The 112,018-nt window shown below is 67.1% G+C and carries 110 protein-coding genes and 1 pseudogene (2 of these 111 cut by a window edge); 50 read left to right on the plus strand and 61 right to left on the minus strand.

The annotated features are described in order from the left end of the window. Positions 1-784, minus strand: partial view of a LysR substrate-binding domain-containing protein gene (locus tag QZM67_RS10695; RefSeq protein ID WP_301802588.1) — the 5' portion only. It extends 122 nt beyond the left edge of the window; the window shows 784 of its 906 coding nt (coding positions 1-784); it begins with the start codon at positions 782-784; its stop codon lies off the left edge, out of view. Positions 785-965: 181 nt separating this feature from the next. Here QZM67_RS10695 and QZM67_RS10700 point away from each other — a divergent pair, with 181 nt between their 5' ends. Beyond that, complete coding sequence (locus QZM67_RS10700) at positions 966-1,577, plus strand: hypothetical protein (RefSeq protein ID WP_301802590.1); 612 nt, start codon at positions 966-968, stop codon at positions 1,575-1,577. Positions 1,578-1,754: 177 nt separating this feature from the next. Here QZM67_RS10700 and QZM67_RS10705 read toward each other — a convergent pair whose 3' ends face one another. Genes QZM67_RS10705 through QZM67_RS10715 form a run of 3 tightly spaced genes read right to left on the minus strand, consistent with a single transcriptional unit; the run spans position 1,755 to position 4,356 of the window. After that, a complete protein-coding gene (locus tag QZM67_RS10705) occupies positions 1,755-1,934 on the minus strand; it encodes a hypothetical protein (RefSeq protein WP_043181109.1) in 180 nt (59 codons plus the stop codon). Next, complete coding sequence (cydB, locus tag QZM67_RS10710) at positions 1,906-2,913, minus strand: cytochrome d ubiquinol oxidase subunit II (protein WP_175025021.1); 1,008 nt, start codon at positions 2,911-2,913, stop codon at positions 1,906-1,908. Before cydB ends, QZM67_RS10705 begins: the two co-directional genes overlap by 29 nt. A gap of 30 nt (positions 2,914-2,943) precedes the next feature. Then, a complete protein-coding gene (locus tag QZM67_RS10715; RefSeq protein ID WP_043181105.1) occupies positions 2,944-4,356 on the minus strand; it encodes a cytochrome ubiquinol oxidase subunit I in 1,413 nt (470 codons plus the stop codon). A 502-nt stretch (positions 4,357-4,858) separates the two neighbouring features. Between QZM67_RS10715 and QZM67_RS10720 the strand changes: the two genes are divergently transcribed. The 3 genes from QZM67_RS10720 to ltaE all read left to right on the plus strand — a co-directional run bounded on the left by QZM67_RS10720 (position 4,859) and on the right by ltaE (position 6,929). After that, positions 4,859-5,185, plus strand: a complete 327-nt coding sequence (locus tag QZM67_RS10720; RefSeq protein WP_301802592.1) for a hypothetical protein — start codon at positions 4,859-4,861, stop codon at positions 5,183-5,185. A gap of 13 nt (positions 5,186-5,198) precedes the next feature. Continuing rightward, positions 5,199-5,750, plus strand: coding sequence for a YMGG-like glycine zipper-containing protein (locus QZM67_RS10725; RefSeq protein ID WP_301802593.1), 552 nt, complete (start codon positions 5,199-5,201; stop codon positions 5,748-5,750). 165 nt (positions 5,751-5,915) lie between these two features. Further along, entirely contained in the window at positions 5,916-6,929 is a 1,014-nt protein-coding gene (ltaE, locus tag QZM67_RS10730; RefSeq protein WP_301802596.1) for a low-specificity L-threonine aldolase, read from the plus strand. A gap of 113 nt (positions 6,930-7,042) precedes the next feature. Here ltaE and QZM67_RS10735 read toward each other — a convergent pair whose 3' ends face one another. Further along, complete coding sequence (locus QZM67_RS10735) at positions 7,043-7,255, minus strand: DUF1059 domain-containing protein (RefSeq protein WP_011353793.1); 213 nt, start codon at positions 7,253-7,255, stop codon at positions 7,043-7,045. A 336-nt stretch (positions 7,256-7,591) separates the two neighbouring features. Beyond that, entirely contained in the window at positions 7,592-8,497 is a 906-nt protein-coding gene (locus QZM67_RS10740; RefSeq protein ID WP_043181098.1) for an HTH-type transcriptional regulator ArgP, read from the minus strand. A gap of 293 nt (positions 8,498-8,790) precedes the next feature. Between QZM67_RS10740 and QZM67_RS10745 the strand changes: the two genes are divergently transcribed. The 3 genes from QZM67_RS10745 (at position 8,791) to QZM67_RS10755 (ending at position 11,441) form a co-directional block, all read left to right on the plus strand. Next, positions 8,791-9,444, plus strand: coding sequence for a peroxiredoxin (locus tag QZM67_RS10745; RefSeq protein WP_301802599.1), 654 nt, complete (start codon positions 8,791-8,793; stop codon positions 9,442-9,444). Positions 9,445-9,583: 139 nt separating this feature from the next. After that, the gene (locus QZM67_RS10750; protein WP_043181096.1) at positions 9,584-10,654 is read left to right on the plus strand and encodes a rhodanese-like domain-containing protein; all 1,071 of its coding nucleotides are present in this window, start codon (positions 9,584-9,586) and stop codon (positions 10,652-10,654) included. Between the two features lie 127 nt (positions 10,655-10,781). Then, positions 10,782-11,441 carry a glutathione S-transferase family protein gene (locus QZM67_RS10755; RefSeq protein WP_301802602.1) on the plus strand — a complete coding sequence of 220 codons (660 nt, stop codon included), beginning with the start codon at positions 10,782-10,784 and terminating at the stop codon, positions 11,439-11,441. Positions 11,442-11,544: 103 nt separating this feature from the next. On the opposite strand, the gene QZM67_RS10760 is transcribed toward QZM67_RS10755, so the two are convergent. The 3 genes from QZM67_RS10760 to QZM67_RS10770 form a co-directional block, all read right to left on the minus strand. Further along, positions 11,545-12,237, minus strand: coding sequence for a phosphatase PAP2 family protein (locus tag QZM67_RS10760; protein WP_301802605.1), 693 nt, complete (start codon positions 12,235-12,237; stop codon positions 11,545-11,547). Between the two features lie 102 nt (positions 12,238-12,339). Further along, complete coding sequence (locus QZM67_RS10765) at positions 12,340-12,588, minus strand: hypothetical protein (protein ID WP_301802608.1); 249 nt, start codon at positions 12,586-12,588, stop codon at positions 12,340-12,342. A gap of 78 nt (positions 12,589-12,666) precedes the next feature. Further along, complete coding sequence (locus QZM67_RS10770) at positions 12,667-13,899, minus strand: MFS transporter (RefSeq protein ID WP_301802611.1); 1,233 nt, start codon at positions 13,897-13,899, stop codon at positions 12,667-12,669. Between the two features lie 101 nt (positions 13,900-14,000). On the opposite strand from QZM67_RS10770, the gene QZM67_RS10775 reads away from it, so the two are divergent. Continuing rightward, complete coding sequence (locus QZM67_RS10775; RefSeq protein ID WP_301802614.1) at positions 14,001-14,984, plus strand: LysR family transcriptional regulator; 984 nt, start codon at positions 14,001-14,003, stop codon at positions 14,982-14,984. Between the two features lie 46 nt (positions 14,985-15,030). Here the strand turns inward: QZM67_RS10775 and QZM67_RS10780 are convergent, their stop codons facing one another. The 4 genes from QZM67_RS10780 to QZM67_RS10795 form a co-directional block, all read right to left on the minus strand. Next, complete coding sequence (locus QZM67_RS10780; RefSeq protein WP_301802616.1) at positions 15,031-15,669, minus strand: 2-hydroxychromene-2-carboxylate isomerase; 639 nt, start codon at positions 15,667-15,669, stop codon at positions 15,031-15,033. Positions 15,670-15,776: 107 nt separating this feature from the next. Further along, on the minus strand, positions 15,777-16,253 hold the full coding sequence (locus tag QZM67_RS10785; protein ID WP_175025008.1) for an SRPBCC family protein: 477 nt from the start codon (positions 16,251-16,253) through the stop codon (positions 15,777-15,779). Between the two features lie 119 nt (positions 16,254-16,372). Beyond that, a complete protein-coding gene (locus tag QZM67_RS10790; RefSeq protein WP_301802620.1) occupies positions 16,373-16,858 on the minus strand; it encodes an SRPBCC family protein in 486 nt (161 codons plus the stop codon). Further along, positions 16,830-17,195, minus strand: a complete 366-nt coding sequence (locus QZM67_RS10795) for a helix-turn-helix transcriptional regulator (RefSeq protein WP_301802622.1) — start codon at positions 17,193-17,195, stop codon at positions 16,830-16,832. Before QZM67_RS10795 ends, QZM67_RS10790 begins: the two co-directional genes overlap by 29 nt. A gap of 204 nt (positions 17,196-17,399) precedes the next feature. Here QZM67_RS10795 and QZM67_RS10800 point away from each other — a divergent pair, with 204 nt between their 5' ends. Both QZM67_RS10800 and QZM67_RS10805 read left to right on the plus strand, forming a co-directional pair. After that, a complete protein-coding gene (locus tag QZM67_RS10800) occupies positions 17,400-17,930 on the plus strand; it encodes a GNAT family N-acetyltransferase (protein ID WP_089451667.1) in 531 nt (176 codons plus the stop codon). A gap of 11 nt (positions 17,931-17,941) precedes the next feature. Further along, the gene (locus QZM67_RS10805; RefSeq protein WP_301802625.1) at positions 17,942-18,727 is read left to right on the plus strand and encodes a YhfC family intramembrane metalloprotease; all 786 of its coding nucleotides are present in this window, start codon (positions 17,942-17,944) and stop codon (positions 18,725-18,727) included. 15 nt (positions 18,728-18,742) lie between these two features. Here QZM67_RS10805 and QZM67_RS10810 read toward each other — a convergent pair whose 3' ends face one another. Beyond that, on the minus strand, positions 18,743-19,660 hold the full coding sequence (locus QZM67_RS10810; protein ID WP_301802628.1) for a DMT family transporter: 918 nt from the start codon (positions 19,658-19,660) through the stop codon (positions 18,743-18,745). A 284-nt stretch (positions 19,661-19,944) separates the two neighbouring features. Between QZM67_RS10810 and QZM67_RS10815 the strand changes: the two genes are divergently transcribed. Next, on the plus strand, positions 19,945-20,523 hold the full coding sequence (locus tag QZM67_RS10815) for a hypothetical protein (RefSeq protein WP_301802631.1): 579 nt from the start codon (positions 19,945-19,947) through the stop codon (positions 20,521-20,523). Between the two features lie 93 nt (positions 20,524-20,616). Here the strand turns inward: QZM67_RS10815 and QZM67_RS10820 are convergent, their stop codons facing one another. After that, positions 20,617-21,201: a TetR/AcrR family transcriptional regulator gene (locus tag QZM67_RS10820; RefSeq protein WP_175025001.1), complete on the minus strand. Its 585-nt coding sequence runs from the start codon at positions 21,199-21,201 to the stop codon at positions 20,617-20,619. Between the two features lie 345 nt (positions 21,202-21,546). Here QZM67_RS10820 and QZM67_RS10825 point away from each other — a divergent pair, with 345 nt between their 5' ends. Continuing rightward, the gene (locus QZM67_RS10825) at positions 21,547-22,251 is read left to right on the plus strand and encodes an SDR family oxidoreductase (RefSeq protein WP_175025000.1); all 705 of its coding nucleotides are present in this window, start codon (positions 21,547-21,549) and stop codon (positions 22,249-22,251) included. A 64-nt stretch (positions 22,252-22,315) separates the two neighbouring features. Here QZM67_RS10825 and fabV read toward each other — a convergent pair whose 3' ends face one another. Continuing rightward, a complete protein-coding gene (fabV, locus tag QZM67_RS10830; RefSeq protein WP_301802637.1) occupies positions 22,316-23,518 on the minus strand; it encodes an enoyl-ACP reductase FabV in 1,203 nt (400 codons plus the stop codon). A gap of 160 nt (positions 23,519-23,678) precedes the next feature. Here fabV and QZM67_RS10835 point away from each other — a divergent pair, with 160 nt between their 5' ends. From QZM67_RS10835 to QZM67_RS10860, 6 genes are all read left to right on the plus strand, one after another. Next, entirely contained in the window at positions 23,679-24,212 is a 534-nt protein-coding gene (locus tag QZM67_RS10835; RefSeq protein WP_011353812.1) for a GbsR/MarR family transcriptional regulator, read from the plus strand. A gap of 142 nt (positions 24,213-24,354) precedes the next feature. Next, positions 24,355-25,608 carry an SDR family oxidoreductase gene (locus tag QZM67_RS10840; RefSeq protein WP_301802877.1) on the plus strand — a complete coding sequence of 418 codons (1,254 nt, stop codon included), beginning with the start codon at positions 24,355-24,357 and terminating at the stop codon, positions 25,606-25,608. Next, a complete protein-coding gene (locus QZM67_RS10845; RefSeq protein WP_175024998.1) occupies positions 25,605-26,075 on the plus strand; it encodes a DUF2269 domain-containing protein in 471 nt (156 codons plus the stop codon). Before QZM67_RS10840 ends, QZM67_RS10845 begins: the two co-directional genes overlap by 4 nt. Before the next feature lie 97 nt (positions 26,076-26,172). After that, positions 26,173-27,039 carry a thiol-disulfide oxidoreductase DCC family protein gene (locus QZM67_RS10850; protein ID WP_301802642.1) on the plus strand — a complete coding sequence of 289 codons (867 nt, stop codon included), beginning with the start codon at positions 26,173-26,175 and terminating at the stop codon, positions 27,037-27,039. Further along, positions 27,036-28,535, plus strand: a complete 1,500-nt coding sequence (locus QZM67_RS10855; RefSeq protein ID WP_301802645.1) for a TIGR01777 family oxidoreductase — start codon at positions 27,036-27,038, stop codon at positions 28,533-28,535. The genes QZM67_RS10850 and QZM67_RS10855 overlap by 4 nt, the downstream gene beginning before the upstream one ends. A 72-nt stretch (positions 28,536-28,607) precedes the next feature. Next, positions 28,608-29,231: a glutathione S-transferase family protein gene (locus tag QZM67_RS10860; protein ID WP_301802647.1), complete on the plus strand. Its 624-nt coding sequence runs from the start codon at positions 28,608-28,610 to the stop codon at positions 29,229-29,231. A gap of 88 nt (positions 29,232-29,319) precedes the next feature. On the opposite strand, the gene QZM67_RS10865 is transcribed toward QZM67_RS10860, so the two are convergent. Both QZM67_RS10865 and QZM67_RS10870 read right to left on the minus strand, forming a co-directional pair. Continuing rightward, entirely contained in the window at positions 29,320-30,720 is a 1,401-nt protein-coding gene (locus QZM67_RS10865; protein ID WP_175024994.1) for a serine hydrolase, read from the minus strand. A gap of 192 nt (positions 30,721-30,912) precedes the next feature. After that, complete coding sequence (locus QZM67_RS10870; protein WP_301802651.1) at positions 30,913-32,091, minus strand: hypothetical protein; 1,179 nt, start codon at positions 32,089-32,091, stop codon at positions 30,913-30,915. Between the two features lie 301 nt (positions 32,092-32,392). Between QZM67_RS10870 and QZM67_RS10875 the strand changes: the two genes are divergently transcribed. The 6 genes from QZM67_RS10875 to QZM67_RS10900 all read left to right on the plus strand — a co-directional run bounded on the left by QZM67_RS10875 (position 32,393) and on the right by QZM67_RS10900 (position 37,437). Then, entirely contained in the window at positions 32,393-32,812 is a 420-nt protein-coding gene (locus tag QZM67_RS10875) for an HIT family protein (RefSeq protein WP_175024993.1), read from the plus strand. Between the two features lie 254 nt (positions 32,813-33,066). Continuing rightward, entirely contained in the window at positions 33,067-33,231 is a 165-nt protein-coding gene (locus tag QZM67_RS10880; RefSeq protein WP_175024992.1) for a hypothetical protein, read from the plus strand. 155 nt (positions 33,232-33,386) lie between these two features. Continuing rightward, positions 33,387-34,046: an isoprenylcysteine carboxylmethyltransferase family protein gene (locus QZM67_RS10885; RefSeq protein WP_301802655.1), complete on the plus strand. Its 660-nt coding sequence runs from the start codon at positions 33,387-33,389 to the stop codon at positions 34,044-34,046. Positions 34,047-34,424: 378 nt separating this feature from the next. Then, positions 34,425-34,862, plus strand: coding sequence for a hypothetical protein (locus QZM67_RS10890; protein ID WP_174942025.1), 438 nt, complete (start codon positions 34,425-34,427; stop codon positions 34,860-34,862). Between the two features lie 869 nt (positions 34,863-35,731). Beyond that, positions 35,732-36,568, plus strand: a complete 837-nt coding sequence (locus QZM67_RS10895) for a bifunctional allantoicase/(S)-ureidoglycine aminohydrolase (RefSeq protein ID WP_011353825.1) — start codon at positions 35,732-35,734, stop codon at positions 36,566-36,568. Positions 36,569-36,882: 314 nt separating this feature from the next. Beyond that, positions 36,883-37,437: a hypothetical protein gene (locus tag QZM67_RS10900; RefSeq protein WP_301802659.1), complete on the plus strand. Its 555-nt coding sequence runs from the start codon at positions 36,883-36,885 to the stop codon at positions 37,435-37,437. Positions 37,438-37,517: 80 nt separating this feature from the next. Here QZM67_RS10900 and QZM67_RS10905 read toward each other — a convergent pair whose 3' ends face one another. From QZM67_RS10905 to QZM67_RS10915, 3 genes are all read right to left on the minus strand, one after another. Beyond that, a complete protein-coding gene (locus QZM67_RS10905; RefSeq protein WP_301802660.1) occupies positions 37,518-38,456 on the minus strand; it encodes a helix-turn-helix domain-containing protein in 939 nt (312 codons plus the stop codon). 524 nt (positions 38,457-38,980) lie between these two features. Further along, positions 38,981-39,883: a hypothetical protein gene (locus QZM67_RS10910; protein ID WP_301802663.1), complete on the minus strand. Its 903-nt coding sequence runs from the start codon at positions 39,881-39,883 to the stop codon at positions 38,981-38,983. 603 nt (positions 39,884-40,486) lie between these two features. Further along, a complete protein-coding gene (locus QZM67_RS10915; protein WP_301802665.1) occupies positions 40,487-41,281 on the minus strand; it encodes an aminoglycoside phosphotransferase family protein in 795 nt (264 codons plus the stop codon). 238 nt (positions 41,282-41,519) lie between these two features. Here QZM67_RS10915 and QZM67_RS10920 point away from each other — a divergent pair, with 238 nt between their 5' ends. Further along, positions 41,520-43,643 carry a penicillin-binding protein 1A gene (locus tag QZM67_RS10920; RefSeq protein ID WP_301802667.1) on the plus strand — a complete coding sequence of 708 codons (2,124 nt, stop codon included), beginning with the start codon at positions 41,520-41,522 and terminating at the stop codon, positions 43,641-43,643. An 8-nt stretch (positions 43,644-43,651) separates the two neighbouring features. Next, entirely contained in the window at positions 43,652-44,263 is a 612-nt protein-coding gene (locus tag QZM67_RS10925) for a trimeric intracellular cation channel family protein (RefSeq protein WP_043181041.1), read from the plus strand. An 89-nt stretch (positions 44,264-44,352) separates the two neighbouring features. On the opposite strand, the gene QZM67_RS10930 is transcribed toward QZM67_RS10925, so the two are convergent. From QZM67_RS10930 to QZM67_RS10975, 10 genes are all read right to left on the minus strand, one after another. Next, the gene (locus tag QZM67_RS10930) at positions 44,353-44,739 is read right to left on the minus strand and encodes a VOC family protein (protein WP_301802670.1); all 387 of its coding nucleotides are present in this window, start codon (positions 44,737-44,739) and stop codon (positions 44,353-44,355) included. A gap of 111 nt (positions 44,740-44,850) precedes the next feature. Beyond that, on the minus strand, positions 44,851-45,672 hold the full coding sequence (locus QZM67_RS10935) for a heme ABC transporter ATP-binding protein (RefSeq protein ID WP_301802672.1): 822 nt from the start codon (positions 45,670-45,672) through the stop codon (positions 44,851-44,853). Between the two features lie 19 nt (positions 45,673-45,691). Next, positions 45,692-46,780 (minus strand): iron ABC transporter permease, encoded by a 1,089-nt coding sequence (locus tag QZM67_RS10940; RefSeq protein ID WP_301802674.1) that lies wholly within the window; start codon positions 46,778-46,780, stop codon positions 45,692-45,694. Positions 46,781-46,795: 15 nt separating this feature from the next. Further along, positions 46,796-47,713, minus strand: coding sequence for a hemin ABC transporter substrate-binding protein (locus tag QZM67_RS10945; protein ID WP_301802676.1), 918 nt, complete (start codon positions 47,711-47,713; stop codon positions 46,796-46,798). Continuing rightward, positions 47,710-48,801: a hemin-degrading factor gene (locus QZM67_RS10950; protein ID WP_301802677.1), complete on the minus strand. Its 1,092-nt coding sequence runs from the start codon at positions 48,799-48,801 to the stop codon at positions 47,710-47,712. The genes QZM67_RS10945 and QZM67_RS10950 overlap by 4 nt, the downstream gene beginning before the upstream one ends. A 49-nt stretch (positions 48,802-48,850) precedes the next feature. Then, positions 48,851-51,118: a TonB-dependent hemoglobin/transferrin/lactoferrin family receptor gene (locus QZM67_RS10955; RefSeq protein ID WP_301802679.1), complete on the minus strand. Its 2,268-nt coding sequence runs from the start codon at positions 51,116-51,118 to the stop codon at positions 48,851-48,853. A 238-nt stretch (positions 51,119-51,356) separates the two neighbouring features. Continuing rightward, complete coding sequence (locus QZM67_RS10960) at positions 51,357-51,584, minus strand: hypothetical protein (RefSeq protein WP_043181024.1); 228 nt, start codon at positions 51,582-51,584, stop codon at positions 51,357-51,359. Positions 51,585-51,798: 214 nt separating this feature from the next. After that, positions 51,799-52,182 (minus strand): DUF6232 family protein, encoded by a 384-nt coding sequence (locus QZM67_RS10965; RefSeq protein ID WP_175022946.1) that lies wholly within the window; start codon positions 52,180-52,182, stop codon positions 51,799-51,801. A gap of 124 nt (positions 52,183-52,306) precedes the next feature. Further along, entirely contained in the window at positions 52,307-52,567 is a 261-nt protein-coding gene (locus QZM67_RS10970; RefSeq protein ID WP_011353838.1) for a DUF2866 domain-containing protein, read from the minus strand. Positions 52,568-52,774: 207 nt separating this feature from the next. Next, positions 52,775-53,932 (minus strand): porin, encoded by a 1,158-nt coding sequence (locus QZM67_RS10975; RefSeq protein ID WP_043181019.1) that lies wholly within the window; start codon positions 53,930-53,932, stop codon positions 52,775-52,777. A 308-nt stretch (positions 53,933-54,240) separates the two neighbouring features. Between QZM67_RS10975 and QZM67_RS10980 the strand changes: the two genes are divergently transcribed. Beyond that, a complete protein-coding gene (locus QZM67_RS10980) occupies positions 54,241-55,047 on the plus strand; it encodes a MetQ/NlpA family ABC transporter substrate-binding protein (protein ID WP_175022944.1) in 807 nt (268 codons plus the stop codon). 137 nt (positions 55,048-55,184) lie between these two features. On the opposite strand, the gene QZM67_RS10985 is transcribed toward QZM67_RS10980, so the two are convergent. The 4 genes from QZM67_RS10985 to QZM67_RS11000 form a co-directional block, all read right to left on the minus strand. After that, positions 55,185-56,300, minus strand: a complete 1,116-nt coding sequence (locus tag QZM67_RS10985; protein WP_301802682.1) for a succinylglutamate desuccinylase/aspartoacylase family protein — start codon at positions 56,298-56,300, stop codon at positions 55,185-55,187. 223 nt (positions 56,301-56,523) lie between these two features. Beyond that, positions 56,524-57,306 carry an ABC transporter substrate-binding protein gene (locus QZM67_RS10990; protein WP_043181012.1) on the minus strand — a complete coding sequence of 261 codons (783 nt, stop codon included), beginning with the start codon at positions 57,304-57,306 and terminating at the stop codon, positions 56,524-56,526. A 226-nt stretch (positions 57,307-57,532) separates the two neighbouring features. Further along, positions 57,533-58,453: a LysR substrate-binding domain-containing protein gene (locus tag QZM67_RS10995; protein ID WP_301802684.1), complete on the minus strand. Its 921-nt coding sequence runs from the start codon at positions 58,451-58,453 to the stop codon at positions 57,533-57,535. A 148-nt stretch (positions 58,454-58,601) separates the two neighbouring features. Next, complete coding sequence (locus tag QZM67_RS11000) at positions 58,602-59,549, minus strand: GlxA family transcriptional regulator (RefSeq protein ID WP_301802687.1); 948 nt, start codon at positions 59,547-59,549, stop codon at positions 58,602-58,604. Between the two features lie 106 nt (positions 59,550-59,655). Here QZM67_RS11000 and QZM67_RS11005 point away from each other — a divergent pair, with 106 nt between their 5' ends. Both QZM67_RS11005 and QZM67_RS11010 read left to right on the plus strand, forming a co-directional pair. Continuing rightward, the gene (locus QZM67_RS11005) at positions 59,656-59,964 is read left to right on the plus strand and encodes a DUF3817 domain-containing protein (RefSeq protein WP_175022941.1); all 309 of its coding nucleotides are present in this window, start codon (positions 59,656-59,658) and stop codon (positions 59,962-59,964) included. Then, positions 59,961-60,362, plus strand: a complete 402-nt coding sequence (locus tag QZM67_RS11010) for a CopD family protein (RefSeq protein WP_175022940.1) — start codon at positions 59,961-59,963, stop codon at positions 60,360-60,362. Before QZM67_RS11005 ends, QZM67_RS11010 begins: the two co-directional genes overlap by 4 nt. A gap of 46 nt (positions 60,363-60,408) precedes the next feature. Here QZM67_RS11010 and QZM67_RS11015 read toward each other — a convergent pair whose 3' ends face one another. The 10 genes and pseudogenes from QZM67_RS11015 to QZM67_RS11060 form a co-directional block, all read right to left on the minus strand. Continuing rightward, on the minus strand, positions 60,409-61,002 hold the full coding sequence (locus tag QZM67_RS11015) for a hypothetical protein (RefSeq protein WP_301802691.1): 594 nt from the start codon (positions 61,000-61,002) through the stop codon (positions 60,409-60,411). 213 nt (positions 61,003-61,215) lie between these two features. Then, positions 61,216-62,604, minus strand: coding sequence for an NCS2 family permease (locus QZM67_RS11020; protein WP_175022936.1), 1,389 nt, complete (start codon positions 62,602-62,604; stop codon positions 61,216-61,218). 541 nt (positions 62,605-63,145) lie between these two features. Next, positions 63,146-63,487, minus strand: a pseudogene (locus QZM67_RS11025) (TetR/AcrR family transcriptional regulator); the annotation flags it as partial. A gap of 80 nt (positions 63,488-63,567) precedes the next feature. After that, positions 63,568-64,086, minus strand: coding sequence for a DUF3455 domain-containing protein (locus QZM67_RS11030; protein WP_301802694.1), 519 nt, complete (start codon positions 64,084-64,086; stop codon positions 63,568-63,570). A gap of 138 nt (positions 64,087-64,224) precedes the next feature. After that, positions 64,225-65,187, minus strand: coding sequence for a cyclase family protein (locus QZM67_RS11035; protein ID WP_175022930.1), 963 nt, complete (start codon positions 65,185-65,187; stop codon positions 64,225-64,227). 20 nt (positions 65,188-65,207) lie between these two features. Further along, positions 65,208-66,323, minus strand: a complete 1,116-nt coding sequence (locus QZM67_RS11040) for an alkene reductase (RefSeq protein ID WP_301802699.1) — start codon at positions 66,321-66,323, stop codon at positions 65,208-65,210. 63 nt (positions 66,324-66,386) lie between these two features. After that, positions 66,387-67,193 carry a 2,5-didehydrogluconate reductase DkgB gene (dkgB, locus tag QZM67_RS11045; protein WP_175022926.1) on the minus strand — a complete coding sequence of 269 codons (807 nt, stop codon included), beginning with the start codon at positions 67,191-67,193 and terminating at the stop codon, positions 66,387-66,389. A gap of 151 nt (positions 67,194-67,344) precedes the next feature. Further along, the gene (locus QZM67_RS11050; protein WP_301802702.1) at positions 67,345-68,295 is read right to left on the minus strand and encodes an LLM class oxidoreductase; all 951 of its coding nucleotides are present in this window, start codon (positions 68,293-68,295) and stop codon (positions 67,345-67,347) included. A gap of 12 nt (positions 68,296-68,307) precedes the next feature. Further along, the gene (locus QZM67_RS11055; protein ID WP_175022922.1) at positions 68,308-68,631 is read right to left on the minus strand and encodes an adenylate cyclase; all 324 of its coding nucleotides are present in this window, start codon (positions 68,629-68,631) and stop codon (positions 68,308-68,310) included. Positions 68,632-68,660: 29 nt separating this feature from the next. Then, positions 68,661-69,863, minus strand: a complete 1,203-nt coding sequence (locus tag QZM67_RS11060; protein WP_175022920.1) for an MFS transporter — start codon at positions 69,861-69,863, stop codon at positions 68,661-68,663. Between the two features lie 109 nt (positions 69,864-69,972). On the opposite strand from QZM67_RS11060, the gene QZM67_RS11065 reads away from it, so the two are divergent. After that, positions 69,973-70,917, plus strand: coding sequence for a LysR family transcriptional regulator (locus tag QZM67_RS11065; protein ID WP_301802704.1), 945 nt, complete (start codon positions 69,973-69,975; stop codon positions 70,915-70,917). Between the two features lie 86 nt (positions 70,918-71,003). Here the strand turns inward: QZM67_RS11065 and zwf are convergent, their stop codons facing one another. Further along, positions 71,004-72,479: a glucose-6-phosphate dehydrogenase gene (zwf, locus tag QZM67_RS11070; RefSeq protein ID WP_175022916.1), complete on the minus strand. Its 1,476-nt coding sequence runs from the start codon at positions 72,477-72,479 to the stop codon at positions 71,004-71,006. 202 nt (positions 72,480-72,681) lie between these two features. Here zwf and QZM67_RS11075 point away from each other — a divergent pair, with 202 nt between their 5' ends. Next, positions 72,682-73,260 (plus strand): TetR/AcrR family transcriptional regulator, encoded by a 579-nt coding sequence (locus tag QZM67_RS11075; protein ID WP_301802707.1) that lies wholly within the window; start codon positions 72,682-72,684, stop codon positions 73,258-73,260. Between the two features lie 174 nt (positions 73,261-73,434). Continuing rightward, positions 73,435-74,310, plus strand: coding sequence for an SDR family NAD(P)-dependent oxidoreductase (locus tag QZM67_RS11080; RefSeq protein ID WP_301802709.1), 876 nt, complete (start codon positions 73,435-73,437; stop codon positions 74,308-74,310). A 117-nt stretch (positions 74,311-74,427) separates the two neighbouring features. On the opposite strand, the gene QZM67_RS11085 is transcribed toward QZM67_RS11080, so the two are convergent. The 4 genes from QZM67_RS11085 to QZM67_RS11100 form a co-directional block, all read right to left on the minus strand. Beyond that, the gene (locus QZM67_RS11085; protein WP_301802712.1) at positions 74,428-74,715 is read right to left on the minus strand and encodes an NAD(P)H-dependent oxidoreductase; all 288 of its coding nucleotides are present in this window, start codon (positions 74,713-74,715) and stop codon (positions 74,428-74,430) included. A 21-nt stretch (positions 74,716-74,736) separates the two neighbouring features. Next, on the minus strand, positions 74,737-75,315 hold the full coding sequence (locus QZM67_RS11090) for a peroxidase-related enzyme (protein WP_301802713.1): 579 nt from the start codon (positions 75,313-75,315) through the stop codon (positions 74,737-74,739). A gap of 85 nt (positions 75,316-75,400) precedes the next feature. Beyond that, positions 75,401-76,384, minus strand: a complete 984-nt coding sequence (locus QZM67_RS11095) for an MDR family oxidoreductase (protein WP_301802715.1) — start codon at positions 76,382-76,384, stop codon at positions 75,401-75,403. Positions 76,385-76,437: 53 nt separating this feature from the next. Beyond that, positions 76,438-77,076 (minus strand): TetR/AcrR family transcriptional regulator, encoded by a 639-nt coding sequence (locus QZM67_RS11100; RefSeq protein ID WP_301802717.1) that lies wholly within the window; start codon positions 77,074-77,076, stop codon positions 76,438-76,440. 222 nt (positions 77,077-77,298) lie between these two features. Between QZM67_RS11100 and QZM67_RS11105 the strand changes: the two genes are divergently transcribed. After that, positions 77,299-78,486 (plus strand): M20 aminoacylase family protein, encoded by a 1,188-nt coding sequence (locus tag QZM67_RS11105; protein ID WP_175022905.1) that lies wholly within the window; start codon positions 77,299-77,301, stop codon positions 78,484-78,486. Between the two features lie 56 nt (positions 78,487-78,542). After that, on the plus strand, positions 78,543-79,874 hold the full coding sequence (locus QZM67_RS11110) for an MFS transporter (protein WP_301802718.1): 1,332 nt from the start codon (positions 78,543-78,545) through the stop codon (positions 79,872-79,874). Between the two features lie 36 nt (positions 79,875-79,910). Here the strand turns inward: QZM67_RS11110 and QZM67_RS11115 are convergent, their stop codons facing one another. After that, positions 79,911-80,831, minus strand: coding sequence for a LysR family transcriptional regulator (locus QZM67_RS11115; protein WP_301802719.1), 921 nt, complete (start codon positions 80,829-80,831; stop codon positions 79,911-79,913). 136 nt (positions 80,832-80,967) lie between these two features. Here QZM67_RS11115 and QZM67_RS11120 point away from each other — a divergent pair, with 136 nt between their 5' ends. Beyond that, positions 80,968-81,741 (plus strand): transporter substrate-binding domain-containing protein, encoded by a 774-nt coding sequence (locus QZM67_RS11120; protein ID WP_301802720.1) that lies wholly within the window; start codon positions 80,968-80,970, stop codon positions 81,739-81,741. Positions 81,742-81,803: 62 nt separating this feature from the next. Then, complete coding sequence (locus QZM67_RS11125; RefSeq protein ID WP_301802722.1) at positions 81,804-82,919, plus strand: succinylglutamate desuccinylase/aspartoacylase family protein; 1,116 nt, start codon at positions 81,804-81,806, stop codon at positions 82,917-82,919. Between the two features lie 176 nt (positions 82,920-83,095). On the opposite strand, the gene QZM67_RS11130 is transcribed toward QZM67_RS11125, so the two are convergent. Continuing rightward, positions 83,096-84,043: a LysR family transcriptional regulator gene (locus QZM67_RS11130; RefSeq protein WP_301802723.1), complete on the minus strand. Its 948-nt coding sequence runs from the start codon at positions 84,041-84,043 to the stop codon at positions 83,096-83,098. 142 nt (positions 84,044-84,185) lie between these two features. Here QZM67_RS11130 and QZM67_RS11135 point away from each other — a divergent pair, with 142 nt between their 5' ends. The 4 genes from QZM67_RS11135 (at position 84,186) to QZM67_RS11150 (ending at position 89,358) form a co-directional block, all read left to right on the plus strand. After that, on the plus strand, positions 84,186-85,166 hold the full coding sequence (locus QZM67_RS11135; RefSeq protein ID WP_301802726.1) for an amidohydrolase family protein: 981 nt from the start codon (positions 84,186-84,188) through the stop codon (positions 85,164-85,166). A 220-nt stretch (positions 85,167-85,386) separates the two neighbouring features. Beyond that, on the plus strand, positions 85,387-86,745 hold the full coding sequence (locus QZM67_RS11140; protein ID WP_301802728.1) for an aromatic acid/H+ symport family MFS transporter: 1,359 nt from the start codon (positions 85,387-85,389) through the stop codon (positions 86,743-86,745). A 40-nt stretch (positions 86,746-86,785) separates the two neighbouring features. Next, a complete protein-coding gene (locus QZM67_RS11145; RefSeq protein ID WP_301802732.1) occupies positions 86,786-87,907 on the plus strand; it encodes a porin in 1,122 nt (373 codons plus the stop codon). Between the two features lie 347 nt (positions 87,908-88,254). Beyond that, the gene (locus QZM67_RS11150; RefSeq protein WP_301802737.1) at positions 88,255-89,358 is read left to right on the plus strand and encodes a YhcG family protein; all 1,104 of its coding nucleotides are present in this window, start codon (positions 88,255-88,257) and stop codon (positions 89,356-89,358) included. 180 nt (positions 89,359-89,538) lie between these two features. On the opposite strand, the gene QZM67_RS11155 is transcribed toward QZM67_RS11150, so the two are convergent. Further along, positions 89,539-90,327 carry an IclR family transcriptional regulator gene (locus QZM67_RS11155; RefSeq protein ID WP_043180969.1) on the minus strand — a complete coding sequence of 263 codons (789 nt, stop codon included), beginning with the start codon at positions 90,325-90,327 and terminating at the stop codon, positions 89,539-89,541. 261 nt (positions 90,328-90,588) lie between these two features. On the opposite strand from QZM67_RS11155, the gene pcaF reads away from it, so the two are divergent. After that, complete coding sequence (pcaF, locus tag QZM67_RS11160; RefSeq protein ID WP_301802740.1) at positions 90,589-91,791, plus strand: 3-oxoadipyl-CoA thiolase; 1,203 nt, start codon at positions 90,589-90,591, stop codon at positions 91,789-91,791. 89 nt (positions 91,792-91,880) lie between these two features. Here the strand turns inward: pcaF and QZM67_RS11165 are convergent, their stop codons facing one another. The 3 genes from QZM67_RS11165 to QZM67_RS11175 form a co-directional block, all read right to left on the minus strand. Further along, positions 91,881-92,408: a DUF523 domain-containing protein gene (locus tag QZM67_RS11165; protein WP_301802744.1), complete on the minus strand. Its 528-nt coding sequence runs from the start codon at positions 92,406-92,408 to the stop codon at positions 91,881-91,883. Positions 92,409-92,504: 96 nt separating this feature from the next. After that, positions 92,505-93,065 carry a GNAT family N-acetyltransferase gene (locus QZM67_RS11170; protein ID WP_301802746.1) on the minus strand — a complete coding sequence of 187 codons (561 nt, stop codon included), beginning with the start codon at positions 93,063-93,065 and terminating at the stop codon, positions 92,505-92,507. After that, the gene (locus QZM67_RS11175; protein WP_301802747.1) at positions 93,062-93,919 is read right to left on the minus strand and encodes a class I SAM-dependent methyltransferase; all 858 of its coding nucleotides are present in this window, start codon (positions 93,917-93,919) and stop codon (positions 93,062-93,064) included. The genes QZM67_RS11170 and QZM67_RS11175 overlap by 4 nt, the downstream gene beginning before the upstream one ends. 324 nt (positions 93,920-94,243) lie before the next feature. On the opposite strand from QZM67_RS11175, the gene QZM67_RS11180 reads away from it, so the two are divergent. Continuing rightward, entirely contained in the window at positions 94,244-95,788 is a 1,545-nt protein-coding gene (locus tag QZM67_RS11180) for a PAS domain-containing methyl-accepting chemotaxis protein (RefSeq protein ID WP_175022892.1), read from the plus strand. A gap of 413 nt (positions 95,789-96,201) precedes the next feature. Then, complete coding sequence (locus QZM67_RS11185) at positions 96,202-97,746, plus strand: PAS domain-containing methyl-accepting chemotaxis protein (RefSeq protein WP_301802751.1); 1,545 nt, start codon at positions 96,202-96,204, stop codon at positions 97,744-97,746. A 1,092-nt stretch (positions 97,747-98,838) separates the two neighbouring features. Here the strand turns inward: QZM67_RS11185 and gabD are convergent. Beyond that, complete coding sequence (gene gabD, locus QZM67_RS11190; protein ID WP_175022886.1) at positions 98,839-100,308, minus strand: NADP-dependent succinate-semialdehyde dehydrogenase; 1,470 nt, start codon at positions 100,306-100,308, stop codon at positions 98,839-98,841. Positions 100,309-100,397: 89 nt separating this feature from the next. Next, complete coding sequence (locus QZM67_RS11195; RefSeq protein WP_043180957.1) at positions 100,398-101,687, minus strand: 4-aminobutyrate--2-oxoglutarate transaminase; 1,290 nt, start codon at positions 101,685-101,687, stop codon at positions 100,398-100,400. A 120-nt stretch (positions 101,688-101,807) separates the two neighbouring features. Between QZM67_RS11195 and QZM67_RS11200 the strand changes: the two genes are divergently transcribed. Continuing rightward, positions 101,808-103,319: a PLP-dependent aminotransferase family protein gene (locus QZM67_RS11200; RefSeq protein WP_175022884.1), complete on the plus strand. Its 1,512-nt coding sequence runs from the start codon at positions 101,808-101,810 to the stop codon at positions 103,317-103,319. Positions 103,320-103,413: 94 nt separating this feature from the next. On the opposite strand, the gene QZM67_RS11205 is transcribed toward QZM67_RS11200, so the two are convergent. Beyond that, entirely contained in the window at positions 103,414-104,250 is an 837-nt protein-coding gene (locus QZM67_RS11205) for a DMT family transporter (RefSeq protein ID WP_043180941.1), read from the minus strand. Positions 104,251-104,356: 106 nt separating this feature from the next. Between QZM67_RS11205 and selD the strand changes: the two genes are divergently transcribed. From selD to QZM67_RS11220, 3 genes are all read left to right on the plus strand, one after another. After that, positions 104,357-105,421: a selenide, water dikinase SelD gene (gene selD / locus QZM67_RS11210; RefSeq protein WP_175022882.1), complete on the plus strand. Its 1,065-nt coding sequence runs from the start codon at positions 104,357-104,359 to the stop codon at positions 105,419-105,421. Between the two features lie 71 nt (positions 105,422-105,492). Further along, positions 105,493-106,083, plus strand: a complete 591-nt coding sequence (locus QZM67_RS11215) for a LysE family translocator (RefSeq protein ID WP_301802761.1) — start codon at positions 105,493-105,495, stop codon at positions 106,081-106,083. 272 nt (positions 106,084-106,355) lie between these two features. Continuing rightward, positions 106,356-107,435: a purine nucleoside permease gene (locus tag QZM67_RS11220; RefSeq protein WP_043180933.1), complete on the plus strand. Its 1,080-nt coding sequence runs from the start codon at positions 106,356-106,358 to the stop codon at positions 107,433-107,435. Positions 107,436-107,659: 224 nt separating this feature from the next. Here QZM67_RS11220 and QZM67_RS11225 read toward each other — a convergent pair whose 3' ends face one another. Together QZM67_RS11225 and ceoR are read right to left on the minus strand one after the other, a co-directional pair. Further along, a complete protein-coding gene (locus QZM67_RS11225; protein WP_027790465.1) occupies positions 107,660-107,953 on the minus strand; it encodes a DUF4148 domain-containing protein in 294 nt (97 codons plus the stop codon). Between the two features lie 430 nt (positions 107,954-108,383). Continuing rightward, positions 108,384-109,388 (minus strand): putative multidrug efflux transcriptional regulator CeoR, encoded by a 1,005-nt coding sequence (gene ceoR, locus QZM67_RS11230; RefSeq protein ID WP_043180929.1) that lies wholly within the window; start codon positions 109,386-109,388, stop codon positions 108,384-108,386. A gap of 174 nt (positions 109,389-109,562) precedes the next feature. Here ceoR and QZM67_RS11235 point away from each other — a divergent pair, with 174 nt between their 5' ends. The 3 genes in view from QZM67_RS11235 to ceoB are tightly spaced (at most 45 nt apart) and all read left to right on the plus strand, a layout consistent with a single transcriptional unit that may run on beyond the window. Next, a complete protein-coding gene (locus QZM67_RS11235; protein ID WP_175022876.1) occupies positions 109,563-110,423 on the plus strand; it encodes an alpha/beta hydrolase in 861 nt (286 codons plus the stop codon). A gap of 32 nt (positions 110,424-110,455) precedes the next feature. Further along, positions 110,456-111,673 carry a multidrug efflux RND transporter periplasmic adaptor subunit CeoA gene (gene ceoA / locus QZM67_RS11240; RefSeq protein WP_043180924.1) on the plus strand — a complete coding sequence of 406 codons (1,218 nt, stop codon included), beginning with the start codon at positions 110,456-110,458 and terminating at the stop codon, positions 111,671-111,673. A gap of 45 nt (positions 111,674-111,718) precedes the next feature. Continuing rightward, positions 111,719-112,018, plus strand: partial view of a multidrug efflux RND transporter permease subunit CeoB gene (ceoB, locus tag QZM67_RS11245; protein WP_043180921.1) — the 5' portion only. Its footprint extends 2,901 nt past the window's final position; only the first 300 of its 3,201 coding nucleotides appear in the window; it begins with the start codon at positions 111,719-111,721; its stop codon lies beyond the right edge, outside the window.

Below are 112,018 nucleotides of genomic sequence, written 5' to 3' on the forward strand. Positions count from 1 at the left end.
TTTCCGGAAACAGCGCGACGAGCCGCCCTTGCTCGAGATCGTCGCGCACGACCGCGCGCGGCGCGAGGCACACGCCGAGCCCGCTCGCGGCGGCCTTGGTCATCAGGAAGAACTCGCGATAGAACGGCCCGCGCAGCGTCTCGGTGACGACCGAGCCTGCCTGGTGGAACCAGTATTGCCACGCCTGCGGCAAACCCGCGTAATGCAGCAGCGGCGCGTTGCGCAGGTCGGCCGGCGTACGCGCCTGGTCGAGCACCGGGTGGCCGGGCGCGCACACCGGCACCGCGACGGTCGCGAGCAGCGGCCGCGACACGAACCCCTTGCGGCGCAGCTCCGGCGTATAGCGGCGAACCACGATGTCGCAGGTTTCGTCGAACTGGTCGCGCTCGTTGTCGGGCGTCGTGACGAGTTGCACGTCGATGTCCGGATGGTCGGCCTGGAATGCAGCCAGTTGCGTCAGCAACCATCCGTGCGCGAACGATACGGACGTGTTGATCCGCACCGGATGGCCGCTGCCGGGTTCGAACATTTGCCCCGTCGCCTGCGCGAGCCGGCCGAGGCAGCTCGCGACGTCGACGAGGTAATGCCGCGCGCGCGGCGTGAGCCGCATCGAGCGTCCGTCGCGCTCGAACAGCTTCTGCCCGAAGAACGATTCGAGCACGCGGATCTGCTGCGCGACTGCGCTCTGGGTTACGTTCAGCTCGTCGGCGGCGAGGGTGAGGCTCTGCAGGCGGCCGGCAGCTTCGAAGCTGCGCAGCGCGTTCAGGGGCGGCAATCGGCGCATCGTGAGGTCGCGAAGAAAAGCTACACAGTGGGTCAAAAAATGTCGTTTGTGGCGGCCGGAGCGCCTCCCTATCATGGCGCCGACAGGAGAAAACGCCCCGATGACGATCATAGCGCCCCCCGATAGCCGATCAACCGGAATTCGCCGCCGTCTTCGCGACCGGCGAACGGCGCGGCGCGCGATGCGCAGCGTCGCAGCGGTTCCGCCGGTGCGCGGCCGAGGTGCGGTGGCGCTCGCCTGTGCCGGGCTGCTGGCGGTGCTGACCGGGTGTGCGGCGAAGCCGCAAAACGAACGCCAGATCGGCGACGGCGGCTCGCTGGTGCGCTACAGCTCCAGCCAGACCGAAGTCGACCTGACGGATACCGAGCAGCAGACGCTGCGCATGATGACCGATCGCCGCTACGCGGGTGCGTCGCAGGCGCGTGCACTCGACGCGGTCGCGTCCGTGCTGCGCACGCAGGGCTATGCGCCGGTGACGGTCGACCGGGACGTGGGGCTGATCGAAGGCGGTCGCAGCGACACGCTGATTCCGAAGTGGCGGCAACTGCTGCGCGGCGCGCTGAAGGCGAAGATCGGCGGCTTGCCCGCGAAACCGGATCACGAGCGCGTGGCTGCCATCGTCACGGTCCGCGTAACGGCGGCGCGTGACACGATCGTGCGTGCGCGGTTCGACCGCACGGTGTGGGACAGCAATGGCGACTCGCGCATGAAGACTGTCGTCGAGCCTGACTACTACCAGACCTTCTTCAGCGCGATGGACAAGGCGATGTGCACGACGTCGTGCGAGCGGTGACCGGCGCGCACGCGCCGATGCGGGAGACTTGAAGAAGCGGGAGCGAAGGGCGCATTGCAGCCCGTCGGGGCATGGCAGCCGGGCGCGGCGCCCGGTGCATCCGGCGCGGCAGAAGCCGCAGCCGTCAACGAGAAAACGGCCGCCCGGACCGTCGTTCGACCCGGGCGACCGCTTCGCCTACTTCACCGCAAACAGCGTCAGGTTCATGAAGATCTTGAACGCGTAGCCGAGCGTGACGGCGCCGATCACGCCGCCCGCCCACAGGACGATGAACCACATCCAGCCGCGCATGCGCGGCTTCGGCGCAGCGGGCTGGCGTTCGGCGGAATCAGTGGTGGTAGTAATGCTGGTCTTCATGGCGCACCTTGCCTCGGAATACCCAGTAACCCATCGTCGTGTAGGCGATGATGATCGGGAGGATAACCGCTGCGCCGACCAGCGTGAAGGTCTGGCTGGAACGCGGCGCCGCAGCTTCCCAGATCGTCATCGTCTGAGGAATCGCATACGGGAACAGCGTGACGAGCAGGCCGACGTAGCCGAGCAGCACGAGCGCCAGCGCGAGCACGAACGGGGTCATGTCATGCCGGCCGCGCACTGCGCGGCGCATCCACACCGCGCACCCGGCGACCAGGAACGGCACCGGCAACAGGCGCCAGAACAGCCCCGAATCGAACCAGCGCTGCGCGATGGCCGGATCCTGCAGCGGCGTCCACAGGCTGACGACCGCGATGAAGCCGAGCAGCACGACCGTCAGCGGCCACACGACGCGATGCAGGCGGCGCTGCAGGTCGCCTTCCGTCTTCGCGACGAGCCAGCAGCAGCCGAGCAGCGCATAGGTCACGATCAGGCCGAGGCCCGTCAGCAGGCTGAACGGCGTGAGCCAGTCGAACGCGTCGCCCGCGAACACGCCGTCCTTCACGTTGATGCCCTGCAGGAACGCGCCGAGCGCGATCCCCTGGAACAGCGTCGCGCCGGCCGAGCCGCCGATGAACGCGAGGTCCCACAGCTGCTTCGTGCGCCGCGCCTTCGCGCGGATCTCGAACGACACGCCGCGGAAGATCAGGCACACCAGCATGAAGATCAGCGGCAAGTACAGCGCCGACAACACGGTCGAATAGACGACCGGGAACACCGCGAACAGCCCGGCGCCGCCGAGCACGAGCCACGTCTCGTTGCCGTCCCACACGGGCGCGACGGTGTTCATCATCAGGTCGCGTTCCTTCTCGTCCGGGAAGAACGGGAAGACGATGCCGATGCCGAGGTCGAAGCCGTCGAGCACGACGTACATGAAGAGCCCCAATGCGATGATCGCGGCCCAGATTACGGTGACGTCCATAGGTTTTCTCGTATGCGGAAAGGGTGGGGCTCAGACGGTCTCGAGCGGCTCGTCGACGGCCGACATCGGGCGGCGCGCGGTGTGGTCGGGGCGCGTGTCGGGGGTGTCGTCGTGCTTCACGTCGGGCAGCGCGGGGCCGGCCTTCATCAGCTTCAGCATGTAGTACACGCCGGTGCCGAACACGAGGAAGTACACGATCACGAACGTCATCATCGACAGGCTGACCTGCTGTACCGACAGCGGCGACACGGCCTTCGCGGTGCGCATCACGCCATATACGACCCACGGCTGGCGGCCTGCTTCGGTCGTCACCCAGCCCGCGAGCAGCGACACGAAGCCGGTCGGGCCCATCACGAGTGCGAAGCGCTGGAACCACTTCGATTCATACAGACGGCCGCGGCGGCGCAGGAGCCATGCGAGCGCGGCGAGGCCGATCATCGCGAAGCCAAGGCCGACCATGATCCGGAAGCTCCAGAACACGATGGTCGAGTTCGGGCGGTCTTCCGGCGGGAATTCCTTCAGCCCGCGGATCTCGCCGTCCCAGCTGTGCGTGAGGATCAGGCTGCCGAGGTGCGGCACCTTCACCGCGTAGCGGGTCGTTTCCGCCTTCATGTCGGGGATGCCGAACAGGTTGAGCGGCGTGCCGCCCTTCTCGGTTTCCCACAGCCCTTCGATCGCGGCGATCTTCGCCGGCTGGTGCTTCAGCGTGTTGATGCCATGCTGGTCGCCGATCACGGCCTGCAGTGGCGCGAGCACGAGCAGCAGCCACAGCGCCATCGAGAACATCTTCTTCACGCCCTTGTCGCGGCGGCCCTTCAGCAGATGCCATGCGCCGGTCGCGGCCACCACCAGCGCGGCGACGATGAACGCGGCGATCGCCATGTGGAACAGGCGGTACGGGAACGACGGGTTGAAGATGATCGCGAACCAGTCGGTCGGCACGACGCGGCCGTCGACGATCTCGAAGCCCTGCGGCGTCTGCATCCAGCTGTTCGACGCGAGAATCCAGAACGTCGAGATCAGCGTGCCGATCGCGACCATCAGCGTCGCGCCGAAGTGCGCGCGCGGGCTCACGCGGTTCCAGCCGAACAGCATGATGCCGAGGAAGCCAGCCTCGAGGAAGAACGCAGTCATGACCTCGTACATCAGCAGCGGCCCGGTGACGGCGCCGGCGAAGCTCGAGAAGCCCGACCAGTTCGTGCCGAACTGGTAGCTCATCACGACGCCGGAGACGACGCCCATCCCGAACGCGACCGCGAAGATCTTCGACCAGAACAGACAGAGGGTTTTGTAGTACTGCTTGCCGGTTTTCAGCCAGCGATATTCGAGCACGGCGATGAAGCTGGCGAGGCCGATGCTCAGCGCCGGGAAGACGATGTGAAAGGAGACGGTGAACGCGAATTGCAGGCGGGCCAGATCGAGGGCCGAAAGAGCGGTGTCCATACCAGTTGACCGAGGCTGACGATACCCGCCGGCGGGTGCCGGCGGACCCCGGCGGACGGGCGTCGGGGTTGGCTGGAGTATGTGCCGCGATGTTGCACCGCGAAATGTGCCAACTCGTCGCAGATGTCCAGCCCGTCGCGCGCATTTCCGGGGTAAATCGTTGATTCGTATCAAGAAGGCTGCTTGCGGCGCGTGCAGCCGTGGCGTGGCGGTCTGACGCACGTGCGTCAATATGGCGCGTCGCGTCATTGGAACGGTTCGACGCGCCCGCAAACGCCGCGTGACACCGCGCGGCGCGGCACGCGTGTGCGGCCGAACCGTTGCGTTGCGTTATCGCGTAACGCGTCCGGCCGTGCCGGCGGGCCGCGGCGGATGGGGTCTGTCACATGGGTAACGCCGCGCAACATTGGCGCGGGCGCCCGTAATGGATGACGGATCGCGCGCGGCGTAGCGTTCGGTATGTCGGGTTCGCATCGACGAACCGCCAGCCGGAGAACGTGACGTGAATGGATTGAAGCTCGCGCTGGGCGCGGCGGCCGCCGTGGCGATCGCCACGGGCGGCGTGGCGCATGCTGCCCGGGTCGGGGTCTATGTCGGCCCCGGCTACCCGTATTACTACCCCGTCGTCCCCGCGCCTTACTACTACCCGCCGCCCGTCGTCGCGGTGCCCGTCGATCCGGGGCCGCCGCCTCAGTACGTCGAGAAGGGACAGCCGCAGGACGACGGCGATGCGAACCTCTGGTACTACTGCGACGCGTCGAAGCACTACTACCCGTATGTGAAGACCTGCAAGTCGGGCTGGCGATCGGTGCCGGCTCGGCCGCAATGACGGAGGCGCGACGATGAAATCCGTATCTCGACTTCTGCGCATGCCGGCCGCGCTGGCGCTGGCCGGCCTGCTCGGCGCGTGCGCGTACATGCCGACCGGGCCGAGCGTGATGGCGCTGCCCGGCACCGGCAAGTCGTTCGACCAGTTCCGCGCCGACGATGCGAACTGCCGTCAATACGCGTTCGAGCAATCGGGCGGCGTGAGCGCGGGTCAGGCGTCGACCGCGAGCGCGGTCGGCAGCGCGGCCGTCGGCACCGCGCTGGGTGCGGCGGCCGGCGCGGCGTTCAACGGCGGCACGGGGGCGGCCGTCGGCGCGGGCGCCGGGCTGCTCGCGGGCAGCGTGGTCGGTGCCGGCGCGGCGCAAGGCTCGGCCTACGACATCCAGCGCCGCTACGACTACGGCTACCTGCAATGCATGTACGCGACCGGCAACCGCGTGCCGGTACCGGGCGGGATGAGCGGCGGCGGGGGAGGTGGGTATGGCGGTGGCGGATATGGCGGCGCACCGCGCGCGGCGCCACCCATGCCGCCGGCGGGCGTTCAGCCGCCGCCGCCGCGCTACTGACGGCCGCCTCGTCGCCGCCGTGCGGCGTGACGCGCAAGTGCGCCGCGCCCTGTGTGCGCATCGACCGTCGGTACACACACGCTGTGTGAATTGCGTACACTCTGAGTCTCGTTTCGGCAGGGCCGGGCGCATCGGATCCGGTCCGCGTTTACCCAGGACTCAGCGATGATCGATTTACGCAGCGATACCGTGACACGTCCGAGCCAGGCAATGCTGGCCGCGATGACTGCCGCCGAAACCGGCGACGACGTATGGGGTGACGACCCGACCGTCCTGCGCCTGCAGGCGGTGACGGCCGAGCGGGCCGGCAAGGAAGCCGGCCTGTTCTTCCCGAGCGGCACGCAGAGCAACCTGGCCGCGCTGATGGCCCATTGCGAACGCGGCGACGAATACATCGTCGGCCAGCTCGCGCACACCTACAAGTACGAAGGCGGCGGCGCGGCCGTGCTGGGCAGCATCCAGCCGCAGCCGATCGAGAACGCGCCGGACGGCACGCTGCCGCTCGCGAAGATCGCCGCGGCGATCAAGCCGCTCGACAATCACTTTGCCCGCACACGCCTGCTCGCGCTCGAAAACACGATCGGCGGCCAGGTCTTGCCGGAAGGCTATGTGCAGGAAGCCACCACGTTCGCGCGCAGTCGCGGGTTGTCACTGCACCTCGACGGCGCACGCGTGTGCAACGCGGCTGTCGCGTCGGGCCGTTCGGTCGCCGAGCTGTCGGCGCCGTTCGACAGCGTGTCGATCTGCTTCTCGAAAGGGCTCGGCGCGCCGGTCGGCTCGGTGCTGGTCGGCAACCGGGCGCTGATCGAGCGCGCGCAGCGCTGGCGCAAGGTGCTCGGCGGCGGGATGCGGCAGTCGGGCATTCTCGCCGCAGCCTGCCTGTATGCGCTCGACCACAACGTCGAGCGGCTCGCTGACGATCACGCGAATGCCGTGCATCTTGCCGAAGGCCTCGCACGCATCGACACCGTGAAGGTGTTGTCGCATGCGACGAACATGGTGTTCGCACAATTCCCCGAAGCCGATTGCGCGCCGCTCGAGGCATGGCTCAAGGAACGCGGGATCCTCACGCAGATGCTGTACGCGTCGCGCTTCGTCACGCACTGCGACGTGTCGCGCGCGGATATCGATACGTTTATCGACGCGGTCGGTGCGTATTTCGCGCAGCGCCGCGCGTAGGGGGAATGCGCCGGCCGGCTGGGACGCCGGCCCAATATGGCGCGAAGCAGGGGGCGGAGAGGCGACGGGGGCGCCGTGGCAACCCGTCTGTCGATATCGGGCGTGCCGGCGGATCAGGCTTGCCGGGGTGCGTCGGCGGGCGGTGTGCCGTCGCGGAACAGCGCCTGCAACTGCGTGCGCAGTTCGGCGCTGTCGGTGTGCTGGTGCACCAGGACCGCATGTTGTACGGCGGCCTCCAGCAGTTCGTTGTCGGAGTCGGCAGAAATCGCGACCGAGCAATTCATCGCGCTGGGAAACTCGCGGCAATCGATATAGCGGCGAGACATGATGTTCTCCTTGCGGAAAAGGGAACGGCCGGATGTGCGTGATCGGCCGCGCGGCGCGTTCGCGAGACCGATGGAAAAAGTATAGGCGGCGCGGCGGGGATTCTCGTCGCCAGATGTCGCGCCGCACACCGCACACCGCACACCGCACGCCGCACACCGCACACCGCACACCGCACGCCGCACGCCGCACACCGCACGCCGCACACCGCACACCGCACACCGCACACCGCACACCGCACACCGCACACCGCACACCGCACACCGCACACCGCACACCGCACACCGCACACCGCACACCGCACACCGCACACCGCGGCGGTGCCGCTCAAACGCGCGTCAAGGCAGCGGCGCGAGCAGCCGGCGTGCCGCTTCGACCACCCGCTCGGACAGTGACGCCATCGTCGGCGACTGCACGGTCCACGCGTGCCAGTACAGCGTGATGTCGGTCGGATGCGCGGGCGCGAGATCGACGAGCCCCTGCGTGTCGAGCGGCGCACTGCCGATCAGCGGCTCCGGCACCATCGCATAGCCGAGCCCGTGCCGCACCGCCGCGAAGTGCGAATGGGTACCCGGCACGTAGTGGCACGGGTACGCGCCCTCGAGCAACCCGAACTTCTCCTTCAGGAACGACGACTGCAGCGTATCGCGCCGCGAATACGCGACGACGGGCGCCTTGCGCGCGCTCGTGCGGTTCAGCCCGCGCGGAAACCAGCGCACCGCGAACGCGGCGGCCGCGAGCAGCCGGTAGCGCATCGTGCCGAGCGGCGTCGCGAGGCAGCCGCGCATCGGCTTTGGCTCGGTCGTCACGCAGCCGACCGCCATCCCGCTTTCGAGCAGCGCGAACGTATGGTCCTGATCCTCGACGATCAGCTCGAACAGGATGCGCTCGCCCGCGAGCACCGACGTCAGCGCCGGCAGAAACCACGTACCGAGGCTGTCGGAATTGAGCGCGATCGTGACCGAGATCGGCGATTCGCGCTCGGTCGCGAGCGTGCTTTGCAGGTCGGCCTGCAGCAGTGCGACGCGGCGCAGGTGCTGCAGCACGCGTTGCCCGGCCACCGTCGGGCGGCACGGCCGCGTGCGCAGCACGAGCGGCGTGCCGAGGCTCGCCTCCAGTGCGCGGACCCGCTGCGTGACGGCGGACGCGGTCACGTGCAGGCGCACGGCCGCCTGCTCGAAGCTGCCGGTGTCGGCGACGGCCAGCAGCGCGGCGGCCTGCTTCGGATCGATCGTCATCGACATGTCGGTGGAATTCCTGTGAACGTAAGACGAGAACAGCCGGTAGTGTAAGTCAGCGCGTACCAGCGGCCGGGTGTGGCGCAACGCCCTGCGGCACGGCATTCGTCGTCGGACTCGACCACGGCATGACGGTATGCCGCACGCCGCATGCCGGTGGCGCGCGCATTTTGAACTAGGCTATATGAACGCGCGGAACCCGGCATGTGCCATGCCGGCACTTCGCGCGCGGACGATCGCGCGTCGCGCGCAAGCCGCGGCGCGGGCGTCGTGACGATTCCCACTTGATGGAGATGAACATGTCGATTCGACTAGGCGAGGACGCGCCCGATTTCACCGCGGAGACCACCGAGGGAACGATCCGCTTTCATGAATGGATCGGCGACCACTGGGCGATCCTGTTTTCCCATCCGAAGGATTTCACGCCGGTGTGCACGACCGAACTCGGCTACATGGCCGGGCTCAAGCCGGAATTCGACAAGCGCAACACGAAGATCATCGGGCTGTCGATCGATCCGGTCAGCGATCACCAGAAGTGGGTCGCGGATATCGCTGAAACGCAGGGCCATGCGGTCAACTATCCGCTGATCGGCGACGACGAACTGAAGGTCGCGAAGCTGTACGACATGATTCATCCGAACGCGAGCGGCGGCCCGCGCACGGCGGTCGACAACGCGACCGTGCGCTCGGTGTTCGTCATCGGGCCGGACAAGAAGGTCAAGGCGATGCTCGTCTATCCGATGAGCGCGGGACGCAATTTCGACGAGGTGCTGCGCCTGCTCGACGCGCTGCAGCTCAACGCGAAGCATACGGTGGCGACGCCGGTGAACTGGAAGCCCGGCGACGATGTCATCATTCCGACGTCGGTGTCGGACGATGCGGCGAAGCAGAAGTATCCGGAAGGCTTCCGGACGCTGAAGCCGTACCTGCGCTACGTGGCGCAGCCGAGTTGACGCGCCGGGCCGGCCGGATACCGGCCTTGCAGGACCACGACGGGGCGGCCCGCGCGACAGCGACAGCGGCGGCGCGGGCCGGACAAGACGCATCAACACGCATCAAACAGGCATCCACCAGCGACGGAGCGACTTCGCGATGATCTTCCGGCAACTGTTCGACCCGCAATCGTCGACGTACACGTACCTGCTCGCCGACCGCGCGTCGCGCGAAGCGCTGCTGATCGATCCCGTGTTCGAGCAGGTGCGCCGCGACGCGGCGCTGCTCGACGAGCTCGGGCTGCGGCTCGTTGCGACCGTCGATACGCACGTGCACGCCGACCACGTGACGGGCGCGTGGCTGCTGAAGCAGCGCACGGGCAGCACGATCGCGATCTCGGCCACGAGCGGCGCGCAAGGCGCCGATCGCTATCTGAACGACGGCGACCGCTGCGCGTTCGGCGCGCGCTACCTGACCGTGCGCGCAACACCTGGCCACACGAACGGCTGCATCAGCCTCGTACTCGACGACGAATCGATGGCGTTCACCGGCGATTGCCTGCTGATTCGCGGCACCGGCCGCACCGATTTCCAGCAAGGCGACCCGCGTGCGCTGTATCGCGCGGTGCACGGCCGGCTCTTCACGCTGCCGGCCGCGTGCCTGCTGTATCCGGCGCACGACTATCGCGGGCTCACGGTGACGAGCGTCGGCGAGGAGCGGCGTTTCAATCCGCGCCTCGGCGGCGATCTGAGCGAAGACGATTTCGCGGGCTACATGCGCAACCTCGGGCTCGCGCACCCGCGGCAGATCGACGTCGCGGTGCCGGCGAACCTGCAGTGCGGCGTTGCCGCGAATGCGCCCGATGTGCAGGCGGCGCCCGACTGGGCGCCGCTCGTCTATACGTTCGCCGGGTTCTGGGAAATCGATCCGCAATGGCTCGAGGATCATCTGCCGGCGGTGCAGGTCGTCGACGTGCGCGAGCCGGACGAATTCACGGGCCCGCTCGGCCACCTGCCCGGCGCGACGCCGATTCCGCTCGGCGAACTGGCTGCGCGCGCCGGCGAGATCGCGCGCGACCGGCCGGTCGTGACCGTGTGCCGGGCCGGCGGGCGATCCGCGCAGGCGACCGTCATTCTGCTGAAGGCCGGCTTCGACACGGTGGCGAATCTCGGCGGCGGGATGCTGCGCTGGCGTGCCGAAGGGCGTGTCGTAATGGACGGCCGGTCGTAACGGCCCGAGTGAGTCGCGCCAAAAAAAATCCGGATCGCTGTCGAAACGGCCGGGTGCCGTTCGTCGTCAAGGTATCCGATCACGTGGTGCCGCATCACGCGGTGCCGAAACCCTGAGAGACCGTACGATGATGCCGACGCTTTACGCCCATCCCTTTTCGTCCTACTGCCAGAAGGTGCTGACCGCGCTGTACGAGAACGGCACGCCGTTCGCGTATCGCGTGCTCGCGCACGACGATCCGAAGCCGATGCAGGAACTGGCCGCGCTGTGGCCGCTGAAGCGCTTTCCGGTGCTCGTCGATGCCGGCCGCACGGTGGTCGAGGCGTCGATCATCATCGAGTATCTCGGCCTGAACCATCCGGGCCCGGTGCGGCTGCTGCCCGACGATCCGCACGCGGCGCTCGAGGTGCGGATGATGGATCGCTTCTTCGACAACTACGTGTCGACGCCGCAGCAGAAAGTCGTGTTCGACGCGCTGCGGCCGGAAGCCGAGCGCGACGCGCGCGGTGTCGCCGATGCGCGTGCGATGCTCGACACGTCTTATGCGTGGCTGGACCAGAAGATGGCCGATCGCGAATGGGCGGCCGGCGACCGCTTCAGCCTCGCCGACTGCGGCGCGGCGCCGTTCCTGTTCTACGCGGACTGGACACACCGGATCGATCCGTCGTTCGCGAACGTGATCGCGTACCGCAATCGTCTGCTGGCGCGGCCGTCGTTCGCGCGCGCGGTCGACGAGGCGCGGCCGTATCGCTCGTTCTTTCCGCTGGGTGCGCCCGATCGCGACTGATCGGCACGGCCGTCGCGCGGCGCGCGGTTGCCGCGCATGGCCGGCAGCGCGTGCCGGGGCGGCGGCGGAACGAAAGCAGCGGCAGCATCGCGGCGTCTCCCCGTCACATCGTGTGGGTGGCCGACTGCGCGAGCGTCAGCAGTTCGTCGAACTGCGTGATCAGCTCGAAGCACAGCAGGAACGCGAGCGTATAGGCGGGTGCGGGGAAGCGCCGGATCATCGCCAGCACCTGCGGCGCGAAGCGCGAGCGGATCGTGTCGCGCGTCAGCAGCCACGCGAGCGCGATGCCGATCGCGGCGCCCGCGATCAGGTCGGTCGGGTAGTGAAAGCCGAGATACGCGCGCGGCAGGCAGATGAACACGACCGCATACAGCAGCGCGAACACGCCGACGCGGCGCGCGATGATGAAGATCCCGGTGGCGATCGCCATCCACAGCATCGCGTGATCGCTCGGAAACGAACTCCATGCCTGCAGCGTGGCCGCTCGCAATCCTGCCGACGGGAAATGCAGGTGCAGGTCGGGGTTGTAGATCGGCCGCACGCGGAACGGCAGCACGTGTGCGAGCAACCGGCCGAACGCGAGCGCGATGAGGCCGCTCGCGATCGTCGCGACGACCAGCTCGCGCTGCCGCTCGCGGTTCGGGCCCGGCTGGAACCACAGCCAGCACAGCACGGGAATGAGCACGAAGCCCTTGAACGTGTACAGGCCCGCGATCACGCGGATCGCGTGATTCATCAATGGGCCGAACGTGATGTGGGTGAGGAAGATCTGGATTGTGGTGTCGAAATCGTTCATGTTCTGTGCGACCCGGGCGGACGCTCAGCGCATGACATGCGGCCGGCAGGATCGAAAAGCGCGCTCGTACCTGAGCGCAACGGGGGGCAAGTATGTCACCCGTTATTTCGAAGAAAATGCGAAAAAATACCGGGAATCCCCTGATAAAACGGGGTCGAGCGGTGGGGCCGGATGGGTGAGCGCCGTGTGGCGGGGCGCATCCGATTCGTCCGACGTTTTGCATCGACGTGCAAGGCTGCCGGAGAAATAATTGGTTAAACTGGACATTCGTTCGAGCTGGTGCGGACCTTGCACGGGATGGATGTTTTTCGTGCCGGATGCGCACGAATTTGCCAGGTTGCGCAGCGTCATGCGTGCGCCGGTCGAAAATAAAAGAAAAGGCGGGCTAGCCCTGTGGGCCTGCCCGCCAGGTGCGTGCGATGCGGAAATTCAGTTGCGCCAGATCCGCACGGCGAGCGCAGCCAGCGATGTGACGACAGCCAGCGCGGTCACCGCATTCCAGCCCAGTTGCGCGAGCAACAAACTGCCGATCGCGGCGCCGGCCGCCATCCCGATGAACATGCCGACGAACAGCACCGCGTTGAGGCGGCTGCGCGACGCGGGGTCGATCCGGTAGACGATTGCCTGATGTGCGATCAGCGTGGCCTGCACGCCGAGATCGAAGCCGATCGTCGCGACCGCGAGCAGCACGAGCTGCGCGTGCGGCGACATCAGCGGCGCGGCGGCCATCGACGCGAACGACACCGTCGCGATGCCGATGCCGAAGCGCGTAACGTGCTCGGGGCCGTGATGGTCGGCCAGGCGCCCGGCAATCGGCGCAGCCAGCGCACCGGCCGCACCGGCAAGGCCGAACGCGCCCGCGGCCGCGCTGCCGAGGTGGAACGGTGCGCCGTGCAGCATCACCGCGAGCGTCGACCAGAACGCGCTGAACCCGATGGCCAGCAGCCCCTGCGCGAGTGCGGCGCGGCGCAGTGCCGGATGCTGGCGCCACAACGCGCCGAGCGACCCGATCAGCGCGCGATACGGCAGGCGTGTGGTCGGCTCAAAGTGCGGCAGCCCGCGCGCGGCCACGACGCCGATCGCAGCGACGCTGGCGGCCGCGAGTGCGAACATTGCGCGCCAGCCGGCCGTCTCCGCAACGAACCCGGCCACGACCCGCGACAGCAGGATGCCGAGCAGCAGCCCCGTCATCACCGTGCCGACGATGCGGCCGCGATGCGCGTCGTGCGCGAGCGTCGCGGCGGCCGGCACGACGTCCTGCGCCATCGTCGCGGCGAGGCCGATCGCGAAGCTCGCCGCGAGCAGCAGCCCGAGCGACGGTGCGATGGCGGCGAGCAGCAGCGCGACGACCAGCGTCGCGGCCTTGGTCACGATCACGCGGCGGCGGTCGAAGCGGTCGCCGAGCGGCGCGAGCAGCAGGATGCCGAGCGCATAACCCAACTGCGTGAGCGTCGGTACGAAGCCGATCGCGCGCGCCGACGCGCCGAGATCGGGCCCGAGCGCGCCGAGCATCGGCTGCGCGTAGTAGAGCGGCGCGACGCCGAGGCCCGCGGCGGCGGCGAGCAGCAGCACGAGCCAGCGATCGGGCATCGAATGGGCGGCCGGGTGGGCCGGGGCGTGTTCCGCGCGGGGCGCGGCATCGAGACGGGACGGGGTGGACATGGCGTGCATCCTGGGTGCGATGAAGGGATGGACGCGAGTGTGGCGGCACGCGGCCGGCCACGGTAGTGCCGCCCTGCGCAGATTTGTTATACGCTTCACGCATGACCGAAAAATCCCCCTTCTCCCGTGCTGCTGGCGGGTCTTCGCGCGTTCAGGCGGTGCCGGTGGACGGCGCCGGCTATCGTTTCGAGCTGATGGAAACCTTCGTGCGCATAGTCGAGGCCGGCAGTCTGTCGGCCGCTGCCGCGCAACTGAATACGACGCAGCCGACGATCAGCCGGCGGCTGCAGGCGCTCGAACGCTCGCTCGGCATGCGGCTGCTGCAGCGCACGACGCACACGATGCGGCTGACCGTCGACGGCGAGCGTTGCTTCAAGCGCGCGAAGGAGTTGCTGGCGAACTGGGCGGCGTTCGAGGCCGATCTGCGCGGTGCACAGGAGGAGCCTGACGGGCTGTTGCGGGTCGCGGTGCCGCACGCGTTCGGCCAGGAGCGTTTCGTCGCGCCGATCGCGCGGTTCCTGCGCGACTATCCGCGCGTGTCGGTCGAATGGTTGCTGCAGGACGAAGTGCGGGATTTCGTCGGCAGCGGCATCGATTGCGCGATCCAGGTGGGCGAGCCGACCGATCCGGCCGTCGTCGCGATCCGGCTCTCGAAGGTGCCGCGCTTCGTGGTTGCCGCACCGTCCGTGCTGAATGGTGCGGACGTGCCGGCCGACCCCGACGCGCTGGCCGCGTTGCCGTGGCTGTCGCTGCGCACGTACTACCGCACCGAACTGGCGCTCACGCATTCGGTCACGGGCGAGACGCGGCGCATTGCGATCCGCCCGCGCTTCACGACCGCGAACCTGTACGCGCTGCGCAGCGCGGCGCTGCTGGGCGTGGGCGCGTGCGTCGGCTCGTCATGGATGCTGGCCGACCACCTCGCGCGTGGTGAACTCGTCCATCTCGCGCCCGCGTGGCAGGCCGCGCCGCTGCCCGTCTACCTGACCTACCCGCATGCGCAGTTCTATCCGTCGCGGCTCGTGCGGTTTGCCGCGATGATGCGGGAGGCCGTGCCGGGGCTCGTCGAAGGGCGCGACGCCTGACGCGGGATGCGGAATGCGCCGCGAGCGCCGCGCGGCTGCGACGCCGTCAGCCGCGCCGGATCCCTTCGGGCAGCGCGCTGATGCGGCGCACCTCGGGCGAATCGAGCCACGCGCGCGACGTCGCGCAGTCGGCGAACATGTCGGTCGCGTCCTCGCCCCAGAACAGGTCGCCGTCGAGTTCGAAGGTCGGCACGCCGAATACGCCGTGCGCGATCGCATCATCGGTGTTCGCGCGCAGCGCGTCCTTCACCGGCTGGGCGTCGACGGCCGTCACGCCTTCCGGAAAGCCGACGGCTTCGCACAGCGCGGCGAAGCCTTCCGGTGTCGACACGTCCTGGCCGTCGCGCCAGATATGCCGGAAGATCCGCCGGATCGCGTCGGGCGCGTTGCCCATCGCGATCGCGAGGCGCAGCGGCTTGATCGGATTGAACGGATGCGCGGGCGGCATCCGGAACGGAATGCCGAGCTTGTCCGCGCGATATTGCGCGTGGCGATAGGTGAAGACGCGTTTCGCCGCGATCTCGGCCGGTGCTTTCTGGCCCCAGTGCGCAAGCAGTGCGCCGAGCACGATGGGCCGCGGCTCGAAGGCGGCGGCTGGCGGGAGCTGGTCGAACCGTTCCTGCTGCAGATAGGCGAACGGCGAAACGAAATCGAAATACCAGGTGGCGGTGCGTGCGGCGTTCATCGCGAGCGTCTCCTCGTGCGGGTCCGGATGGATAGGGTGCGGGCCAGTGTCGCACGCGGCGGCGCTTTGCGCTGCCGCATCTCACCCGCCGCCGGCACGAACGGCCGCTACGCGGCCTCCACCAGCGCCGCGAGTCTCGCCAGCGCCATTTGCCAGCCGGTCTCGTTGTCGGCGGCCGGCACGCCGGGCGGCACCCCGTCGTGCACGGCGTCGACGCGCGTGCCGCCCGCTTCGTCGGACAGCGTGATCGTGATCGTCATCGCGCCGCGCAGCATCGGATCGTCGGTCTCGAACACGTCGATCTCGACGATCTGCTCGTCCGGCACGAGCGTGACGAAGCGGCCGTGATAGGTATCGGTGTGCGCGGCGGTCTTGCCGGTGCCGGCCGACGGCGCGTCGTAGCTCAGCGACACGCGCAGCGCGCCGCCTTCACGCGCGTCGTACGCATGCACGCGGCACGTCATGCCGTCGGGCACCTTCCATTGCTCGACCGCGTGCGGATCGAGCAACGCGCGGTAGACGCGCCCGCGCGGGGCGTTCAGGTGCCGGCTGACCCGGGTCGAATGCGTGTGCGTGTGCAACATGTTGCCTCCCGCGGAGCGCGCGCGACGGTGCACGCCGGAGGCCGGCGTGTCGTCATGCTTCCTTCAGGAATCCTAGGCGCGCGGGAGGCGGCATGCAATGACCGCACACGCGGCCGCGCTCAGCGCAGCGTGGCCGCGAAGGCGTCGAGCTGGGTGATGCAGGTGTTCCAGCCCTCGAAGAAGCCGAGCGCTTCATGACGCTCGCGTGTCGCGGCGTCCGGATGCATCACGCGCGCTTCGTAGCGGGTGCCCGCATCGTCGTCGGCCATCGTGATGATCGCCGTGAAGCCCATCCACGGCGCCTGCGGGCGCCAGCCGCCCGCGAGCATCGACGTGAACGCGATACGCGATTCGGGCACGATCTCGAGGAAGCAGCCGGGATTGTCGCTCGTGCCGCCGTCGGGGCCGCGCATGAACGTGTGGAAGGCGCCGCCCGGCCGCAGGTCGAACGCGCGCACTTCGGTGGTCCACGGTTTCGGGCACCACCATTCCTTCAGCAGTTCGGGGTCGGTCCACGCGCGCCACAGCGCGTGGCGCGGCGCGCGCAGCGTGCGCGTGATGACGAGATCGAGGGTTTCAACGGGTTCGACGGGGCTTGCGGACATCTTGCTCCTCCTGGTAACGGCGTTCGACGAATTCAACGAGACGATCGGATCGGGCTTCCCACAGCGCGCGCTGCTCGGCGAGCCATGCCTCGGCCTCGCTCAGCCGGCTACCGACCAGCGTGCAGGTGCGCGAGCGGCCGGCTTTCCGGGTCTGCACGAGGCCGCTGCGCTCGAGCACCGCGACGTGCTTCATGAACGACGGCAGCGCCATGTCGAACGGCGCGGCCAGCGCGGAGACGGTCCGTTCGCCGTGGCCGAGCGCACTGACGATCGCGCAGCGCGTCGGATCGGCGAGGGCGTGGAAGACGTCGCTGATGCCGGGTTGAAAGTTAGCCATGTGGCTAAGTATAGGGGAGCTGAACGGCGATGCAACGGAAATTTTCGTCGCGTAGGATGTTGGGGCGGTAACACGCGCCGACCGGGCGCGGCGTCGCCGCGCGCCTGCCGCCGTTGCGCGAGCCGCGACGGCCGGCCGGGATTCCTTCCGATCCGGGCGCACGCCGAACCTGCGCGTGCGGCCTATCTGACTACCGGAGATGGCATGACCGAATCCGTTACCGTCCGCCGCGTCGACGCGGGCGAAGCGATGACCTGCGTCGATGCGCTGGCCGACGTGCTGATCGATTGCGTCGAGGGCGGTGCGTCCGTCAGCTTCATGTTGCCGATCGCCAGGCCGACCGCCGTCGCGTTCTGGACCCGCGTCGCCGACGGCGTCGCGAACGGCGAGCGCATCCTGCTCGTTGCCGAGGATGCGGCCGGCCGGATCCTCGGCACCGTGCAGGTCGTGACCGCGCAGCCCGAGAACCAGCCGCATCGCGCGGATATCTCGAAGATGCTCGTGTCGCGGCATGCGCGCCGGCAGGGCATCGCCGCGCGGCTGATGGCGGCGGCCGACGCGGCCGCGCGCGACGCCGGCAAGACCGTGCTCGTGCTCGACACGGTGACGGGCGGCGATGCCGAGCGGCTGTACGAGCGGGCCGGCTGGCAGCGCGTCGGTGTCGTGCCGAACTTTGCGTTGATGCCCGACGGCACGCTCTGCGCGACCACGTATTTCCACAAGCAGCTCGCGTAACCGGGCGCGCCGTGCATCCCGTTGCGCCGGCGCTCCTGTTCCTCACGCTCGCGGCCGGTCTCGCCGCGCTGCTCGCGCCTGCGTGGCTCGCGGCCGCGTGGCGGCGCCGCACGCAGGTGCCGTGGCGCGTGTTTTTCTACGGCATGCTGACCTTCTTCGTGTTCCAGCCGGTATTGCGCATGTCGTGGCAGATTCCGCTGTACCGCTGGCTCGCGCACGATCCGCGCTGGCACCTGCCGATGCTCGTGTTCGCGGCGCTGACGGCCGGGCTCTTCGAGGAGGGCGGGCGCTGGGTCGCGTTCCGGTATCTGCTGCCGAAGCGGCATGACGCGCCCACGGCCGTGATGCTCGGGCTCGGGCACGGCGGGCTGGAGGCGATGTTGCTGGTCGGCGTCGGGTTTCTCGCGCTCGGCACGGGTTATCTGCTCGCGCACGCGGGCGTCGTTGTGCCCGAGGGCGTGCAGTCGCTGATCGGGTCGCAGTTCGCGGGCATGACGCTCGCATCGCCGTTGCTCGCGCTGCTCGAACGCGCGAGCGCGCTGGCCGCGCATGTCGGGCTGTCGCTGATCGTGCTGCAGACGTTCGTGCGCGGGACGAAACGCTGGCTCGCGTATGCGATTGCGCTCCATTTCATGTTCGACCTCGTTGCCGTGCTGCTGACGCGGTACTGGCATGTCGAGACGGTGCTGGTCGAGGCGATCCTGTTCGTGTCCGGCGTTGCGCTCCTGTTACTGGGCAGGCGCTGGAGCCGCCGGACGACGGGTGCCGGCGACACGAGTACGAGGCACGTCGCCTGATGGGCAGGGCTCGGTTCAGCCGTTTGCAGCGGAGTTCGGCCGCCGGATGGCCGGCGCATCGCCCATTCGCCACCGGCTGACGAGACTCAACCCCATCCCGGCCGTGACGATCGCGATGCCCGCGAGCGCCGGCGTGTGCGGCCGTTCGCCGAGCAGCAGCATGGCTTCGAGCGTGGCGAGCAGCGGCATCAGCGCGGCGAAGGTCGCGCCGATCGCCGGGCCGAGTGCGACGACGGCCCGGCTGAAGCAGTAGAGCGCCAGCACCGACATCAGCACGCCCTGGTAGATCGCCTGCGTGGCGATCGCCGCGACCGGCGCATGCAGCACGGCGCCGCCGCGCACGGCGAGATAGAGCGGGCAGTAGAGCACCGCGGAGCCGACCGACACGACGGCCGTCGCGTGCAGCGCACTGGCGCCGGCGCGTTTCGTCGTGACGTTATAGACGGCCCACAGCAGGCCGCCAAGCATGAACAGCGTGAGAGCCGGCAACCCGATCGCACCGCGCAGCGCATCGGACGCGGCCAGCGTGATGCCGGCCAGGATCGTGACGATGCCGGCGACCTGCGCGGTGCTCAGCCGCTCGTGCGCGATCTGCCTGCCGAGGATGGCCGTGAACGCGATCATGCTGCCCGGCGTCAGCGCGAAGTAGCCGACCGGCGCACGGCTCAACGCCGCCGCGACGGTCAGGATGTAGGGCGCGCCGGCGCCGGCGACCATCAGCGCGACCGACGCCGGGCGCAGCGTGCCGAGGCCGCGGCGCAGCAGGACGGGCAGCAGCAGTGTGCCGGAGACGACGAAGCGAATGAACGCGATGTCGTACGCATCGAGGGCCGAGTGCGTGACGCCGAGGCGCGTGACGACCGGGAAACCGCCCCAGATGAGCGCCGCGAGCAATCCGTAGCCGATGCCGGCGAGCCGTTCGTTTCCGTTCATGTCCTGTCCTGGTCGTGCGGCCGTTGCGAGCCGGTAGAGGGCAAGGATGCGGTGCGCCCGGTAATGCGTCCAATATATTATTCAGGCGCAATTAGGTCGTAAAAGGTCTTTGTGTGGACAGAGGGATAGATCGCGATGGCGAGCGCCGGAACGTCTCGCCAGTCGTGGCGAGCCCAGGCCGTCCGTCGGGTTTCGGCCGTGAATGAAACAGGGCCGGTGACGTCGCCAGTCCGATATATTCACGCAGGAAAACATCAACGGATTGCCCCGGAACCGCCGCCTCGATGAAACGCTCCTATGTCGCTTTCGCCCTCACGGGCCTGCTCGTCGCGCTGCCGATTGCCGCGTATGCGCTCGTCAAGCCGCTGCGCGTCGTCGCGCCCGCGCTGGTTCCCGGCGTGTCGTGCCCGAGCGCCGATCTCTGCACGGACGATGCCACGAAGCTCGACGACGCGCGGCAGCTCTATCGCGACGGCTATGCGCGCGCGGCGGCGGCCGTCGGCCCGTTCCAGGCGGCGCCGCGCGTCGTGTTCTGTTCGACGCGCGCGTGCGCCGATGGATTCGGCGTCGGCCAGCGTGCGGCGCTGACGCTCGGGAATTTCGGCGTGGTCGTCGCGCCGCGCGGCTGGCAGACCTACTTTCTCGCGCACGAGCTGATCCATCACCGGCAGGCGGAAGTGCTCGGCAACCTGGCCGTCGCGACCAAGCCGCGCTGGCTGATCGAAGGGATGGCGTATTCGCTCAGCGACGATCCGCGCCACCCGCTGGCGGAGCCGTTCGAATCGTGGCGCACGCGTTTTGCCGCCTGGAATGCGGCGCGCGGTGCGCAGCCGTTGTGGGATGCCGCACGGGGCGTCGAATAGCGCGGCAGGACGCGGCAATACCGCCGCGCACGTCGGCACGCCAACACGCCGCTCAGGCCGCGCAGGCCGACGCGCCGTGACGTTCTGGCGCGACTAAGCCGATGCGCCCGGATCGTCCCGTCCGGCGACGAGCGTGTCCCGCCCTGCTGCGAGGATTTCGTCTGCCAGCGCGGGGTCGGTGCCCGCAATCGCGCGCGACAGCACGAGCGCGCCGACCATCTGGCTGAAGACCGCGATCGCGTCGCGGCGCGTCTGCGCCGGCGTCGCGCCTTCCGTGGCCACCATCCGTTCCAGCCGGTCGAGATAGGTGGCGAGGCCGTGCGCATAGCACGCCCGCGCCGCATCGGTCAGTCGCGGCGCATCGCCCGCGAAACCCGACAACGGGCATCCGGCTTCGACGTTGTCGCGATGCGCGGCCGACAGGTACAGCGCCACCTGCGCATCGAGACTGCTGGCGTTCGGCGAATCCGCGCGGTCCTGCATCGCCTTTTCCATTACCTCGGCGACCAGCGCGTCTTTCGACTTGAAGTGGTTGTAGAAGCCGCCCTGCGTGAAGCCGGCTTCCTTCATCAGCTCCGTGAGCCCCACCGCGTCGACGCCGCGCACGCGGAACAGCCGCTCGGCGGCCGCGACGATCGCGCTCCGGTTCTCGGCAGCCTGCTGTCTTGACACACCCATCGATCCACCCTTTTTTTTGCCGATTGCGTCGATTGGAAAGCACAATGGCGATCACCATTGACATGCCCGACTTGCGCGAACACAATGCATCGCAAAGACAAGGGTGATCGACATTGACATCGAGTGTAGCCGACTTGGCGGAGGGTGCAAAGCCAAGGCCGGAACATCGGATGGCAATCGGTCGGCGTCTTTGGCGCGGCAGGGGCAGGAAGGGCAGCGGAACGTTCACCGTCCACCGCCCGGCGGCGCAACGGTTCGACGAGCAATGGCAGCCTGGTTTTCCACCGGATCTCACGCGCGCGGCGAGCCGGCGCGCATGCGATTCATCACGCGAAAGGAACGAACATGAAGATCGAAGGGGCAGTCGTTTTCGTCACGGGTGCAAACCGCGGGCTCGGGCTCGAGTTTGCGAAGCAGGCGCTCGCGAGAGGGGCGCGCAAGGTGTACGCGGCGGCGCGCGATCCGGCCACCGTGACGTTGCCGGGCGTCGTGCCGGTGAAGCTCGACGTGACCGATCCGGCGGCCGTCGCCGCGGCAGCCGATGCCGCACGCGACGTCACGCTGCTGATCAACAACGCGGGCATCGCGCGGCTCGGCAGCCTGACGGACGAAGGCGCGGAGGACGCGTTGCGCGATCACTTCGAAACCAACGTATTCGGGATGCTGGCGATGTCGCGCGCGTTCGCGGGCATCCTCGCCGGGAATGGCGGCGGCGCGATCCTGAACATCCTGTCCGTCGCAAGCTGGGTGAACCGGCCGATCCTGGCGGGCTACGGCGTGTCGAAATCGGCCGCATGGGCGCTGACCAACGGCCTGCGCCATTCGCTGCGCGAGCAGCGCACGCAGGTCGTCGGGCTGCATGCCGGCTTCATCGATACCGACCTGACGGCCGGCCTCGACGTGCCGAAGGCGACGCCGGCCGACGTCGTGCGCCAGGCGTACGAAGCGATCGAAGCGGGGGAGGAAGAAGTGTCGACCGACGAGTTCACGCGGCAGGTGAAGGCCACGCTGTCGTCGGGCGTCTATCTGGAAGAACCGGCGCCGCGTTGACGCCGCCGGAATCTCGCACCCGCCGCCTCCGCTGCACGCGCAGCGTGGGCGGCGGGCCGTACCGTCAGGCGGTGGTGTCGATGATGCCCGGGATCTTCACGTCCGGGCTCACGTCCGCGTCGTAGTCGACGCCGGCGATCTCGAAGCCGAACAGCCGCAGGAACTCGGTCTTGTAGCCGGTGAAGTCGGTCAGTTCGTACAGGTTGTCGTTCGTCACGTGGTTCCACTGCGCGCTGACCTTCGCCTGCACCTGCGGATCGAGCTCCTTGTAGTCCGCACGCAGGCGGCCTTCTTCGTCGACGTGCGGCTTCGCGCCATACAGGCTGTCCTTGAACAGGCCGTACACCTGCTCGATGCAGCCTTCGTGCGTGCCGGCTTCCTTCATCGTCTTGAACAGCAGCGACAGGTACAGCGGCATCATCGGGATCGCCGAGCTTGCCTGCGTGACGACGGCCTTCAGCACCGACACGCGCGCGTCGCCGCCGTGCGCGGCCAGCTTGTCGCGAATCGACAGCACCTTCTTGTCGAGATCCTTCTTCGCTTCGCCGATCGAGCCGTTCCAGTAGATGTCGTGCGTGATCTGCTCGCCGAGATACGTGAACGCGGTGGTCTTCGCGCCGTCGGCCAGCACGCCGGCTTCATCGAGCGCGTCGATCCACATCTGCCAGTCCTCGCCGCCCATCACGGCGACGGTGCCGTCGATCTCTTCCTGCGTGGCCGGTTCCAGTGTGACCTCGCGGATCACTTCCTTGTCGGTGTCGAGGCCGCGGAACGTGACCGTCTTGCCGATCGGCTTGAGCGTCGAGCTGATGGTTTCGCCCGTCTTCGGGTGCGTGCGGCGCGGTGCCGCGAGGCTGTAGACGACGAGATCGACCTTGCCGAGATCCTGCTTGATGGTGTCGATCGTGATCTGCTTGACCTTGTCGGAGAATGCGTCGCCGTTGATGCTGCGCGCATAGCGCCCCTTTTCGGCGGCGAATTTCTCGAATGCGGCGCTGTTGTACCAGCCGGCCGTGCCCGGCTTCGTTTCGCTGCCGGCGCGCTCGAAGAACACGCCGAGCGTGTCCGCGTCCGAGCCGAAGGCGGCCGAGATCCGGGCGGCGAGGCCGTAGCCGGTCGACGCGCCGATCACGAGCACCTTTTTCGGGCCGTTGGCGATCGGGCCGTGCGAAGTCACGTAGTCGATCTGTTCCTTGACGTTGGCTTCGCAGCCGACCGGATGAGTCGTCACGCAGATGAAGCCACGCACGCGCGGTTTGATGATCATGGGAACCTCTTGTCTGAAAGGCAGAAACGGCCTGAATTCGGGAAAATCCCGCGCATTGTAAAGGATGCGGCAGATCGCGGGCGGACGCCGCCGGAACCTGGCGGATCGCCCGGTTATTTCTCTCTTGACAGAAATAACTGAAATGCCTAAATTGCACGACATGGAACTCACACCGATTGCCGAACGATTCATTCTCCACTGGGGCGAAATGGGCTCGCGGTGGGGCGTCAACCGCACCGTCTCGCAGATCCACGCGCTGCTCTATCTGGCCGGCCGGCCGATCGCGGCCGACGAGATCGCCGAGACGCTCAACGTGGCGCGCTCCAACGTCAGCACGAGCCTGAAGGAGCTGCAGGCGTGGCGGCTGGCGAAGGTCGTGCATGTGCTGGGCGACCGCCGCGACCACTTCGAGACGTCGACCGACATCTGGGAACTGTTCAAGCTGATCGTCGAAGGGCGGCGCCAGCGCGAGATCGAGCCGACGCTCACGGTGCTGCGCGACTGCCTGACGAATCCCGAGATCGCGAACGAGAGCCGCGAGACCGAGCAGCGTATCCGCGACACCCTGCAGTTCGTCGAGACGCTCACGACCTGGTCGGACGAGATGCTGCGGCTCAAGCCCGATACGCTGATGAAGGCGCTCGGCATCGGTGCGAAGATCAGCCAGACGGTCAGGCGCAAGCCGTCGAAGTAAGCGGGGCGCGCAATGCGGGCGGACAGCCCGCTTTTTTCGGGGTTGTTATTTCTGTCTGTACAGAAATGACTGTAAATAGAGGATGAAAATGAACACTGTCTTGCCGTCGACCAGCCTGCGTGGCTGCACCGGTACGCGCAGCATGACCGTCCTCGTGTGCGGTGCGAACGGCTTCATCGGGCGGGCACTGTGCGCGCAGCTCGAAGCTGGCGGCCATCGCGTGCTGCGCGGCGTGCATCGTGCGGCCGGTCCGTCCGACGTCGCGATCGACTTCGCGAAGGACATCGATCCCGACGCGTGGCTCGCGCGGCTGGCGGGCGTCGACGTGGTGATCAATGCGGTCGGCATCCTCGCCGATCGACGCGGCGCGACGCTCGACGCCGTGCATCGCGCCGCGCCGTGCGCACTCTTCATCGCGTGCTGCCGCGCCGGCGTGCGGCGCGTGATCCAGATCTCGGCGCTTGGCGTCGAGCGTGGCGATACGCGCTACTTCTCCAGCAAGGTCGCAGCCGACCGCTTCCTGCAGACGCTGCCGATCGACTTCCGGATCGTGCGTCCCGCGCTGGTCTACGGCACGGACGGTGCGTCGGCGCGGTTTTTCCGGATGCTCGCGAGCCTGCCCGTGCACGTGCTGCCGGCGGGCGGCCATCAGCGGTTGCGACCCGTGCACGTCGACGATCTCGCCGAAGTCGTCGCACGATGCGTCGATGCGCCGGCGGCGGGCAACCCGGTGATCGACGTGGTCGGCAACGACGAAGTCGAATACCGCGAGATGCTGGCCCGCTACCGTGCCGCGCTGGGGTTTCCGCCGGCTGCCCGCGTGACGTTGCCGGGCCCGCTGGCCGGCGCGACGGCCACGTTGTTCGGCACGCTGCCGGGCGCGATGTTCACGCGCGACACGTGGACGATGCTGCGCGGCGGGAACACCGGCGATCCGGCAGCGACCACGGCCCTGCTCGGCCGGGCGCCGCGCGGGATCGACGGCTTCATCGGCGCGCCAGCCGCCGCGCTGCGTCGCGACGCACTCGCGATGTGGCGTCGCCCGCTGCTGCGCGGCGCGCTTGCGATTGTGTGGATCTGGACCGCCATCGCCAGCGCGTTCATCCATCCGCTGCACGCGAGCCTCGCGCTGCTCGCGCCTGCGCACCTGACCGGGCTGCCTGCGCTGATCGCACTCTATGCGGCCGGCGCGCTGGACTTCGGGTTCGGCATCGCGACCGTCGTGGCGCCGTCGCGCCGCCTGTGGGTCGCGCAAGCCGCGTTGATCGTCGCGTATTCGGCGGTCATCGCGGTCACGATGCCGGGCCTGCTCGCTGAACCGTTCGGCCCGGTGCTCAAGAACGTACCGATTCTCGCCATCCTGTTGATCCTTTTTTCAGAAGAAGACAGCGCATGAATACCTATCTCGTCATCAAGGCGCTTCACATCCTGTCCTCGGTGCTGCTGGTCGGCACGGGGTTCGGCACCGCGTTCTACCTGTTCTTCGCGAACCGCACGCGCTCGGTACCCGCGATCGCGGCCGTGTCGCGCCTCGTGGTGCGCGCGGACTGGTGGTTCACGACGCCGGCCGTGATCTTCCAGCCGGCCTCGGGGCTCTGGCTCGCGCACACGGCCGGCTGGCCGTGGGATACGCCGTGGCTCCTCGCGTCGATCGTACTGTATGCGATCGCCGGCGCGTGCTGGCTGCCGGTCGTGTGGCTGCAGGTCGAACTGGCCTCGATGGCGAAGCTCGCGCACGTGAACGGCGCTGCCGCGTTGCCGGAACGGTACTGGCGCTATGCGAAGCGCTGGGAACTGCTCGGCTATCCGGCGTTCTTCGCGATGCTGACCGTCTACTTCCTGATGGTGATCAAGCCGATGTAAGCGCGCCGTCCACCGCGCGGGGGTGGCGGTATGGCATGGCGGAAAGCAGTCGATCGATTCATCAGGCATGCGGCAGAAAAAAGAAGGAATGCGAATCATGGACTCAAATGAACTGGTGCTGTACTTCGATGGACGATGTCCATTATGCGTGGCGGAGATCAATCGTCTCGGCGCCCGCGATACGCGGCAGCGGCTGGCTTTCGTCGATATCGCCGCGCCGGGTTTCGATCCCGCGCCGCTGGGCGTCGATCTGGCCGCACTGAACCGCGAGCTGCACGCGCGTCTGCCCGACGGACGCATGCTGACCGGCGTGGACAGCATCCTGGCCGCCCATGCGCTGACCGGGCGCCGCTGGCTCGTCGGGCTGCTTCGCGAGCCGGTCGTCCGCAGTGCGCTGGCGCCGCTGTATCGCCGCTTCGCGCGCAACCGGCATGCGGTATCGCGCTGGCTCGGCTACCACGCCGAAGCGCAGTGCGACGGGGCGACATGCGGTAGTGGCCGAGTCGACGAACCTACGGCGAATGGTCCGGCGGGTGACGCGGCGCGCCGCATCGTCGTGACCTGGATGTACTGCGCGGCGATCGCGCACCTGCTCGTCGGCATTGCCGTTCCGTGGGTTGCCGACGCGCCGTGGCTCGACGCGTATCACCGCGTCATCGAGCTGCATTTCTGGGCGAGAACGGCGCCCGACCCGGCGCGTGCGCAGCAGATCTGGTGGATGTCGCTGATCGGCGCGACGGTGCAATGCGCGTCGGTCTGGATGCTCGCGCTCATCCACCTTGGCAACCGGCTGCGTCGCCGCGAAGTGTGGGGATGGCTGCTGGCCGGCCTGTTGATCTGGGCGCCGCAGGACATGCTGTTTTCATTGCAGGCTCATGTATCGGGGCACGTGGCGATCGACGCGGCGGCACTCGTCGCGATGGTGCCGCCGCTCGTCTGGCTGTGGAGGAGGGACACGATATGAACACCTTGGCTGCTTACGACTGGGCGCTCAACCTGCTGATCGTGCAGGGCGCGATGGGCGCATTCGATACGCTCTATCACCACGAACTCACGCAGGATCTGCCGCACAGCCCGCGCGCGCGGCTCGAGCTGGCGATTCACGCGGTGCGTTCCGTGCTTTACGGTCTCGTGTTCGCATCGATCGCGAACGTTGCCTTTCACGGCGCGTGGGTCGCGGCCCTCGCGGCGGTGGTCGTCGTCGAGGTGGTGCTGACGTTGTGGGATTTCGTCGTCGAGGACCAGAGCCGCAAGTTGCCGTCAACCGAGCGCGTGTTGCACACGCTGCTGGCCGTCAACGGCGGCGCGCTGTTCGGAATGGTCGCAATGCAGCTGGCCGCGTGGGTGCAGGAGCCGACCGCGCTGCAGGCGCTCGACCTCGGCTGGCGCGGCTGGGTGCTGAGCCTTTTTGCTGTCGGCGTGACGGTATCGGGGATCCGCGACGGGATCGCGGCCTGCCGGATCGCACGACGCGCGCCGGTCGCCAACCCATTCGCGGGGCAACTGCCGGGGAACGTGCTCGTGACCGGCGGAACCGGCTTCATCGGCGAAACCCTCGTGAACGGGCTGCTCGATGCGGGGCATACGGTCACGTTGCTGGCGCGCGATCCGCTGCGCGCGGCCTATCAGTTTCACGGCCGCGTGCGCAGCGTGACCTCCGTCGAACAGCTGCAGCCGCACGAGCGTTTCGACACGGTCATCAATCTCGCGGGGGCGCCGGTGCTGGGCGCGCGCTGGAGCAAGCGCCGGCAGGCGGTGCTGCTCGCCAGCCGGGTCGGCGTCACGGAATCGCTGATGCGCTGGGTCGAGACCGCCGAGGTCAAGCCGCGCACGTGGATCCAGGCGTCGGCGATCGGTTACTACGGCGTGCGTGCTGCCGACGAGCGGCTCGACGAGCGCAGCAGCGCCGGCACCGGCTTCATGTCCGAGCTGTGCCGGCAGTGGGAGCAGTCCGCGCAGCCGCTCGAGCGCTACGGTATTCGCTCGGTGGTGCTGCGGCTGGGCGTCGTGTTCGGCCCCGGCGGCGCGTTGCGCTCGATGCTGTTGCCGCACTATTTCGGGATGGGCGGACGATTCGGCGACGGCACGCAGGTGATGAGCTGGATCCACCGGGACGACGTGCTGCGGATCGTCGCGCGCGCGATGGCGAATCCTGGCATGCACGGCGTCTACAACGCGGTCGCGCCCGCGCCATTGACCCAGCGCGAGTTCGTGCAGGTCGTGTCGAAGGTGCTGCACCGCCCGGCCTGGCTGCACGTGCCGGCCGCGCCGCTGCGCGCCGCGATGGGCGAGATGGCCGAGCTGCTGCTGGACGGGCAGCGGGTGATGCCGGCGCGGCTGCATCAGGACGGATTCATGTTCCGGTTCCCGACGGCCGAGCATGCGCTGCGTGACCTGACGAATCGGCCGCATGCGGATTTTCCGCGGACGGCCTGTCGTTTGCCCCGCGGTCGCGTATAAACTCGGCGTGAACGCGTTCGGGACGTGTCGTGTGTCCCGGGCGCTCCGCATCCGACCTCACAAGGAGACTGCATGCTGCACATCCTCGGCAAGATCCCGTCCATCAACGTTCGCAAGGTGCTGTGGCTGTGCACCGAGCTGAACGTGCCGTTCGAACAGGAGGACTGGGGCGCGGGCTTCCGTACGACCAACGATCCGGCCTATCTCGCGCTGAATCCGAACGGTCTCGTGCCCGTCATCAAGGACGACGATTTCGTGCTCTGGGAATCGAACACGATCATCCGCTACCTCGCGAACCGCTATGGCGGCGACGCGCTGTATCCGGCCGAGCCGCAGGCGCGCGCGCGGGTCGATCAGTGGATCGACTGGCAGGGTGCCGACCTGAACCGCTCGTGGGTCGGCGCGTTCCTCGGCCTCGTGCGGAAATCGCCCGATCACCAGGATCCGGCCGGCATCGCGCAGTCGATCGCGGGGTGGACGAAGCACATGCAGGTGCTGAACGCGCAGCTCGAAGCGACCGGTGCGTACGTGGCCGGCAACGGCTTCACGCTCGCGGACATTCCGATCGGCCTGTCGGTGAACCGCTGGTTCGGCACGCCGATCGAGCATCCGGATTTTCCGGCGGTGTCGCGCTATATCGAACGTCTCGCGACGCGCGAAGGCTTCCAGAAGTACGCGGGCAGCGCGAACCCGTGATCCATCGCAGGTAGCGCGCGGTGCGGCGGCGTGGCAATTGCCGCCGCGTCCGCGTCATGACCGGCATCACGGGCCCGCGGGCCCGTTTTTACGCGCCGGGCGCCGGCACCGCGTCGAGCACGCGCGCGAGAAACGCCTCGTGGTTCCACGCCGATTCCGGCCGCGACAGCCCCAGCCGCACGACCACCAGTTGACGGCTCGGCACTACGCTGACGAACTGGCCTTCATGACCGACCGCATGAAACGCGTCGGCCGGCATCGCGACCGCATGCGGATCGCGATCGTTGAATGGCTCCGGCACCTTGACCCACAGCTGCGCGCCGTACTCCTGGCGCTCCGACTGCGGCGTCGTGCGCGTCAGGTAGCGCACCCAGCCTTCCGGCAGCAGCCGCTGCCCGTCCCATACGCCGTCCTGCAGCAGTAGTTGGCCGAAGCGCGCCCAATCGCGCGCGCTCGCATACATGTACGACGGGCTGACGAGCGTGCCGGATGCATCAGGCTCGAACACCGCGCTGCGCATCCCGAGCGGCGCGAACAGCGCGCGGCGCGGAAACGCGAGGTAGTCGTCCTCGCTGCCGCCCAGCGCTTCGCGCATCACGCGCGCGACGATCGCGCTCGTGCCGCTCGAGTAGGACCACCGCGTGCCGGGTGTCGCGGCGAGCGGCTTGGCCGACGCGAACCGCGCGGTATCGGGCTGCGCGTACAGCATCAACGCGACGTCGGACAGCGGGTCGTCGTAGTCCTCGTTGAATTGCAGGCCGCTCGTCATCCGCAGCAGCTCGTCGAGCGTGATGGCCGCGCGCGGATCGCCGCTGCCGCGCCATTCGGGCAGCAGCGCCGACGTATCGGGCGACAGCTTGTGCTGCGCGACGAGCGTGCCGACCAGCGCGGCGGTGACGGTCTTCGTCATCGACCAGCCGGGCAGCGGCGTGTCGGCCGTGAAGCCGGGCGCATAGCGTTCGGCGATCACCTGGCCGCGCCACATCACGACGACCGCGCGCGTGCGCCGCGGCCGTGCCGGATCGGGCTCGTCGAATGCGCGGTCGAGCGCGGTCTGCAGCTTGTGCGCGTCGATGCCGGCCGGCAGCGTGGCCGGTGCCGGCTGCACGGGCGGCGGATCGGGGAGGGGCGGCAGCGCGGCCGGCAACGCGCCGGACGGCGGCCCGATCGCGAGCGTGCAGCCGAGCCCAGGCCGGAAGTCGGCTTCGCGTTCGGCGAAGCCGGCGAAGGTCGCTGTCGCGCGATGATGATCGGGATCGATCGACGGGTGCACCAGTTTCAGCAGCGGATGCACGCCGGCCATGATGTCGACGTCGATCACGGACGCGGCCGGGCGGCCCGATACGTACACGCCGGAACACAGCGCCTTCGCCGCATAGCCGGTCGCGATCGGCGCGAGCCGGGACAGCATGGTGCCCGTGTAGCCGATCGCGGCGACGGCCGCGAGCGCGACGCCGCGCAGGATCAGCTTCTTGAAGGGGATCGTCATGCGCGAGCGTCCTCGGTTGTCGGCAGGCAGAACATGAACCGGCAGTGTCGCAGGTTCGGGCCGGCGGTGGCAATCGCGGACGCGTGAGGCGCCGGGCGGTGTCGACAGGGCGCACGTTGCCCGGCGTGTGTGAATCGTGTGTGTCGATCGCCCAGGTCGAACGGGCCGCGCGCGGCCCGTCCAGGTGGCGCGTCACTGCGCGTTGTCGTTGTCGAACCGCAGGGTCCAGACTGACGCGGTATTCGTGTTGTCGTCGACGGCCGCGAATTGCAGCTGGCCTTTGCTGCCGTGCCCGAACGCAAGGCCGAACGCGGCCCCCGCAGCGGTGTCGACCTGCATTTGCGCGACGAAACGTCCGTCCACCGTGAATTCGACGATCTCGCTCGGCTGCTGCGCGTCGGTGTTGACCGCGTCGCCGTTCGCGGTCACGAGATGGCCGTTCGGTGCGAGCGCCAGCGCGAGCGGGCCGTGCAGGTGCGCCGCGTCGAAGTAGATCATCCGTCCGACGCCGCCGTTGCGATTCGTCGACGCGGCGTTCTGGATCGCGAACACCGCGTTGTCGCCGGTGGACGCGACATACAGCACGTCGATGTTCGGGTCGTACGCGAGGCCGGTCGGGCCGACGACGAGCGCATTGGGATCGGTTCGATTCACGTAGCCCGACGCGATGACGCGCGAGCCCGGCAGCATCGTGACGCCGTTGTCGCTGATTGCCAGTTCGATGCGTGAGACCGTTCCGTTCAGCACGTTCGACACGAACGCGGTCACGCGCTGGCCGCGATCGATCACGGTCATGTCCCACGGCCCGTCGAGCAGCGCCGCGCTGCTGAGTTGCGTGACGAGATTGCCTTGCGGGCCGATGACGAGCAGCGAGCCCGGTGGCGTGACGATCTTGCCGTCCGGCGTCGGGACGTTGCCGACCAGTACGAAGCCGCTGCGCAGCACCGCGAGCGCGGTCGTCAGGCCGAGATTGCTGCCCTGGAAGAACGTCGTCGCCGGCGTCTTGCCGGGTGTCAGCTTCACGATCGTCGTGCCGGTGCCTTGCGCGTTCGACGCCGCGTTGAAGTTGGACACGACGACGTCGCCCGGTTTCAGCGTGCTCCAGGCCGGCACGCCGCGCGGCACGAACGCGATGCCGTATGGGTTGAGATCGCCGTTGGCGGGCACCGTCGAAGCGGTGAACGATGGAATCGGCAAGATGATGTCGCTGCCGCCGGCCCACGCGAAAGCCGACGACAACGCGACCAGCCCGGCACCGCAAACCGCGCGGCATAGCGCGTGCCCAAGCGTGCGCCGGACGCGCGCGAAGGCTGGCGGATCAACCGCAAAGACGGGCGCGGCGGGGGAGCGACAGGAGGGGAGAGGGTCCATGGCATGACTCCGGTTGATGATCGCGATCAGTCATCCCGGCTGCCGGCCTGCGCAGCCGACGGGTGTCCGGCGCGGGTTCGCGATCGTGCTTATGCGCTTGCCACGCGAACCCGCGCTCGAAATGAACGGATGGCGACGGCCGGATATTCCATTCTGTTACGCCCGTTGCATGCGAGCCGGCGTTCATTGTTCGCCGCAACGGGGACTCGGCCTGACAAGTTGAAATCCGACCCGCCATCGGCCGATAATCGTCCGGCATCGCTTTCCTACTCTCCCAGTCCAACCGTTATCGGAAAACGCCATGTCCTACGACAACAACAACCCGTTCGCCAAAATCCTGCGCGGCGAACTGCCGTGCGTGAAGGTCGCGGAAGACGACGCGACCCTCGCGATCATGGATCTGATGCCGCAGGCCGACGGCCACGTGCTCGTGATCCCGAAGGAGCCGGCCGCGCAGATCTTCGAGTTGTCCGGCGACGGCGCCGCGGCCGGCATCCGCATGACGCAGCGGGTCGCGGCGGCGGTGCGCGCGGCGCTCGAGCCGGACGGCGTGTTCATCGGCCAGTTCAACGGCGCGGCAGCCGGCCAGACGGTTCCGCATGTGCACTTCCACGTGATTCCGCGCTGGGAAGGCGCCGAGCTGCGGATGCACGCGCGCGAGATCGCCGACGCGGCGACGCTCGAAGCGCTCGCACAGCGCATTCGCGCACGCTTCGTGTAACGCGTCGATTGCACGCGGCGTGGCACGGCACGGCGCCTTGGCCGGCCGCCGTGCCGTCGCCTGTTTCAGCGGTCACGCGAGGTAACACGTGTAACCGCCGGCGAAACGCGGCCCGGCCCACCCGGCGCTAGACTCCGCGCATTGCTTCATCGAGCGACAGGAAGGGCGGATCGCCTCTTCGTGCCGGCTGCCGCACCACGCGGCGGCGCGGCTTTCGCGAGGTGCCATTCGTCTTTCGCGCCGGGAATCGAGCCATGTCCAGACTTCTCATCACGCTTACCCTGATCGGCGGCCTGTCCGGCTGCTACGTCGCGCCGCCGTACGGCTACGCGCCGGCGCCGGCCTACTACGGCTATGCGCCGGCGTATTACGCGCCGCCCGTCAGCGTCGGGATCGGCGGCAACTTCCGTATCCGCTGATCCGGCACCGGGCGCGGGCGCTGGCCCCATCGGTCAGCGCCAATGCGTTGCGCCGGATGACTCGCGCGGATTCGCGCACCGCATGACGGCGGTGCAGTGCACGGCGTGCGCGCGGTTCCTATACTTCACAGGAAAGCGCATTCGGTGAGGCAGCCATGACGGTTTCCCGCAAGGTCGCAGCCCTGTCGGGCATCTCCACGCTCGTTTATCTCGGGCTCGCGGTGCTCGGTTTCGGTGGGTTCGCGGCCTTCTTCTCGCATCCACCGCTGACCGTCGCCGTCGTCGCTACGCTCGTGATGGCCGTCGCGGCATTGTTCACCGATGCCAACCTGAGCAGCGGCCAGCGCGAGAACCGCGACAACCGCTGGGTGCTCGCGGCGTTCGGCGTGACCGGGCTCCTGCTGGCGTACCTGCCCGCGCTGACCGACCGGCTCGACTTCTGGACCTTCGGCGGCGATGCGGTGCGCTGGATCGGCGTCGTGTTGTACATCGCGGGCGGTGTGCTGCGCATCTGGCCCGTATTCGTGCTCGGCAAGCGCTTCAGCGGGCTCGTCGCGATCCAGCCGGGCCATACGCTCGTGACCGACGGCATCTACCGCCGCATCCGCAATCCGAGCTATCTCGGCCTGCTCGTCAATTCGCTCGGCTGGGCGCTGGCATTCCGTTCGGGCGTCGGCGTGCTGCTGGTCGCGCTGACGATGGTGCCGCTCGTCGCGCGCATCCGCTCCGAGGAGGCGCTGCTGCGTGCGCAATTCGGCGCCGAATACGACGCGTACTGTGCGCGAACCTGGCGTCTGCTGCCCGGCGTGTACTGACCCTCTTCATTTCTTCGCGGCCGTCATTTCCGGGCCCGCCCACGATTCGCTCCCGATGTGTTGCCACGTGTGTCGCAAACGTGCGACGCCGCGCATGGCCGGTTTGTATTTCCGCCGGGCCGGACCCTCGGCGAAGCCAATGCCGGCGCGGGTTTGCCGGCATTCCGGCATGCGTGATCGACGTCGCGTATTCGTAAACAACTTGTTACCAGAATGTCCACGGCAAGGATGTGGGACCGGTGCTATTCTTCGCCGCAAGCTCATTGAAATGAATTGGTCCGCGGTTCGGCACAATGCCTGACCCGACGTCGATCGATTCAGATCGTCGTACCGAGCGGACCTTCAATAACCAGATTGCGAACAAGGAAGAATACGGGAATGTGGAAGAAAATCGCCCCCGCTCTCGTCGTCGCCGCTTTGACCGGCGCGACTGCACTGCCGGCCATGGCAGGTGACATGAACAACGCGCTTGGCGGCGCGCTCGGCGGGGTAGCCGGCGCAGCAGTCGGCGGTGCGCTCGGCGGCAGCACGGGCTCGGTGATCGGCGGCGCCATCGGCGGCGGCGCGGGTGGCGCGGTGACGTCGAACCGTCGCGAGCGCACCGGCGCGATCATCGGCGGCGCCCTCGGCGGCGGCGCAGGTACCGCGGCAGGCAACGCGATGGGCGGCCGCACGGGCGGCCTGCTGGGTGCGGCGGTCGGCGGCGGCGCCGGCGCGGCGCTCGGCGGCAACATGTCGCGCAGCTCGTACGAACGCGATCATGGCGATCGTGGCTACCGTCACCGCAAGCATCGCCATCACCGCGACTGGGACTGATCGCCGCTGGCGCGGCACGGTGCGCGAATGGCGCACCGGCGCGCCGACGGCGTCGGCACCCGACGCGAGATTCGGCCCGGCGGCCTGCCGGGCCGCTATCGCCGGCCAGACCGGCGAACACTTTCCGGCTTCATTAGCCGCCGCCAGATGCCCGATCGACGGGCCGGCAAGTTTCCCTCCTCGCTGTATTTCCCCGTTTCCCGACTACACCGCCTTTCGCGACTGAATGCGTCCGGGCAGCGTCGAACCCGTTCGCGTTTCGTTCGATTCCCGTTGGCCCGTTCCGGCCTGATGGCGAGTCATGATCGGCGTGGTGCACCTTGCTGCCGTACGCGTGTCGTCGTTTTCCAATCTGCGTAACCAGATGTATCGCGACCCGCGTGCGCGACCGGCATGACTGTGGTTACTCGCTTGCGCTTCTAGCGTCCCGGCGGCCGTGCGCGTTGCCGCGCCCGTCAGGATTTCCCTGATAGCCAGACCGTCGCGCCACGCTTCCTCACCGCGTATCGCGGGTGCCCGCCGGTAGTGGGAAATCGAATGGAATCCATCGCAACATTTAATTGGTCGATTGCGAACGACTTCGCTATCGTCGGCAAGGCTCGCGTACGGCATCGCACCGTGCCGCTGGCCGGGCCTCGCCGCATGATCGCGAGCGCCGCGGCCCGGCCGCCGGCCCCACAAGCATGGGCCGCCGCGTCCGATGAACCGGACGAACCCGTCGCGAAGCCTGGCCGACCGAACGAAGGCGCGTGCGCCTTCAAGCCACCCCGGCAACGATGTCCCGCCGCCGCATGCGTGCCCCACGCGCGTACGTGCCGCCCGATGCCGTTTGCGTCCGGGGCCGGACCAACCCATTGCCTGGATGCACTATGTCTAAGACAACGTATTACGCGCCGCATGGCGGCCACCCGCCGCAGACCGATCTGCTGACCGATCGCGCGATGTTCACCGAAGCGTACGCGGTGATCCCGAAGGGTGTGATGCGCGACATCGTCACGAGCTGGCTGCCGTTCTGGACGAACACGCGCCTGTGGGTGATCGCTCGCCCGCTGTCGGGCTTCGCGGAAACCTTCTCGCAGTACATCGTCGAAGTGAACCCGGGCGGCGGCAGCGACAAGCCCGAGCAGGACAAGAACGCCGAAGCCGTGCTGTTCGTCGTCGAAGGTGAAGCCGAGCTGACGCTGCAAGGCAAGAAGCACGTGCTGAAGCCGGGCGGCTACGCGTTCATTCCGCCGGGCGCGGACTGGACGCTGCACAACGTCAGCGATGCCGCGGTGCGTTTCCACTGGGTGCGCAAGCATTACCAGGCCGTCGACGGCATTCCGCTGCCGGAAGCCTTCGTGACCAACGAGCAGGACGTCGAGCCGATCCCGATGCCGGGCACCAACGGTGCATGGGTGACGACGCGCTTCGTCGACATGAGCGACATGCGCCACGACATGCACGTGAACATCGTGACGTTCGAGCCGGGCGGCGTGATTCCGTTTGCTGAAACGCACGTGATGGAGCACGGGTTGTATGTGCTGGAAGGGAAGGCTGTGTATCGCCTGAATCAGGATTGGGTCGAGGTTGAAGCGGGCGACTTCATGTGGCTGCGCGCGTTCTGCCCGCAGGCATGCTATTCGGGTGGCCCTGGCCGCTTCCGTTACCTGCTGTACAAAGATGTGAACCGCCACATGAACCTGTTGCTGAATCCGGCGCGTTAAGCGTCGTTCAAGCCGTTGGATGTGGAAGCCCGCTGGCGGATGCCGGCGGGTTTTTTTTCGGGTTCTTCTTGGGTTTTCGGGGATGTCGGTTGCCGACCCACTTCCGCCCTTCGAACCGATGCGCGCGCAATGACCGCCTTCAAGGCGTAATGGCCGTTGTAGAATTCCTAGACTTTGGCCCCTATCGATCGAAATCGAACCGTCATCTGGAACGATGGTGCCCGGCCGGAATGGAACGATCAGGGTAAGTTCAGCAGAGTGCTAGGATGGGTTGGGGGCGGCAGCGGCCACATCTGACAATAAGGGGCGGATTGATGGATAAGAACAAAATCCTCTATGAATGGATTCCCTACCGACTTCAATCCATCGATAGCATGATGTGGGCGTACAACATACACGATGAACTCAACTTGCCGAGAGAAATGGAAGTTTTCGTCGACGGCAAGAAAATCCTCCAAGGCAACGTGAACGCTCTGTTAAACCCCATGATCGAAGTGGGATTCATTCACGCGAGATCCTTACTAGAATTTTTGGGTTTGAATGCCGAAAAAGGAAAGCTCGTTGCAGCAAAAAATCGCCGGCGGGACGATATTGCTATCGAGCACTTCGAAATGAACGGCGTGGCTTTGGAAAAGGTTACGCCAACTGTAGCATTAGACACCTATAATGGCCCCCAAGCCGAAGCTGAGCGATCGCTGGTCTCTATCTTTGAACTCACCAACAAAGGGCTAGCCCATCTTTCAAATGCATTTCCCACGCACTACACGAACATTGATCTCAATATCGCACACAAAGGTATCCGGACTCTATTGAATAATAATCTGTACGTCAAATTAGGAATGCAGATACCGGAACCACCTAGACCGTAGATTAATGGTCGACACCGAGATGATGCCTCACCTATCGTATCGATCTCAACAGCGTAGTGCTGAGGATACTTTTTACAAGGTCAGATCTTCTCCCACTTCAGCTTACTTCCGTCTATCCATAGCTTGCATAAAGCCGTGCATGGCGCGCATTCAAGTGACGTGGCAGTAATGGTGACAACACCGCCATCTTTGGGCAGCGCCGGAGGTCTCCAGAAATTTCCGCTAGGTGGCGCAGACAAGCTTATCCAATCCATCCCGGCCTGCTCCGATGATATCGGTTCTCCGTACATGGCCAAACTAACGAGCCTTTCCTCTTCCGGGTTAAGACTGAACGCGTCCACGCGAAGCCATCTTTCGGGGCCGACAGCATTCACGCCCGTTGCCTCGAAGTGAATCTTGCAATTCGTCAAATACGAGTTTCCAGTATTTTTTATCCCAACCAGTGCCGTCTTCGTAATATTGACGGCATTGTGTTTCTGAGCATCAACATAGCGACCATCCTTACCAATCAAGATAGAAAGCTTATGTACTGAATTTACGCGGGCTTGCGCCGAATCAGATTCGCCCATTTTTGCGATCTCTTCTGGACGCGCTTCGGCGGTAGAAGATCCGCGCCGTACGTACACTGTCCCGGACTTCACCTTCCCGAAACCTTTCGGCGAATAAAACGGCCGAGCCTGGGGTGGAATCGTAAAAACTCCGAGAGTCTTCCCTCTGAAGTCAACTGAGCGATATGCAAATTGTATCGGGCGGTTGACTTTTGCATTCACGAACTGCTGCAGTCGAGCGTCGTCGATATCATTGTCTAAGCCGACGATCTCCTTTGACCCATCACGGACGCCAATCACGATATATGCTGTCGTTGTCCTCCATGCATTCGCAAACGCCAAAATATCTTTCAGCAAGGAAGACTTGCTATCGTCATCCGCATTGTCGAACGGATACTGCTGAAGCTTGAAGTCCAGCGCATCGCCTTCGCCGCTGTAGAGCAACCTTTCTATAAGGAAATCGTCTTCCATAGTGCCCCTGTCTCTCTACCGATGGTTAGTGTGTTGATGACACTATAAAGCATCGAAAACGTGAAACCTCCCTAGGCAAGGAGCCGCTTTTTCCCCATAGAAGGAGCACGTCGCGGAATACGGCGGTCTCAGATCGCTCTGCATTCCGCTCGTATCCCGCGAGTAGGGCCAAGGGAGACCCGGAAAACAGGGCTGAGCACAACCGTGAGTGCGCGCTTACCTATCTGCTCTCACTGGACAAGTTCTTGACCTGAACCGTGGGACGCGGATCTCGGCCTTCCAAAGCAAACGCTGATGAAGCGCAGCCTAGACCATTGGTATTACAGGCGCGGATGCCCGCTTTCTGATGCCGAAGCGGACGCTCGAATGTCCTTATGGGCGCACACATGAACGGCTGCACCTAGCCGGAAACAAATTGTTCATTTCAGCATGAGCAAGTCGGAATGGCGCATTATTGCGCCATTCCGCCATAGAGCCATGATGAATGCATCGAGGGCCTAAAGCCCTGGGATCTGCGCGACAAGTTACGCGCAGGCATGGTTGCCGAGAATGATCTGAAACGACATCGCGGCGACTTCGGCGCGCAGGGCCCGGCGCGACGCGAGGTACCGTGCCGCGGCGTCGCGCCGCTTCTTGTGAGTGCCCGGGGAGGTCCAGTCCAGCGTGTTGAGGAACAGGCGCCAGTCAGACTGCGGCGAGGAAAAGACCCAGCGCTCGACCTCAGCGCCGTCGGGCAGCCCTAGCTTCTCGGTCAGCGCCTCCAGTTCGCGGCAGAAGAAGTCGTAGTCGAACCCGCTCACGGAGTCCCGAATGCCTTCGCCCTGTCCGAAGGACAGGCGGATGCCGTTGCCATCGATCAGCTCGAATACCGGCTCCGCGCAAGCGCCGGCACGCCAGTTCTGCGCACGGAGGGCCAGGATCGACTTGGCGAGCCACTGGTCCAGGATGTAGGCGCCCTTGCAGCCGAAGAAGTACATGATCTTGGTGAAGAACGACGGCCCGATGCCGCGCAGCAAGCGACGGCGGCGCAGGTGGCGGAAGCGCTCGTAGGCTTCGGCCCGGGTGAGCGTAGGCAGCTCGGCCAGCAGCTGCAACAGGTTCGGCATGGACTCGGCCACCCGCCAGTTGTTCCTGCCACCGGGCCCCATGTTGGCACCGCCGTATGCCAGAACTGCGTAGACGAGCAGATCGGGATCGATGACTGCGTCATGGCACATAGTCCACGTCTCGTCGCGGCGGAGTTTGCGGCGCAGCTCAGGATGTGCGGCGCAACGGGCGGCCAGCTCGTGGTTCCCCCAGGACCGGGCCCACGCTTCGGTGCTGTACCCCCGCCAAGCGCGGGGATCCTCCTGCGCGATCAGCATGCCGAGGGTGACCTGGTGCCAGTGGTTGGCAGGAATGCCGGCGTCAGAATGCAAAGAAGCCATCGTGAATCTCCTAGGTTGGGAAGAAATCGATGGCTTCAGATTGCGGCCGCTACCGCGTCAGATTGCCATCGGTAAAGACTCTCTGCGGTGCTGACGGTCGATCAGCACCGCAGAAAATCCGTACCGAGGCACTATCTAGCCGGGATACCCAGGTGATCCTAGGCCGTCCAGTTGGCGTGAACCTCTTGCGATCAAGGTCACCCCGGCGTGAATGGACTGGGTGAACAGTGTCGTTGCGTGCTCACCTCGGGAGCGGAAGTCTATCGAAACGCCCGGCAAACAGTCAAGCGCCTGCCAGCCAACCCGCAGGCGACCTCCTCCTAGCGGTGCAAAGAGAGGCTTGCTGCCGTTCCTCGGATACTGGCGTTTCTTCGCGACGCGGAGGCGTGCCGAAGCGACGTTGGACGGAGTCGAAAGGCTTGGCCGACGCCCGTGGCGAAGCAGTCTCTGTACGCTCGACGCTTAAGAGGCGGCTGCTCCTCACCCAACTCGGTCATGGGAACTGCGCCTTCAGATGACTCCAATTGGCCGAGGCCGTCGATCGATCTTCCTTGCGCTCCCCGGAAATTCGCGCTGAACCTGCTTTCGCAGTGATGCGTATTGCTACTTGCCGAGTGCTGCCGCGGCGAGCGTTGCGACCTGCAGCCGCGTATCGGGCGGCAGGCCGTCCTCGATCAACCACACCGCCGACAAACCCGACCACGCGAGAATCCACTGCAGCAGCCGGCGCCGGTCGACCTGCGCGGCGTTGGACACGAGCGTGACGCGTTGCGCGAAGCGCGCAGGATCGATTGCAATATCGTGCGAAGGATTGCAGAACAGGTTCGCATAGTCGAACGCGCGATCGCCGCGCAGCCCCTTCGGATCGATCGCACGCCAGCCACGTTCGCCGAAATGGAGGATATTGCCGTGATGGATGTCACCGTGCAGGATGACTTCATCGACTGGCGGCCCGGCCAGCAACTGGCGCGCGACCGTTGCCGAGCTGAGTAGCACGTCTCTGCCAGAAGCATCCGACAGCAGCGCATGAAACCAGTCGTGCAGCGGCACGACCGAAGGCGGTTCCGAAGCACGATGCCCATGCAGCCGGGCGACGACATCACACGCGATCCGCATCGCATCATCGTCGCGCCCCGATTCCGAAAAACCCGCCAGCGTCGGCACCGGCTGCGCCCGTTCGAGCAGGACCGCATCACCGTCGTGCTGCCACACCTGCGCCGCGCCTTGCCCGTTCCACCAGGTCATCAGCGCATTGCCGCGACGCTCTTCGTCACATGTGGCGATCTTCAGCATCGCCGGCCGCGATTGCCAGACGACCGGCAGCAGGCCGCCGCTCGCGGTCAGGATCGGGTTGCCGTCGGGAACGAGGCCCCACAGGCCGAGATATCGATCGAACATCCCGCGATCCTACAGGCGAACCGGATCGTGTGCAGCGTGGTTCTTCCGACAGTGCGTCAAGCGGTCGCAGGTGTGCCACGAACGGCCCAGGCCCACTTTCCTAAATAAAATTTAGCCAGCCAAACTTTGGCTAAAGAATGTTCCGGTTTCGCGCTATCCCTTCGACAATGCGCGCCTTTCGTGACCGGTCGGTGCCTCCCGCGCACCGGCCGTCGCAGCATCGAAGATGGAGCCCGACATGACCGACCACACCGCATCCCCGCCACCCCCACCCGCGCCGCCGCCACGCCGCCGCCGCGTGTGGCGCACGCTCGCGGGCGCGCTGCTCGGCCTGACGGTCGCGTGCGCGGGTATCGGCGCATGGACGATCCAGCGCATCTGGACGCAGCTGCCATCCGTTGAGCACCTCGCCGTCTATCGTCCGGCGCTGCCGCTGCGAATCTTCTCGCGCGACGGCGACCTGCTGGCCGAATACGGCGTCGAGCGCCGTGAGTTCGTGCCGCTCGAACGCATCCCGCCGCTGATGCGGCAGGCGCTGCTCGCGGCCGAGGACGCGAAGTTCTACCAGCACGGCGCGGTCGATTTCAGCGGCCTCGCGCGCGCGACGTTCGCGAACGTCGTGACGGGGCAACCCGGGCAGGGTGGCAGCACGATCACGATGCAGGTCGCGCGCAACTTCTACCTGACGCGCGACAAGGTGCTGAGCCGCAAGCTCGCCGAGATCCTGATGGCGACCAAGCTCGAACGCGAATACAGCAAGGACAAGCTGCTCGAGCTATACATGAACGAAATCTATCTGGGCGAGCGCGCGTACGGTTTCGCGGCGGCCGCGAACGTGTATTTCGGCAAGCCGCTCGACGCGTTGAGCGCAGGCGAGGCGGCCGTGCTCGCGGGGCTGCCGAAGGCGCCGTCCGCGTTCAACCCGGTCGTCAATCCGGCGCGCGCGACCGCGCGGCGCAATTACGTGCTCGGCCGCATGCATGCGCTCGGCCAGCTCGACGACGCGACGTACCGCGCGGCCGTCGACGCGCCGATCGCGCTGGCGACCACACCGCCGCCCGGGATCATCGCGGCGCCTTACGTCGCCGAGCGCGCGCGCCGGATGATGGTCGAACGCTTTCAGGACGACGCCTATACGCTCGGCCTCGACGTGACGACGACGATCTCGATGCGCGACCAGCGCGCGGCTGAAGCGTCGCTCGAACGCACGCTGAGCCGTCAACAGCGCGCGAAGCGCGATGCGCGCAACGGGCTCGAAGGCGCACTCGTGTCGCTCGACGCGGCAACGGGCGACATGCTCGCGCTCGTCGGCGGCGCGGATTTCAACCGCAACGTGTTCGACCATGCGCTGCAGGCGTATCGCCAGCCGGGTTCGAGCTTCAAGCCGTTCGTCTATTCGGCGGCGCTGGAAAAGGGCTACTTCCCGGGCGTGCTCGTCGACGATACGCAGCGCACGCTCACGCACGAAGAAACCGGCGCGCGGCCCTGGCGCCCGCGCAATTTCGCCAACAACTACGAGGGCTTCATCCCGGTGCGGCGCGGGCTCATGCGCTCGAAGAACCTGGTCGCGGTCAGCCTGATGCAGGCCACCGACGCGCGCTACGTGCAGCAGCACGCGGTGCACTTCGGCTTCGACGCGCAGCGCAATCCGGCGTCGCTGCCGCTCGCGCTCGGCGCGGGCGCCGTGACGCCGCTCGAACTGGCAAGCGCCTACAGCGTGTTCGCAAACGGCGGCACGCGGATGGTGCCGCGCCTGATCCTGTCGGTGAAGCAGCGTCATGGCGGTGCGATGTACGAGGCCACTGCACCCGCCGGCGAGCGCGTCGTGTCGGCGCGCAATGCGTTCATGATGGACAGCATGCTGCGCGACGTCGTGAAGTCCGGCACCGCACGCGGTGCGCTCGCGCTGCGCCGCGACGACGCGGCCGGCAAGACGGGCACGTCGAACGGGTCGAAGGACGTGTGGTTCGCCGGCTACTCGTCGGGCATCGTCGCGGTCGCGTGGCTCGGCTACGACACGCCGCGCCCGATGGGGCGCGCGACCGGCGCATCGCTGGCGTTACCGGTCTGGCTCGACTACATGAAGACGGCCGTCGATGGGCGTACGTCGGTCGAGGCGACGCCGCCGCAGGACGTCGCGCTCGTCGACGGCGACTTCGTCTACGCCGAATACACGCGCGGCACGTGCACGGCCGATGTGCCGTCGTACATCCGCAGCCGCTTCGCGTGCGGCGGAGCGGCGGTGGCGGTTGGTGCGTCCGGCACGCCGGGCGACCATGGCAAGCCCGTCGAGCCGATGCCTGCCGCGGTCGATGCGGCCGAGCGCGAGCGCGTGCTCGACCTGTTCCGGACGGATGACTGACGCACACCATGCATACGCTTTATCTGATTGCAATCGTCGCGGAAGCGATGTCGGGGGCGCTGATGGGCATGCGCCGCGGGATGGACCGTTTCGGGCTTGCGCTCGTCGGTGCGGTGACGGCGCTCGGCGGCGGCACCGTGCGCGACGTGCTGCTCGGCCACTATCCGCTCGGCTGGATCGCGCATCCGGAGTACCTGGTGATCACGCTCGTCGCGGCGACCGTCGCGTCGTGGGTCGCACGGCATGTCGCGCGAATGAAGACGCTGTTCGTCACCGTCGACGCGATCGGCCTCGCGGCATTTACGATCATCGGCTGCGACATCGGCGCGTCGACGGGCACCGCGCCGATCATCGTCGTGCTGGCCGGCGCGATTACGGGCGTCTGCGGCGGGATGCTGCGCGACCTGCTGTGCAACGAGATGCCGCTGATCCTGCGCGAGGAACTGTATGCGAGCGTCGCGTTCGTCACGGGCGCGCTCTATGTCGGGATGCAGCACCTTGGCATCGATGCCGGGGTCGCGACGGTGGTCGCGCTTGTCGCGGGGTTCGCGATGCGGATGTTCGCGGTGCGGCTGGGCTGGAAGATGCGCACGTTCGGCGTGGCCGACGTCGAGCATTGAGCAGGGAGGCTCGCCATCCGCGCGGCGGGTTGGGGGCGCGAGCGGTGCCGGCCCGGGCGTTCGGGTGAGCGCCCGGGCCGAACCGAATGTCAGTCGGCCTGCATCACCTGGAAGACGTTGCCTTCCGGATCGATGCCGTCGTACATCGTGTACGCGAACCCGTCATAGCGCTTGAGATCGCGCACCGTCACGCCGCTGCCGGCCAGCCGGTCGCGATGCGCGCCGATATCCTGGCCGATCGAGAACACGAACTTCACGTGGCTCGCTTCCGCGCGCGTCTCCGCGTGAGCGGGCGCCGCGTGGCGGAACGCCGGGCCGGCGAGATGCAGCGCGAGCTCGATGGCGCCTGCGCCGAGCACGACCCACTCGTTGTCGATTTCCTCAACGACGGGCAGATCGAAATACTGCCGGTAGAACGTCTTGAGCGATGCGACGTCCTGGACGTACAGGATGATGCGGGTCATCGGAAGTGGCATGTGGGTCTCCTTGAAGGGGATGCGCGAAGCGCGATTGATGCTGCGTGAACGTGCTGCTATCGGTAAGACCAGACATCGAGCGGTGCAACAGTCGTGCGGCGCAGGCCCGCGCTATGCAGGCACCATCACCGGCGGCGTGCCGTCGCCGGTGTCCACCATCTTCACCGCGAATCCGTAGCACTGCGCGATATGGGCCGGCGTCATCACGTCGCGCGGCGTGCCGTGCGCGACGATCGTGCCGTCGGCGAGCATCGCGATCGTATCCGCGTGCCGCGCGGCGAGATTCGGATCGTGCACGATCGCGAGCACGCCGAGCTGCCATTCGCGCGCAACGCTGCGCACGGTATCGAGCAGGCGGTGCTGATGCGCGAGATCGAGCGCGGCGGTTGGCTCGTCGAGCAGCAGGTAGCGCGGGCCGTATTCCGTTGCATCGTCGTCCGGCCACAGCTGCGCAAGCACGCGGGCGAACTGCACGCGCGCGAGTTCGCCGCCCGACAGTGTCGTCACGTCGCGGCCGACGAGCGCATCGGCGCTCGCGCGTTCGAGTGCCCGCCACGCGATGTCGCGATCGCGGTGCGACGTCGCGCCGCTGCGCCGCGCATGCGGATAGCGGCCGAGCAGCACGATTTCGTCGACGCTGAACGGGAACGCCGGCTGCGCGGTCTGCGGCAGCACCGCGCGCAGGCACGCGAGCCGCGGTGCGTCGATGCGCGCGAGCGGTTCGCCGTTCAGCGTAATGTCGCCGGTCACGCGCACGCCGTTCGGCGTGCCGCCGCCGGTCAGCTCGCCGGCAAAGGTCTTCAGCAGCGTGCTCTTGCCCGCGCCGTTGCGGCCGAGCAGCGCGGTCACGCGGCCGGGTTCGATCGACAGCGACAGGTCGCGCAGGATCGTGCTGTGTCGACGGGCGACGTCGAGGTGATGGGCGGTCAGCATGGTCGTCGTGAGGGAAGGGTTAGCCGCCGAGCGCGCCGCGGCTCTTCCACAGCAGCGCGAGAAAGAACGGCGCGCCGAGCAGCGCGGTCAGCACGCCGAGCGGAATTTCAGCGGGCGCGGCAACGGTGCGCGCGGCGAGATCGGCGGCGAGCGTCAGCAGCGCGCCGAGCAGCGCGGCGCCGGGCAGCACGACGCGCTGGTCGGGGCCGCACGCGAGGCGCACGCAATGCGGCGCGACGAGCCCGATGAAGCCGATGATGCCCGCGCACGACACCAGCGCGCCGACTGCGAGCGCGACTGCGACAAGCACGCGCCGCTTCAGCCGCTGCACCGGTACGCCGAGGTGCAGCGCCTCGGTTTCGCCGAGCTGCAGTGCATTCAATGAGTTTCGTTCGCGCGCGAGCAGCAGGCAGCCGATCGCGACGCACGGCGCGACGGCCGCCAGCGCGGACCATTGCGCGCCGCCGAGGCTGCCGAGGCTCCAGAAGGTCAGCGAGCGCAATTGCGCGTCGTCGGCGACGAACGTGAGGAGCCCGATCGCAGCACCGACCAGCGCATTGATCGCGATGCCGGCGAGCAGCAGCAGCGGCAGCGCGAGCCGGCCGCGCGACGCAGCGAGCCGGTAGACAAGCGCCGCGACCGCGAGCGCGCCCGCGAATGCGGCGACGGGCAATGCGGCCGCGCTCACGTGCGCGGCAAAGCGTGCGGGGCCGAGCACGATCATCGTCGTTGCACCGAGCGCGGCGCCGCTCGACACGCCGACGAGCCCCGGATCCGCAAGCGGGTTGCGGAACAGCGCCTGCATCGCGGCGCCGGTCGCCCCGAAGCCGCCGCCGACCAGCAACGCGAGCGCGACGCGCGGCGCGCGGATGTCGAACAGCACCGCGCGCGCCTGCTGCGCGGCCGCATCGCCGGTCAGCGCGGCCCAGGCTTCCGCGAGCGGAATGCGATAGGCGCCGACGCACAGCGCGACGACGGACATTGCGCACACGAGGCAGGCAAGCGCGGCCAGCGCGAACGGTGCGAAGCGGCGTGACGTGCCGATGCGCGCGGCGCCGGAGCGCGACGCGGGCGACGGTGCAGAGAAGGGCGAAGCGTGAGCGGGCATCGGGGCAGTCCGGAATCAGGCGAGCGCATCCGACAGGCGTCGGTGCAAGGTCGTGACGGCGAGCGGCAGGCGCGGGCCGAAGCCGAGCAGGAACAGCGCATCGAGCGCCACGACGCGCTGTGCACGGCCGGCCGGCGTCGCGCCGAAGCCGGGCGTCGCGAGCAGTGCGGCGCGGCCGCCGACGGCCGCGAGCCCTTCGTCGGAGATCAGCACGACGTCGGGCGTGGCGGCCGCCAGCGCCTCGGTCGTCAGCGGCTTGTAGTGATCGAAGCCCTGCATCGCGTTGCGCGCGCCCGCGTAGCGGATCATCGCGTCGGCGGCCGTGCGCTGGCCGGCGACGAGCGCCTGGTTGCCGGTATGGTTCAGCACGAACAGCACGCGCGGCGGCTGTGCGCCGCCGGGCGCGCGGGCAGCGACCGCGTCGTGCGCGGCCTGCCAGTCGCGGTCGAAACGTTGCAGCAGCGCGGTACCGGCGTCGCGCACGTCGAGCGCCTGCGCGACGCCCGTGATCTTCGCGCGCACCGATTCGACGTCGTGGCGCTCGTCGAACGTCGTCACCGCGACGCCGGCGCTTTTGACTTGCGCGATGGCGGTGGGCGGCCCGGCTTCCGCCGACGCGAGCACGAGATCGGGCCGTAGCGACAGCAGCCCCTCGGCCGACAGCGCGCGCTGGTAGCCGACCTTCGGCAGCCGCTTCGCGGCGTCGGGGTACGTGCAGGTCGTGTCGGCGCCGACGAGCCGGTAGCGCGGCGTCTCGGCGCCGCCGAGCGCGAACGCGGTTTCCGCGAGTGCGCCGCCGATCACGACCACGCGTTTCGGTGCGGCCGGCGCACCCTGGGCGAGCACGCTGCCGGGCAGCGCGCCCGCGAGCGCGCCGGCCGCCGCGCCGGCCAGCACCGCGCGGCGGCGCGGATCGAACGGTCGCGCGCTCACCGCGCGTCCCCGCGTGCCGCGGCCGGCAGCGTCGCGACGAGCGCGCGCCAGTCGTCGCGCTCGACCTTGCCGGGCTTGCGCTCGCCGAACAGCAGCGCGACGTGGTCGCCCTGCCGGTCGAACAGCTCGAGCGACGTGACGATGCCGTCACTGGTCGGCTTCTTCACGACCCACGCGGCGGCGATCAGATCCTCGCGCACGTGCAGGTTGAAGCCCGGGTCGAGTACGTTGATCCATGCGCCGACCTCGCGCACGTTCGCGACGGGGCCCGTATGGATCTGGATCATCCCGGCGTTGCCGACGAACACCATGATCGGCTGGCCGCTTAGTGCTGCCTGCTGGAGCACGTGACGCAGCGCGTGCGTGGTTTCGACCGGATACGCGTATTGCGGATCGGCGAGGCGCAGCGCCTGCATGCGGCTCACGCCGAAGCGCTGCGTGATGCCGAAGAACTGGTGCGTGTCGGTCATCGCGTCCCAAGCGGCGCGGAAGCCCGCGACGTCGATCTCGGTGTCGGCGCGCTCGGGCGTTTTCGGCGTGGCGGGCACGACCTCGAGGCCGGGCTCCTGCGACGCTGCGCGCCAGCGTTCGACGAACGCGTCGTACGCGGCATGATCACTGTGCGCACGCAGGTAGACCTTGTGGATCGCATGGCCCTGCGCGTCGAAGAATTGCAGGCTCTTCAGCGGGCCGTGCGCGGTCTCGTCGCGCACCGCGAACGCCGATACCCAGTGACGATAGAAGATGCGCAGATCGATATCGCCGAGCGCGAGGCCGACGGGGCCGTCGTGGCTCATCTGCGCATACTCGCCGTCCTTTTCGTGGACGGCCGTGTCGTTGCGCGTGAGTGCCATCACGCGGCCGAGGCGCGGCATTTCCTCGAACATCGCCGGAAAGCGCGCGTCGAGCCGCACGACGTGTTCGCCGACGAACGCGGCGAGCGCTTCGCCTTCGCTCACGCCGAGCGCCTGCGCGACGTCGCGGTTGCGCAGCTGGCGCTCGGTCTTGAGCTTGATGAACGCGTCGCGCAGCGCGGCGGCCGCGCGGGCCGGCGTGGCGGGTTGACCGGGAAGGGCGGATTGCATCATGTCGGACTCCTTCAAGTAACGGTTGGGGTGGCTGCGCGGGCGGCGCGCATCAGAAATCCACTTTCATGCTGACGGCGACCGTGCGTCCGGACGACGTATACGCATCGAGCACCTGCGAATCGGCCGCGATGCCGCGCACGTCCGACCAGTTCCAGTATTTGCGGTCGAACAGGTTGCGGATGCCGATCGTCGCGCTCACGTGCTTGTTGAAGCGGTAGCCGCCCCGCAGGTCGACGACGAACGACGACGGCGGCGAGAAGCACGACTTGTTCGAGCAGTCGGACTTGTCGATGTCCTTGTCGCGTTTCGCGGCCTGGAACAGCAGGTCGGTCTGCACGTACCAGCGTTCGGTCGGCTCGTAGCGCACGCCGAACACGGCCGAGAACGGGTTGACGGTGTTCAGCGGCTGGCTGGCCGCGCCGTCGTTCTGCGTCGAGCCCTTCGTGAACGCCATCGCCGTCTTCAGCGTGATGCCGTTCGGCATCACCCATTCGGCGCGGCCTTCGAGGCCGTGAATGCGCGCGTCGGCGAAGTTCACGTACTGGAACACGAACGGGTCGGCCGGCCGGCCGCTGCCGGCGATCGTCGTGCGCGAGATGAAGTTGCGGTAGCGGCCCGTGAACGCGGCCGCGCTGTAGCGCACGACGCCGTAGCCGGTGCCGGCCTTGCCGCGCAGGCCGGCTTCGAACGTGTCGCTCGTCTCGGGCTTCAGGTTCGGATTGCCGATCGACGTGTAGCCGTACACCGGGTTCGAGAAGCTGCTGTTCACCTGGTCGGGCGTCGGCGCGCGGAAGCCGTGCGCGTACTGCACGTACGGAATGACCGCGGGCGTGATCTCGTAGAGCACGGCGACACGCGGCGACAGTTCGTTCGCGCTCGTCGATACGGCCTTGCCGGTGAACAGCGGATCGTTCTCGGTCGGGCTCAGCCGGTACGTGTCGAAGCGCAGGCCTGGCGTGACGAGCAGGCGGCCGTAGCCGATCTGGTCCTGCACGAACGCGCCGAACAGCGTGTAGTCGGTGTCGGGGAACGCCTTGTTCGGGAATGCTTCGCCGACGCCCGGCACCGTGCCGTCGCGCATGTTCGTCACGCGCGACAGGCTGCCGTCGACGCCGTACAGCAGCTTGTGCGCGAACGGGCCGGTCGCGAAGCCGCTCTCGGCGAACGCGGAGCCGCCGAACGTGCGCTCCTTGTACTGGTTGTCGCGCGAGCGCGAAGCCGCCCGGCCGCGCGTCTCGAACGCGTACTGGTCCTGCTTCGCGTCCTGGTAGTAGAACTGCACGTGCGCGGTCTGGAACCAGCGGAACGCATCGTCGCGGAAATCGTAGTCGACGCTGAAGCGGTTGCGTTCGAGCCGGTCGTAGGTCGTGAGGCCGAGCGTGGTCGGCGGGCTGATCGCCGACAGCACGTCGGTGCTCACGCGGCGCTGCACCGTTTCGGCGGTGAACTTGATCGTGTCGCGCGTGGTGGGTGTCAGCACGAGCTTGCCGAGCAGCGATTCCGAATAGACGTCCTGCGGATTCGACGTGGTGCGCAGCGTGCTCGCCGAGTTGTTGCCGCCGCGCGTGTCGACCTCGTGGCCGCGCCGGCCGTCGGCGATGATCATCCCCTGCACGCGATCGTTGCCGCCTGCGGCCGACACGGTCGCGCCGATGCTGCGGTCGGCCGAGTCGTAGCTCGGCCGGAACGAGAAGTAGTAGGGCTTGTGGTAGATCGACAGCAGGTCGCGCGGATCCTTCGTGATGAAGTTCACCGCACCGGTCAGGCCGTCGCTGCCGTACAGCGCCGAGGCCGGCCCGCGCAGGATCTCGATGCGCTTGAGCGTGTCGAGGTCGGCGTAGTCGCCGCGCCCCGCTTCGAGCGGGCCAAATGAAAACGCGTTCGGCAGGCGGATGCCGTCTTCCATCAGCAGCACGCGATTGCCTTCGAGGCCGCGGATGTTGATGCTCGAATCGCCGTCGCGGCCGCCGCCGAGCGCGGCGCTGCCAGGCCGGTACGCGGTGCGGCGCACCGTGATGCCCGGCTCGTAGCGTAGCGCGTCCTTGATGTTGGTGGCCTGCTGTTCTTCCAGATCCTCGTCGGTGATCACCGAGACGGACGCCGCCGTGCGGCTCACGGCCGTGGCGGTGCGGTTGGCCGTGACGGTCACGGGGTCGAGCAGCGCCCCGTCGCCGCGCGTGGACGCGGCGATGAGGACGGTGGAAGGCGGGGTGGCGCCTTGCGGCGACGAATCGGCGTGAGCCGGGGCGGCGGACAGGCCGAACGCGCCGAACAGCGCGGCACAGATCGGCCGCCGCGCCAGCGTATAGCAATGCACAGGTGGTCTCCCATTGACGAAAACAAGCCCGAAGGCTGGCTGGGTGACGCGTTCACCTGGCTGGCCCGCCCGCGCACGGAAGGCGGCGAGCGGCGAATTGAAAGGCAACTGATAACTCTACCAGTGTAAATGAGAATTATTATCAATACAAGAAAGCAAAGCGGCTCGTGTGGGTGAGCGCTCACCTGCGCGGCTCGGGCGAGCCGCGGCGGGAAATTCGGGAGAAACGCGGGCCTGACTAGGCCAGCGCTTCGATGCGGATCAGCAAGTTGCGCGCATGCGTGATGAACGCGTCGTGCGTTGCGCGATCGCCGTGGCCGTCGAAGCCGGCCTGTTCGGCGAACACGATCTGTTCGGTGTAGAGGTCGACGAGCGCACGGCGTGCGTCAGGGGGAAGGGCGCGGATCATCGACACGATCAGCAGTTCCTGCGCGCGAAGCGTGCCGGACAGCGTCTGGACGTTCATGCTGGCCTCCTCGGACGATGCGGCGGCGAGCCGCTCTTTCCATACTAGGCGGTCGGCGTGTGCAGTGCAGGCGCGGTGTGGGCGAGGCGGTGGGCAGAACGCGGTTCGACGGGGTAATCGACTGCGCCGTTGCACGACGCGAAACGCGCCGCGCGCGGCCGGGCGCCGTGAATCGAAGCGTGCAGGGATTAAGCGTGCAGGGATGCGAACGGAATCAGCTGGCCGACTTCGCGGCCTGCGCATCGCGCACGACCTTGGCGACGCGTTCGACGAACGCGGCATCGACGCTCGACAGCGCTTCGCGCTTGCCGTCGGGCATCTCGACCATCAGGCGATACGTGACGTCCTGCGTGGCCCACGCGAGATAGCCGACGACCGCGAGCATCACGCCGATGACGAGCCCGGCGCTCGATCCGGCGATGCCGCCTGCGACGGCGACGGCCGCGCCGATCAGCGAGATCAGCGACGGCACGAGGCGGTTCTTCGGAATCTTGACGACATCGACCTGGCGGATGTCACGTAGTGCGAATACCTGCCCGGCAGCCGACAGGCCGTTGCGCGTGATCGTCACGCCGCGTTCGTTGAATGCGTTTTCCATCGTGTGTTGCGTGGACGAAAACGCGCAGCGTAGCAGGTTTCGTTGCGGCATCAAACGAGACCGACTGCCGCACGATGCGTGCGGCGTGGCCGAAAGACGGGAAGCGGGTGGAACAGGAAGGGGTTCAGAACTGCAGCCGGCCGTCGCCGTAAAGCCGGCCCGGCACGTGCGAGGCGACGACCTCGGCGATCTCTTCGTCGGTCGATTCGGCCGGCACGATCTGGCGCCGCGCGGGCGCGTCGAGATGCATCGTCCATTCGACGAGGCGATACGGCCGGCCCCACGGGCGCTGCATTTCGACCGATACGCGGCAGCTCTGGACCGGCATCGAGTGTTGGCACGTCAGAATCGCGTGCAGATGGCTGAAAACGGTATCTTCGATCATCATGGCCTCCGATCCTGTCTTGTGGGCAATCGATGGCGGCGCCGTCGGCGGTTCAAAAAAAAAGCCGCCGATGCTCAGGCGGCCAACAGGGGGGGTGAGAGCATCCTCTCAGCCCAGAATTAAGCGAAACTTAAAAGCACATAAAAAAGCGCCCCGCGTGGAGCGGGGCGCTTCTTGCCGTCGTGATCCGCGAGTTAAGCGGATGCTTTAGAACTTGTGACGGATACCGATACGTGCGGCGATCTGGTTCTTCGAACCCGTGCCCGACGTGTTGAAGTAGCTCGTGCTCGAGCCGATCTGCGCTTGCACGCCCTTGCCCGATGCCTGCTGGTACACGACCAGGCCGTACACGTCCGTACGCTTGCTGAGTGCGTAGTCGGCGATACCGTTGACCTGGTTCCAGTGCCACGAGTTGCCGTTCTGCGTTGCGTTCGTGTACGTGTAGCCGAGGCCAGCCGACAGAGCCGGCGTGAAGGCGTACTTGCCGCCTGCTTCGTATGCGTTGTAGAACGTGCCGCCCGCGCCCGAAACGGTCGAGAACTGCGTACGCGTCCACAGCAGCCATGCCGTTGCCGGGCCCCAGACGTAGCGGCCGCCCACACCGTAGGTGCGCAGGTCGCGGACGTTACCCGTGCTGATGTTCGCGATCGTCGTCGAGAACGACGGCGTCGACTGGCTCGGGAAGCGGATGTCCGTGTACGCGGCGCCGACCGAGACCGGGCCGTTCGCGTAGTTCAGGCCGAAGCTGTATGCGCGCGACGAGCCTGCCGTCGTCGTCGTGCCCGACGTCGTCGCGGCTGCGCCTGCGAAGTCCGTCGAGTTCGAGAAGCCGTACAACGCGCCGAACGTGAAGCCCGAGTAGTTCGCGCTCTGGAACTTCACGGCGTTGTTGATGCGGCTCGACGTGAGCTGGTCGATGTCGTTCACGTGGTAAGCGTAGTTACCGCCGACCGTGTTGCCGCCCGTCGAGTAGTTCGAGCCGAGGACGTCGGTCGAGAACGAGTACTGGCGACCGAACGTGACCGTGCCGTATTGCGACTGGCTCAGGCCGACGTAAGCTTGACGACCGAAGATCGCGCCACCCTGGCCGATCGTGCCGTTGCCGCTGTTGAAGCCGTTTTCGAGCACGAAGATCGCCTTCAGGCCGCCACCGAGGTCTTCGGTGCCGCGCAGGCCCCAACGGCTGCCTTGGGCAACGCCGTCGTCATACTTGAACAGCTTGCCCGTGCCACCATTGGCGGTCTTGCTGTGGTTCACGTAGCTGATACCGGCATCGATAACGCCGTACAGGGTCACGCTGCTTTGTGCGTGCGCCGTGCCGGCCGTTGCTGCCAGGACGGCGATGGTCAACAGTTTCTTGTTCAAAGGAATCTCCGAGCGAATAAATGGCGTGTCCAGTTGCGGTTCCGGCGCTCTCTATGGGCGCTTTCACGTACCGGCGGCAACTTTATCGAGGGGCCACGTAATGAATATGACAGCGGCTGTCATATGAAGAATCTGTGGCGTCGATGCGACACTGAATTCTGCCTGCTTGTATAGTCGGTGGTTATACCGATTCAGACTGAGATTCGATCGGAATCAGGAATATGCACATGAAATAAGCTTGGTTGGTGGCGTTCCGGCCCCATGCCACGATCCGTGTTCCAACAAACGACACGGGACAAGAGGACACCATGCGACGTTCATTCCTGACCGGCCTGGGCGCACTCGCCGCCGCGCTGGCATTCGCGGCGCCCGGCGCGCACGCCGACCCGCAAACCCTGAAAATCGGCACGATGAGCGGCCCCGACGCACAGATCTGGACCGAGGTGACGAAGGTCGCCGCGCGCGAAGGCCTCGCGATCAAGGTCATCGAATTCAACGACTACGTGCAGCCGAACGCGGCGCTCGATGCCGGCGATCTCGACGCGAACGGCTTCCAGCACCAGCCGTTCCTCGACAGCCAGATCAAGCAGCGCGGCTACAAGATCGTCAACGTCGGGCTCACCTACACGGCGCCGATGGGCTTCTATTCGAAGAAGCTCAAATCGCTGAAGGACTTGCCGGTGGGCGCGAAGGTCGGGATCCAGAACGATCCGTCGAACGGCAACCGCGCGCTGCTGCTGCTGCAGAAATACGGCGTGATCAAGCTGAAGGCGGGTGCCGGCACCAACGGCGTGAACGCGACGCCGCTCGACGTCGCCGAGAATCCGAAGAAGGTCAAGATCGTCGAACTCGACGCCGCGCAACTGCCGCGCGCGCTGCCCGATCTCGATGTCGCGTCGATCAACACCGACTACGCGGTGAAGGCCGGGCTCACGCCGGTGAAGGATGCGATCGCGATCGAGGATCTGCGCGGGCCGTATGCGAACCTGATCGCGGTGCGCGCGCAGGACAAGGACAAGCCGTGGGTGAAGAAACTCGTCGCGGCCTATGAATCGGACGACGTGCGCAAGTTCATCGACCAGAAGTTCGGCGGCGCGATCGTGCCGGCGTTCTGAACGGTTTCATACGACGGCACGCCGGATTACCGGATCTCGACGGTCCGGAAAGCAAATCGCCCGCGCAAGCGGGCGATTTCGTTGGTGCGTGCGGGTAAGCGCGCCGCGCGCCGTGACCCGGCGCGCGGGCCGGCCGCTCAGGCCGACAGCAGCGAACCGGTGCGGATGGCCGTGGCGCCGGCGATGCGCGCGACTTCCATGCCGGCCGTCGCGAAGCGCACGATCTGGCGCGCGTACAGCACGCCCGACACGCTGCTCTTCAGCGTGACGACGCGATCGGTCAGCGGATCGACGATGTCGGCCACGGCCTCGCCGGCCTCGATCATCGCACCCACCGGCGTGCGGAACACGATCACGCCCGACACCGGCGCGACGAGCGGATCGGTGCCCGCGAGCGGCGTGGCCGGATGCGCGAGCGGCGGCAGCGGCGCCGGCTTGCCGTCGACGACACCGCGCTCGGTCAGGTATTCGACGATCGCCTGAGCGTCCTTTTCGGCGAACTCGTACGACACGTCGCGCTCGCTGCGCAGTTCGATCGTGACGGAAATCGCGCCGTTCGGGATCGGGAAGCGGTCGCCGAAGCGGTTGCGCAGATCCGACCAGCAGAAGCTGTGGATCTCGTCGAACGGGTTGCCGACCGAATTCAGCGCGAGCAGCGACGCCTGCGCGTCGAGATAGCGCGACAGCGGCTCGACGTCGGGCCACAGATCCGGGTTCGTGTAGAGGTGCATCACCGCGTCGCTGTCGCAGTGCAAGTCGAGCACGATATCGGCGTCGAACGACAGCTTCTGCAGCGCGAGGCGTTGCGAGTCGAGCTCGGTGCGCGGCTGCTGCTCGTCGAGCGCCTCGCGCATCGCGGCGCGCACGGCGACGAGGTTGTGCTGCGCGTCGTTCGTGAGGCGGTGTTCGACGCGCGGCAGCACGAGCGCCGCGAGATCGTAGAAATTGCGGTTGAAGTTCTGCATCGAGCCGAGTTCGAAGCGGCCGAGGTGATCGCCGAACACGTGTTGCGACAGGCCGATCGGGTTCGGCACGGGCACGATGACGACTTCGCCGCGCAGCTTGCCGGCCGTCTCGAGCGCGGCAATCTTGCGGCGCAGCAGCGTGGCGACCAGCATGCCGGGCAGTTCGTCCGCGTGCAGCGACGACTGGATATAGACCTTCTTGCCGCCGCGCGGGCCGTAGTGAAAGCTCGTGATCTGGCGTTCGGTACCGACGGCGGGGGAAATCAGCGGATGGGTCTGCGTTTGCATGATGGGGAGTGCGGCGCAGCCGCGAATGATCCGGTGTGCGTGGAAGATCGATTGTACGTTGCCCCCTCGCCGCCATCAAACCGGCGCCAGAAGCCGTCGATTTTCGTTGAGAATCATCAGGTTGGTGCGGAAAAAATAACGCTGCCGGCGCCGCGCGCGCAAAAAAAACGGGCTCCTCGCGGAGCCCGTTTGCGTCGCAGCGAAGCGTGCGATTGCCGGCGAATTACTTGCCGTAGACGTCGAAATCGAAGTACTTCTTCGCGATCTTCGCGTACGTGCCGTCCTTGCGCATGCCGGCGATCGCGCCGTCGATCTTCGCCTTCAGGTCGGTGTCTTCCTTGCGCAGGCCGATGCCGGCGCCTTCGCCGAGCGTCTTCGGATCGTCGAGATCCTTGCCGGCGAAATCGAAGTTCGCACCGCGCGGGGTCTTCAGGAAGCCGATGTCAGCCTGCACCGCGTCCTGCAGCGCGCCGTCCAGACGGCCGGAGATCAGGTCGGCGTAGACCTGGTCCTGGTTCTGGTAAGGCACGACGTTCACGCCCTTCGAGGCCCAGTACGTCTTCGCATAGGTTTCCTGAATCGTGCCCTGCTCGACGCCGACCGACTTGCCCTTCAGCGATTCGGCCGTCGGCATCAGGCCGGCGCCCTTCTTCGTGACGAGGCGCGTCGGCGTGTTGAACAGCTTCGCCGAGAAGGCGATCTGTTCCTGACGCGCCGGCGTCATCGACATCGACGACAGCACGCCGTCGAACTTGCGGGCCTTCAGCGCCGGAATCATCCCGTCGAAGTCGTTTTCGATCCACACGCACTTCGCGTTCATGCGGCGGCAGATTTCGTTGCCGAGATCGACGTCGAACCCGACCACTTTGCCGTCAGCGCCTTTCGATTCGAAAGGCGGGTAGCTTGCGTCGACGCCGAACCGCACGGTCGACCAGTCCTTCGCGTACGCGCCGCCAGCCGATACGGCGAGCAGGGCGACGGTCACAGCCGCAAGAATCTTTTTCACTCGGTGACTCCTCGTTTTGTTCGATGGGTGCGCGGTTGTGCCGCGCCGTAAGCCTTCGGCCTGGCGCGGCTTCGCGTCAGGCTGTCCGTTTCGCCCACCCGATGCGGGCGCGCGACGTGCGCAAGATTATCAAGACAAAATACCGGCAGGGCGCCTAGGACAAGCCCCGATACCGGGCCCGGCGGCGGCGCGTTGGATGCGCCGCCGTTTCAGACACAGGAACGATTCAGCCGAGCGTTTCGTTGACCGCGCGCTGCAGGCACGTGACGAATTGCGAGACAGCGGGCGTGGGCAGCAGGTCGCGCCGCGCGATGATCGACAGGTCGAAGCGCGGCATGTTTTCGTCGAGGTCGGCCGTGCGGATGCCGAGCGGCGCGACCATTGTGGCGAGCGGGCGCGTGAAGCAGCCGATCACGTCCGAGCGTGCGACGAGCCCGAGTGTCACCGCGAACGACATCGGCGATCGCAGCAGGCGCTTCGGCAGCGGCAGCCCGCGCGCCTCGAACATCCCGACCATCACGCTGTGCGGAAACTGCTCGGCGCCGACCGTGACGATCCACTCGGCATCGAGCAATTCCTCTAACCGGCGCGCGTGCGCCAGCGGGTGGCCTTCGCGCATCACGACGGTGAATTCGGTCGACAGCAGCGGCGACTGCGTGAAATCGCGATCGAGCGCAGGCACGTGGTGCATCGCAGCGATGTCGAGCGTGCCGTTGCGCAACTGCGCGAGCGCGTCGGGCACCGTCACTTCCTCGAGATGCAGGTTCACGTTCGGCATCGACTGGCGGAATGCCGTCACCGCGCGCGGCAGCGCGGTCAGCGCAATCGACGGCATCGTGCCGACCGCGACGCGTCCCGACATTTCTCCTTTCACCTGCTCGACGGCTTCGACCGTGCGGCGGATATCGCCGAGCAGTTGCTCGGCGCGCGGCAGCAGCGCATGGCCGCATGCGGTCAGCTCGACGCCGCGTACGCTGCGTGCGAGCAGCTCCGCGTTGAGCGCCGTTTCAAGCTCGCGGATCGTATGCGTGATAGCGGGCTGCGTGACGCCGAGCTCGCGCGCGGCCGCGCGCAGGCTCTTGTGATGCGCGGCGGAGACGAACGCCTGCAGCTGCGCGAGGTTCAGGGGGTTGCGGATGCGGGTCATCGATCGGGTCCGGTTGGCGCGATGCTGTGGCGGGCGATGGGGTGTTTCTGAATTTGGTAGCGATCCTGACGGTTGCGTGCGCATGATTTTCCGCCGCCGGGGATCGGCAACGCAAGCCGGGGTGCGGCAGGAAGCGACAAGATGATCATCATGCGCCGGTTCGCGCGCGGAACGCCTGACGATACCGCTGCGGCGACGTGCCGACGACGCGCGCGAAGCGCTCGCGAAACGCGGTGACCGAACCGAAGCCGGCCTCCGTCGCGACATGCTCGATCGACAGCTCCGTGACCTCCAGCAACTGCTGCGCATGTCTGACGCGCGCGGTCTGCAGCCATTGCCGCGGCGACGTGCCCGTCTGCTCCTGGAAGCGCCGCGTCAGCGTGCGCACGCTCGTCGATGCCTTGCGGGCCATCGCGTCGAGCGTGAGCGGCTTGCGCAAGTTGGCCTGCAGCCAGTCCATCAGGCCTTGCAGGCCGTCGGTGCCGCTCGGCCATTCCGGCGCGATGAACTGCGCCTGCCCGCCTTCGCGGACGCGCGGGGCCACCGCGCAGCGCGCGGCGTCGACCGCGACCGCCGCACCGTAGTCGGCCTGGATCAGGTGCAGGCACAGATCGAGGCCGGCCGCCGCGCCGGCCGACGTCAGGATCTGCCCGTTGTCGACGAACAGCACGTTCGGATCGACGTCGACGTCCGGATAGCGGCACGCGAGTTCGGCGGCCGCGAGCCAGTGCGTGGTCGCGCGCAGGCCGTCGAGCAGCCCGGCTTCCGCGAGCACGAACGCGCCGCTGCAGATCGACGCGATCCGGCAACCGCGCGCGGCTGCCGCGCGCAGTGCCGCGATCACGTGACGCGACGTGGGCGCGAGCGGCACGGACGTGCCGGGAACGACGATCGTGTCGGCATCGGCGAGCGCGTCGAGACGAAACGGGGGGCGCAGGTCGAACAGGTCGCCCGCGACACGCGCGTGCTCGCTGCACACGCGGACGCGGTATGGCTGCGCGACGGTGGGCGAACGCACGCGTGCGAACGTGTCGCACGCGATGCCCAGATCGAACGGGACGACCTCGGGCAGGGCGAGCACGGCGACCGTATGCATGGCGTTCGGGGGCTTGGCCAGAATCCGTTTAAAGATGTCATTTTAGCCAATGGCCCGAAGCGGCACCATACGCGACAATCGTCGCGGACCAACCTGGAGGCTGTCAATGCAACAAGACGATCGCAATGCGCTGCGGAACCTGCAATACCTGTCGTTGCTGGAGGCGACCACGCTCGTGGTGCTGGTGTGCGTCGCCGTGCCGCTCAAGCACCTGGCCGGCTATCCGGCCGCGGTATCGATCATGGGCCCGGTGCACGGCATCGCGTTCGCGATGTACGTGTGGGCGGTCGTCGGCACTGCGTCGAGCGGGCTGTGGAGCAAGGCCGAAGTCGCGCGGCTCGTGCTGGCGGCCGTCGTGCCGTTCGCCGGCCTGACGAGTGCCGGATGGATTGCGCGCAGGAGGCATGCGCAATGATCTATCTGTGGCTCAAGGCCGTTCATGTCGTTGCCATGGTCACGTTCGTCGGCGGCCTGCTGCTGCTGTCCGTCGGCGTGCGCATCGCCAACCTCGCCGTGCATCGCGCGGTGCGGCGCTGGGACCGCACGGTGACGGCGCCCGCGCTCGCGCTCGTGTGGATCGCGGGGATCGCGCTGGCGCTGAACGGTCACTGGTTCGGCGCGGCGTGGCTGTCGGTGAAGCTCGTGGTGGTCGTCGCGCTGTCGGCGCTGCACGGGATCCTGGCCGGCACGCTGCGGCGCATGGAACGCGACGATCTCGTCGTCGTGCCGGCGCCGTGGCTCGGGCAGGCGGCGGGTGCGGTCGTGGCCGCGACGGCGATCGTCGTCGGGCTGGTCGTGATCAAGCCGTTCTGATGCGCAGGCCGGCGCGCGCCGGCCATCGGCAGAGGCGGGATAGTTCCTACGCCAGCGCCATCTCCACCGCCGCCAGCGTGCGACGCCGAATCCAGCCGCTCGCCATCCGGATCGCGAGCCAGTACGGCATGAACAGCAGCCGCGTGCGTGCGGTCGGGCAATGCACGAAGGTTTCGGTGCGCAGCATGTGCGCGCCCGACGCGAGCCCGACGACCTCGAAGCGCAGCACCAGCTTTGCGTCGCGCGGGTCGTCGTGCCGCACGAACGCCGCCGCGTCGGCGATCTTCAGCACGCCGAGGTCCGGACGCCAGAAGCGGCCGATCAGGCCGAACGACAGCGACGTTTCGTCGCGATGCAGCGGTGTGAATGCTTGGAGGCCGAAGCGTTCGCGTTCGACTCGCGGGGTGCCGTGGCGCAGCGACGCGACAACGGCTGCCGGGAATTCACGGACGTTGAGCAGTGCGTCGACGACCGGATCCGTGCGCATGTCGAGCGCGGCGACCGTGTCGATGATGCGTGCCGGCGCAGCGTCGATCGGCTTCGACTCGTGCACTTCGTGGAAGCCGAACGACGGGATGAACGGCGGCTTGTGCGCCGACATCCGGGTGCTCGATTCGGAGACGATGCCGAGCGCGTTCATGGAGGCTCCTGAAGGCAAAGCACGATCGTAGCATCGGGGGCGGATTCACGCCGCGCCGTTTCCGCGATGCGCGCCGTACGGCGCCGCCTCAACAAAAAAAGCCTGGAAACTTGCGTTCCCAGGCCTGGAGACCATCAACGATGATGGTGGAGGAGACGATGTCGTCCCGATGCGCGCCGTCCTTCTGCCGGCGACGTCGCGCACGTTTCGCGGTCAGATCGCCCAGCCGCCGAGATAGAACGTGACGAGCACGGCCGCGATGAGCACGGTGCCGACGTTGAGCTTGCGGAATTCGCCGCTGGCGATGCGGCCGATCACGAGCGTCGAGAAGCCGAGCATGATGCCCGTCACGATGTTCGCGGTCAGCACGATGAACACCGCGCAGACGAGGCCCGACATCGCGTCGACCATGTCGTCCATGTGCAGCTTGCTCACGCTGCCGAGCATCAGCAGGCCGACGTACATCAGCGCCGGTGCCGTGGCGTACGACGGCACGAGGCCCGCGAGCGGCGAGAAGAACATCACGACGAGGAACAGCAGGCCGACCACGGCGGCCGCGAGGCCCGTCTTCGCGCCGGCGGCCACGCCGACGCTCGACTCGATGTAGGCTGCCGCCGGCGCGCCGCCGAGGAAGCCGGAGAAGATCGAGCTGAGCGAATCGGCGGTCAGCGCACGGCCGCCGTTGATGATGCGGCCGTTCTCGTCGAGCTGGCCGGCCTGGCCCGCGACCGCGCGGATCGTGCCGGTCGCGTCGAACACCGCGGTCATCACCAGCGCCAGCACGCTCGGCAGCACGGCCATCGACAGCGCGCCCTTGATGTCCATCGCGCCGATCAGCGACGCATGGCCCGGTGCGCTCAGCGACGGCAGCGCGAAGATGCCGTGGTACTTCACGCTCGGATCGAAGATCAGGCCGAAGATCGAGATCGCGATCACGACGAGCAGGATGCCGCCCGGCACGCGACGCTTTTCGAGGCCGAAGATCGCGGCGAGGCCGATGACCGACATGATGACCGGGAGCGCGGTGATCTGGCCGAGCGAGACCGGCAGGCCGGCGCCCGGGTTCTTGATCACGAGGCCGACGTCGTTCGATGCGATCAGCAGCAGGAACAGGCCGATGCCGATCCCGGTGCCGTGCGCGACGCCCGCGGGCAGGTTGCGCAGGATCCACGAACGCACGCCGGTGACCGAGATGCCGGTGAACACGAGGCCCATCAGGAACACGGCGCCGAGCGCGACCGTCGGCGACAGCCCCTTGCCGAGCACGAGGCCGAATGCGGTGAACGCGGTCAGCGAGATCGCGCAGCCGATCGCGATCGGCAGCTTGGCCCACAGGCCCATCAGCAGCGAACCGAACGCGGTGGTCAGGCAGACCGCGACGAACACCGCACTCGTGTCGAAGCCGGCCTTGCCGAACATGCCGGGCACGACGAACACGGAATAGACCATCGCGAGGAAGGTCGTGACGCCGGCAATGATCTCGCGGCGCTGTGTGCTGCCGCGCGACGAAATGCCGAAGTACCGGTCGATGACTCCCTTGGTGCCAAAGTCAGTTTCTGTCGCGCCGACGTCGACCGTCGGCTGCACCGGGGTATCACTCATGAGCTTGCTCCTTTATCAGCATGCTGAAACGGCCCGTAGCGAACCGTCGTCAGGGTGTCTCGTATCTATCTAGTTGGGATTTGTCGGCAATGTCGCGGGGACGAATGACGCGTGATGCGTGTCGTTACGTGCGAATCGAAACGATCGCGAGGGTGTCGCGTCGGACGACGCGTGGTGTGGTCGACCCCGTCACGTGTGCTTTGCCGTAGCGAAGGTTAGGCGAGCCGCCCATCACGTCCCATCGGGGGAAGAGCATGCAGCGCATGTCGCAGCGCTTATATCGGCGTGCAACGGGGCTTCGTTGCGACGACACGCGTGTATACGCCTAGTTTGAATCCGTTAAGGCCACTATTTGAATGCGGGGTCGGCGGGCAGGACAGGAGCGGGTGAGGCATTGAATCTTACAAATGTATTTCATTGAGGCTGCGCACACGCATGACGGTGGTGGCGTGCGACGCGATGCGCGGTCGTGCGCAAGCGGCACCCGGATGATACCGGTGCCGCGCGTGGCTTGCGCTCGCGCGTTCCGGCCCTCGTTGGGTCAATCGGGCGTGAGATGCGCGAGGTACGCGCAGAACATGTCGGCCATCGCGGTCGAATAGGCGTCGATTTCCGCCGGCGTGCGCGCGGTTTCGGAGAACACCTTGCCGCCCGACGTGAGCGTCGTGATGATCAGTTCGCAAGCGAGCGCATGCGTGGTGTCGGACACGTCGGGCAGCGCTTCGCGCATGAACGCGCTGATGGCCCGGTTGCCCTCGGCCCGCGCTTCCTGCGCCTCGGGGGCGTCGCGATAGAGGGGCGCCGCGTCGTCGAGCGCGATGCGCATGCTCGCCTCGTCGCATTCCGACCGGATGAACGCATGCACGGCCGCGCGCAGCCGCTCATTAAGGATAGGATGGCTGAGTAAATGGGTGCGTGGCGAAAAGCACCGGGTGATGCCCGGTGCCGTCGACGCCGGGCATGTCACTTCAGGAACACATAGCGCGCGAAGTACGGGAAGCGACCGGTTGCATGCTCGGTCGTGCACGTCGCGGCCGGCGGCGTGCCGCCCGCCGTGTCGAGCCGCTGCACGAAGCGCACGCCGGCGAGGGTGCCGGTTGCGACCGGCGTCACCGCGAGCAGCAGTTGGGGAACGCTGGCCGGGTTTGCGCTCGGCGCTTCCGCGAGCTTCTTGCCGGTGATGCGGCTGCCGTCGAGCGCTTCCCACGACGGCCCTGCGCCGTGCCGGACGACGAGTGTGCCGCCGGCATCGAACAGCAGCGCTTCGGGGTGCTGGAAGGTCCACGCGAGCCGGTGTTCGGCATCGTATTCGCACGTGTAGACCTGCAAGCCGCTCGCGGTGGTCGACAGCACCGGCGTGGCCGGCTCGGGCGGCGCGAGACCGGCCGCGTCGTCGGCATGCGCGGGCGCGGTGAACGCCGCGAGGGAAAGACCGGCCGCAAGGGCCAGCAGCATGTCGCGTGTCGGGGAGCGGCTTGGCATGGGGGGGCGTCCTTTCGGGTCGGGTGACGGTCGTGTGAAGTCGATCCTGTCAACACTAGACGCCGATTGCGCGGGCCGCAACTCGGAAATGACAATCGCGGCGATAGCGGCCGCGATTGTCGGGGCGCGGATGCGCGATCAGCGGATCGCGACCGGGTTGATGTTGACCTGCGTGGAGCCGACGTACAGCGGCTGGCCGAGCACGAACAGGAATTCCCACGCCTTGTCGCGCACCAGCGCACGGCTGTCGATCAGCTCCAGGTTGTAGATGCCGCGCTTCGCGAGCATGTACTGGTTGATCGGGAATTCGTCCTGCGTGTGCGGATTCGGATAGACCTCCGACGCCCACGTGTCGCCGCCGAACGCGACGATCCCCTGGTCGGCCAGCCACTTCGCGGCTTCCATCCCGATGCCGGGCTCGACTTCGAGGAACTGCTTGTTGTCCTTGCCGATCAGCTCCAGCCAGCCGGTGTTGAACAGCACGACGTCGCCCTTACGCAGCGTCAGCCCCTGCTTCTTCAGCACGGCCTGGATGTCGGCGACCGTGAACTCGGTGCCGCCCGGCACGATCGGCTTGCCGTAGTAAGCGGTCATGTCGAGTACGACGCCGCGCGTGACGATCGGCGGCACCTTTTCGACGCCGAGCTTCTTCACGCCGTCGACGGTCACGAAATCGGCTGCCTGATTGCCGTTGTAGTACACGTTGTCGATGCCGATATGGCCGATTCCGTTCAACTGCGTGCCGACGCCGGTCCACGCGTTGACGAGCTCGTCGTTGAACGTGAACTTGTTCGGGCCGAGGCTCTTGCCGGCCTGCTGGCCGACCTGCACGTTGTACAGGCGGAAGCTGCGGTGGCGGAACGCCGGCAGGTTCTTGTCCACCGGCACGGCCAGCGGATAGGTCTTGCCAGCCTTCACGAGGCCGACTGCCTGCTTGATGACGTCGGGCGTCAGCAGGTTGGCCGCGCCGATTTCGTCGTTCGCGCCATAGACGGACGGATACCAGTCGGCCGCCGGTGCGGACGGGGCGGCGTGGGCCGCCTGTGCGGCCGCGAACGGCAGGATCGCGGCGAGCGCGAGCCGCGCGAGTGTGGCTTTCATTGCGGATTCCTCTCGAATGCTTACGCCGCGGCTTGCGCGAGCGTCGGATAGTCGGTCAGGCCCTGGGCGCCGCCGCCGAACAGCGTGTTGCGGTCGTGCGGCGCGAGCGCGGCGCCGGTGCGCAGGCGCTCCGGCAGGTCGGGGTTCGCGACGAACGGGCGGCCGAAAGCGACGAGGTCGGCCCAGCCGGCGGCGATCGCTTCGCGTGCGCGCTCGGCGGTGTACGCGCCGGCGTAGATCAGTACGCCCGGGTACGCGGCGCGCAGTTGCTGCTTGAACGCGACCGGCATCAGCGGCGCGTCGTCCCAGTCGGCTTCCGCGATATGCAGGTAGCCGACGCCGAGCTCGCCGAGCAGCTTCGCGGCGGCGAGATAGGTCGTTTCCGGATCGTCGTCGACGCAACCGTTCAGCGTGGTCAACGGCGCGAGGCGGATGCCGACGCGCGATGCGTCACCGGTGCCGTCGATCAGCGCCTGCGCGACTTCGCGCAGGAAGCGCAGCCGGTTTTCCAGCGAGCCGCCGTAGATGTCCGTGCGCGTGTTCGCGTTCGAATCGATGAACTGGTTCACGAGGTAGCCGTTCGCGCCGTGCAGTTCGACGCCGTCGAAGCCGGCTTCGATCGCATTGCGCGCGGCGGCGCGGTACTGGTCGACGATCTCGCGGATCTCGTCGATCGACAGCGCGCGCGGCTCCGACGCCTGTACGAAGCCCGGCGTGCTGCCGTCCTCACCGGCGACGAACACGTTCACGCCCTTCGCCTGGATCGGCGACGACGACACGGGTTGCTGGCCGCCGAGCAGGCTCGTGTGGCTCAGCCGGCCGACGTGCCACAGCTGCGCGAAGATGCGGCCGTGCGCGGCATGCACGGCATCCGTCACCTTGCGCCAGCCGGCGACCTGCGACGGCGTGTGAATGCCGGGCGTCCATGCGTAGCCCTTGCCGAGCGGCGCGATGTAGGTGCCTTCGCTGACGATCAGGCCGGCACTCGCGCGCTGCGCGTAATACGCGGCCATCAGTTCGTTGGCTTCGTCGCCGGGCTGGCTCGCGCGCGAACGCGTCATCGGCGGCATCACGATGCGGTTCGGCAGCGTCAGCGCGCCGAACTGCAGCGGTTGAAAAAGCGGGTCCTGGGTCATGGTGTGTCCTGTCGGTGCCGCGGCCGGCTGGCCGCGGACGGGTCGATTACGGGGGCGGGGGGCTTAGTCCCACTTCGGCGCGAGGCCGGCCGGGTCGACTTCGCGGCCGTTGCGCTCGAGCGCGGCGATTTGCGCCATGTCTTCGTCGGTCAGGCGCAGCGTCTGTGCGAGCAGGTTGCTTGCAAGGTTTTCGCGCTTGGTCGACGACGGGATCACCGAGTAGCCGAGCTGCAGTGCCCAGGCGAGTGCGACTTGCGCCGGCGTCGCGTTGTGACGCTGCGCGATCGCGCCGATCACCGGGTCGCCGAGCACCTTGCCGTACGCGAGCGTCATGTACGACGTCACGTGGATGCCTTCGGCGTTCAGGAACTCGACCAGCTTGCGGTTCTGCAGGTACGGGCTCAGTTCGATCTGGTTCGTCGCGATCGCCTCCTTGCCGACGGCCGCGATCGCTTCCTTCGTCAGTTCGATGTTGAAGTTCGAGATGCCGATCTGGCGCGTGAGGCCCTTTGCCTTCGCTTCGGCGAGTGCGGTCATGAACGCCTGGATCGACACGCCGTTACCCGGGGCCGGCCAGTGGATCAGCGTCAGGTCGACGTAGTCGGTGCGCAGCTTGCGCAGACTTTCCTCGAGGCTCGCGACCAGCTTTTCCGGTGCGTAGTTGTCGACCCAGATCTTCGTGGTCAGGAACAGGTCTTCGCGGCGCACGCCCGATGCGGCGATCGCTTCGCCGACTTCGGCTTCGTTGCCGTAGATCTGCGCGGTGTCGATCGCGCGGTAGCCGACTTCGAGGCCGTTGCGGACCGAGTCGATGACAACCTGGCCTTGCAGGCGGAACGTACCGAGGCCGAATGCGGGAATCTTGCTCATCATGTGCTCCTGGGAGAGGTGGAACGGTTGCGGTATGGGAGTCATTCTGGCGCTTGAGACTGATGAAATAAACGCCTTTAGAGGTCAATAATATTTGATTTAAAATCAAATATAGGTTGTGCCGCGAGCCCGCCGAAGGCCGTTACCGGCCTTATGCAGCGTGCGTTTGCGCGTTCGTCTTCGGATGGAATTCGGGCAGCACGTCCGACGCGATCTCGGCCATCGTCTCGTCGAGCGGGCGGCGGTTGCGGCGGAAATGCAGGCCGATGTGCTGCACGCCCGCGTCGCGCATCGCCGCGAGTTCTTCCGTCAGCGCGAGGCGGCCCGCGCGGGCGCCGAAGCGGTGCCGCTGCAGCGGTTCGTGCGGATCTTCCGCGAGGTCGAGGTGGATGAAGCTCACGTACGGCTTGTCGCCGGCCACTGCGCGCCAGTTCGCGGCGCGCTGCGCGTGGTCGGCCGGCGTGCCCGGATACGCGAGGCAGCCGTCCATGTGCTCGCCGATCCACGCGGGCGTCTGCTGTGCGAGACCCGCGACGAGCAGCGGCACCGGCGAACGGGCGGCCGGCAGCACTTCGAGGCCGGGCGGCAGGTGGCCGCGCGCGCCGTCGCGCAGCAGTTCGATCTGGTCGCGGAAATTCGCGCCGCGCGACGCGAAATCGCGGCCGAAGAGCGGATATTCGACCGGCCGGTCGCCGCTCGCGACGCCCAGCATCAGGCGCCCGCCGCTCAACTCCTGGATCGTCGCGGCCGATTTCAGCGTCAGCAGCGGCTCGCGCAGCGGCAGCACGACGGCGGCCGTGCCGAGCAGGATGTCGTTCGTGATGCCGGCGAGGTAGCCGAGATACGAGAACGTTTCGAACACCTGCGCGGCGTCGCCGAACGACGGGTCGTACACCGGCACGTCGCGCACCCAGAGCGCGCGAAAGCCGAGAGTGTCGGCCAGTTGCGCGAGCTCCGCGTGGATCTCCAGGTCGGGCACGCCGGGGCGGCGGCCCTGATGCTGGCGCTTCGCGTCGCCGGCCGGCGACCAGTCGTTGTCGAGCGGCAGTTCGATGCCGACGCTGAAGCCGCCGTCGGCGAGTGTGTCGAGTGAAGTGGACATGTCGGGTTCCGTTCAGACCGCGCGCAGGCTGCCTTCGAGGCGATAGAAATCGAGCGACGACGCGGTGAAGAACGAGCGCGACGTGCCGGCGGCGAAATCGTCGATGTGCACGACCGTCGCACGGTCGGCTTCCTGCCACGAGATCGCGTAGGTCTCGCCGGCGACGGGCTGCCACGTGTATTCGACTTCACCCTTCGCGCCCGCGTACGGGCCTTCGGTGATCTCGTAGCGCATGTGGAGGCCATCCTCGTCGTACGCGTTGAGTGCGGTGAGGCCGTCGTAACGGACTTCGAAAGTCTTGCCGGCGAACGGCGGACGTTGGGTCGATGCGTTCATGCTGGTGAGCTCCTGCAAAAAAGTGACGTTCAATGGGCGAGTTCGACGGGTTCGGCCGTGCGTTCCGGCAGCCCGTGGCGGCGGTCGAGACGGCCGCTCAGTGCGGTGAGCGCGAACGCGCCCAGCGTGACGACGGCAGCGATCCACGGCGTGTGGCCGAGGCCCACGTTCGCGACGATCAGGCCGCCGAGCGACGAGCCGCCGGCCACGCCGAGGTTGAAGGCGGCGATGTTGAAGCCCGACGCGACGTCGGTGGCGTCCGGCGCGAAGTGGCGCGCCTGCTTGACGACGTACACCTGCAGCCCCGGCACGTTGCCGAACGCGACGGCACCCCAGGCGAGCATCGTCAGCACCGCGAGCCATTTCACGTGGATCGTGAAGGTCAGCGCGAGCAGCACGATCGCGAGCAGCAGGAAGATCCGCTTGAGTGCCTTCACCGGGCCGACGGCATCCGCGAGCTTGCCGCCCCACACGTTGCCGAACGCGACCGACACGCCGTAGCCGACGAGCACGAGGCTGACCTGCGACGGCGTGAAGCCGGCGATCTGTTCGAGCAGCGGCGCCATGTACGTGAACGCGATCAGCGAGCCGCCGTAGCCGACGGCCGTCATCGCGAAGACGAGCAGCAGGCGCGGCTGGGCCAGCACGCGCAACTGGCGGGCAAGCGGTGCCGGCGGCGTCTGCGGCAGCCCGCGCGGCACGAAGGCCACCGCGCCGATGAAGGCGACGAGGCCGAACAGCGCGACGATCAGGAACGTCGCGCGCCAGCCGAAGTGCTGGCCGATGAAGGTGCCGAGCGGAATCCCGGCGACGAATGCGACGGTCATCCCGCTGAACATCGTCGCGATCGCGCTGGCGGCCTTGTCCTTCGGCACGAGCGTGGTCGCGATGATCGAGCCGACCGAGAAGAACACGCCGTGCGCGAGGCCGGTGAGGACGCGCGCGACGATCAGCGATTCGTAGCTCGGCGCTTGCCACGCGACGAGGTTGCCGACGGTGAACAGCGCCATCAGCCCGGCGAGCAGCGTCTTGCGCGGCACGCGGCCGGTGAGCGCGGTGAGCAGCGGCGCGCCGATCGCGACGCTCAGCGCATAGAGGCTGACGAGCAGGCCGGCGGACGGCAGGCTGACGCCGAGATCGGCGCCGATCGTCGGGATCAGCCCGACGATCACGAATTCGGTGGTGCCGATGGCAAAGGCGCTGATGGTCAGCGCAAGCAGGGCGAGTGGCATGATGGGATCCAGGTTCCAGTCAGGATGGATCGCAGTGTGCCGGCTTTACTTTTGCGGAAAAACTGGTCTATAAACCAAATTGTTTTGATTTCAAATCAATAGTGCCGCCATGAAGATCACGCTCGACGAACTCCAGGCCTTTACCGCCGTGGTCGATTCCGGTTCGATCACGGCTGCCGCGCAGCAGCTCGACCTCACGGTGTCCGCGGCGAGCCGCACACTCGGGCGGCTCGAGGAGAAGCTGAAGACCACGCTGCTGCGCCGGACCACGCGCCGGCTCGAACTGACCGAGGAAGGGCGCGCGTTCCTGCAGGACGCGCGCGCGATCATCGAATCGGTCGAGACGGCGGAGGAGCAGATGCTCGCGCGACGCGAAATGCCGTCGGGGCGGCTGCGTATCGATGCGGCGACGCCGTTCATGCTGCATGTGATCGTGCCGCTCGTGCGCGGCTATCGCGAACGCTTCCCGAAGGTCGAGCTGGAGCTGAACAGCAACGAGGGCATCATCGACCTGCTGGAGCGGCGCACCGATGTCGCGATCCGGATCGGCCGGTTGAAGGATTCGACGCTGCACAGCCGGCGCATCGGCAACAGCCGGCTGCGCATCCTCGCGAGCCCCGCGTATCTCGACGCGCACGGCCAGCCGCGCAAGGCCGAGGATCTCGACAAGCACACGCTGCTCGGTTTCACGCAGCCCGAATCGCTGAACGTGTGGCCGATCCTCGGCACCGACGGCGAAGCGTGCCGCATCGAGCCGGACGTCTGTTCGTCGAGCGGCGAGACGCTGCGGCAGCTCGGGCTGGAGGGCGCGGGCATCGTCTGCCTGTCGGATTTCATGACCGCGCAGGATCGCGAAGCGGGCCGGCTCGTGCAGGTGCTCGCGCGCCAGACGCTCGAGGTCGAGCAGCCGATCCATGCGGTGTACTACCGCAATACCGCGATCTCGTCGCGGATCGCGTCGTTCGTCGACTACATGATCGAGGTGCTGGGCGGCGGCAGCGGCAGCAGCGACGCGCCGGCGCGTCGCAAGGCCGTGTGGATGGAGCCGCTGTAGCAGCGGGCTCGCGGGGAAGACGGGGCGGGCACAGCCCCAGGGGATCCGGCGTGCCGCGCGGGCGGCACGCCGTCGTGCAGCAGCCGTTACGCCTCTTCGGCCCAGGACATCCCGTCGCGCGCGAGCAGCGCCGACGAAGCCGCGGGCCCGAACGTGCCCGCCGTGTACAGGCGCGGCCGGTCGCCGAGCTGCTTCCAGCCGTCGAGGATCGGCTCGACCCACGACCACGCGGCTTCGAGCTCGTCGCGGCGCATGAAGTGCGTGAGGCGGCCGCGGATCACGTCGATCAGCAAACGCTCGTACGCTTCCGCGCGCCGCTCCGGAATCGCCTGCTGCAGGTCGAGGTTCAGGCTCACGGGTACCATGTTCATCCCGCTGCCCGGTTCCTTCGCGAGCATCTGCAGCTGGATCGACTCTTCCGGCTGGAGCTGGATCACGAGGCGGTTGCTGTAGTGGCGCGGGCCGGTCGGGATGATCGAGAACGGCATGTCCGCGAACTCGATCACGATTTCCGACTGGCGGCGCTGCAGCCGCTTGCCGGTGCGCAGGAAGAACGGCACGTTCGCCCAGCGCCAGTTGTTGATGTGCGCGCGCAGCGCGACGAAGGTTTCCGCGCGGCTGTCCGCCGGCACGTTGTCTTCCTCGAGATAGCCCTTGACCGGCTGGCCGTCGACCGCGCCGGCCGTGTACTGGCCGCGCACCGTGTCGCGCGCGACGTCGGCCACCGCCATCGGCCGCAGCGAGCGCAGCACCTTCAGCTTCTCGTCGCGCACCGCGTCCGGGTCGAGCGACACCGGCGGCTCCATCGCAACGATGCACAGCAGCTGCAGCAGGTGGTTCTGCACCATGTCGCGCAGCGCGCCGGTATGGTCGTAGAAGCCCGCGCGGCTGCCGACGCCCACCGACTCCGCCACCGTGATCTGCACGCTGCGGATGCTGGGCGCCTGCCACAGCGGCCCGAAGATCGGGTTGCCGAAGCGCAGCACCATCAGGTTCTGCACGGTTTCCTTGCCGAGATAGTGGTCGATCCGATAGATCTGCGATTCCTCGAAGTGCTTGCCGACCGCATCGTTGATCGCCTTCGCGGACGCGAGATCGTGGCCGAGCGGCTTTTCGAGGACGACGCGCGAGTGCCGGTCGACGAGATGCGCGGCCGACAGGTTGTCGCAGATCGTCGTGAACAGCTCCGGCGACGTCGACAGGTAGAACACGCGGATCGCGTCGCCGCGCGCCGCTTCCGCGAGCCGCAGGTAGTCGTCCGGCGCGTTCACGTCGATCAGCACGTACTTGAACAGGTCGAGGAAACGGCTCCAGGCCGCGGGATCGAACGCCTTTTCATCGATGAACGGGCGCGACTGCTCGTCCATGAACTTGCGATAGCCGTCGATGCCCCAGTCGCGGCGGCCGACCGCGATGATGCGCGTCTCGGGCGGAAGGTTGCAGTGCAGATGCGCCATGTACAGCGCGGGCAACAGCTTGCGGGCGGCCAGGTCGCCGCCGCCGCCGAAAATGATCATGTCGACGGGCCGGTCGGCCGCGGTCTGGGTAGGCTGATTCGTCATGGGAGGTTCGCGGTGTGAAACGGTGAACGTGAAACGAACGTCAAGGCACCGGGCGCCGATACGTGAACGCACCAGTACGTGAAAACGCTAATAGTGCCCGGTTTTGACGGATTGTGTATGAGTTCGCCCGGATGTAACAGGCCTTGCATTCCGCATGATCGCCCCATTATGATTGAGCGCTCACTCATTAAAGGAATCGAACGTGGCCCGACCGCGCAGTCCCGACAAGCACGAAGCCATCCTCGCCGCGGCCGCTCGCGCGCTTGCCGAGGACGGCGCAACCGCGACGACCGCGCGCATCGCGCGGCTCGCCGGCGTGGCGGAAGGCACGGTGTTCACGTATTTCGAGACCAAGGACGCGTTGCTGAACGCGCTGTACGTGAGCCTGAAGGCCGGGATGCGCGAAGCGATGATGGCCGGGTTTCCGGAACACGCGCCGGTCGAGCAGGCCGTGCGGCATGCGTGGAACGGCTATGTGTCGTGGGGCGTCGCGAATCCGGACGGGCGGCGCGCGCTGCAGCAGCTCGGCGTGAGCGGGCGCATCGACGACGCGCATCGCGCGGCCGGCGCCGAAGGCTTCGGCGGGATCAATGCGCTGCTGCGCGAGCAGGTGGCGACGTCCGGCGCGCTGAAACCCGACGAAGCACACGCGTTCTGCGCAGCGTTGTTTACGTCGATCGCGGAAACGGCGATGGAGTCGATCGCACGCGATCCGGCGCGCGCTGAAGCGTATCGGGAGGCCGGGTTTCGCGCGTTGTGGGCCGTGTTGCACGCGGTGTGAGGCAAGGGTTGCCGTCGTGACGGCGCGTGCGGTTTCACGCTCACGCGCCGCGGCGATGACGGGTAGCGGGTTTCAGGCAGGGCGATGGAGGTCATGAACGACCGGTCCATCGCCGTTATTAATGAGTGAGTAATCATTCATTTTGTGGTTTCACTACGATCAAGGAGTGGAAAAATGTCGAAAGTCTGGCTGGTAACAGGGGCCGCGCGCGGCCTGGGGCGAGCGATTTCGGAAGCCGTGCTGGCGGCGGGCGACCGGCTGGTGGCCGGCGCGCGCGATCCCGCGCGGCTGGCCGATCTGGCCGAGCGTCATGGCGACCGATTGCTGCCGGTCGCGCTCGACGTCACCGATGAAGCGGCGGCCGCGCAGGCCGTCGCGGCGGCGCGCGACGCGTTCGGCCGCATCGACGTGCTGGTGAACAACGCGGGCTACGGCCACACGGCGCCGTTCGAGCAGATGGGTGCCGACGATTTCCGCGACCAGATCGAAACGAACTTGTTCGGCGTGATCAACCTGACGCGTGCGGTGTTGCCGACGATGCGCGCGCAGCGTGCGGGACACATCTTCCAGGTGTCGTCGGTCGGCGGGCGCACGTCCACGGCCGGCTTGTCCGCGTATCAGGCTGCGAAGTGGGCGGTCGGCGGGTTCAGCGACGTGCTGTCGAAGGAAGTCGCGCCGTTCGGCGTGCGCGTCTGCACGCTCGAGCCGGGCGGGATGCGTACCGACTGGGCCGCGCAGGCGAAGCGCGGTGTCGACGGTCTGCTGCCTGACTATCAGCCGTCGGTCGGGAAGATTCTCGAGCTGCTCGGCGCATACGGCGGCCACGAAGTCGGCGATCCGGCGCGGATCGCGGCGCTGATCGTCGAGCTGTCGCGCCGCGAGGATGTGCCGATGCGTTTGCTGCTCGGTGGCGACGCGCTGTTCGTGTGCGAGCAGGCGGAGAAGCAGCGCGCGGAAGAGGCCGCGCAGTGGCGTGACGCGACGCTGTCGACGCAGTTTCCGGATGCGAAGCTGCCGGACGGGCTGGAGGCACTGAAGGGGCTGGAGTGAGCGCTGACATTCGCCGTGCTACCCAGGCAGCGTGAGCGGCTGACCGATGCTGGCGCATGCACCTGCGCGCCGGCATCGGTCGGCAGCGCCCATGCGATCGACGGGCGCGCCTTCGTATCAACCAACCTGTTCCACCAGCGCGTGCAATGCCTGCCCGGTTTTCGCGATCGCCGCTTGCGCCGCCTCCGCGCCCTGCGAGGTGCGTTCGACGCGCAGTTCGCGGACGTCGGTGAGGCCGATGAACCCGAGCAGATGCTTCAGATAGCCGGTCTGGTCGTCGAAGGGTGCATACGGGCCGTCGGAATAGACGCCGCCGCTGGCGGTGACCAGATAGACCTGCTTGCTTTCCAGCATCCCGGTGACGCCGCTTTCGCCATAGCGAAACGTGACCTGTGGCCAGTTCACGCGGCCGAACGGCGTGCGCGCTCAGCGCCCCAGCGCGTAGAACTCCGCATTCGGCCGCATGTTCGTCACGTTCGCGATGCGGTTGGACATGCCGAAGAACGCCGAGATCGCCATGATGTCCCACACGTCTTCTTCGACGAAACCATGCGACTTGAGCGTGTCGAAGTCTGCTTCTCCGACCAGATACGCGGCCTGCGACACCTTCATCGCGAAGTCGAGCATCGCCTTCTGCCGGGCGGTGATGTCGGCCTTGCGGTAGTTGGTGGCGACCTGGTCGGCGATCAGCGGATCCTTCGCGCGAATCCGCAGGATCGCACCGTGCGCGATGACGCAGTACTGGCACTGGTTCACGCTGCTGGTGGCCACGACGATCATCTCGCGTTCGGCCTTGCTCAGGTTGCCCGGCTTGTCCATCAGCGCGTCGTGATAAGCCATGAACGCGCGAAACTCGTCCGGACGATGCGCGAGGGTCAGGAACACGTTCGGGATGAAGCCCGACTTTTCCTGGACGGCCGCGATGCGTTCGCGAATGTCCTCGGGCAAATCGTCGAGCGCGGGCACGGGAAAGCGGCTGATGGGGGCGGTGTTTGCGGCGGTCATGAGGTCTCCTGGATAAAGTGGCACGGGCGCGCTCGATGCGCGAGCCGCCGTCCGAATAAAGCAACGCGGGTAGTCGTCAGTGGCGTCACGCGTTGACGTCGACGACGATGCGGCCGCGAACCTTGCCGCCGATCAATGCCTCGGCAAGCGGAATCACGTCGCCCAGGCCGACCTGGTGGCTGATCGTGCCCAGCTTCTCGACGTCGAGGTCGGACGCGAGCCGGCGCCATGCCTCCAGGCGATCGGCGCGCGGGCACATGACGCTGTCGATCCCGACGAGCGTCACGCCGCGCAGGATGAACGGCGCGACGGTTGCGGGGAAATCCATGCCGGCGGCCAGGCCGCAGGCCGTCACGACGCCGCGGTACCGCGTGGTCGCGCACACGTTGGCGAGCACGTGGCTGCCCGCCACGTCGACCGCGCCGGCCCATCGTTCCTTGCCCAGCGGCCGGCCGGGTTCGCTGAATTGCGACCGCTCCAGGATCTCCGCCGCGCCGAGCTGCCGCAGGTAGTCGGCATCGGCGGGGCGGCCGGTCACCGCGACGACGCGGTATCCGAGCCGCGCGAGGATAGCCGTGGCGACGCTGCCCACCCCGCCTGCCGCGCCGGTCACCACGATCTCGCCGTCGTCCGGGCGCACGCCGTGTCGCTCCAGCGCCATCACGCACAGCATCGCGGTGTAGCCCGCCGTGCCGATGGCCATCGCCTGTTGCGGCGAAAAGGCGGACGGCAGCGGCACCAGCCAGTCGCCATCGACGCGGGCTTTCTGCGCGAGGCCGCCCCAGTGCGTTTCGCCGACACCCCAGCCGTTGAGTACGACCTGGTCGCCGGGGCGATAGTCCGGGTGCGTGCTCGCTTCGACTTCCCCGACCAGATCGATGCCGGGCACCATCGGGAACTTGCGGACCACCGGACTCTTGCCGGTAATCGCCAGCCCGTCCTTGTAGTTCAGCGTCGAATAACCCACGCGCACCGTTACATTGCCCGCGGGCAACTGCGCGTCGTCCAGCGTTTGCAGCCGCGCGCGCTGGCCGGTTTCGTCCTTGTCGATCACGATGCCCTGGAACATCCCGTCCTCCTTTCTAATTTCTAGACCGATCGTCTAATTAATGGCAAAAAAATTCAGCGGCGTGGTAATCCATTGAAGAAAAACTGCGCGAACAATGCCAGCGGCCCGTCGCTGCGCTCCAGTTTCGCGCGCAGTACGGCGCCTTCCCAGCCGATCCAGAAGAATGCGGCCAGCTCGGCGGGATCGGCTGAACCGGCCAGCTCGCCGGCCTGCTGCGCGGCGGCCAGGCAATCGGCGAGGCGGCGTTGCCAGTCCTCGAACGTGGTGCGCAGGCGGGCGCGGAAACTTTCGGGCAGCGCGCCCATTTCCTGCCCGAGATTGCCGATCAGGCAGCCGCGGCTGTACGCGTAGCGGGCCATGCCGTCCCGGGCATCGTCGACGAACGCGCGGACGCGCTGCAGCGGCGAGCGTTCCGGGTCGCCGAAATGACGGTCCAGCTTGCGCGCGAAGAAGTCGGCATAGCGGTCGATCAGTTCGAGGCCGAACGCTTCCTTGCTGTCGAAGTAGTGATAGAAGGAGCCCTTGGGCACGCCCGCGCGCCCGAGAATCTCGTCGAGCCCGGTGGCCGAGAAGCCCTTCTCGGTGAGCACTTCCAGCCCGGTGCGCAACAGCATGTCCCGCGTGGCGACAAGGTCTTCGTGCTGCTTCGGTGGCCTGCCGCGACGGCGAGGCGGATCAGTTCGAACGTCCATGTGCGAATAATAGACCGTTCGTCTCAAAAATCAACGGGTCGCGTGTCGAGCGCGTTCGATGAGGTCGCTGCGGCGGGTCATGCCCGTACTAACCCTGATTAAAAAACCTTATCGCGGTGAAAAATTCCGCATCTTATTGAACTGATATCGGCTCGCTATAGTGGCTCGCTTTCCCGCACGCAGCGACACGCGTGCACACACAAACAAGCTGGAGCCCCTTAGATGACCGACGCCCGATTCACCGAGATCGAGGATCTGATGCCCGCCGCCGGCGGGTTGCGCGAGATCCGTCACCACATCCACCACCATCCCGAGCTCGCGTACGAAGAGCACGACACGGCCGCGCTCGTTGCCGAGAAGCTCGAACAGTGGGGCTGGCAGGTGACGCGCGGGGTCGGCAAGACCGGCGTGGTCGGCACGCTGTGCGTGGGCGACGGCACGCGCAGCATCGGCATCCGTGCCGACATGGATGCGCTGCCGATCATCGAGGCGACGGGGCTGTCCTATGCAAGCGGCACGCACGGCAAGATGCACGCATGCGGCCACGACGGCCACACGACGATGCTGCTCGGCGCCGCGCAGCACCTCGCGAAGACCCGCAATTTCTCCGGCACCGTGCACCTGTATTTCCAGCCGGCGGAAGAACACGGCGTCGACAGCGGCGCGAAGAAGATGATCGACGACGGCCTGTTCGAACGCTTCCCGTGCGACGCCGTGTTCGGCATGCACAACCATCCGGGCGCCGCGCCCGGCGTGTTCCTCACGCGGCGCGGCCCGTTCATGTCGGCCGGCGACAAGGCGATCATCACGATCGAAGGCGTCGGCGGCCACGCGGCCCGGCCGCACCTGACGGTCGATCCGGTGGTCGTCGCGGCGAGCATCGTGATGGCGCTGCAGACGATCGTCGCGCGCAACGTCGACCCCGCGCAGCCGGCGGTCGTCACGGTCGGCTCGATGCATGCAGGCACCGCGAACAACGTGATCCCGAACGGCGCGCGCCTCGAACTCAGCGTGCGCTCGTTCAGCCCCGACGTGCGCGCGCTGCTCAAGCGCCGCATCACGGAGCTCGCCGAAACGCAGGCGGCGAGCTACGGCGCGAGCGCGAACGTCGAGTACATCGAAGGCTATCCGGTCGTCGTCAATACGGATGCCGAAACGGATTTCGCCGCGCAGGTCGCGCGCGAACTCGTCGGCGACGCGCACGTGGTCGAGCAGACCGACCTGCTGATGGGCAGCGAGGATTTCGCGTTCATGCTGCAGCAGCGACCGGGCTCGTTCGTGCGGCTCGGCAACGGCGAAGGCGAGGACGGCTGCATGGTGCACAACCCGAAGTACGACTTCAACGATCGCAACCTGCCGATCGGCGCGGCGTACTGGACACGTCTCGTGGAGCGTTACCTCGGGCAGTGAGCGTGGCGGCGGAGGGCGGCCGGCGCTTCCGGCCGCATTGAGAGGAGACGACAACGATGCAGAAAGACCATCTCGCGCTGCACCCCGCGTCGACGGGGGCCGCCGAAACCAGCACGCCAGGCGCACCGGCCGTCACGCGGCGCGGTGCGATCGCGGCGGCCGTGATCGGCAACTGGCTGGAATTCTTCGATTTCACCGTGTACGGCTTCTTCGCGGTGCTGATCGGCAAGCTGTTCTTCCCGTCGAGCGACCCGACCACGTCGCTGCTGCTGTCGGTCGCGACGTTCGCGGCCGGCTTCTTCACGCGGCCGCTCGGCAGCGTCGTGCTCGGCGTCTACGCGGACCGCAAGGGGCGCAAGGCCGCGCTGAACCTGACGATCATGCTGATGGCGCTCGGCACCGGCCTGATCGCGATCGCACCGACCTATGCGCAGGTCGGCGTGGCCGCGCCGCTGCTGGTCGTGTTCGCGCGGCTGCTGCAGGGCTTCTCGCAGGGCGGCGAATTCGGCGCGGCGACGTCGACGCTGCTCGAACAGGGCGGCACGTCGCGCCGCGCATTCCGCGCGAGCTGGCAGCTCGCGACGCAGGGCGGCGCCGCGCTGATGGGCTCGGGCTTCGCGGCGCTGCTGTCGAACACGATGACGAAGGATGCGCTCGAAAGCTGGGGCTGGCGGCTGCCGTTCCTCGTCGGTGTGCTGATCGCGCCGGTCGGCATGTATCTGCGCCGCCGGCTCGCCGACGATGCGCCTGGCGACCGCCATCACGGCATCGAGCGCGGCGTGCTGCACGAGCTGTTCTCGAAGCACACGCGCACGGTGGTGCTGCTGTTGCTCACGGTGATGGGCGGCACGGTGTCGACCTACATCCTGACGTTCTACATGCCGACCTATGCGATCCACACGCTCGGCCTGCCGATGAAGCTGTCGATGTTCGTCGGCGTCGCGTCAGGCTGTGTGATGTTGGTCACGTGCCCGCTGTTCGGCTGGCTGTCGGACCGGCTCGGCAGCCGGCGCCTGCCGATCTTCGTCGGCCGTGGCGTGCTGGTCGTATTGCTGTTCCCGGCGTTCTGGCTGATGAACCATCATCCGACGCTGTCGGTGATCCTGCCGCTGACCGCGCTGATGCTGCTGTTCTATTCGCTCGGCTCGGCGTCGGAGATGGCGCTGATGTGCGAGTCGCTGCCGCGCCACGTGCGCGCGACCGGCATCTCGATCGCGTATGCGCTCGCGGTGACGATCTTCGGCGGCACCGCGCAGCTGATCGCGACCTGGCTCGTGAAGACGACCGGCAGCAAGCTTGCGCCAGCCGGCTACGTGGCCGCGTGCGTGGTGCTGTCGCTGGTCGCGGTGGCGATGCTGCGCGAGACGGCGCAGGACGCGATCGACTGACGTGCGGCGCGGCGGGCGGCTCGCGGCAATCCGCGCTTACCGCCCGCGCACCACCCTCAGATATGACGCGAGCATCGTCGCGAGTTCCTGTGCGGCCGGCGTCAGCGGCACGGCCGCGCGCTGCAGCAGGCAGATGTCCTGCGATTCGGCCTGTTCGCGCACCGGCACCTTCGCGAGCGCGCCGGCAAACGGCCCGTGCCGCGTGATCGCTTCGGTTTCGAGCGCCAGGGAATCGGTCTGCGTAACGAGCTGCAGCGTCTCGAACATCCCTTCGACGGTGGCGAGAATCTTCGGCGGCGGCAGGCCGTGCACGTCGAAGTACGCGAGCAGCCGGTTGACGACGGGGTCGGCGCTCAGGTTCGGCGAGCGCGTCGACACCCATGCGTAGTCGGCCAGTTCGGCGAGCGATTGCGCATGCATCGCCGGATGCCCGTTGCGGCACACGACCACGGGCGCGGAAGCACGCAGCGGCGTGACCGCGAGATCGGTCGTGTCGGTCTGCTTCGCGACGAGCGCGATCGCGAAATCGACCGCGCTTTCCCGCAGCCAGGCGATCATCATCCGCGACGTGCCGGTGCGCAGATGCACGTCGACCTTGTCGAAGCGCGCGCGGAACGCACTCAGCACGGGCGCGAACGCGTCGATCAGCGGTTCGGCCACTAGGCCGAGCGTGACGGTGCCTTCGTACGCGCCGCTCAGTTGCCGGATTTCCCGCTCGACCTGTTCGCATTCGCCGAGGATCGAACCGGAGCGCGCGAGTAGCCGCTGGCCGACGGCCGTCGGCACGATCCCGCGATTGGTGCGCGTGAACAGCGTCGCGCCGAGCGTCGCCTCGAGGCTCTGCAGCTGCTGCGTGACGCCGCTCTGTGCGAGATCGAGCGCGCGTGCGGCGGCGCGCAGGCTGCCGTGCTCGACGACGGCCTGGAAGATGCGGAGCTGGGAGAGCGTGAACGCCATGGGCAAGTTCGGGGCCGGTGATCGGGAAAAGTGATCATGATAAGGCCGCGGGCGATTCCGGCGGCGGCGCGTGCGCACTACGATCGCAGGCAGTCCGGCTCGTGCCGTTTGCCCATCGTCCCGTCCTTCGTCGACCATGAAACGCACCTTCCTTCCGCTTGTCTCCTTATGCCTTGCGTTCGCGGCCGGCGTCGCGCACGCACTCGATGCGCGCCCCGTGCGCCTTGGCATCGATCCGACCTATCCGCCGATGGATTCGAAGGCGCCCGACGGCAGCCTGAAGGGCTTCGACGTCGATCTCGGCAACGAGATCTGCCGCCGCGCGCAGTTGCGCTGCCAGTGGGTCGAGCTCGAATTCTCCGGGATGATTCCGGCGCTGCAGGCGCGCAAGATCGACGCGATCCTGTCGTCGATGGCGATCACCGAGAAGCGCGAGAAGCAGATCCTGTTCTCGTCGAAACTGTTCCGCTTCAAGTCGCGGCTCGTCGCACGGCCCGGGAGCGGCGTCGACAGCACGACCGCATCGTTGGCCGGCAAGCGCGTCGGCGTGCAGTCGGGCACGCAGTTCGAATCGTGGGCGCTCGCGCACTGGGCGCCGGCCGGCGTCAGCGTGGTGCCGTACAAGAGCCAGGACGACGTGTTCGCCGATCTCGTCAACGGCCGCCTCGACGCGGCGCTGCTCGGCACCGTGGAAGCCGACTACGGCTTCCTGCGCACGCCGAAGGGCAAGGGCTTCGCGTTCGTCGGCGCACCGCTCGACATGGGCGATCGTGGCGTCGGCATCGGCATGCGGCAGTCCGATACGGCGCTCAAGGCGTCGATCGACGGCGCGATCGCGTCGATGCTGAAGGACGGCACGTACGACCGGATCGCGAAGCAGTATTTCGACTTCAACCCGTACGGCGACTGAGCGTCGAGTCTCTCCGCCGTTCCCCCCCCCTTTTTTTGTCTTCATTTCGTTCGAGATCATCAATGCAGATTCGCACCACGCCGCTCCTGTCGCCGTCGATCGGCACGCAGCGCACGCTGACGAGCTTTCATTTCGGGCCGGCTGACGCCGGCCGCAAGATCTACCTCCAGGCCGCGCTGCACGCGGACGAGACGCCCGCGATGCTCGCGGCGTTCGTGCTGAAGCAGCGTCTCGCGCAGCTCGATGCCGAAGGCCGGCTCGCGGCCGAGATCGTGCTCGTGCCGGTCGCGAACCCGGTCGGTCTCAATCACCATCTGTTCGGGCATTTCATCGGTCGTTTCGACCTCGCGAGCGGCCGCAATTTCAATCGCGGCTTCCTGCCGCTCGCGGAAATCGCCGCGCGTGCGCGCGACAGGCTCGGCGACGACGGCGAACGCAATCGCGCGATCGTGCGCGAATGCGTGGGCGCGGCGCTCGACGAGATCGCACCGCGCACCGAGTTCGACGCGCTGCAGCTCGCGCTGCTGAAGCTGTCGCTCGACGCCGAGGTCGTGATCGACCTGCATTGTTCGCTCGAAGCGGTGATGCACGTGTACACGAGCGATACCGCATGGCCGGAAGTCGAGCCGCTCGCGCGTTATCTTGGCTCGGAGGTGTCGCTGCTCGCCGAGGATTCGGGCGGGCACGCGTTCGACGATGCGCATCATCTGCTGTGGTCGCAGTTGCGGCAGCACTTGCCGGCGGGCACGCCGATGGCGGCCGGTACCGTGGCCGTGACGGTCGAGTGCCGCGGCCAGCGCGACGTGACGTACGAATACGCGGAGCGCGATGCCGATGCGCTCGTCGACTATCTCGTATGGCGCGGTGCGGTGCACGGCGAACGCAAGCCGTTACCGCCGCTCGCCGCGCCGGCCACGCCGCTCGCGGGCAGCGAGCAGTTCTATGCTCCGGTGAGCGGAATACTCGTGCACCGCGCGGCGATCGGCGCGACGATCCGCGCCGGCGATCCGCTGTTCGACATCGTCGATCCGCTGACGGATGCGATCACGACGATCTCGAGCGGGACCGACGGCGTGTTCTACATGCGTCGCGCGATTCGGTTCGTGACGGCCGGCGCGCCGCTCGGCCGCGTGACGGGCACGGTGCCGGTGCGCAAGGGGATGTTGCTCGGCGCGTGAGCGGCGCGGTGTCCTACCGGTGTGCGACGCAGTTTCGTTCTTGTCAAATTGACCGTGTTTCCGTGCGTCACTAAATTGTGCGGCGCGGGGTTCGCTCCGTGTTCCGTGAGAAGAACGTTGTAACCAAGTGGAGTTGATACGGGCAGCCCTGGGCTGCCCGTTTTTTTTCGGGGCGTCTACGGCAACGCACTGTGGCGAAGGTCGTGAAACAGGTCGTAGACGAGCGTGCGCAACCACTGATGCCCTTCGTCGCGCTGGTAGCGTTCATGCCAGAACTGAGCGATGTCGGCCGGCGCCGTGTCGAACGGCAACGGTACGGCGCGTACGTCCTGCAGTCGCGCCAGCTCGCGGGCGAGGCGGCTCGGAATGCACGCGATGAGGTCGCTCGACGACACGATGCGTTCCAGTCCGAACGAATGTGCGAGCTGCAGCACGACATGGCGCGTGCTGCCGGCATGCGGCGACAGCGCGTAAAGCGCCGCTTCGAAGTACGCGTGGCTGCCGGCCGTGGGCGTGTAGCTCACATGGTCGGCCGCGAAGAACTGCTCGGCGGTGAGTGTCGCGCCGATCGTCGGATGGTCGTTGCGCACGAGCGCCACGTAGGTTTCGTGGAACAGCCGCTGCTGATGGAAGTTGGCATGCAGTCCGGTGAACATGCCGAGCGCGAGGTCGATCTGTCCGAGCTTCATCATCTGCTGCGCGGCATCCAGCGGCGGATCGGCCGTGACGATCCGGATGCCGGGCGCGACCTGGCGCAGGTGCGCGACGAGCGGCGGCATGAAGATCGCCTGCCCGAGATCGCTCGTGTACAGCCGGAAGGTGCGGGTCGACGTGGCCGGGTCGAATGCGCGGCCGGCCTGCAGCGCGGTGCGCAGCGATGCGAGCCCTTCGTCGACGCGTGCCGCGATCGCGTCCGCGCGCGGCGTGGGCTGCATGCCGTCGGCCGTCTTCACGAACAGCGCGTCGTCGAACAGGGTGCGCAGCCGCTTCAGCGCGTTGCTGACCGACGGCTGCGTGAGGTGCAGCGCGTCGGCCGCGCGCGTCGTGCTGCGGGTGCGGTACAGCACGTCGAACACGAGCAGCAGGTTCAGGTCGATGTTGCGCAGGTCGGGGTCGTGTTCCATCGCGTCGGTCGGTAGGCGGGCATAGATGCCGTGAATGACGGTATTCAACGCCGCAATTTAACAGGGCGCCGCGGCGCTCCTATGCTGGTTCCGATACGCCGCGCCACGGTGGCGCGGCAGCCCGGATATCACAGGAGGCAGCATGCGGGACAAGATCGCACTCGAGGAGCACTTTGCCACGCCGGACACGATCGGCGATTCCGAACACTACTTTACCGCCGACATCTGGCCAGCGCGACGCCGTCAGCTGCTCGACGTGCAGGAGGAGCGCGTCGAGCGCATGGATGCGTGCGGGATTGGCTACACGATCCTGTCGCTGAACGCACCGGCCGTCCAGGCGATCACCGACACGGGCCGCGCGATCGACGTCGCGCGGCGCGCGAACGACCTGCTGGCCGAACAGGTCGCACGCCGGCCGGACCGCTTCGGCGCGTTCGCGGCGCTGCCGCTGCAGGATCCGGACGCCGCCGCGCGCGAGCTGGCGCGTACGGTGACCGAACTCGGTTTCAAGGGCGCGCTCGTCAACGGCTTCTCGCAGATCGGCCACGCCGACAACGCGACCTACTACGACTTGCCGCAATTCCGGCCGTTCTGGGCCGAGGTCGCGCGGCTCGACGTGCCGTTCTACCTGCACCCGCGCAATCCGCTGCCGAGCCAGCAGCTGGCGATCGAAGGCCATCCGTGGCTGATGGGGCCGGCGTGGGAGTTTTCACGCGAAACGGGTGTGCACGCGCTTCGCCTGATCGGCAGCGGCCTGTTCGACGAGTACCCGAACCTGGCCGTGATCCTCGGTCATCTCGGCGAGCTTGCGCTGCACAACATCTGGCGCACGTCGCACTGGGCATCCCCGAACGGCAAGAACCCGATGGGCGTGAAGGCGAAGCGATCCTTCATCGATACGTTCCGCGCGCATTTCTACGTCACGACGAGCGGCAATTTCCGCACGATCGCGATGCGCAATGCGATCGACGAGATCGGCAGCGACCGCGTGCTGTTCTCGGCTGACTATCCGTTCGAATCGATGGAGGAGGCGAGCGCGTGGTTCGATGGCGCGGAGATCGGCGACAACGACCGGGAGAAGATCGGGCGGGACAACGCGAAGCGGCTGTTCCGGCTGGACTGAGCGGAGCGGGTGCCGCCGATTCGTCGGAACAATCCGGCGATTCGTGGCGGCGCGTGGTTCGACGGCATCGATTCGAATTCGCAGTACGAACGAGTCATTGATATTGAACGGGACGATCGGCAACGGCCGCAGCAGACGAGCGTGCCGCATCGTCCGCCGTACCTGATGCACAGGACCGGCGCGGGCCGTCCGGCCAGGATAAGACGAAGGAGACACCCTCGTGCAACCTACTCCCGCATTCGATGTGCAGCGCTGGATCGACGCGCTGCCGTTCTCACGTTTTCAGCTGGCGATTGCCTTGCAGTGCTTTGCCGTGGTCGCGCTCGACGGGCTCGACACCGCGCTGATCGGGTTCGTGGTGCCCGCATTGCGCAGCGACTGGCATGCCGGCACGACCGGCATCACGCTGCTGCTGGCGTCCGGGCTGGTCGGCCTCGCGGTCGGCGCGTTCTTCGCCGGGCCGCTCGGCGACCGGCTCGGCCGCAAGCGCCTGCTGGTCGGCTCGGTACTGTCGTTCGGCCTGTTCAGCACGTTGTGTGCGGTCACACCTGAGATTCATTCGCTCACGGCGCTGCGTTTCCTGACCGGCGTCGGCCTCGGAGCGGCGATGCCGAACGCGATCGCGATGACGTCCGAGTACAGCCCGCGCGCGCGCCGCGCGCTGGTCGTCACGACGATGTTCTGCGGCTTCACGTTCGGCTCCGCGGCGGCGGGGTTCATCGCCGCACACGTGATTCCGCGTTACGGCTGGCATGCGATGTTCGTCATCGGCGGCGTGCTGCCGATTGCGCTCGGGTTCGTGATGCTCGCCGCGCTGCCCGAATCAATCCGCTTCCTGATTCATCGACGCGCGCCGGCCGCGCAGGTCGCGGCCGTGTTGCGCCGCATGTCGCCCGATGCGCCTGATGCATGTGATGGCGCGCAGCGCTTCGTCGCGGACGAGCCGGCGGGCGTCGCGGCGCGCTCGCCCGTGTCGCAACTGTTCGCGCGGCCGTTGCGGTTCGGCACGGTCGCGCTGTGGTGTGCGTTCTGGATGAACCTGCTGATCGTCTATCTCGTCACCAACTGGCTGCCGAGCCTGTTTCGGGAAGCGGGCTTCGATCTCGCGCAGGCGGCGATTGTCACCGCGATGTTCCAACTGGGCGGCACGGTCGGCGCGATCCTGATCGGGCGCGCGATGGATCGCTTCAACGCTTACGCGGTGCTGGTGGCCGCCTATCTCGCCGGTGCGCTGTGCGTGTTCCTCGTCGCGTGGCGCTACGACGACCTGACGTCGCTGTGCATCGGCATCTTCGGGATCGGTTTCGGCGTCGCCGGCTCGCAAACCGGGGCCAATGCGCTCGCGGCCGATTTCTATCCGACCGGCAGCCGTGTAACGGGCGTGAGCTGGGCGCTCGGTGTCGGCCGGCTCGGCGCGATCGCGGGCTCATTCGTCGGCGCGCTGGTGATGGCGAGCGCGATGGGGCTGTCGGGCGTCTTCATGATGCTGATCGTGCCGATTGTCTGTGCCGCAGTCGCGATCGGTGCGATGGGGCAGCGTTACGGCCACGCGGGCGGCTATGCGAAAGCCGTCGAATAAGCGCGAGCGAGCGCATTCCCCATACAACGAGGAGACCCCGATGCAGACGTCGGCACGCCGCCGCCGCGCGGCGATGACTTTCGCGGTATTGAATGCGGCGGCTGCAAGCGCCGCCCATGCACAGAGCAGCGTGACGCTGTACGGCAGCCTGGATGCCGGCGTCGGGTATGTGAACAATCGCGCGGGCAGCCCGCAGGCCGCGATGCTGCAGGGCGTGATGCAGCCCGACCGCATCGGCTTTCTCGGCAACGAGGATCTTGGCGCCGACTGGCGTGCCGTGTTCCGGCTCGAGAACGGCTTCGCGACCAACACGGGCGCGATGATGCGCAGCGGCACGCTGTTCAACCGGCAGGCGTACGTCGGGCTGTCGTCGGAGCGGGCCGGAACGATCACGCTCGGCCAGCAGACCGCGTTCAACTACGACTGGCTCGCGCCGATGGGCAACGGCTTTCAGTCGTCGAACCTGCTCGCGGCCCACCCGGGCAACCTCGACGGGCTCGTCGAAACGACGTCGGCGCAGGAGAGCAACGTCGTGAAGTACCGTTCGCCTGCGCTGTACGGGTTGAGGGTCGGGTTGCTGCTCGGACTCGGCGGCGTGCCAGGCAATTTTTCGAGCGGACGTATCGCGGGGGCGGGGATCGATTACGTGAACGGATCGTTCGGGCTCGCCGCGGCTTACGTCAACGAACACGACCGCGCGCTCGGCCCGATGCTCGGTGATACGACCGCGGGCCTCGGCCTGTCGACTTTCCAGGGGCGCCCGGCACTGTCGTACGTGGCGGACAAGATCGAGAACGCGGGCATCGGCGCACGCTACGACTGGGGCAACGTGCGGCTGCACGCGCTGTACACCTACGTGCGGCTGAGGGCCGGCGCGCGGGCGGATTCGTATCGCACGTTCGACGCCGGCGCCACGTGGCAGGCGACGCCGGCCAATGCGGTGGCCGGCGGGATGTCGACGACGTCGTTCATCGGCCGCCGCTATCTGTCAGCTTCGCTCGGGGACGTATATGCGTTGTCGAAGCGCACGCAAGTGTACCTGCATGCGGTTGCGCAGCAGGCGACGGGAAGTGCGGCGGCGCGCGCCGCGATCTTCGCGATCGGCGCGTCGGGCACGCAGCGGCAGCTCGCGATCGTGGCCGGGATTCATCATCTGTTTTGAGGGGGGGCTAGTTGCGATCGAGGGTGGGTATCCGGCGCTCACTCAACCGCGTGTTGCCTCCCGTTCTAATACCGTGTGTCCCACCTGCTGAACATGCGGAACGTGACGCTGATGTGTTCGCCGAGGTGGCGTGAGTCGCGGCAAGCGCGCGCCGCTCGACTGCGTGACGCGCACGGTGCTGGCGCGAACGAGTACGGTGCTTGGCGTGTGAGCGGTATGGTGTCCTACAGGTGCAGCGCAATTTCGTTCGTGTCAGATAGACCGGGTCTTGCCCCGTCACTAAATTGTGTGGCGCGGTCACCTTCGTGTTCCGCGGAGGTGACCGCATGGGCGGCAGGACGCTTTGTATGACAACCGCGAAGAGAGCAGTCGAGCCGGCCGGCTATGCCGGCGTCCATAGTGGCATTGTCGAATTGCTCGAGGCCGCGCGCCATGCGGCGGCCCGCAAAGTCAATGCGCTGATGACGGCGAGCTATTGGGAAATTGGTCGCCGCATCGTCGAGGCCGAGCAGCAGGGGCGGCGGCGAGCAGGATACGGCGAGCAGTTGATCGAGCGGCTGGCGAGCGACCTCACTGGACGGTTCGGTCGCGGTTTCAGTCGCCAGAACTTGCAGCAGATGCGGTCGTTCTTCCTGACTTGGCCAATTCGCCAGACAGTGTCTGGCGAATTTTCCCCGGCACCGGTACACCCGACGAGGCTCGACGAACTGGCGCAGTGTTTCACGCTGCCGTGGTCGGCCTATGTTCGGCTGCTGTCAGTGAAGGACGATCAGGCCCGTCGGTTCTACGAGACCGAAGCCCTGCGGGGTGGATGGAGCGTGCGCCAGCTCGACAGGCAGATCGGCAGCCAGTTCTACGAACGCACGGCGCTGTCCCGGGACAAGGCCGCGATGCTGGTTAAGGGCGAGAAAGGCAAGCCGGAGGACACCGTCACGCCCGGCGACGCGATCAAGGACCCTTATGTGCTGGAATTTCTGGACCTCAAGGACGAGTACTCGGAGTCCGACCTCGAAAGTGCGCTGATCGAGCGGCTGGAAGATCTTCTGATCGAGCTTGGCGAGGGGTTTGCCTTTGTCGGGCGTCAGCGCCGGTTGCGTATCGACCAGACCTGGTATCGGGTGGACTTGCTGTTCTTCCATCGCCGGCTGCGCTGTCTTGTCATCGTCGACTTGAAGCTCGGCAGCCTGACCCATGCGGACGTGGGCCAGATGCACCTGTATTGCAACTACGCCAAGGCGCACTGGACGCTTCCGGACGAGAACCCGCCGGTGGGCCTGATCCTCTGCGCCGACAAGGGGCATGCACTTGCGCGGTATGCGCTGGAGGGCTTGCCCACCAAGGTCATGGCAGCAAACTATCGAACCATGCTGCCGGATGCCGACTTGTTGCAACGAGAATTGGAGAACACACGGCGCATGCTGGAGTCTCGCGTCAGGCCGTTGCGGCGATAGTGGCGCGCTCCGATGCGGCCAGGCCGTGTTGGCCTGGTGGAGGGTATCGATCCGCATCGAAACGCCATCTTTGCGGGCTCGGCGCTGACGACGATGCCGGTCGGCGGTGCCGCTTCGCCCATGTCGAAGAACCAGCGGGGCGGCAACGGCTTCATCGTCACCGAGCGTGACAGCTTGTACTCACCCCCGCCGTGCCACCAGCTCCGACACTGTCTGCGCGGCCTGCTGCAGCGGCCCGAGAAACTCCTTCACCATCTGCTTCGCGGTATGCCGTTGCGCGTTGCCGCTGATGTTCATCGCCGCGATGATCTGCCCGCGCCGGTTGCGGATCGGGGCGGACAACGACATCAGCCCCACTTCGAGTTCCTGGTCGACCACGGCCCAGCCCTGCTGGCGCACCTGTGCGATCGCCGCCTTCAGTTCGCCGAGGTCGGTGATCGTGCGCGGCGTGTGCGCGCGGATGCCGCTTTGTGCGAGTGTTTCGTCGAGTGCGGCATCGTCGAGCGCGGACAGCAGCACGCGGCCCATCGACGTGCAGTACGCGGGCAGCCGGCTGCCGATCGACAGGTTGATCGTCATGATCTTGCGGGTCGGCACGCGCAGCACGTAGACGATCTCGGTGCGGTCGAGCACGGCCGCCGAGCAGCTTTCGTGGATCTGCGCGGACAGCTGCTCCATGACGGGATCGGCGAGATTCCAGAACGGCATCGACGTCAGGTACGCGAAGCCGAGCTCGAGGATCTTCGGCGTGAGCCGGAACAGCCGGCCGTCGGCCTCGACGTAGCCGAGCGTCTGCAGCGTAAGCAGGATCCGGCGCGCGCCCGCGCGCGTGAGCCCGGTGGCCGAGGCGACCTCGGTGAGCGTCTGCTCCGGACGGGCCGCGTCGAACGCGCGGATCACCGCGAGGCCGCGCGCGAACGACTGGACATAGGAGTCGCCGGGTTTCGTCTGAGTGTCTTCGGTTGTCATGAGCGATGGGAATATCGTGCAGCCGAGAAGATAGCGCATGGGGCCTGACACGCCAACCGCCCGGTGGACCGGGCGCTTGACAGGTCGTCCCCGCACTCCCTATGATGCGTTGAACGTTCGATACACGATCTTATGTTCGTATATAGAACATTTAAGCGCATCCCGGCGGGCAATGCAAGGGGCGCGCCCTGTTCATTTCCCAGCCTTGCATGTGGCCGAAGCCGGCGCCCGCGCGCCCGCGAAGGCTGACAGGAGACACTGATGACCGAAGCTTTTCTGTGTGATGCGATCCGTACGCCGATCGGGCGTTACGGCGGTGCACTGTCCGGCGTGCGCGCCGACGACCTGGGCGCGGTGCCGCTCAAGGCGCTCGTCGAGCGCAACCGCGACGTCGACTGGACGGCGATCGACGACGTGATCTACGGCTGCGCGAACCAGGCCGGCGAGGACAACCGTAACGTCGCGCGCATGTCGGCGCTGCTCGCCGGGCTGCCGCAGGGCGTGCCGGGTTCGACGATCAACCGCCTGTGCGGTTCCGGGATGGATGCGGTGGGCGTGGCCGCCCGTGCGATCAAGTCCGGCGAGGCCGCGCTGATGATCGCGGGCGGCGTCGAGAGCATGACGCGCGCGCCGTTCGTGATGGGCAAGGCCGCGAGCGCGTTCGCGCGCCAGGCCGACATCTACGATACGACGATCGGCTGGCGCTTCGTCAATCCGCTGATGAAACAGCTGCACGGCGTCGATTCGATGCCCGAGACGGCCGAGAACGTCGCGGTCGACTACAACATCAGCCGCGCCGACCAGGATCTGTTCGCGCTGCGCAGCCAGCAGAAGGCCGCGCGTGCGCAGCAGGACGGCACGCTCGCCGAGGAAATCGTGTCGGTCGCGATTCCGCAGAAGAAGGGCGATCCGGTGATCGTGTCGCGCGACGAGCATCCGCGCGAGACGTCGCTTGAAACGCTGGCCAAGCTCAAGGGTGTCGTGCGCCCGGACGGCTCGGTGACGGCCGGCAACGCGTCGGGCGTCAACGACGGCGCCGCCGCGCTGCTGCTCGCGAACGAAGCAACCGCGAAGCGCTTCGGCCTGACGCCGCGCGCCCGCGTGCTGGGCATCGCGACGGCCGGCGTCGCACCGCGCGTGATGGGCATCGGCCCCGCGCCGGCCACGCAGAAGCTGCTCGCCCGGCTCGGGATGACGATCGACCAGTTCGACGTGATCGAGCTGAACGAGGCGTTCGCCTCGCAAGGTCTCGCGGTGCTGCGAATGCTCGGCGTCGCCGACGACGATCCGCGCGTGAACCCGAACGGCGGCGCGATTGCACTGGGCCATCCGCTCGGCGCATCGGGTGCGCGTCTCGTGACGACCGCGATGTACCAGCTGCATCGCACGAACGGCCGCTTTGCGCTGTGCACGATGTGCATCGGCGTCGGCCAGGGCATCGCGATCGCGATCGAACGCGTCTGATCCGCGTCTCGCGGCGAAGCGGCACGGTTACCGCTTCGCCATATACGAAACGATGCGCGGCACGAGGATTCTCGTGCCGCGCATTGTCGTTAACCGGCCTGCGACAACTGCGCGAGGCGCGCCTCGAGCGCGTCGATCTCGGTGTCCGCGAACACTTCGATGCCGTGCTCGCGCAGCAATGCCGCCGTGACACCGGCGCCCGCGTGCCGCCGGTTCTCGAAGCTCCCGTCATAAATGAACGTGCTGCCGCACGACGGACTGCCGTCGGCCAGGATCGCGAAGCGGCAATCGTGCGTGCGCGCGAGTGCCAGTGCGGTGTGCGCACCCGATACGAACGGCGCCGTCACGTCCGTTCCGTTCACGTCGACGATGCGCGCGGCGCCCGACAGCACTCGCTGCCCCGATTCGCCGCCGGCGATTTCGGCGGGCGGGCGCGGCACGCTGAAGCCGCCGGCCAGTTCGGGGCAGACGGGCACGAGGCACCCTTCGCGTTGCCACCGTTCGAGCGCGTCGTGCGCGGCAGTCTTGGCCGAGCCGTTGTAACGGACCGGATGACCGACCACGCACATGCTGACGAGGATCTTCGGCATGGCTGGCGGCTGCGCTTCGTTCTGCAATTTCGCTCTCCGTGATGCCGCGATGGCCGATGGCTGATGGCTGATGGCGGCGGTGGCAAAGCGGGAAATTCTACGCGTCACCCGCGTGCCGGTGCGTCAGGCCGCCGGGCTTTCCAGATGAATGTCTTCGGGCTCGAGCGCGTACAGCGCCGGGTCGGGCGATGCGCTGACCGTGAAGCCGAGCCGCAGGTAGAAGTCGATCGTGCGCTGCGACGGTGTCGCGGATACATACAGGCGTGCGGCGCCCATCGCGCGCGCCTGCTCACGGGCCGCGCGGTAGAGCTGCTCGCCGAGCCCGCAGCCGCGCCAGTCGTGGCTCACGTGCAGGAACTTCAGCTGCAGCATGTCGCGGTGCGGGCCGAGCGGCTGGCTGTCGACGACCACCGCTGCGACGAGTCGTGCGCCGTCGAACATGCCGACGCACCAGCCGCCGCGATCGTGACAGTCGAGCAGGATCGGCGTGTAGTGGTCGGCTTCGCCATCCGGCCAGCCACGGACGTCGTAGAACTCGGGCACGAGATGCAGCGCGCCGTCGCGCAGCACATACAGGTGCTCGATGATCTCGCGCCGGTCGATGGTCCACACGAGCGGCACCTCGTCGCGTGCGAGCGGGCGTGGGCAAAGCGCGTCGCGTTCGGCGGCGGTGCGGCGCGTCATGCGGCCGCCCGGTGCGCGGCGATCGCATACATCAGCGGCAGGCGCGGCAGGTGATCGGGCGGCACCATCCGGTGGCCGTCCAGCTCACGCATGCCATCGAAGCCCTTCCAGCCGTTCGCATACGGATATTCGGTCAGGCGGTCGATCGCGAGCCCGGCCGACACGAGTGCGTTCACGACCTCGCCGATGCCCCACATGAACGCGTAGCTCGGATGCGGGTTCGCGAAATCGACGACGCCCGGATGGTCGTACTGCGCGCCGAGCCCCGTGCCGGATGCGGCGACGTAATCGCCGACGCCCGCCGGCTCCTCGGTCGCGTCGGTCTTGAAATAGTCGTAGCGCGGCGCCCAGTGTTCGTCGAAATACAGCGCGAACGGATGAAACTCGACCATCGCGAAACGGCCGCCCGGCGCAAGCAGCGCGGCGATCCCGCGCGCCCACGCGTTCAGGTCGGACAGCCAGCAGATCGCGCCGTACGACGTGAACACGCGATCGAAGCGCTCGCCGCGCGCGGCAGCCTCGGGCATCCAGTCGAGCACGTCGGCGCGCTCGAAACGCGCGGGCAGGCCCGCGTCGGCCGACAGTTGCCGGGCGAAGGCGATCGCTTCGTCGGAAATGTCGATGCCCGTCGCATGCGCGCCGTCGCGCACGAGACTCAGCGTGTCCTGCCCCGCGTTGCACTGCAGGTGCAGGAGCCGCAGCCCGGTGACGTTGCCGAGCAGCTCGCGTTCTTCCGGAAAGAGCGTCGAGCCGCCTTCGCGGAAAAACGCGGCCTGATCGCCTTTATGACTGTTATGCGCGACTGTCGCCCTATTCCAGGACAGCCGGTTCAGTTCGTGCCATGCCTTTTTCATTGAATTCGAATGCCGGGTGAATGGAGCGGGATAGATGGAATTGTTGCGCCGAATGCAACGACAGACGGCATTGCAATGCCGCCCGGCGGGTTCGAGCTGCGTGGCATGACAGGCGGATGAACGCGCGCGGCGATTATTTCAGAATGATTTGATCGAAATCATGGCGGCGGCAGAATTGAATATTTTACTCGAGAAAAGGGTAAGGTTTTTCCCCAATGTGCCGACAGCTAGATGAAGACCGTCGTAAAGCGATAAACCGTTTTTCGGCTACTGAGCGTGATTTCAGCGCGGCGCGGACAACAGATCCGCCTTTCGGAGCCTTGCATGCGCAATAACCAGCCCGTCACTCAACAGGAATTCGATTTTCCCGACGACGTCACGCTGATGTCGACGACCGATGCAGACAGCATCATCACCTACGCCAACACGACGTTCGCGCAGGTGAGCGGCTTCACGAACGAGGAACTCGTCGGCCAGCCGCACAACGTGGTGCGCCACCCGGACATGCCGCGCGAAGCGTTTGCCGACATGTGGGCGACGCTCAGGCGCGGCGAGCCGTGGACCGCGCTCGTGAAGAACCGCCGCAAGAACGGCGACCACTACTGGGTGCGTGCGAACGCGATTCCCGTCATGCGCAATGGCGAGCCACAGGGCTACATGTCGGTGCGCACGAAGGCGCCGCACGACGAGACCGTCGCCGCCGAGGCGCTCTACAAGGTATTTCGTGAAGGCAAGGCCGGCCAGCGCCGGTTCCACAAGGGGCTGGTGATCCGCACGGGCCTGCTGCGCATCGCGTCGCTGTCGCAGACGATGTCGGTGCGCGCGCGCGTGCATTCGGCGCTGTGCGTGCTCGCGCCGGCGGTCGTCGGCGCGGGCTGGGCATGCGGACTGGCCGGCGGCGGGCTCGCGATATTTGCCGCGGCGACGGTCGGCTTGGCGGCGGCGGCCGGCCTGTGGCTCGATGCGCAGATCGTGCGTCCGCTGAAGCGGCTGCACGACCAGGCGCTGAACGTCGCGACCGGCGAAAGCCGGCGCGGCGTGCGGATGAACCGCGTCGACGAGATCGGCATGACGCTGCGCACGATCAACCAGCTCGGGCTGATGTTCCGCTGGCTCGTCGACGACGTCAGCGAGCAGGTGCACAACGTGCAGCGCGCGAGCAACGAGATCGCGCAGGGCAACAACGACCTGAGCGCGCGCACCGAGCAGGCCGCGTCGAGCGTGCAGGAGACGGCCGCGTCGATGGCCGAGATGACGGCGACCGTCGACAGCAACGCGGAGACGGCGCTGCAGGCGAACCAGCTCGCGATGTCGGCCAGCGAGGCGGCCGGGCGCGGCGGGCAGGCGGTGGGCGAGGTCGTCACGACGATGAGCGACATCACCGCCAGCTCGCGCAAGATCGCCGACATCATCGGCGTGATCGACGGCATCGCGTTCCAGACCAACATCCTTGCATTGAACGCGGCGGTGGAGGCGGCACGTGCGGGCGAACAGGGGCGCGGCTTCGCGGTGGTCGCCGGCGAGGTGCGGGCGCTCGCGCAGCGCAGCGCGAACGCGGCCAAGGAGATCAAGACGCTGATCGGCGCGAGCGTCGACCGCGTCGAGTCGGGCGCGCGGCGCGTGGACGAGGCGGGCAAGACGATGGAGGACATCGTCGCGCAGGTGAAACGCGTGTCGGACCTGATCGCGGAGATCAGCTCGTCAACGGCCGAGCAGAGCACCGGCGTGTCGCAGGTCGACCAGGCGGTCGTGCATCTGGACAACATCACGCAGCAGAACGCGGCGCTGGTCGAGCAGAGCACGGCGGCGTCGGAGAGCCTGAAGCAGCAGGCGACGCGTCTCGTGGATGCGGTGAACGTGTTCCGGTGATCGTCGGGGCGCGCATACGATGTGCGCGCCCAAGCGTTGCATCCTGTTTGAAGCGCGATGCGCATTCAGGCTTTTCGATTCAAGCACATTGAGCCAAACGAGAAATATTCGTATTTAGGATTTTGTGTCGATGCGTTGAATCGAGTCGGGATGATCAAGTCAGGAATAATTTGATGAGTGGCCGGCAAACCGTTTCCCGGCCTGGTGTTTGGTTTCATCCATAAACGAATTGTTTGGTAAAAACAAGATGATGCATTTTTAATGCATATTTACCCGAATACGGCATAATGTTTTCGCCGAATTTGCCGAAAGCGCAGGAGTCAGACCAATGCGCATGCGGATCGGCCGCAATGCGCGGGGTCGAGAATCAATCGACAAGCGGGCGCAAGATCCGCTACCCGGAGCTCCACACCATGCGCAACAACCAGCCCGTCACGCAACGCGAATTCGATTTTCCCGACGACGCGACGCTGATGTCGACCACCGACGCGAACAGCTACATTGCCTACGCGAACGCGGCATTCATCCAGGTCAGCGGATTTTCCCCCGAAGAGATCGAAGGCCAGCCGCACAACGTGGTACGGCACCCGGACATGCCGAAGGAGGCGTTCGCCGACATGTGGGCGACGCTCAAGGGCGGCGAGCCGTGGACCGCGCTCGTGAAGAACCGCCGCAAGAACGGCGATCACTACTGGGTGCGCTCGAATACGGTGCCGGTGATGCGCAACGGGCAGCCGACCGGCTACATGTCGGTGCGCACGAAGGCGTCGCGCGACGAGATCGCCGCTGCCGAGGCGCTCTACAAGGCGTTCCGCGAAGGCAACGCCGGCAACCGGCATTTCCACAAGGGGTTGATTGTCCGCAAGGGCTTGACCGGCTTCATGTCGCTGTTCCAGACGATGTCGGTGCGCGCACGGCTCCATGCGTCGCTGTGCGTGCTCGCGCCAGTGGTGGTGGCCGGCGGCTGGGCATGCGGCCTGCAGGGCGGCGCGCTCGCCGCTTTCGCGGCAGTGGCGGCCGGTGCCGCGGCGGCGGCGGGCCTGTGGCTCGATGCGCAGATCGCACGGCCGCTGATGCAGTTGCGCGACCAGGCGTTGCGCGTCGCGACCGGCGAAAGCCGCAGCGGCGTGGCGATGAACCGCGTCGACGAGATCGGCATGACGCTGCGCACGATCAACCAGCTCGGGCTGATGTTCCGCTGGCTCGTCGACGATGTCAGCGAACAGGTGCTGAACGTGCAGCGCGCGAGCAATGAGATCGCGCAGGGCAACAATGATCTGAGCGCGCGCACCGAGCAGGCGTCGACGAGCGTGCAGCAGACGGCCGCGTCGATGGCCGAAATGACGGCGACCGTGTCGAGCAACGCGGAAACGGCGCTGCAGGCGAATCAGTTGTCGGTGTCGGCGAGCGACGCGGCCGAGCGCGGCGGGCAGGCGGTGGGCGAGGTCGTCACGACGATGAACGACATCACCGCGAGTTCGCGCAAGATCGCCGACATCATCGGCGTGATCGACGGCATCGCGTTCCAGACCAACATCCTTGCGCTGAACGCGGCGGTGGAGGCCGCGCGGGCCGGCGATCAGGGGCGCGGTTTCGCGGTGGTTGCGGGCGAGGTGCGGGCGCTCGCGCAGCGCAGCGCGAACGCGGCCAAGGAGATCAAGACGCTGATCGGCGCGAGCGTCGAACGGGTCGAATCGGGCGCGCGGATCGTCGACGGCGCGGGCAAGACGATGGAGGACATCGTCACGCAGGTAAAACGCGTGTCGGACCTGATCGCGGAGATCAGCTCGTCGACGGCCGAGCAGAGCACGGGGGTCGCGCAGGTCGATCAGGCGGTCGTGCATCTGGACAACATCACGCAGCAGAACGCGGCGCTGGTCGAGCAGAGCACGGCGGCGTCGGAGAGTTTGAAGCAGCAGGCGACGCGGCTGGTGGAGGCGGTGAACGTGTTTCGGTGATGTGTGGTGCGGGAGGTAGGCGACCCGCGCTGCGCTGGCCGTCTACGTCATTGCACCTTGGGTTCGGGATTGAGGTTCGGCAACAGTGGTCCGGGCATCCCGGACCAACGTTCACTTCGACGCGTCGCCCGGATTGGTTGAGCTCGTCCGATTTGAAAATTTTCCCAGCCAAGGCGCTTTTCTCGCCACGGATCGAATGCTGATCCAGGACCGCCATCACGTTTTCCGCTCGTCGCGTTGCAAGCTGTTGCGCGTCGAGTTCGGTTTGTTCGGCCAGTCCGATCAGCCATACCGTATCCATGATCGGAAAGCGCTTGTGCATGTCGCTCGACCGTACCGACAACCTTGACAGTTCGGCCGGAGAAATTGCGCTCGAATCAGCGTCGAAAACACTATCGATGTAGTGGGCGGGCATGTTCGACGCGCCGTCACAGGCGAACGCCGTGTAGGTGCAGTTCAGCGCGAGCGCGGCGGTTAGGAGCTTAGTCACCAGGCCGGCGGCATGTTCTTCTTCCATCGACCCGGATGCGTTGTGTGGGGACAAGCCATAGACAATGGCCGGTGAGTTTTTCGCTGTCTATAGAACGAGTACGATTTCTGGTTCGTAGTCCGACTTAATTTCATGGTGAGAAACGGCCATCGAAACCGGTGCGAAGGGTGATCAAGCAGAAAGCGGCAGCATCGGTACGCCTGAGGCAGCAGGCGACGCGCGTGGTGGAAACGGTGGGCGTGTTTGGATGAGCACGCGGAGAGATGCCAGGCGTGCGGCGGGAAGGTCACCCGCCCGTACGCCTTGCGGGCTCTATGTACGCCGGACCGTCAGGTGAGGTGTGCATACGCGAGCAACCCGGATAGAGGCGGAGCGCTCAACCGAGCGACTTGCTGCGAAATGGGAAATGAGACTTGAACGAATTTCGTGCGCGATATGACGTATCGGCGGATACAGCGTCGAAATCGCGTGCGCAGAGCGGAGCGACATCGCGCATATCAAGATGACGCGGGCACGGCGGAGAGGGACACCGGCCCGCGTCGGACCGCCCGGTTCCGGCCGGGCGGTCAGGGCCTGTCGCTGGCGCGCCAGGCCCTGAACCGTCAGACGGCGAGGCAGAGGTACTTGATCACGACGTAGTCGTCGATGCCGTAGTGCGAGCCTTCGCGGCCGAGGCCCGATTGCTTCACGCCACCGAACGGCGCGACTTCGTTCGAGATCAGGCCCGTGTTCACGCCGACCATCCCGTACTCGAGCGCTTCCGCCACCTTCCACACGCGACCGATGTCGCGGCTGTAGAAGTACGCGGCCAGGCCGAACTCGGTGTCGTTCGCGAGGCGGATCACTTCGTCGTCGCTGCCGAACTTGAACAGCGGCGCGAGCGGCCCGAACGTCTCTTCCTTCGCGACCTTCATCGCCGGCGTGACACCCGTCAGCACGGTCGGCTCGAAGAAGCCGTGGCCGAGCGCGTGGCGCTTGCCGCCCGTCACGACGGTCGCGCCCTTCGCGAGCGCGTCCTCGATGTGCGCCTCGACCTTCAGCACCGCCGCTTCGTTGATCAGCGGGCCTTGCGTGACGCCCGGCTCGGTGCCGCGGCCGACCTTCAACTGGCCGACGGCCGCCGCGAGCTTCTGCGCGAACTGGTCGTACACGGCTTCATGCACGTAGAAACGGTTCGTGCACACGCAGGTCTGGCCGCTGTTGCGGTACTTCGATGCGATCGCGCCCTGCACGGCCGCGTCGAGATCCGCATCGTCGAACACGATGAACGGTGCGTTGCCGCCGAGCTCCAGCGACACCTTCTTGACCGTTGCCGCGCACTGCGACATCAGCAGGCGGCCGACCGGCGTCGAGCCGGTGAACGACAGCTTGCGCACAATCGGGTTCGACGTCAGCTCGCCGCCGATCGCCTTCGGGTCGCCCGTGACGACGCTGAACACGCCGGCCGGCACGCCCGCGCGCTCGGCCAGCACGGCCATCGCGAGCGCGGAGAACGGCGTTGCCTCGGCCGGCTTCACGACGATCGGGCAACCTGCGGCGAGTGCCGGGCCGACCTTGCGCGTGATCATCGCCGCCGGGAAGTTCCACGGCGTGATCGCCGCGCACACGCCGATCGCTTCCTTCGTCACGACGATGCGCTTGTCGCTCGCCGGCGTCGGGATCGTGTCGCCGTATACGCGCTTGCCTTCTTCCGCGAACCACTCGAGGAACGATGCCGCGTAGCCGATCTCGCCCTTTGCTTCAGCCAGCGACTTGCCCTGCTCGGTCGTCAGGATCAGCGCGAGGTCGTCGGCGTTTTCCATCATCAGGTCGTGCCACTTGCGCAGGACGACCGCGCGTTCCTTCGCGGTCTTCTTGCGCCACGCCGGCCATGCGGCGTTCGCGGCTTCGATCGCGTGACGCGTCTCGGCCATGCCCATCGCCGGCACGGTGCCGAGCAGGCCGCCCGTTGCCGGGTTGCGGACTTCGAACGTCTCGCCGTTCGTCGCGCCTTGCCATTCGCCGTTGACGTACGCCTGCTGGCGGAACAGCGACGGGTCTTTCAGTGCCAGGGTTTCCTGAACAGTGCTCATATGAATCACCTGCTTCGAAAAGGACGGATGAAACGGCCGCCGCCGTCATGAAGACGGCGGCGGCGCATTCAATTGAAGTCGACGGGAACTCAGGCCGGCACGCCGACCGTTTCCTTCAGCACTTCCTCGAGGATCACGAGTGCTTCGTCGAACACGGCTTGCGGGATCGTCAGCGGGAACAGGAAGCGCACGACGTTCGAGTACACGCCGCACACGAGCAGCAGCAGGCCGCGCTCGAGCGCACGCGCCTGCACGCGCTTCGTGAAGTCCGCATCCGGCTCGCCCGAGCCCGGCTTCAGGAACTCGACCGCGATCATCGCGCCCGGGCCGCGCACGTCGGCGATCTGCGGCACGTCGGCCTGCAGTGCGTTCAGCTTCGCCTTCAGCACGTCGCCGAGTTGCGTCGCGCGTTCGCACAGCTTCTCTTCATCGATGATTTCGAGCACCGCGTGTGCCGATGCGACGGCCAGCGGGTTGCCCGCGTACGTGCCGCCGAGGCCGCCAGGCGCTGCCGCGTCCATCACGTCCGCACGGCCGACGACGCCCGACAGCGGCATGCCGCCCGCGAGGCTCTTCGCCATCGTGATCAGGTCGGCCAGCACGTCGTAGTGCTGCATCGCGAACAGCTTGCCGGTACGCGCGAAGCCGGTCTGGACTTCGTCGGCGATCAGCAGGATGCCGTGTTCGTTACAGATCTTGCGCAGCGCGCGCACGAACTCGGCCGGCGCCGGGTTGAAGCCGCCTTCGCCCTGGACCGGTTCGAAGATGATCGCGGCGACGCGCTTCGGATCGATGTCGGCCTTGAACAGCATCTCGATCGCCTTGATCGAGTCGGCGGTCGTCACGCCGTGCACGGCGTTCGGGTACGGGGCGTGGAACACGTCGCCCGGGAACGGGCCGAAGTTCAGCTTGTACGGAGCGACCTTGCCGGTCAGCGCCATGCCCATCATCGTGCGGCCGTGGAAGCCGCCCGCGAAGGCGATGACGCCCGGACGGCCGGTCGCTGCACGTGCGATCTTGATCGCGTTCTCGACGGCTTCTGCGCCGGTCGTGAAGAACGCGGTCTTCTTCGGGAAGTCGCCCGGTGCGCGGTCGTTGATCTTTTCAGCCAGCTCGACGTACGACGCGTACGGGACGATCTGGTAAGCGGTGTGCGTGAAAAGGTTCAGTTGATCCGAGATCGCCTTGACGATCTTCGGGTGGCGGTGGCCCGTGTTCAGCACCGCGATGCCGGCGGCGAAATCGATGAAGCGGCGGCCTTCGACATCCCACAGTTCCGCATTCTCGGCGCGGGCTGCGTAGAACTCGCACATCACGCCAACCCCGCGCGGGGTGGCGGCGTTCTTGCGGGCCAGCAGGTCGGCATTCTTCACGGTCATCTCCTTGATGTTCTTTCCGGTGAGTAGGGAATCGGGCGCGGTGGCAGCCCATGGAGGCGACTATAATCACATTTGGCTCTGACAATCAGAGCCATTTCAATAAATATACAGGAGCCAATCATGCGCGCGAGCGTGTTGTCGGACTGGCTGGCGCAGCGCCTCGTGCGCGGCGGAGAACAGCCGATCTACCGGCAGCTTCACCGGCTGCTGCAACAGGCGATCCTGTCACGCGAACTGCCGGCCGGCACGCGCGTGCCGTCGTCGCGGCTGCTCGCGGCCGAGCTCGGGATCGCGCGCAACACGGTCACGCAGGTTTACGAACAGCTTGCGCTCGAAGGTTATGTGAATTCGGCGACGGGCCGCGGCACCTTCGTGGCCGACAGCGCGCCGGACGAGATCGTCGGCGCACCGCCCGACGCGGCCGCCGCGCGACCGGCGCTCGTGCTGTCGTCGGCGCGGCGGCTGTCCGCGCGTGGCACGCGGCTCGTCGAAGGCGCCGGCGTGTCGAAGCGGCAGGGCGGCGCGTTCATGCCGGGCGTGCCCGATGTGTCGCGATTTCCGGCGCGCGTGTGGACGCGGCTGCACAACAAGTACTGGCGGCGGCTGCGCCCCGATTTGCTGACCTACGCGCCGGGCGGCGGGCTCGCTTTGCTGCGCGAGGCGCTGGCCGACTACCTGCGCACGTCGCGCTCGGTGCGCTGCACGCCCGAGCAGATCGTGATCACGACCGGCATCCACCAGTCGATCGACCTCGCGGTGCGGCTGCTGACCGACCCGGGCGACGCGATCTGGACCGAGGATCCGTGCTACTGGGGCGTGCGCAGCGTGCTGAATGTGTCGGGGCTGACGACGCGGCCGATTCCGGTCGACGACGAAGGGATCGCGCCGTCGGCCGCCGATCTCGCGGAGCCGCCGAAGCTGATGCTCGTCACGCCGTCGCACCAGTATCCGCTCGGCATGGTGATGAGTCTCGCGCGGCGGCGGATGCTGCTCGAATACGCGCGCCAGCACGGCTGCTGGATCATCGAGGACGACTACGACAGCGAATTCCGCTACGGCAGCCGGCCGCTTGCGTCGCTGCAGGGTCTCGACACGTCGGGGCAGGTGATCTACGTCGGCAGTTTCGGCAAGACCCTGTTCCCGGGGCTGCGGGTCGGCTACCTGGTCGCGCCGGAGCCGCTCGCGGAAAGCTTCGCGACCGCGAGCGCCGAGCTGTATCGCGAAGGGCAGCTGTTGCAGCAGGCCGTGCTCGCGGAATTCATCGCGGAAGGGCACTTCGTGTCGCACATCCGCAAGATGCGCACGCTGTACGGGCAGCGCCGCGAAGTGCTGCTCGACGCGGTCGCGCAACGCTACGGCGACACGCTGCACGCACTTGGCAGCGATGCGGGGCTGCATCTCGTCACGCAGTTGCCGGAGGGTGTCGACGATCGCGCGGTTGCGCAGGCCGCGCTCGAACGCAACATCGTCGTGCGGCCGCTATCCGGCTACTACGCGGATCGCGAGCGCGCGGCGTCGGGGTTGCTGCTCGGCTATGCGTGCGTGCCGGAGGACGAGATCGCAACGGCGTTCGCGACCCTCGCCGAGGCGATCGACGAGCGGGCGTTTGGCGGGGTCGTTGCAGGGGCTTGAGCGGAGCGGCCCGAACGCATAGTCGCGGTGTCGTGCGGGCAGTCGGCGCAGGGCACGATCAACGCTCGCCGCAGCGTCGGGAACGTCCGCGCGCTTACAGCCGGATCAGCGCCGCGCCCGCCACCACCAGCGCGCACGCGGCGAGCCGCTGCGCGCCGGGGCGCTCGCGCATCACGAGCCAGCCGATCGCAACCGCGAAGATCGAGCTCGTTTCGCGCAGCGCCGACACCGTCCCGACCGGCAAGTACCGGTACGCGAGGATCACGATCCCGTACGCGGCGAGCGAGATCGTGCCGGCGATCGCGCCCTGCGTGAGCGCGGTGCGCGAGCCGAGCACCGCGCGCGGGCCGCCACGCACCGCGCAGACCAGCACGAACTGCGGCACGCTCCACAGCACGTACACCCACGCGATGTAGCCGAGCGCGCTGCCCGACACGCGCGAGCCGATGCCGTCGCAGATCGAATACGCGGCGATGAACACGCCCGTGAGCAGCGCAAACGGCACGCCTTCGCCGGAGAACCGGAAGCCGCGCCGCAGCGCGAGCGACATGATGCCGAACGACACGAGCGCGATGCCCGCGAAGCCGAACGGCGTCGGCCGCTCGTGCAGGATCGCGAGTGCCAGCACCGACACGAGCAGCGGCGAGATGCCGCGCGCGATCGGATAGATCTGCCCGAATTCGCCGCTGCGGTACGCGCGCGCCAGCGTGAAGCAGTACGCGACCTCGAGCGCGGCCGACGCGGCGATGTACGGCCACGCGGCGGGCGCCGGCGCGGGCAGCAGCGCGGCGCCGACGACACCGAACGCGAAATACGGCAGCGACATCGTGCCGAGCTGCACGAGCCGGTCTTCGCTGACGTGGAGGAAGGCATTCCAGATCGCGTGCAGCAACGCGGAGCACAGCACGAGGCCGATGAAGAGGTGGTCCATGGGCGAAGGGGCGGACGGGGGCGGGAGCGCCGTCATTATGTGGGTATCGGGCGCGCTCGCACGGAATTGTCGATAATGGCGTGTTGTTATTCACCGGATGCCGACCATGACCGAAGCCACCCAAGCCCAGCCTGCCGTTCCGCGCCTCACGAGCCTGTCGCACGGGGGCGGCTGCGGCTGCAAGATCGCGCCGGGCGTGCTGTCCGAGCTGCTGAAGCGCGCGACGCCGCCCGCCCTGTTCCCGGATCTGCTGGTCGGCACCGAGACGTCCGACGACGCGGCCGTCTATCGCCTCAACGACGAGCAGGCGATCGTCGCGACCACCGACTTCTTCATGCCGATCGTCGACGATCCGTTCGACTTCGGCCGCATCGCGGCCACCAACGCGCTGTCCGACGTCTACGCGATGGGCGGCAAGCCGATCCTCGCGCTCGCGCTGGTCGGGATGCCGATCAACGTGCTGCCGCATGAGACGATCGCGGCCGTGCTGCGCGGCGGCGAATCGGTGTGCGCGGATGCCGGCATTCCGGTCGCCGGCGGCCATTCGATCGATTCGGTCGAGCCGATCTACGGGCTCGCGGCGATCGGCGTCGTGCATCCGTCGCGCGTGAAGCGCAATGCGGCCGCCCGTGCGGGCGACGTGCTCGTGCTCGGCAAGCCGCTCGGTGTCGGCGTGCTGTCCGCCGCGCTGAAGAAGAATCAGCTCGACGCCGCGGGCTACGCGCAGATGGTCGCGACGACCACCAAGCTGAACCGGCCGGGCGCCGAGCTCGCCGCGTTGCCGGGCGTGCACGCGCTGACCGACGTCACGGGCTTCGGGCTGCTCGGCCATACGCTCGAGCTGGCACGTGGCGCGCACCTCACCGCGCGCGTGCACTATGCGTCGTTGCCGTGGCTCACGGGCGTCGAGGCGTTCGTCGCCGACGGCGTGTTCACCGGCGCTTCGGGCCGCAACTGGGCCGCGTACGGCGCGGACGTCCAACTGGCCGCCACGCTGCCACCCGTCGCGCAGGCGCTGCTGACCGATCCGCAAACGTCGGGCGGCCTGCTGGTCGCGTGCGCGCCCGAGGCCGTCGATGAGGTGCTCGCATGCTTCCGTGCCGACGGCTTCGACCGCGCGGGCGTGATCGGCGAGATGGTGGACGGGCCTGCGCGCGTCGATGTCGCGTGACGCTGATTCGCTACACCTGATTGATTGCGGTCGCTAGAATCGATGCCTTCCATCGAAGGCATCGACGACCGATGAACGATTTCCTGTTCGGGCTGATGATCGCGCTGTCGGTCGGGCCCGTTGCGCTGATGATCGTGAACTACGGGATGCGCGCCGGCACCGCAAGCGGCGTGCGCGCGGCGGTGGGTGTCGCGACGGCCGACGGCTGCTACGCGGTCGTTGCGTTCACGCTCGGCGCGATGCTCGCCAGCACGCTCGCCGCGCATCTGTCGCTGTTTCGTCTGGTCGGCGCGCTCGTGCTGCTCGCAATGGGCGCGCGGATGCTGTGGCAGGCGCTGCGGGATCGCCGCCGCACGCTCGACGGCGACGCGCGGCCACTGGACAGCCGCCCGTTTTCATCGATGTTCTTCGTCACGCTGGCGAACCCGCTGACGATCCTGTTGTTCTACGGCTATGCAACGGCCGCCGCCGGTGCGCATCGGCACTGGCTGCTCGGTGCCGCGTGCGTGTTTGCCGGCAGCCTCGCGGGGCAACTCGTGTTCGCGTTCGGCGGCAGCGTGATCGGCCGGATCGTGAAGTCGCCGCAGCTGCTCGCGGCGAGCCATGGGGTGGCGGCGCTCGTCGTGCTGGGTTACGGGTTCGCGGGGCTGGCGCGGCTGTAGCGGTTGGCGGGGGATGGTCGTGCGGGCACGGTGGGCAAGTCGGTCAATTCGATAGCATTCCTGATGGTGTTGCATGAGGCGGGTGCCGATTGCTGCGCAATTGCGCTCGAATGCCGGCGATGCGCATCACGCTTTGCGCGTGCATTTCGTCGGTACGTCAACATCGCTGCCGTTTCGTAGTCGGGTTCCGCATCGCGCATGCCCGTTCTATACTCCGTCGCGCAGTCTCCGAGAGCCGTTCTCACCCAACATCATCGAAACAAGGAACGCCGATGCTGACTCGCTCCATTCTTTCCGCCGCTGCATTCTCGCTCGCTGCCTGTGCCACTGCGCCGTCGATCGCGCAGGACAACCAGGGCAACGACGCGGGCAACAATGCATTCGCCGAGACCGGTGCACAGGGCCGCCCGGTCAAGGTCATGATCATCACGATGTTCGGTCCGGAGGGCCAGGCATGGCTCGACCGGCTCGGCCCGTGGCGCGACATCGCCGTGCCCGGCCTGTCGCCCGACTACCCGAACGTGCATTGCAACAAGCAGGACGTGTGCGTAGTCACGACCGGTATGGGCTATGCGAACGCGTCGGCGACGATCATGGCGCTCACGTTCTCGCAGCGCTTCGATCTGCGCCGCACGTACTTCCTGATCTCAGGTATCGCGGGCGTCGACCCCGCGCAAGGCACGATCGGTTCGGCCGCATGGTCGAAATACCTCGTCGATTTCAGCCTGCAGTGGGAGCTCGATGCACGCGAGATTCCGGCCGGCTGGAATACGGGCTTCCTCGGCATCAACACCAAGAGCCCGAACGACAAGCCGCCGCTCGACTATCGCACCGAGGTGTTCCAGCTCAACCCGCAACTGACCGACGCCGCGGTCGCGCTGTCGCGCAACGTGGTGCTCGCCGACAGCGCGCAGGCGCAGGCCGCGCGCGCGAAGTTCACGTATGCGCCGGCGAACCGGCCGCCGACGGTGATTCAATGCGACACGTCATCGGGCAACACGTGGTTCTCGGGCACGTTGATCGGCGAGCGCGCGCGCCAGTGGACCAAGATCCTGACCGACGGCAAGGGCACCTACTGCATGACCGCGCAGGAAGACAACGCGACGTATGAAGCGCTCAAGCGTGCGGCGAGCGTGAAGCGGGTCGACCTGTCGCGGGTCGCGCTGCTGCGCACGGGGTCGGATTTCGACCGGCCGTATGCGGGGCAGACGAGTGCCGACAACCTGCTGAACTACGCGGACCAGGGCGGCTTCGCCCCGGCGACCGAAAACCTGTACCGCGCGGGCAATCCGCTCGTTCAGGACATCGTGACGCACTGGGGCGAATGGCGCGACGGGGTGCCGCGCCGCTAAGGACCGGGTAACGACTCAGCCGGCGGTCAGTGCGCTTGCGGGGCCGAACGGAACGGCGTCCACACCGGCGTGGTGTCGTCCCAGTGATCGAGCGGCGAAGGGAGTTGATCGTTCATCATGTGCTCCTGCAACTAACTAACTATCTAACTGACTGAATCGGCGAGTCGTCGATAGGGAAATCGCGACGCCGCGCACGGGGCAACCCGCTGCGCGGCGTCGCGCGTTTACCGGCCCCCGCCGGCGAGCTGGTTGCTTTCCGGCATCGAGCGATACGGGCCTTGGGCCAACTCGAGCCCTTGCGGATACGAATTGGCCTTGCGCAGGTACGCGAGCGTGCCGTCCTTGCGTGCTTGCTCGACTTCCGCGCTCACTTCGGCGCGCGTGCGCGGGCCGTAGTGTTGCGAGTACCACGACGTGTTGCCGTAGTCACCGGCGTGCGGCGTACCCGAATCGGCGAAGGCCGGTGCGGACACGGCGAGCGTGAGGGCGAGGGCGGAGAGAAGATGGCGGCGGTTCATGGCGAAACTCCAGTCTTTCGGAGCTGGCGCTAGAGCGCTTACTCCGGTCCCATCAAGCGGGATCTGTTCGATGCGCAACGAGGTGCGCGACAGGGTTTACTCTAGGTATCTGTTCCGTCGCGATAAATGCGGCAGATGCGAATTGAATTGTCGTGTCAGTGGAACAATCGACATCCGTATGGCTGGCAGGGTTATGCGGAAATCGCTCGAACCCGCTTGCAGCGGGCCTCGCGCGGGTGCGGCGACGGCGCGCGACGACGCCTGCGGACGATTGCGTCGCCTGGCACAAAGGTTTGCTGCGGATTCGGGAAGGATCAGGTGCGCCGGGCTGGAACGTGGCGCGGAGGCGGGGCGACGCGCGGGCTGCTCAGCCCGCGCGTGCGGTTCAGTTGCTCATTTCAGGCGCGTAAGTTCAGTCGCCCGGAGCCGATTACGCGACCCATTCGTTGATGACCGGCGTGTCGAGCACCGGCGCGCGCTCGGCTTCCTCGAACGTGCGCTTGCTGCAGGTCGCGTCGAGGCAGCCCTTGCCGCTCAGCAGCGGGCAGCGGTCGAACACTTCGGCGACCCAGTCGACGAACACGCGCACCTTCGGCGACAGATGGCGGCTGTGCGGATACACGACCGAGATCGGCATCGGCAGCGGCTTGACGCCGGGCAGCACTTCCTTGAGCCGGCCTTCGCGCAGATGCGGCAGCACCATGAAGAGCGGCGGCTGGATCAGCCCGAAGCCTTCGATCCCGCAGGTCACGTACGCATCCGCGTCGTTCACCGACACGATGCCTTCCATCTTCATCTCGACTTCCTTGCCGTCGGTCAGGAACGTCCAGTCGATCGTGCGGCCGGTACGGCTCGAGAAGTAGTTGACGGCCTTGTGCTGGTTCAGGTCGTCGATCGTCTGCGGCTCGCCGTGGCGTTCGAGATAGTCGGGCGACGCGACCGTCACGCATTCGAACAGGCCGACCCGGCGCGCGACGAGCGACGAGTCCTGCAGTGCGCCGACGCGGATCACGCAATCGACACCTTCCTGCAGCAGGTCGACCGGCCGGTCGGACAGGCCGAGCTGCAGGTCGATGTCCGGATAGCGCGTATGAAATTCGCACAGCGACGGAATCACGAGCAGCCGCCCGATCGAACCCGGCATGTCGATACGCAACTTTCCGTGCGGCTTCCGGTTGTTCGCCTGGAAGCTCGCCTCGGTTTCCTCGACGTCCGCGAGGATCCGCACGCATCGTTCGTAGTACGCGGCGCCGTCCGGCGTGAGCGACAGCCGGCGCGTGGTCCGATGCATCAGCCGCACGCCGAGGAAGGCTTCGAGATTCTGGATGATCGTCGTGACGGACGCTCGCGGCAAGCTGAGCGTTTCTGCTGCCTTGGTGAAGCTGCTTGTATCGACGACGCGAGTAAACACCTGCATGGCCTGAAGCCGGTCCATCACAACCTCCGCAATCTAATGAGCCTCCCGAATAAGAAGGCTGCGCTACCTCGTGGGTAAACGCAGCCTCGGATTGTTCGGGGGCGTTGAATTGTGTTGCCGGATTATAGGCATTTATCCCAATGTCTGCCGGACCCAGAATTCGTTCCATCTCGAAATGGATGTTGCATCGTCATGGACGCTTCTGAATTCAGCAAATTCCTGAAGGCCGCGTTGCCCGTGCAAGCCACGGCAGGCGCGGCGCTGACGGTCGCCGAAGTGGAAATTCCGGGCTACGCGCAGGACATCGTGCTGCGCCTCTACCGGCGACCGGACAAGACCGGGTTGCCAGTAGTGCTTTATTTCCACGGCGGCGGCTTTGTCCGCGGTTCGCTCGAAGACGCCGATTTCGCCGCGCGTTTTTTAGCAGAACGCTTACCAGCTCTCGTAGTGTCGGTCGATTATTCGCTCGCACCGGCTTTTCCGTTTCCGGCTGCGCCGGAGGATGCGTATCGCGCGGCCGTGTGGGCCGCGACGCGCGCCCGCGCATTCGGCGGCAACCCGAAGAAGATCGGTGTTGCGGGCCACGACGCGGGCGGCCAGCTCGCGAACTGCCTGGCGTTCATCGCGCGCGATCGCGGGGAAGTATCGATCGCCGCGCAGGCGCTGTTCGGGCCGATGCTCGACCCGAGCATGACGCGCATCGGCGACGCCGAGCGCCTCGCTTCCGACATCACCGCGCGCGAATGCGCGGCCTGTTATCGCGCGTATCTGCCGCAGGCCGCGCAACGCATGCACCCGTACGCGGCGCCGCTCGAATCGGTGCGCCTCGCGGGGCTGCCGCCGACGCTCGTCGTCACCGCGCAGAACGACGTGCTGCACGTCGAAGCGGAGAAATATGCGGGCTGCCTGATCTCGTCGGGCGTGCTCACGCAGGTGATCCGCTATCCGGACATCACGCACGCCGCGCTCGCGACGCACGAAGCCGCCTTCGAGGAGGCCGTGCGCTTTCTGCAGTGCCGCTTCCAGGCGCGCCAGCCGAACCGTTCCGAATAAGCAAAACCAATCCACGTTTACTGGAGATCCACATGGCCATCCTACGCACCTCCCGTTCCCGAATCGCGACAGCGGCGATCGTGACGCTCGCCGTCGTCGGCCTTGGAACGTTCGGCGCGATGCGCGTGAACGCGAACGCACCGGAGAAAGCGGCAGCGCCGCTGCCCGAAGTCGACGTTGCAACCGTCGTGCCGCAGACCGTGACCGACTGGCAGAGTTATTCGGGCCGCCTCGAAGCGGTCGAAAAGGTCGACGTGCGCCCGCAGGTGTCGGGCACGATCGTCGCGGTGAACTTCAAGGACGGCGCGCTCGTGAAGAAGGGCGACGTGCTGTTCGTGATCGACCCGCGCCCGTACCAGGCCGAAACCGATCGCGCGGCTGCGCAGCTCGCGGCCGCGCAGGCGCGCAACGGCTACGCGCAGACCGACTGGCAGCGCGCGCAGCGGCTGATCGGCGACAACGCGATCGCGAAGCGCGATTACGACGAGAAGCAGAATGCGGCGCGCGAGGCGACGGCGAACCTGAAGGCCGCCGAAGCCGCGCTGGAAACGGCGCGCATCAACCTCGGCTATACGCGGATCACCGCGCCAGTCGCGGGCCGCGTGTCGCGTGCGGAAATCACGCTCGGCAACGTCGTGTCGGCGGGCGCGTCGGCCGCGCCGCTGACGACGCTGGTGTCGGTGTCGCCGATCTACGCATCGTTCGACGCGGACGAGCAGACCTACCTGCAATACATCAACGGCGCGCGCAACGGCCGCAAGGTGCCGGTCGAGCTCGGCCTCGCGAACGAAACCGGCTACTCGCGCAGCGGCGAGATCGACTCGGTCGACAACCGGCTCGACACGTCGTCGGGCACGATCCGCGTGCGCGCACGCTTCGACAACGCCGATGGCGCGCTGGTCCCGGGCCTCTATGCACGCGTGAAGGTGGGCGGCAGCGCGCCGCACGAGGCGCTGCTCGTCGACGACGCGGCGATCAACACCGACCAGGACAAGAAGTTCGTGTTCGTCGTCGACCAGCAGGGCCGCGTGTCGTACCGCGAAGTGCAGCAGGGGATGCAGCACGGCAACCGGCGCGTGATCGTGAGCGGGCTCTCCGCCGGCGATCGCGTGGTCGTGAACGGCACGCAGCGCGTGCGCCCCGGCGAACAGGTGAAGCCGCACATGGTCCCGATGACGGGTGGTGACGCGCCGTCCGCGCCTTTGGCGGACAACGCGAAGCCGGCCGCACCGGCGAAGGCGGATTCGTAAGCGGCCCGCCGCTTCGCCTCCGCGTTCAACCAGACAGAGTCACTCATGAACATTTCCAAATTCTTTATCGACCGGCCGATCTTTGCAGGAGTCCTATCGGTGATCATCCTGCTCGGCGGGGTGATCGCGATGTTCCTGCTGCCGATCTCCGAGTATCCGGAAGTCGTGCCGCCTTCCGTGATCGTGAAGGCGCAGTATCCGGGCGCGAACCCGAAAGTGATCGCCGAGACGGTCGCGTCGCCGCTTGAAGAGCAGATCAACGGCGTCGAGGACATGCTCTACATGCAGTCGCAGGCGAACAGCGACGGCAACATGACGATCACCGTCACGTTCAAGCTCGGCACC

The sequence above is a fragment of the Burkholderia sp. AU45251 genome (assembly GCF_030482905.1).
GTDB classification, from domain to species: Bacteria; Pseudomonadota; Gammaproteobacteria; order Burkholderiales; family Burkholderiaceae; genus Burkholderia; species Burkholderia aenigmatica.

Coding starts and splice junctions, on each gene's coding strand:
- QZM67_RS10700 (WP_301802590.1), top strand. CDS start 966: ATGCGCAGCGTCGCAGCGGTTCCGCCGGTGCGCGGCCGAGGTGCGGTG.
- QZM67_RS10705 (WP_043181109.1), bottom strand. CDS start 1,934: ATGAAGACCAGCATTACTACCACCACTGATTCCGCCGAACGCCAGCCC.
- cydB (WP_175025021.1), bottom strand. CDS start 2,913: ATGGACGTCACCGTAATCTGGGCCGCGATCATCGCATTGGGGCTCTTC.
- QZM67_RS10715 (WP_043181105.1), bottom strand. CDS start 4,356: ATGGACACCGCTCTTTCGGCCCTCGATCTGGCCCGCCTGCAATTCGCG.
- QZM67_RS10725 (WP_301802593.1), top strand. CDS start 5,199: ATGAAATCCGTATCTCGACTTCTGCGCATGCCGGCCGCGCTGGCGCTG.
- ltaE (WP_301802596.1), top strand. CDS start 5,916: ATGATCGATTTACGCAGCGATACCGTGACACGTCCGAGCCAGGCAATG.
- QZM67_RS10735 (WP_011353793.1), bottom strand. CDS start 7,255: ATGTCTCGCCGCTATATCGATTGCCGCGAGTTTCCCAGCGCGATGAAT.
- QZM67_RS10740 (WP_043181098.1), bottom strand. CDS start 8,497: ATGTCGATGACGATCGATCCGAAGCAGGCCGCCGCGCTGCTGGCCGTC.
- QZM67_RS10745 (WP_301802599.1), top strand. CDS start 8,791: ATGTCGATTCGACTAGGCGAGGACGCGCCCGATTTCACCGCGGAGACC.
- QZM67_RS10750 (WP_043181096.1), top strand. CDS start 9,584: ATGATCTTCCGGCAACTGTTCGACCCGCAATCGTCGACGTACACGTAC.
- QZM67_RS10755 (WP_301802602.1), top strand. CDS start 10,782: ATGATGCCGACGCTTTACGCCCATCCCTTTTCGTCCTACTGCCAGAAG.
- QZM67_RS10760 (WP_301802605.1), bottom strand. CDS start 12,237: ATGAACGATTTCGACACCACAATCCAGATCTTCCTCACCCACATCACG.
- QZM67_RS10765 (WP_301802608.1), bottom strand. CDS start 12,588: ATGACGCTGCGCAACCTGGCAAATTCGTGCGCATCCGGCACGAAAAAC.
- QZM67_RS10770 (WP_301802611.1), bottom strand. CDS start 13,899: ATGTCCACCCCGTCCCGTCTCGATGCCGCGCCCCGCGCGGAACACGCC.
- QZM67_RS10775 (WP_301802614.1), top strand. CDS start 14,001: ATGACCGAAAAATCCCCCTTCTCCCGTGCTGCTGGCGGGTCTTCGCGC.
- QZM67_RS10780 (WP_301802616.1), bottom strand. CDS start 15,669: ATGAACGCCGCACGCACCGCCACCTGGTATTTCGATTTCGTTTCGCCG.
- QZM67_RS10785 (WP_175025008.1), bottom strand. CDS start 16,253: ATGTTGCACACGCACACGCATTCGACCCGGGTCAGCCGGCACCTGAAC.
- QZM67_RS10790 (WP_301802620.1), bottom strand. CDS start 16,858: ATGTCCGCAAGCCCCGTCGAACCCGTTGAAACCCTCGATCTCGTCATC.
- QZM67_RS10795 (WP_301802622.1), bottom strand. CDS start 17,195: ATGGCTAACTTTCAACCCGGCATCAGCGACGTCTTCCACGCCCTCGCC.
- QZM67_RS10800 (WP_089451667.1), top strand. CDS start 17,400: ATGACCGAATCCGTTACCGTCCGCCGCGTCGACGCGGGCGAAGCGATG.
- QZM67_RS10810 (WP_301802628.1), bottom strand. CDS start 19,660: ATGAACGGAAACGAACGGCTCGCCGGCATCGGCTACGGATTGCTCGCG.
- QZM67_RS10815 (WP_301802631.1), top strand. CDS start 19,945: ATGAAACGCTCCTATGTCGCTTTCGCCCTCACGGGCCTGCTCGTCGCG.
- QZM67_RS10820 (WP_175025001.1), bottom strand. CDS start 21,201: ATGGGTGTGTCAAGACAGCAGGCTGCCGAGAACCGGAGCGCGATCGTC.
- QZM67_RS10825 (WP_175025000.1), top strand. CDS start 21,547: ATGAAGATCGAAGGGGCAGTCGTTTTCGTCACGGGTGCAAACCGCGGG.
- fabV (WP_301802637.1), bottom strand. CDS start 23,518: ATGATCATCAAACCGCGCGTGCGTGGCTTCATCTGCGTGACGACTCAT.
- QZM67_RS10835 (WP_011353812.1), top strand. CDS start 23,679: ATGGAACTCACACCGATTGCCGAACGATTCATTCTCCACTGGGGCGAA.
- QZM67_RS10840 (WP_301802877.1), top strand. CDS start 24,355: ATGACCGTCCTCGTGTGCGGTGCGAACGGCTTCATCGGGCGGGCACTG.
- QZM67_RS10845 (WP_175024998.1), top strand. CDS start 25,605: ATGAATACCTATCTCGTCATCAAGGCGCTTCACATCCTGTCCTCGGTG.
- QZM67_RS10850 (WP_301802642.1), top strand. CDS start 26,173: ATGGACTCAAATGAACTGGTGCTGTACTTCGATGGACGATGTCCATTA.
- QZM67_RS10855 (WP_301802645.1), top strand. CDS start 27,036: ATGAACACCTTGGCTGCTTACGACTGGGCGCTCAACCTGCTGATCGTG.
- QZM67_RS10860 (WP_301802647.1), top strand. CDS start 28,608: ATGCTGCACATCCTCGGCAAGATCCCGTCCATCAACGTTCGCAAGGTG.
- QZM67_RS10865 (WP_175024994.1), bottom strand. CDS start 30,720: ATGACGATCCCCTTCAAGAAGCTGATCCTGCGCGGCGTCGCGCTCGCG.
- QZM67_RS10870 (WP_301802651.1), bottom strand. CDS start 32,091: ATGGACCCTCTCCCCTCCTGTCGCTCCCCCGCCGCGCCCGTCTTTGCG.
- QZM67_RS10875 (WP_175024993.1), top strand. CDS start 32,393: ATGTCCTACGACAACAACAACCCGTTCGCCAAAATCCTGCGCGGCGAA.
- QZM67_RS10880 (WP_175024992.1), top strand. CDS start 33,067: ATGTCCAGACTTCTCATCACGCTTACCCTGATCGGCGGCCTGTCCGGC.
- QZM67_RS10885 (WP_301802655.1), top strand. CDS start 33,387: ATGACGGTTTCCCGCAAGGTCGCAGCCCTGTCGGGCATCTCCACGCTC.
- QZM67_RS10890 (WP_174942025.1), top strand. CDS start 34,425: ATGTGGAAGAAAATCGCCCCCGCTCTCGTCGTCGCCGCTTTGACCGGC.
- QZM67_RS10895 (WP_011353825.1), top strand. CDS start 35,732: ATGTCTAAGACAACGTATTACGCGCCGCATGGCGGCCACCCGCCGCAG.
- QZM67_RS10900 (WP_301802659.1), top strand. CDS start 36,883: ATGGATAAGAACAAAATCCTCTATGAATGGATTCCCTACCGACTTCAA.
- QZM67_RS10905 (WP_301802660.1), bottom strand. CDS start 38,456: ATGGAAGACGATTTCCTTATAGAAAGGTTGCTCTACAGCGGCGAAGGC.
- QZM67_RS10910 (WP_301802663.1), bottom strand. CDS start 39,883: ATGGCTTCTTTGCATTCTGACGCCGGCATTCCTGCCAACCACTGGCAC.
- QZM67_RS10915 (WP_301802665.1), bottom strand. CDS start 41,281: ATGTTCGATCGATATCTCGGCCTGTGGGGCCTCGTTCCCGACGGCAAC.
- QZM67_RS10920 (WP_301802667.1), top strand. CDS start 41,520: ATGACCGACCACACCGCATCCCCGCCACCCCCACCCGCGCCGCCGCCA.
- QZM67_RS10925 (WP_043181041.1), top strand. CDS start 43,652: ATGCATACGCTTTATCTGATTGCAATCGTCGCGGAAGCGATGTCGGGG.
- QZM67_RS10930 (WP_301802670.1), bottom strand. CDS start 44,739: ATGCCACTTCCGATGACCCGCATCATCCTGTACGTCCAGGACGTCGCA.
- QZM67_RS10935 (WP_301802672.1), bottom strand. CDS start 45,672: ATGCTGACCGCCCATCACCTCGACGTCGCCCGTCGACACAGCACGATC.
- QZM67_RS10940 (WP_301802674.1), bottom strand. CDS start 46,780: ATGCCCGCTCACGCTTCGCCCTTCTCTGCACCGTCGCCCGCGTCGCGC.
- QZM67_RS10950 (WP_301802677.1), bottom strand. CDS start 48,801: ATGATGCAATCCGCCCTTCCCGGTCAACCCGCCACGCCGGCCCGCGCG.
- QZM67_RS10960 (WP_043181024.1), bottom strand. CDS start 51,584: ATGAACGTCCAGACGCTGTCCGGCACGCTTCGCGCGCAGGAACTGCTG.
- QZM67_RS10965 (WP_175022946.1), bottom strand. CDS start 52,182: ATGGAAAACGCATTCAACGAACGCGGCGTGACGATCACGCGCAACGGC.
- QZM67_RS10970 (WP_011353838.1), bottom strand. CDS start 52,567: ATGATCGAAGATACCGTTTTCAGCCATCTGCACGCGATTCTGACGTGC.
- QZM67_RS10980 (WP_175022944.1), top strand. CDS start 54,241: ATGCGACGTTCATTCCTGACCGGCCTGGGCGCACTCGCCGCCGCGCTG.
- QZM67_RS10985 (WP_301802682.1), bottom strand. CDS start 56,300: ATGCAAACGCAGACCCATCCGCTGATTTCCCCCGCCGTCGGTACCGAA.
- QZM67_RS10995 (WP_301802684.1), bottom strand. CDS start 58,453: ATGACCCGCATCCGCAACCCCCTGAACCTCGCGCAGCTGCAGGCGTTC.
- QZM67_RS11000 (WP_301802687.1), bottom strand. CDS start 59,549: ATGCATACGGTCGCCGTGCTCGCCCTGCCCGAGGTCGTCCCGTTCGAT.
- QZM67_RS11005 (WP_175022941.1), top strand. CDS start 59,656: ATGCAACAAGACGATCGCAATGCGCTGCGGAACCTGCAATACCTGTCG.
- QZM67_RS11010 (WP_175022940.1), top strand. CDS start 59,961: ATGATCTATCTGTGGCTCAAGGCCGTTCATGTCGTTGCCATGGTCACG.
- QZM67_RS11015 (WP_301802691.1), bottom strand. CDS start 61,002: ATGAACGCGCTCGGCATCGTCTCCGAATCGAGCACCCGGATGTCGGCG.
- QZM67_RS11020 (WP_175022936.1), bottom strand. CDS start 62,604: ATGAGTGATACCCCGGTGCAGCCGACGGTCGACGTCGGCGCGACAGAA.
- QZM67_RS11030 (WP_301802694.1), bottom strand. CDS start 64,086: ATGCCAAGCCGCTCCCCGACACGCGACATGCTGCTGGCCCTTGCGGCC.
- QZM67_RS11035 (WP_175022930.1), bottom strand. CDS start 65,187: ATGAAAGCCACACTCGCGCGGCTCGCGCTCGCCGCGATCCTGCCGTTC.
- QZM67_RS11040 (WP_301802699.1), bottom strand. CDS start 66,323: ATGACCCAGGACCCGCTTTTTCAACCGCTGCAGTTCGGCGCGCTGACG.
- dkgB (WP_175022926.1), bottom strand. CDS start 67,193: ATGAGCAAGATTCCCGCATTCGGCCTCGGTACGTTCCGCCTGCAAGGC.
- QZM67_RS11050 (WP_301802702.1), bottom strand. CDS start 68,295: ATGTCCACTTCACTCGACACACTCGCCGACGGCGGCTTCAGCGTCGGC.
- QZM67_RS11055 (WP_175022922.1), bottom strand. CDS start 68,631: ATGAACGCATCGACCCAACGTCCGCCGTTCGCCGGCAAGACTTTCGAA.
- QZM67_RS11060 (WP_175022920.1), bottom strand. CDS start 69,863: ATGCCACTCGCCCTGCTTGCGCTGACCATCAGCGCCTTTGCCATCGGC.
- QZM67_RS11065 (WP_301802704.1), top strand. CDS start 69,973: ATGAAGATCACGCTCGACGAACTCCAGGCCTTTACCGCCGTGGTCGAT.
- zwf (WP_175022916.1), bottom strand. CDS start 72,479: ATGACGAATCAGCCTACCCAGACCGCGGCCGACCGGCCCGTCGACATG.
- QZM67_RS11080 (WP_301802709.1), top strand. CDS start 73,435: ATGTCGAAAGTCTGGCTGGTAACAGGGGCCGCGCGCGGCCTGGGGCGA.
- QZM67_RS11090 (WP_301802713.1), bottom strand. CDS start 75,315: ATGACCGCCGCAAACACCGCCCCCATCAGCCGCTTTCCCGTGCCCGCG.
- QZM67_RS11095 (WP_301802715.1), bottom strand. CDS start 76,384: ATGTTCCAGGGCATCGTGATCGACAAGGACGAAACCGGCCAGCGCGCG.
- QZM67_RS11100 (WP_301802717.1), bottom strand. CDS start 77,076: ATGGACGTTCGAACTGATCCGCCTCGCCGTCGCGGCAGGCCACCGAAG.
- QZM67_RS11105 (WP_175022905.1), top strand. CDS start 77,299: ATGACCGACGCCCGATTCACCGAGATCGAGGATCTGATGCCCGCCGCC.
- QZM67_RS11110 (WP_301802718.1), top strand. CDS start 78,543: ATGCAGAAAGACCATCTCGCGCTGCACCCCGCGTCGACGGGGGCCGCC.
- QZM67_RS11115 (WP_301802719.1), bottom strand. CDS start 80,831: ATGGCGTTCACGCTCTCCCAGCTCCGCATCTTCCAGGCCGTCGTCGAG.
- QZM67_RS11120 (WP_301802720.1), top strand. CDS start 80,968: ATGAAACGCACCTTCCTTCCGCTTGTCTCCTTATGCCTTGCGTTCGCG.
- QZM67_RS11125 (WP_301802722.1), top strand. CDS start 81,804: ATGCAGATTCGCACCACGCCGCTCCTGTCGCCGTCGATCGGCACGCAG.
- QZM67_RS11130 (WP_301802723.1), bottom strand. CDS start 84,043: ATGGAACACGACCCCGACCTGCGCAACATCGACCTGAACCTGCTGCTC.
- QZM67_RS11135 (WP_301802726.1), top strand. CDS start 84,186: ATGCGGGACAAGATCGCACTCGAGGAGCACTTTGCCACGCCGGACACG.
- QZM67_RS11145 (WP_301802732.1), top strand. CDS start 86,786: ATGCAGACGTCGGCACGCCGCCGCCGCGCGGCGATGACTTTCGCGGTA.
- QZM67_RS11150 (WP_301802737.1), top strand. CDS start 88,255: ATGACAACCGCGAAGAGAGCAGTCGAGCCGGCCGGCTATGCCGGCGTC.
- QZM67_RS11155 (WP_043180969.1), bottom strand. CDS start 90,327: ATGACAACCGAAGACACTCAGACGAAACCCGGCGACTCCTATGTCCAG.
- pcaF (WP_301802740.1), top strand. CDS start 90,589: ATGACCGAAGCTTTTCTGTGTGATGCGATCCGTACGCCGATCGGGCGT.
- QZM67_RS11170 (WP_301802746.1), bottom strand. CDS start 93,065: ATGACGCGCCGCACCGCCGCCGAACGCGACGCGCTTTGCCCACGCCCG.
- QZM67_RS11175 (WP_301802747.1), bottom strand. CDS start 93,919: ATGAAAAAGGCATGGCACGAACTGAACCGGCTGTCCTGGAATAGGGCG.
- QZM67_RS11180 (WP_175022892.1), top strand. CDS start 94,244: ATGCGCAATAACCAGCCCGTCACTCAACAGGAATTCGATTTTCCCGAC.
- QZM67_RS11185 (WP_301802751.1), top strand. CDS start 96,202: ATGCGCAACAACCAGCCCGTCACGCAACGCGAATTCGATTTTCCCGAC.
- gabD (WP_175022886.1), bottom strand. CDS start 100,308: ATGAGCACTGTTCAGGAAACCCTGGCACTGAAAGACCCGTCGCTGTTC.
- QZM67_RS11195 (WP_043180957.1), bottom strand. CDS start 101,687: ATGACCGTGAAGAATGCCGACCTGCTGGCCCGCAAGAACGCCGCCACC.
- QZM67_RS11200 (WP_175022884.1), top strand. CDS start 101,808: ATGCGCGCGAGCGTGTTGTCGGACTGGCTGGCGCAGCGCCTCGTGCGC.
- QZM67_RS11205 (WP_043180941.1), bottom strand. CDS start 104,250: ATGGACCACCTCTTCATCGGCCTCGTGCTGTGCTCCGCGTTGCTGCAC.
- selD (WP_175022882.1), top strand. CDS start 104,357: ATGACCGAAGCCACCCAAGCCCAGCCTGCCGTTCCGCGCCTCACGAGC.
- QZM67_RS11215 (WP_301802761.1), top strand. CDS start 105,493: ATGAACGATTTCCTGTTCGGGCTGATGATCGCGCTGTCGGTCGGGCCC.
- QZM67_RS11220 (WP_043180933.1), top strand. CDS start 106,356: ATGCTGACTCGCTCCATTCTTTCCGCCGCTGCATTCTCGCTCGCTGCC.
- QZM67_RS11225 (WP_027790465.1), bottom strand. CDS start 107,953: ATGAACCGCCGCCATCTTCTCTCCGCCCTCGCCCTCACGCTCGCCGTG.
- ceoR (WP_043180929.1), bottom strand. CDS start 109,388: ATGGACCGGCTTCAGGCCATGCAGGTGTTTACTCGCGTCGTCGATACA.
- QZM67_RS11235 (WP_175022876.1), top strand. CDS start 109,563: ATGGACGCTTCTGAATTCAGCAAATTCCTGAAGGCCGCGTTGCCCGTG.
- ceoA (WP_043180924.1), top strand. CDS start 110,456: ATGGCCATCCTACGCACCTCCCGTTCCCGAATCGCGACAGCGGCGATC.